Source organism: Butyrivibrio sp. AE2032 (assembly GCF_000702965.1).
Window position 1 is genome coordinate 1,559,042 of record NZ_JNLF01000003.1, and the last position, 115,343, is coordinate 1,674,384.

The following is a 115,343-nucleotide window of genomic DNA, read 5'->3' on the forward strand; positions in this document are numbered from 1 at the left end:
CTATGGTCATCGCAGTAGTTCTGGTACAGGGGGCCATTTTCCACTATTGTTTTGCCTTTGGAGATGGAATGGAAGGCCAGATCAGGGATGCTGGATGCAGTATTCCCAAGGTGAAGTCCATGGTGACTACAGGTTACAATGCTGATAGTCTGGACGAGCTTTATGATGCTCTTTCTGAAAAAGAGCTTCTTGATGATAAGGTAATCCTCTTTGGTGGAATTCCGGGGCTATCATATATTTATGACCTTGAACCTGCCATTGATACAGTATGGCCTGATCTTGACAGCTATTCTGTGGAAAAGTTTGATGATCAGCTCCAGAAACTTTCAGTAAGCTCTGATGATGCACCTACAGTGATTGTGGGAAAAGAAATGGCCGAATATGCCAACATAGAAGCGAAATATGATATTTTAATGGACTATATTAACTATCAAGATTATAATAAGGTCTTTGAGAGTGAAAGATTTATAGTTTTTGCCCAGGGCGGCACAAGAAGTGAGGAGTAAACAAGATATACATGGATAATACAGAGAAAAAAGATATTTTTGACAGGATCATGTCACTGCCTGTTCTTAATATTTTCGAACCATTTTACAAGAAGTATAAGGAAGCTCTTATGTACCTTTTCTTCGGAGGGCTGACTTTCTTTTTGAGCATTTTCCTGTTCTGGTTTATGGACAGCGTGATGCATCTAAATGAGCTGGTCAACAACACTATCGACTGGATCATATGTGTGGCGTTCCAGTTCTTTACCAACAGAACCTGGGTGTTTGATGGAAAGGTTGATACCAAAAAGGATTTTTTGAAACAGGCCGGTTCCTTTACGGCAGGAAGACTTTTTACTCTTATAGTTGAGAATCTTCTTATCTTCATTTTCATTACACTTATGGGATTCCCCAAGATGCCTGTAAAGCTGGGGGCAACCTTTGTGGTTATCGTGCTCAACTATATTATCAGTAAGCTGATCGTTTTCAAGAAGAAGGACTGAGGAAAAGATTATGCGTATAAATTTTAATGTTCCACCCTATACAGGACATGAATTTGAATACATAAAAGAGTGTGTGAAGAATCAGAAGATCTGCGGCGATGGCCCATATACAGCCAAGGCCAACGAGTGGATCGAGAAAAAGACAGGCTGCACAAAAGCTCTTTTAACTACCTCATGCACCCATGCTACAGAGATGTCTGCTATCCTTTGTGACATCAAGGAGGGTGACGAGGTCATCATGCCTTCCTACACTTTCGTTTCTACGGCAAATGCATTTGTTCTTCGTGGAGCAAAGGTAGTATTCGTGGATATCAGACCTGATACCATGAATATTGATGAAAATCTTATTGAGGCTGCGATCACACCAAAGACAAGAGCTATCGTTCCTGTCCACTATGCAGGAGTAGCCTGCGAGATGGATACCATCATGGATATTGCAAAGAGGCATAATCTCTTTGTAATTGAGGATGCTGCTCAGGGCGTAATGTCTACCTATAAGGGAAAGGCTCTTGGAGCCATCGGAGACTTTGGCAACTACAGTTTCCATGAGACCAAGAACTACAGCATGGGCGAAGGCGGAGCTCTCCTTATGAGGGACGAGACCTTCGTTGATAACGCCATCATTATAAGAGAAAAGGGAACCAACAGAACCCTTTATAAGCTTGGAAAGGTTGATAAATACAGCTGGATAATGCCAGGTTCTTCCTTCCTTCCAAGTGATATGAATGCAGCTTATCTCTATGCTCAGCTCCAGATGGCTGACGAGATCAACAAGGACAGAATGGATCACTGGAACAGATACTATGAGGCACTTAAGCCTCTTGAGGAGAAGGGACTTATCGAGCTTCCCTATGTGCCAAAAGAGTGCGTTCACAATGCCCACATGTTCTACATCAAATGTAAGGACTTCGAGGAGAGGAAGGGGCTTATTGATTACCTGATGTCAAATGACATCCTTCCTGCTTCCCACTACGTTCCGCTGCATTCCTCAAAGGCAGGACTAATTTACAGTGAGTTCCACGGTGAGGACAAGTACACCACTAAGGAGGGCGAGAGACTTCTTCGTCTGCCGATGTACTACAAGCTTACAAATGATGATCTTGATGAAGTAGTTATGAGAGTTAAGGAGTACTATAAATTCACATAAACGGAGTTGTTTCCATGAAAAAACAAGCCCAAAGTATGAACTTCATAGTATCAGCGACGCTTACCTTGGCGATCATTGTACTGGCGGGGATTTTTGGGGACTACTATTTTGACCTTAACGACGATGTTTTAATGAAGGATATTCTGGCCGGGGTCTATACAGGGACTCCGGCCGGACATAATATACAGATGCTGTACCCCATCAGTGCCTTTATATCCCTGCTTTACAGGGTATACAGAGGGCTTGACTGGTATGGCATCTTTTTATGTTTTTGCCAGTATTTCTGTGTCTTTGTTATTCTGAAAAGAGCTCTTTCCATGAGCGAAGATAAGCTCTACAAGGGCTACGCAGCTGCCAGCATTTTCTTTTTTATGCTGGGAGCAGTGGGTGCTCATTTCCTCTTTGTGCAGTATACCTTTATCTGTGGACTTATGTCTGCCACGGCAGTTGTTCTCATAATGACCCATAGAGAGGGAGAGAAAAGAGATTTCGTCCTGGCGGTGATACTGATAGTAGTGGCATTTCTTATAAGGTCGGAGATGCTTCTTTTAACACTTCCAATTGTGGGAGTGGGGATTTTAATAAAGTGGTGCTTTTCAAGGATAGAACTTAAGGAGTACTACGATGGAGCAGTACAGGTATCAAGGTACGGGGAGAAAAAGAGTCTTTTCAAGGAATATGCAGTATTATGCCTGGTCATAGTTGGTGGACTTATTGTGTCGCTGACGGCTAACAGGATTGCCTATTCCTCACCGGAGTGGAAGACCTTTAATGCCTTCTTTGATGCAAGAACTGAGCTCTATGACTTCCAGTACGTGCCGGATTATGCGGAAAATAAGAACTTTTATGACAGCATAGGCCTTTCAGAGAGCCAGCAAAAGCTTCTTGTTAATTATAACTTTGGGATTGATGAGGAGATTGATACTCAGGTCATTAGGGCGGTAGCGACCTACGCTGACAGTCTAAAGACAGATGAGACGCCTCTTCCTGCTAAGCTTGTTCAAAGCATTCCAATGTATTTGTACAGATTAAGACATGTGGCCTTTCAAAAGAGCTATGAGTATCCCATGACGGATTCACCCTTTAATGTTATTGTGGCGGTACTTTATCTTGGGACTCTTGTGATCTATATGGCTGAAAGGGACAAGAAAAAGAGACTTCTGACAGTGCTTTCACTGGTTCTTTTGTTTGCCTGCAGATCCAGCCTATGGCTTTATATTATAGTAAGGGGCAGGGATCCAATAAGGATAACCCATCCTCTGTATATAATGGAAATAGCTGTTCTTTTTGGAATGATCATTGACAGGGCAAGAACAAGTCGCAGATACATCTTTATGCCACTTGTCATAGCTGCCATTGTAGGTGCCATGTTTGTTCCCAATCAGATCAGCGTCATCAAGGATGAGATGGCTGAGCGCGCTAAGATGAGACAGCACTACGATGCGCTCTATGACTACTTTGATAGTAACAGGGATTATTTTTACTTTGTTGATGTCTATACCAGCGTTTCAGCCCTGGATGGGACTGAGAGGACCTTCTCAGAGAAGATGTTCAGCCGTGTTGATAACAGAGAGTCTAATCATGATATCATGGGAGGCTGGGCTTCAAAGAGCCCTCTATATTATGATAAGTTGGCTGACAACGGCTTTGAGTCTATGGAAAAGGCTCTTTTAGAGGATGGCGTTTACGTGGTAGCCAAGGAAAGCTCTGATGTTTCCTGGATTGGCGAATACTATGAAGATAAGGGCAAGGCTGTAAACGTAGAAAAGGTTGACCAGGTTACGGATGCCTTTATGGTTTACAAGGTGTCTGCAGCAAAGTAAATGGAAAGTTGAATGATCTATGAGTGAAGAAAAATACCTGAAAAAGGGGCAAAAGCTGTCACTTCGCTTTATGGAGGAGAGAGACTTCCCTCTGATAGTCAAGTGGCGAAACTTAGAAAGAATCAGACAGAATTTTATATACAGAGAAGAGTTTACTCTAGAGGGCCAGAGAAACTGGCAAAAGACCATGATCGACACAGGAAAGGTGGTCCAGTTCATGATCTGCGAAAATGCAGCTGATCATAGGCCCGTGGGCAGCGTATATTTCAGGGACATCGACCATGAAACTGATAGCGCTGAGTACGGTATTTTTATCGGCGAGGATGATGCCCTGGGCAAAGGTTACGGAAACGAAGCTGCAACCCTTGCTGTAGAGTATGCCCGTGACGTGATGAAGCTTAAAAAACTGATCCTTAGGGTTTTTATCTGGAATATTTCAGCTATTAGAAGTTATGAACATGCAGGCTTCCGAAAGAGTAAGGATGTTGCTGCTGTAACGTGCAGTGATGGTACAAAAGGTGATATGATATTGATGGACTTGGAATTATGAAGTGAGGGGCAAAAGTTCGTTCAGGAAATGTTATGTGCTTAGAGCTCTTGAGCAGAGTACTTGGCGAGGTCTTTTCGAGCCTAGTACGAGCCATGGGCATGCACTTAACGAAGTTTTTTTGAGTTTAGTGCAGTGTCCCTGAGCGACGGTACATACATTTGCTGAACGGACTTTTGACCCGGATTTCAATATATAACACAGAGGTGGCTTAATGGAAGGAAAGCTTATAAGCTATGTGATCCCCTGCTACAGATCGGAAGTATCTGTGGGAGCGGTGGTAAAAGAGATAGATGACACCATGAAGGGAATCAGCGGATATGAATATGAGATCATCCTGATTAATGATGGTTCTCCTGATAATACCTGGGGCACTATAGAGGCTCTTGCCGCTGATAGAGATGATGACAGGCTCCTTGGCATTAATCTTGCCAAGAATTTCGGACAGCATGCAGCCCTTATGGCAGGACTTAACGCATGCAAGGGCGACTACGTGATCTGCCTTGACGATGATGGACAGACACCTGCAAATGAGGCCGGGAAGCTTATTAAGGCTCTGGAAGACGGCGCTGATGCGGTTTATGCAAGATATGACCACAAGCAGCATAATCTCTTCAGGAACTTTGGAACTGCAATGAATGAATGGATGGCAGAAGTTATGCTTGGTAAGCCAAAGGATCTTTATGTTTCCAGCTATTTCGCTGTAAAGAGATTTGTGGTCAATGAAATGATAAAGTATGAAAGCTCCTACCCCTATGTCATCGGACTGGTGCTTCGTACCACAAAGCGCATAGTAAATGTTGATGTTACCCATAGACGCAGGGAGACAGGCCAGAGCGGATATACCCTTGCAAAGCTCTTTGGACTTTGGATCAACGGCTTTACTGCCTTCAGTATAAAGCCCCTAAGGATAGCAACAGTTTCAGGAAGCGTTTTTGCAATTCTTGGATTTCTATATGGAATTTACACGATCATCAAGAAGCTTGTGTATCCGGTGGCTCCAATGGGCTACGCTGCACTGATGAGCGCTATCATCTTCATGGGCGGAATGACAATGCTCATGCTTGGAATGGTGGGAGAATACCTGGGGAGACTTTATATCTCACAGAATAAGAATCCTCAGTTTGTAATTCGGGAGACGACCCGTGATGGAAAAGAAAAATAACAACAACCTTCTGGCCTGGCTTATGTCAGGCTTGTTTGGCATTTTATCAGGAATATTTCTTGTATTTGGCTATCAGCTTGAGAGCGGGGATGCGCTTGATCTTACAGATCAGAATGCCCTGCTGGTTATGGTAGCTTTTTTTATAATCATAACTGTTGATACAAGGCACGTATGGAGGAACTACGAGAGCGCCAGAAATGGCAAGGGAAAGCTCTTTGGACTCATTCCTCTTCCTGATAAGGCAAAAGAAATATCGGTGACAAAAAGGGACTTTCTAATAAACTGGAGTTTTATGTTCCTTCTTGGGATACCTGTCTTTTTGGCAGAATTCCCGGGCTTTTTTGTGTACGATGCCCAGGAGGAACTAAATGAGGTTCTTACAAGGACCTTCACCACCCATCATCCTTTGTTTCACGTGCTTTTGCTTGGTGGGATCATAGCTCTTTTCCATAAGCTCACCGGTTCCTGGAATCTGGGAATCGCCATGTATATTCTGCTTCAGATGCTGGTCATTACAGCTATATTTGCCTATGCTGTAACCTATTTACAGAGGAAGGGAGCAGGAAGGAAATGGAGGATATTCTGGCTCGTCTTTTACGGTGCCTTCCCCACTATCGTTATGTACACGCTCTGTTCCTGCAAAGACGGGCTGTTTTCTGCGCTTTTGCTGCTTCTTACAATTCTGCTTGTTCAGTTAATTGATGAAAGGGAAGCTTTTCTTTCTGATAAGAAAAAGGTGGCGGCTTATGTACTGACAGCTACTATCATGCCTTTATTCAGGCACAACGGGTTCTACGCCTATCTTGTTTTTGTTCCCTTTGCGATCCTTTATTTCAGGAAGGCCCTAAAGCCTGTTCTGGTGGGGATGCTGACGGCTCCGGTAATACTTTATCTGGTTTTGAACGGTGCTTTGGGAGCTTTGTGTCATGTGGAGGAAGTGACCCATCATCAGGAGATGCTCACAGTTCCAATCATGCAGCTGGCAAGGGTTTACACCTATGAAAAAGACAGCTTGTCTGAAGAGGATAAGGTACTTATAGAGAGCTATATTCCGGAAAACAATCTTAATAAATACACCCCAAGGGTTTCAGACCTGGTGAAGGTTGATTTTAACAACGCCCTTTATGAGGAGAATAAGGGTGATTTTTGGAAAGTATGGCGCAAGCTTTTCATTCAGCATCCGGCTTCTTACCTTAATGCCTGGCTTCTTACAAGCTATGGCTACTGGTATCCGCCGGCAATCATAAATGTGTATGGAGGCAATACGGTCTATACCTTCACTTATGAGGGAAGTTCCTACTTTGGATATGAAGTGGAACCTCCGGGAGAGAGAATAAGCCTGATTCCGCCGCTGGACAATCTCTACAGATATATTTCCATAGGAAACTTCCAGAAGGACAATCCGCTGCTTAGGCTTTTCTTTACACCGGGACTTTATGTATTCATTTATATGTTTGTGTTTGCCTACAGACTTTACAGGAAGAAGTTTGGTCTGATACTGCCATTTCTTCCTATGATACTCACATTTTGCACGGTGCTCTTAGGTCCCACATATCTGATCCGTTATGTGCTGTACCTGTGGCTTTGCGTGCCTCTTTTAACAGTGACAAAAGTGTGATAATATTTAACATGGTTTTTTAGGCTTAAGGATACTATCAGGAAAACGTTTATTATGAGAAAGATTATCAGCAAAAGCACGGCCGTCAAGGCTGTAGTGCTTATTTTGGCATTAATAGGAATACTGCTTATATGGCCCTTCCGTATCTTCAGCAGCGTATTGGAGACCTCAGCCGGAGGCACCATAGTTGGAGAAACCGACAGGATAAATCACGAGCATGACAATATCATGCAGGAGTTCATCACCAGGTATGACAGACTAAGTTCAGTAGATGTCTATGTTACCAGGGTTGAGAATGGCCGTTATATCACCTGTCTTCTCTATGATGAGAACGGTGTAAACCAGCTTAAGGTTTATGTGGACACACAGGAGTTCCAGATTCCCGGGTACGTTACAATTCCCATGGAAGTTAATGTGGAGGTTGGAAAGCATTACACACTTAAGTTCCAGAACTGCAGATCAAAGTATTGTCTGGCTCTTGAGGATGTACCGGCAGATTCAGAATATGTAGGAACCTTAACGGATGAGTTTGTTCCGGTGGAGGGTAGGCATTTAGCTGCCAGATACAATTACAGGATCCCTCTTTCCAAAAAGATGTCCCTTCTTATTATGAGCATTATTGCTGCGATAGCAGCTCTCATCTGCTTCTTGTCAGACCTGTATTACAAAAAGAATCCGGACAAGAACGATCTTGTAACAGTATGGAAGACTGTGAAGCACGCAGCTAATCCTATAGCTGTGCTTGTTTTTGGCGCTTTGATGATAATGGTATTTCCGCTTAGGATATTTGATTCAAGACCATTGGACATCATTTTCTATGAGCTGGGTCTTGCTATCACTGCTGCAATAGTTTTTTATGCCATCAATCACAAGGCTGTTAAACATCAGGTTGGAATATCCTTCTGGCAGAGTCTTAAGAACGAGGACAGGCTTCAGTACATCCTGATCATGTTCTCCATGGCAATGGCTATCTGGTATGCCTGCCAGTATATGAATGACCTTTACGACATTTACCACGAGATATCCTTAAGGCATATGGCTATCTGGCTTCTTGTGGCTATGCTTTTGACCTTCTCATTAAAGGAGGCGCTTAATATCTACAACCTTATATGGGTAGTGGCAAGCGGCATTTACGGAATAAGGTTCTATGGCCTTAACAAGCTTCCTGAGACTGAAAAGGAGTATGACCTCCACAATCTTATCCTGAAGTGCGGTATTATCATCGTTATTTTGGGCGGATTATTAGTTCTTAACTTTGTAAGGATATTAGTTCTTTCCATCAGGGAAAAGAGATTTCATACAAATCATGGGGAAAAGAAATGCCTTCGTCCCACTGCCTTTGGCGTGGTTCTTCTGGTGTTCTTTGTTCTCCTTGTTGCCATGAGAAATACAAGGCTTTGGGGAATCTATCTGGTGATAACATTTGTCTGCTTCTACATAAGAATTGCAGTGTGGGGCAAAAACAAGGATTACTATAAGATCCTTTCCGGCGGATTCATGATGAACTTCGCTATTTCACTGCTGTTTAGCTGGGCTCACAGATATTTCGCCGGCTATGTCAGCGGAAGGTTTGCATTTATTTTCCATACAGTTACTGTAACTGCTGAATACCTGACCTTTATGGGAGCTGTAGCTACGGTAATGTTGGTGGCTAAGATCGTTGCACTTCCAAAGGGAACAAACCTGAAGGATATGTTTATTTCTGCCTGGAAGGAAATGACTCTTTTTGGATTTATTATGTCCTATGCGATATTCACAGTATCAAGGACTGCTTATCTGGCAATCGCTGTAAGCACCCTTTTAGTTATACTGGTTGTTATATCCTGCCACAGGAAGCAGTTTTTCAGGATAGTAGGCGTTTTCATTATATCGCTTATTGTTTGCTTTCCTGCAGCCTTTACTCTTCAGAGGATCTTCCCTGCTATGGCAGCAGATCCGGTCATTTATGCCATAGATGATACAGATGAGTTTATAAGAGGCGGAGCAGCCTGGGACAGCACAAACTTTATGTGCGTAGAGAGGTTTGGCAATCTTTTTGCAACCAAGATCCTGGGTGCGGATATGGGAGAGTATGAGTTCCCTGTTGATGTCTATAACTATGACAGTGAAACAGGAGAGCCTCTTTACGATTATTATGGAAGGCCCTATGATGAGAGCCCGGATAACCCTGCAAACTCAGATCAGGGTAGGCTTGATGTCGTTCCTTTAGAAGGACTTCTCGTAGCAAACGGCTTTACAAGAGCTGAGTATATGATGCTCATGGATGATCTTGTGGGCTATGTGGATACCTCCAATGCACTGGATGTTATATCCAATGGAAGGATCACTATTTTCAGGTCCTACTTCCGTAATCTTAATCTCTGGGGACACGATGAAATGGGTGCAGAGCTTCCAAACGGAGAGATTGCTCTTCATGCCCATAATACATATCTTCAGGTGGCCTATGACAACGGTATCATAGTGGGAATAGTATTCATTATTATGCTGGTCATGGCACTTATTTGCGGAATTGTTTATTACAGGAACAATCGTAAGAATGAGCCTCTTTCACTGATCACAGCCGCTGTAGTCATTGGATTTATGGTGGCAGGTGTATCAGAGTGGGTATTCCAGTACTGTAACCCTATGACCGTAGCGCTTATGCTTTCTATAGCTCCTATTACCTTTAAGGTTAAAGAAAAATGAACAAGATAAAAGAACCTTTTAACTATCAAAAACTTTATAGAAGGATCGGACTGATCATATATGACACCATAAGCATTTTTGTAGCCAGCTATGTGGCTATTCTTATCAGATATGAGTTCAGTCTTGATGAGATACCGGAGCACTTTTTAAACCCGGTCAACACCTTCCTTCCTATCAATATCATCATCACCATTGTGATATTCTATCTGTTTAAGCTCTATGACAGTCTATGGGCCTATGCAGGAGAAAGGGAGATGCAGAATCTGGTAATGGCCTGTGTTATTTCAGGTGTGGTAAATGCCATCGGACTTCAGTTCTTTAAGTCTGATCAGCAGCCGGTTCCTCAGAGCTACTACTTTTTGTACACCTTCCTTCTTATAACAGCCATTTTTATAAGCAGATTCTCCTACAGATTTCTCAGGAGTCGTAAGAATCAGGTTGAGAATCGAAACAACAGTAAGGCGGTAATGGTGATCGGTGCCGGAGAAGCGGCAAATATGATCATCAAGGATATTATTACCAGTAATTTCTCAACCATGTCCGTTAAGTGCATCATTGATGATGATCCCAACAAGTGGGGAAGATATATTCAGGGCATAAGGGTTGTAGGCGGAAGAGACAGGATTGAGGAGTGTGCGGATCTCTATGACATCGATGAGATCATTGTGGCCATGCCTTCAATTTCAAGGCCTGAGCTTAAAAAGATCCTGGAGATCTGTAAGAATACAAACTGTAAGCTCCGTTCTTTGCCGGGCATGTACCAGCTGGTAAGCGGAGAAGTCAGCGTATCAAGACTTCGTGATGTTGAGGTTGAGGACCTTCTAGGAAGAGATCCTATTGCAGTAGATATTGACTCTATCGCTGAGTACGTAAAGGGTAAGTCTGTAATGGTAACAGGAGGCGGCGGATCCATTGGTTCCGAGCTTTGCAGACAGATTGCAGGACACAGCCCCAAGCGTCTTATCATCGTTGATATTTATGAAAACAACGCCTACGAGATCCAGCAGGAGCTTAAGTACAAGTATCCTGAAATGGATCTGGTGGTGCTTATAGCATCAGTTCGTAACACCTTAAGGATCAACAACATCTTCAAGGAATACAAGCCTGATATCGTATATCACGCAGCTGCCCACAAGCATGTTCCTCTTATGGAGGACAGCCCTACAGAGGCCATTAAGAATAACGTCTTTGGAACATTCAAGACTGCCATGGCAGCAGCAAACTACGGTACAAAGAAGTTTGTACTGATCTCCACAGATAAGGCTGTTAATCCAACCAATATCATGGGTGCCAGCAAGAGAATCTGTGAGATGATAGTTCAGACCTTTAATAAGCACTATGACACTGAATTTGTGGCAGTAAGATTTGGTAATGTTCTGGGTTCCAACGGCTCTGTAATACCTCTTTTCAAAAAGCAGATTGCAGCAGGCGGACCGGTAACTGTTACCGACCCTAACATCATCAGATATTTCATGACCATTTCTGAGGCTGTTTCACTGGTGCTTCAGGCAGGAGCTTTTGCCAAGGGCGGTGAGATCTTTGTCCTTGATATGGGAGAACCGGTTAAGATCCTTGATCTTGCTGAGAACCTTATTAAGCTCTCTGGCTACAAAGTTGGAGAGGATATCAAGATTGAGTTCACAGGCCTTCGTCCCGGAGAGAAGCTCTACGAGGAGATGCTCATGGACGAGGAGGGTCTTCAGGACACAGCCAACAGGATGATACACATCGGAAAGCCTATCGAGATGGACGAGATGAGATTCTTCTCACAGCTTGAGAAGCTCAATGCAGCAGCAAAAGAGGAGTCTCCTCAGATCAGGGATATTGTTAAGGAGATAGTTGAGACCTATCATCCTGATGTTCACAAGTACACTATGACAAGGGAGAGAAAGGCTGCACTTGCCAAAGCGTCAGAAAGGATCAATGATGGAAATTAAACCCTTTGAGAAAAAGCTTTATCTTGCTTCTCCCACTTCTCACGGAGAGGAGCTTAAGTTTATCCAGGAGGCCTTTGATACCAACTGGCTTTCCACAGTTGGTGCCAATATAAATGAATCAGAGAAACTGATCTGTGAAAAGATAGGTTGTAAGAATGCCATAGCTCTTTCTTCAGGTACAGCTGCCCTTCATCTGGCAATAAGACTTGCAGCTGAGAAGCTCTATGGACAGCCAAAGGTAGGACACGGGGCATTAGAGGGAAAAAAGGTATTCTGCTCTGATATGACCTTTGATGCTACAGTAAATCCTGTAGCTTATGAGGGCGGAGAAGCTGTCTTTATCGACACAGAGTATGACACCTGGAACATGTCACCAAAGGCTTTGGAGAAGGCTTTTGAGATTTATCCGGATGTTAAGATGGTGGTTGTAGCTCATCTTTATGGAACTCCCGGTAAGGTAAAAGAGCTGAGACAGGTATGCGACAAGCACGGAGCTCTTATTATTGAGGATGCTGCCGAATCTCTTGGTGCAACCTACGAAGGCAAGCAGACCGGAATATTCGGAGATGTAGGTATTATCTCTTTTAACGGAAATAAGATCATAACAGGAACCTCAGGCGGAATGCTCCTTGTAGATGACGAGGAAGATGCCAACAAGATCAGGAAGTGGTCCACTCAGGCAAGAGAGGATGCACCCTGGTATCAGCACGAGGAGCTTGGTTACAACTATAGAATGAGCAATATTATTGCCGGAATGGTAAGGGGACAGATTCCTCATCTTGAGGAGCATATCGCCCAGAAGAAGGCAATTTACTACAGATACAAGGAAGGGCTTAAGGGCCTTCCTGTTTCCATGAATCCTTTTGATGAGGGAAAGAGTGAGCCAAACTACTGGCTTTCCTGCCTTATCATTGACAGGGATGCCATGTGCAGGCAGGTTCGCGGCGAGAAGGATGTTCTCTATGTGACAGAGACCGGAAAGAGCTGCCCTACAGAGATTCTTGAAACAATAGCAAAGTACAATGCTGAGGGAAGACCTATCTGGAAGCCAATGCACATGCAGCCAATCTATCGCATGAACGGCTTTGTGACAGAAAACGGAACTGGAAGAGCCAGAAGTAATGCCTATATTGATGAGGGAACGGTTCTTGATGTGGGCATGGATATCTTTGAAAGAGGCCTTTGCCTTCCAAGTGATAACAAGATGACTCCTGAGCAGCAGGATGTGATCATAGAGATTATAAAAAGGTGTTTTTCTTAAGGCACTTGCTGAGGTAATATGTACAAATTATTCTTTAAACGATTATTAGACATAATATTGTCATTGCTGGTCCTGATTCTTTTTAGCTGGCTATACATAATACTGGCGATCCTTGTAAGGGTTAAGCTTGGAAGTCCGGTACTCTTTACCCAGGACAGACCCGGAAAGGATGAAAAGATCTTTAAGCTTTACAAGTTCAGATCCATGACGGATGCAAAGGATGAGAACGGGAATCTTTTGCCGGATGAGGATAGACTTCCTGCCTTTGGAAAGAAACTCAGGAGCACCAGCCTTGATGAGCTTCCGGAGTTTTTCAACATCCTTAAAGGGGACATGAGTTTTGTGGGACCAAGACCACTTCTTGTAAAGTACCTTCCCCTGTACAACGAGGAGCAAAGGCATCGTCATGATGTTCGTCCCGGACTTACCGGCTGGGCACAGGTCAACGGCCGGAACCTCCTTAGCTGGGAGGACAAGTTTGAAAAGGATGTTTACTATGCAAGAAATGTATCCTTTTTACTTGACCTGAAGATCATTTTTAAGACAGTGGCTGTAGTATTCAGTCACACGGGTATCAGCAGTGAAAATGATGCCACAATGGAGGCCTTCACAGGCACCAAACCTAAGGAATAACGAGAGGATTTATTGATGAATATTCTGTTTTGCAGCGTAGGAAGAAGATGTGAGCTGTTAAAGGATTTTAGAAATACACTGGGAGACAAGGTAAAGATTGTTGTTACAGATAACAGTCATTTTGCTCCGGCCCTTGCTTTTGCAGACGTGAGCTACCAGGTTCCACTGATCACTCATAAGGATTATATCCCAACGGTCCTTGAGATCTGCAAAAATGAAAAGATTGATGCTGTCACAACACTCATAGACCCGGAGATTGCCATTCTTGCAGAGCACAGAGCTGAGTTCGAGGAGATAGGTGTTGAGGTCCTTGCACCTTACATTGAGACTGCAAGACTTTGCTTTGATAAATATGAGATGTACAGATACCTGTCAGAAAAAGGCGTAAATACTGTCAGGACCTTTGGAAACATCGGGGACTTTAAAGCAGCCTTTAATGCCGGAGAGATCTCTTTTCCTGTGTTCGTAAAACCCAGGACCGGTAGCGGAAGCGTAGGAGCAAGGCGTGTTGAGTCCCTGGAGCTTTTAGAGGAGCTCATGGCAAGGGATGAGTCACTTATCGTTCAGGAGCTTATGACAGGAAAAGACATGGATGCGGATATCTACGTTGATACCGTAAGCCACGAGCCTGTAGCAGTATTTTCCAAGAAAAAGATATCCACCACCATTGGCGGAGCAAATAAGACAATATCCTTTAAGGATCAGGCGCTGTTTGACTTTGTTACTGATGCACTTAAGGTTTTTGAGTTTAACGGACCTCTTGATATGGATCTCTTTTACCAGGATGGAAAGTACTATCTGTCTGAGATCAATCCAAGATTTGGAGGAGCATATCTCCATGCCTACGGCGCAGGGGTGGACTTCATAAAGTTCATCTACAACAATGTAGTGAATAAGCAGGCTAACAAGCCCTGCATCGGTGAGTATGAAGAGGATGTTGTAATGATGATGTATGACAGCGTTGTCATTGACAGTCTCGCACACTTGAAGGAAAGGACTAAGGAAATCTGAGCATGCGGATACTGATCCTTTCAAATTATGCAAACGGCATATGGCTCTACAGAAAAGAGCTGGTTCAGTCCTTTATAGACGATGGCCACGAGGTTTACATTTCTGTTCCGCCGGATGAGAACTGTGAAAAGCTCACAAAGCTTGGCTTTACTGTGATCGAGACAAAGCTGGACAGACATGGACTTAACCCCATTAAGGATATGGCTCTTTTCAGAGAATATCTGAAGCTGATAAAGAAATACAGGCCAGGGGTGGTTTTGACCTATACCATTAAGCCCAATATATACGGGGCTTCGGCGGCGAGATTAAAGAGAGTGCCTTATATTTGTAATATCACAGGCCTGGGAAAGGCTGTTCAGGGAGGCGGACTATTAAGCAGGGTCCTGGTGTCCATGTACAGGTTTTCCATGGGAAAGGCCAGAAAGGTCTTTTTCCAGAATGAAGGAAACATGAAGATCCTTCAAAAAAGAGGCATTGCAAAGAAGAATGCTGCGCTGCTTCCTGGGTCAGGTGTTAATACCACAGAGCATCCACTTCGGGATTATCCTGATGAGAGTGGCGGTATCATTATCCTGGCGGTCCTTAGAATGATGAAGGATAAGGGCGTTGGAGAATACCTGGAGGCAGTAGAAAAGCTCTCGGATAAGCTTCCTAATCTTAAGTTTGAACTGGTAGGTGAGTACGAGGAGGACGAGAGACATATTTATGAGCCTATGATCGAGGCTCTGGTGTCCAAGGGAATTCTTAAGTACTATGGTCACATAGACAATGTGGAGGAGGTAATGTCTCGATGCCACGTGGTGGTACATCCTTCCTACCATGAGGGAATGTCAAATGTGCTTTTGGAGGCAGCAGCCTGCGGAAGACCTGTTCTTACCAGCAACATCCCCGGCTGCAGGGAAGCAGTAATAGAGGGAAAGAACGGATTCCTGTTCAGGTCCGAAAGTGCCGAGGCGCTTATATCGTCCATCGAAAAGATCGCGTCTCTTAGTACTGAGGAGAGGAAGGCCATGGGCCTTGAGGGCAGGAAATTCATAGTTGAGAATTTTGACCGCGATATCATAATAAGCAGGTACAGACAGGAACTTGCCAAGCTGTGATATAATATAGTATTGCGAGAGTCACATATTTTTGGAGGAAATACAATGGATTTATATGAGAAGCTCCTTGCCGGAGAAGAAAAGCTTTCACTTGTAGGACTTGGATACGTTGGTATGCCTATCGCTGTAGCCTATGCCAAGAAGATCAAGGTTGTTGGATACGACTTCAACGCCGAGAAGGTTGAGCTTTATAAGAGAGGAATCGATCCCACCAGAGAGGTTGGAGATCAGGCGATAAAAGAGACATCAGTTGAATTCACAGCTGATCCTGAGAAACTCCGTGAGTGTAAGTTCCACGTTGTGGCAGTTCCTACACCTGTTAATGACGATCATACACCGGATCTTTCACCGGTTGAGGGCGCTAGCCATACACTTGGAAAATACCTTACAAAGGGAAGTATCGTTGTTTATGAGTCAACAGTATATCCCGGAGTTACAGAGGACATCTGCGTGCCTATCCTTGAGCAGGAGTCAGGCCTTAAGTGCGGTGTTGATTTCAAGATCGGATACTCACCTGAGAGAATCAATCCCGGTGATAAGGTTCACAGACTTGATACCATTACAAAGATTGTTTCCGGTATGGATGAGGAGACTTTGGATACAGTAGCTAAGGTGTACAGCCTTGTTGCTCTTGCAGGTGTTTATAAGGCACAGTCCATCAAGGTTGCTGAGGCAGCTAAGGTTATTGAGAACTCACAGCGTGATATCAATATCGCCTTCATGAACGAGCTTTCCATGATCTTCCACAAGATGGATATTGATACTAAGTCTGTTTTGGAAGCAGCAGGAACAAAGTGGAACTTCCTTAAGTTCTTCCCTGGTCTTGTTGGTGGACACTGCATCGGTGTTGACCCTTACTACCTTACCTATAAGGCAGAGGAGCTTGGATATCACTCACAGATCATTCTTTCCGGAAGACGTATCAACGATGACATGGGCAAGTACATTGCAGAGAGCTGTGTAAAGAACCTTATTGCAGCTGACATTCCTGTAAAGAATGCAAAGGTTGCCATCCTTGGATTTACCTTTAAGGAGAACTGCCCTGATACAAGAAATACAAAGGTTATCGACATCTACAACGAGCTTGGTGAGTATGGAATCAAGCCTGTAGTAGTAGATCCTCAGGCAGACTCTGACGAGGCAAAGAGACTCTATGGCATTGAGTTTGACTCAATGGATGCTGTTAAGGATATGGATGCAGTTATTGTTGCTGTTTCACATGAAGATTTCAAGGCATATAAGCCTGATGACATCAGAAAGTTCTTCAATCCTGCCCACAGCACTAAGGTATTCCTTGACCTCAAGGGCATCTACGATATGAACGAATATAAGGCTCCCGAGTTCGATTATTGGCGACTATAAGGATTCAAAGTCATGGAAATTTCATGCGTGTAGGATTGCGAGAGCGTAAGCGGAGCAATCCGTATAGTCGTGTATAAGTAAAAACGCAGAAAGGATTAAAAATGGGTTTTAAAGAGTTAAAATTTCCCGAAAACAGCGTATTCCTTGTAACAGGAGGCGCTGGCTTTATCGGATCAAATATCTGTGAGGCTCTTCTTGATATGGGCTACACAGTAAGATGTATGGACAATCTTTCCACTGGACATATCGAGAACATCCAGCCATTTATGGAGAATCCAAAGTTTACTTTCCTTGAGAAGGATATCAGGGATCTGGATGCATGTATGGAGGCCACTAAGGGCGTAGATTACGTTCTCAATGAGGCTGCCTGGGGAAGTGTTCCAAGAAGTATTGAGATGCCTCTTCTTTACGAGGAGATCAATATCCGTGGAACTCTCAACATGATGGAAGCATCAAGACAGAATGGTGTAAAGAAATTCGTCTATGCTTCAAGCTCATCAGTTTATGGTGATTCAACAATACTTCCTAAAAAGGAAGGACAGGAGGGAAATGTTCTTTCTCCTTATGCTCTCACCAAGAAGACTGACGAGGAGTATGGAAAGCTTTATAAGAGCCTTTACGGCTTGGATACATATGGCCTTAGATATTTCAACGTGTTCGGAAGAAGACAGGATCCTAACGGCGCATATGCAGCTGTTATTCCAAAGTTCCTTCGCCAGCTCATGAACGGTGAGACACCTACCATCAACGGCGATGGAAAGCAGTCCAGAGACTTTACTTACGTTGACAACGTTATTGAAGGTAACCTTCGCGCCTGCCTTGCTTCTTCAGATGTAGCAGGAGAGGCTTACAACATTGGCGCCGGCGGAAGAGAGTTCCTTATTGATGTTTATCATCATCTGACAGAAGCGCTTGGAATGGACCTTGAGCCTAACTTTGGACCACCACGTGCCGGAGATATCAGGGATTCAAATGCAGATATCTCAAAGGCCAGAAAGAACCTTGGCTACGATCCTTCCTATGACTTCAAGGCAGGAATCCAGCTTGCAATAGAATGGTATAAGGCAAACCTGTAAGATATAGGGATTCAAAGTCATGGAAATTTCATGCTTGCATGACAATTTACATGACCTTGAAGACCGAACGAACATGAGGAAAAAAGATACGCGAAGAATGAGCGGATCGATTTCCGAATGCTCGTAGCATGACGAGAACGAAGTGGAGTCATGCGTATATATTACAACAAGGTAGATGTATGAAGATAACTATTCGAATGGATGACATTACGCCGGATATGGACTACGCGAAGTTCTCCAGATTTAAGGCGCTTTTAGATAAGCATGACATAAAGCCTCTTATCGGTGTTGTGCCTGAGAATAAAGATGAAAAGCTTGCAATAGAAGAGCCCCATGAGGATTTCTGGAGCATGGTAAAAGAGCTGCAGGAAAAGGGCTGGACTGTTGCTATGCATGGTCTGAATCACCTCTATACCACCAAGGCAGCAGGGCTTTTCCCTATAGGTGGTAAATCCGAGTTTGCAGGTCTTTCCCTTGTAAAACAGGATGAGATGATAAGAGAGGGCAGACGCATATTGAGCATGAACGGTATTTCCACCGACATCTTCATGGCGCCCTCCCACTCCTTCGACAAGAACACACTCCGGGCCCTTAAGAAGAACGATTTCTTCATCCTGACAGATGGCTTTGGAACTCAGCCCTTCCGCTCAGAAGGCATGATCTTCTACCCCATCTCCGTCAAACGCAACAGTTCTCTGAAAGATGAAAGAGAAGGTCTTGTCACCTTCGTCTACCACTGCAACACCATGGAGGACAAGGACTTTGACAACCTCGAGAGCTTATTAGAGACTGGAAAAGTTGTGTCCTATTCGGAGTACAGACAATTTGACATAAAGGACCGCAATGTATTTGGGAACGCGTGGCAGTACATTATTGCCAAGACAAAGTACATAGCTGTGCAAATCAAGAAGTATATATAAGTGAATAACAGGGTCAAAAGTCCGGCTTGGTGGCTGCGCTCGCCCCTTCAGCAAATGTTATGTGTAAGGAGCGATTGTAGCTCTATGGAGAGAAGACTGGCTCCCAGCCTGGCTTCTCGGAATGTCAGAGCTATGAGCGACGGCGCATACATTTGCTGAAGGGGCGAGCGCAGCCACCAAGCCGGACTTTGATCCGTCAACACACTATTAAAACAACGAGGAACGAGGAGATGGAAGGGTTCGGACAGATTCGTGTGCTCCACGTACTGGGGGTACTGGGGCTTGGTGGAGCTGAGTGCAGAATAATCGATCTATACAGAAATATGGACAGGGATAAGATCCAGTTTGATTTCCTGGTCCATTATTCACCTGAAAAAACAGGAAAGAAGAGTCCGACTTCTGATGAACTGATGGCAGTTCGAGAGCCGGACTATTTTGATAATAGCGTATATAAGCTTGGAGGCCGTATTTTCTGCCTTCCAAGGTTCAACGGAAAAAATATCGTTGAGTACAGAGCAGCTATCAAGCGCTTTTTTGCTGAGCACCCAAATGAGTGGAAGGTTGTCCAGGGTCATATGACCAGTACAGCAGCTATTTACCTTCCTATAGCAAAAAAAGCCGGAATACCTGTAGTGGTAGCCCATGCCAGAAGCGCCGGAGTGGACAACGGTATTAAGGGCATGGCAACAAGGCTACTTCGAGCTCCACTTCAAAAGGGCGATATAACAGACTATAACTTTGCCTGCTCCAGAGAAGCCGGCTACTCAGTTTTTGGAAAAGAGCTGATGGATACAGGAAGGGTAAGGATCATCCCCAATGCCGTTAACCTAAAGCACTTTGCCTATGACCCTGAAAAGAGAGAAAAGATAAGGGAAGAGCTTGGGGTATCAAATGCTCTGGTGATCGGACATGTAGGAAGCTTTAGATATGCCAAAAACCACGAGTTCCTTCTGGAGGTTTTTGCTCAGGTCTGCAGACTTCTTGATAACGACGACCTTAATCAGTACAGTATGCTTCATGGAATGCGAATAAAGCTTTTGATGCTCGGAAGCGGAAATCTGATGGAGGATATGAAGAAGCTTGCTGTTAAGCTCCATATTGCTGACAGATGCATTTTTGCAGGAAATAAGTCCAATGCCAGTGACTACTATCAGGCTATGGATTATTTCTGTTTCCCTTCAAGATACGAGGGACTTCCCGGAAGTGTTGTGGAGGCTCAGGCAGCAGGACTTCAGTGCCTTGTTTCTGACGCCATAACTCCTGAGGTTAATGTGACAGAGCTTGTTTCCATGATGAGCATTAAGTCAGAACCCAGGGACTGGGCAAGGAAGATTATAGATGATCTTATGCTGAGGGAGGACTACCATAGCGATCCTTTGGCAGAGGAGATCAAGCTCAATCAGACCCTGACAAAAATAGCTGGTGAGAGAAGAGAGAGTGTATTTGAGACAGATGATACACCGGACTTTGATATTCTTGACGCCGGAACAGGGTTTGAAGCTATAAACGTTCCTGATAAGCCTTCTAAGAGACATCGCCGTGCTATAGAGTTTTCCATTGGCGACAGACAGCAGAGCTCAGAGTACATACTGGGAAAGTTAAAGGCTGCTGGCTTTGATGTAAAGAGTCAGGCAAAGATGATGTCAGCATTTTACCAGAGAGGTTACTTTTAATGGATTCTAAAAAGAAAAATCTTATGCTGATGGTTCCTATGCTCCATCAGGGGGGATTTGAGAGAGTCTGCGTTAAGACAGCGAGACTCATGCAGGAATATTACAATGTTTATATTCTTATCTTCAGCTCCAAGGACATCAACTATGATGTGACAGGACTGAATGTTATAGACATTGATGTCCCTTCACAAAAGGGCCTTATAAATAAGGTCTTCAATGTTTTTAAGAGAGTAAATAAGACCAAAAAGATAAAAAAAGAGCTGGGAATAGACATCTCCTACAGCTTTGGAAGCAGTGCTAATTACGTCAACACTCTTTCAAATATGGGAGAAAAGGTCCTCACAGGATTAAGGTGTCAGACCGACATGGAAGGAACAAGGCAGGTAAAGCTCTTTTGCCGAAAGTCAGATCAGGTGCTGTCCTGCTCCAAGGAAATCGTAAGGCAGCTTAAGAGCGATTTTGACTATGACAGAAGTACCTATATCTACAATCCTCTGGATGTGGAGGATATCCGGAACAAGGCCATGGATCCGTTGGATGACTTCCCGTTCATAGGAGATGACATTAAGGTTATTTCCTGCTCTGCTAGAAACGATTACATCAAGGGCATCTGGCACCTGGTAAAGGCATTTTCACTGGCTCAGGTGAAGCACCCGGAGCTCAGGCTGGTGGTTTTGGGAGCTGGTAACTGGGAGAAATACAACGAGCTTTCCAAGGCTCTTGGGATAAAAGACAAAGTGGCTTTTGTGGGGCTTAAAAAGAACCCCTTCCCCTATGTGGCAGCATCTGACCTGTATGTTTGCAGCTCAAATCACGAGGGATTTCCCAATGCAGTGCTTGAGGCCATGGCCCTTAAAAAACCTGTGATCTCAGCAGACTGCAAGACCGGACCAAGAGAGATCCTTTTATCAGAAAAAGAGTATGAGGAGCTGATCGAGAAAATCCCTGACGGTAGCAGCATTACCGCTCCAATAAGGGGTGAATATGGTATTCTTATCCCGGACATGGATCAGGAGGAGAACTTCGATCCTGAGTACGTGACAGAGGGAGAGAGGATCCTTTCAAGTGAGATAGTAAGGCTTCTGGATGATGAAAACGGTCTTTCAGATTATGCTGAAAGGTCTAATAAGAGAGCTATGTTCTACACACCGGATTCCTATAAAGACAGTATCCATGAGATCTTAAAGAGGTATGAATAATGCATTATAAGGTTGTTGTTTTTGGAGTAAAAGACACTTCAGAGAATATCATAGAGTTTATCCAGAGCGAGATATGCAAGGTGGATCTTGTGATCACCATTGCACCAAAGGTTTTAGAGCACAATCAGGTGTCTGGTTTTAAGGGACTTTCTTTCCTGACTGACAAGTACGGGATCCCTGTTCATGAGGCAGACAGTTACTTCCTTAATGATGAGAAGACTAAGGCTTTCATGACAGAGAACACCTTTGATATCGGAATTGTAATGGGATGGCAGAGGCTGATCCCCAAGGAGGTTTTGGACTGCTTTAAGGAGGGTATTTTTGGTTTCCACGGAAATGCAGGCTACCTTCCCTTTGGAAGAGGAAGATCACCTCTTAACTGGTCAATGATCCTTGGAGACACCAGATTTAATCTGAATCTTTTTAAGTATGATGAGCATGCAGACAGCCCAAATGTCTTTTCCACAGAGATGTTCCAGATAAATGAGCACGATGACATAAGGACTGCTCAGTACAAGAACATGATCTGCTCAAAGAATCTTATCAGAAAGCTCCTTACCACCTACATGGAAAAGGGCCACGTGGAGATCCATACTGATTCAAAAGATTTTGATTCATGGTACAATAAACGTACAGCGGCAGATGGAAAGATAGACTTTAAGGACAGAACAAGGAACATCTACAACCTGATAAGGGGTGTTGCTGCTCCTTTCCCCGGAGCCTTCTGCTATGCGGATGAAGAGGATGATGCTCACAAGGTAACTGTTTGGGAGGCACATCCCTTTGATGAGATGATCGATTTCTCTGGCTATGCACCGGGAGAGATTGCAGATATTTTTGATGGAAAGCTTGTGGTGAGAACTGTGGACGGATCACTTCTGATCGATAGATATGAGTGTGACACAACACTCAACAAGGGAATGGTACTTAAGTAATATGGAAAGCATTGCGTTTCATTTAAACTGTCTGGTTAAGGGCGGCGCAGAGAGAGTTGTTTCAAATCTTGCGAACCAGTTTGCCAGCGAAGGAATTAAAGTTTACGTTGCCACAGAGTGGCAGGATGAGGATGAGTTCCAGCTGGACGAGAGGGTAACCAGAGTCCATGTGGGGCTTCGTCCAGAGGATGAAAAGAAAAATCGTGTAACAAAGTTTTTTCTGCGAATAAAATACCTGAAGGAATTCATAAAGGAATATCACCCACAGGTTCTGGTGGCATTTGCCCAGAGAGCCAATTACAGGGCGCTGATGGCAGCAGGTAACAGCGACATTCCTGTCGTTATTTCCATAAGAACAGACCCGGTGGGACACTACGATGCTTTTTCCGACAAGGTACAGATAAAGTGGCTCTTCCCCAAGGCAGCCGGCTGTGTGTTCCAGACAACGGGACAGAAGGAGTTCTTTAAGCCTTATCTTCAGGAGAATTCCACAATAATTCTAAACCCTGTAAATCCCAAATACTTTGGACTTAAAAAACCGGAGAAGAGGGAAAAGGTTGTAATGCATCACGCAAGGCTTGTGGACTTCAAAAACCAGCCACTTCTTTGTGAAGCCTTCGTGGAGGTTCATAAAAAGCACCCGGACTATGTGCTTAAGATCTTTGGCCCTGACTCCTTTGACGGGACAAAAGAGATACTGGAAAAGATAATCGCTGACAATCACGCGGAAGACTATATCCTTCTTATGGGAGGCTCGGATGAGCTTGAAAAAGAGATCCCTAAGGGCGCAGTGTACGCCTTTACTTCCGACTGGGAGGGACTTCCTAATTCACTGCTGGAAGCCATGGCAATGGGAATGCCAATAGTTGCAACAGACTGTCCCTGCGGAGGACCTAAGACTGTCATGACTGATGGCAAGAACGGACTTCTGATCCCAATAAAAGACAAGGACGCTCTTGTAGCAGGTCTTAACAGGCTTATTGAGGACCCTGAACTGGCTGAAAGGCTCGGGGATGAAGCAGCAAAGATAGAAGAGATCACCAATGCCCAGGCTATATTTGTTCAGTGGAGAGACTACCTGGATAAGGTAATAGCTGATTTTAAGAAAAAGAAATAAGAGAGGATGATCATATGTTTTCATTTGATGATTACAGACAGATAATAAAACTCATTAAAGAAACAGGCAGATATGCCACTAGCTATGAAGAGGCAAGGAACATGGATGAGTTCATCATCATGCGCCATGATGTTGAGTACTCTGTAGAGAGAGCCTATGCCCTTTCAAAGGTTGAGGAAAGCATGGATTTCAGATCTACCTTCTTCTTCCAGTGGACCAACAACTCCTACAATATCCTCTCAAGAAAGAACAGAGACATACTTACAGATATGCACGAGAGAGGTCAGAATATCGGTCTTCACTTTGCCCTTAATGGAATGACAGACATGAGACTTATCCGCGACAGGATAAAGCAGGAAATTGATATGCTAAGCAACATGCTTGGATTTGAGATCACCTCTTTTTCCATTCACAGACCTTCTCCCAGTGTGCTTGCAGAGAACATTAAGCTTAACGGGATAATCAATGCCTATCAGGACGAGTTCTTCTCTTTTGACCCAAAGGCTACTCCTGAGTCTAAGCTTGAGATAAAGTACATGTCAGATGCTAACCATATCTGGAGATATGGCTATCCTGATGAGGAGACCTTAAACAGCCATGACAAGATCCAGATCCTGACTCATCCTTTCGCATGGACCAAGAAGGGATACGACAATCTGGAGAATTATAAGACTCTGGTTAATGAGAAATATGTGGAACTTATTGATTCCATTGACAATGAATGTAAGGACTTTGGTCCTCTTAGAGACAACTTTGAGAAGCTCCCTATAGAGATGTGAGGCTAGCCAGTAGATGTGCGGAATTTGCGGATACGTATCAAAAAAGAGAATAACCACTGATGAGCTTCGCATCATGAATGATACCATGTATCACCGTGGCCCTGATGACAGCGGAGTAGAGATCTTTGAGGGGACTGATGACTACTGCATCGGTTTTGCTCAGAGAAGACTTGCAATTCTTGATCTTTCCCCCTTGGGACATCAGCCCATGCATTCGGAGAACGGAAGGATCTCCGTTGTGTTTAACGGTGAGATCTACAACTTCCTTGAACTCAAGGAGGAGCTTTCCGATTATCACTTTAAGTCCACCTGTGATACAGAGGTTCTGATCGCTGCTTACCTTAAATGGGGCATTGATATGGTGGACCACATTCATGGAATGTTTGCCATTGCCCTTTATGACAGGGAGAGCGAGGATGTTTTCCTTATCCGTGACAGGATTGGAAAAAAGCCTTTGTTTTACTGGATTGATGGAAAGAACATCGTCTTTGCCTCTGAGCTTAAGCCCATTTTGAAGTGCCCTGGATTTAAGCCTGAGATAAGAAGACAGCTTCTTCCAAGGTATCTGTATCAGCAGTATATTTCCGCTCCGGAATCAATTTTTACAGATGTTTACAAGCTTGAAGCCGGAAGCGTTCTTAAGTTCCACAACGGAGAAATAAAGAAGTGGAAGTACTGGAATATCAGGGATGTATATGCCAAGATGAGTCAGGATCCTGTAAGGAGCTACGAGGAGGCAAAGGATGGTCTTAAGACCCGCCTTAAGAACTCAGTAGTATCCAGGATGATCGCTGACGTTCCTCTTGGAACCTTTTTATCAGGAGGCTATGATTCATCCCTTGTTACAGCAATTGCCCAGGAGTTTTCAGATAAACCCGTCAAGACTTTCTGTATCGGTTTTGATGTAAAGGAATATAACGAAGCCAAGTATGCCAAGGAGATAGCCCAGTATCTTGGCACGGATCATACAGAACTTTATATCTCAGAAAAAGAGATGTTTGATCTGGTCAGCAGCATTCCCCAGTACTACGACGAACCCTTTGCCGATAACTCGGAGATACCGTCAATGCTGGTCAGCAAGCTGGCAAAAAAAGACGTGACTGTTGCTCTTTCCGGCGATGGAGGAGACGAGTTCTTTTGTGGCTACAATGTCTATGACAATGTGGGACAGGCACAGAAGCTTGAGATCCCTGGAGCTATTGTAAATGCCTTAGGACAGATTCCTGTAGGGGGCGGAAAGCTCCTTGACAAGATGCCCTTCAGGGTAAGGGTTGTGGCTTCCAACAGAGACCCTGAGACCAAGACTCAGCTTGTGTCAGAAGGTTACGTAAAGGCTGCCCATGCCTTTATTTCAGGAAAAGAGATGCTGGATATTCCGGTGCATGCCCTGGACTACCTCAGCACAGACTTTAATCTTTCCATAAATGAAGCACCGGTTCTATATCCTTTTGAGAGCATCTACTGCGTAGACAACTTCCAGACAAGAAGGATGCTTCTTGATATGGATACCTATCTTCCGGAGGACATTCTGGTGAAGATGGACAGAGCGTCCATGAAGTATTCACTGGAGAACAGATGCCCCATTATGGACACAGAGGTAATGGAGTATTCCTTCAGGATACCCCACAGATTTAAGTACTACCATGGAGATAAGAAGCATATCCTTAAGGATATTGCCTACGACTATATTCCAAGAGAACTTTTGGAAAGACCAAAGACAGGCTTTGGTGTTCCCATGGATCAGTGGCTAAGGGGCCCATTAAAGGAAGCGCTTCTTGACTACAGCAGCACTTCTTTCCTTAAGAGGCAGGGAGTTTTTGACGCTGATTATGTATCGAAATTTATAAATAACTATGTGGTAAAGGGAGACGGAGGTCCGGCTACAGGTGCAAACTTCAGCAAGGTTGCCTGGGCGTTCTTCATCTTCCAGCAGTGGTATAGTTACTATCTTCAGTAATAAAAGGAGACGGATTATGACAAGAGAAGAAGTATTTGAAAAGATAAATGAAGTATTCAGGGATGTCTTTGAGGATGACGACATCACAGTAACCGATGAGACTACAGCAGCCGACATCGAGGACTGGGATTCCTTAGAGCACATCAACCTGGTAAATGCCATTGAGCAGGAGTTTGGAATCAAGTTCAATATGGGACAGATCGTATCCATGAAGAACGTTGGTGAGATGGCAGACATCATCATGAGCAAGATCTGATAATTTGCGAAAAAAGGAAATGCCGGGAACTATGAACGAATACAGATATTCAGATTTGGTCTCAAAGGAAGAAAATAAGGAAAACTACACCAGGACGGAGTTTACAGTTACCGTCACAAAGGAGATGATGGAGAAATTCCTGGATATCACAGGGGATGTAAATCCCCTTCACAACGACGCTGAATATGCAAAGTCAAAGGGCTTTAATGACAGGGTTGTGTACGGTATGCTGGTGGCTTCTATGTATTCAACACTGGCAGGAGTCTACCTTCCCGGGAAGTATTGTATACTTCAAAGCGTGGATTCCTCCTTCAGGTTCCCTGTGTTTATTGGAGATACACTGACTGTATCAGGATTTGTTAAGCAGAAATTTGAAACCACAAGGACCATGGAGATAGCTGCCCAGATCGTAAATCAGGACGGCAAAAAGGTTGGAAAGGCCAAAATACAGGCCGGGTGCATAGATGAATAAGAACGTATTTCTGATACTTGGAGCTTCTTCAGATCTTGGAGTTGTCCTTGTAAACAAACTGAATGAGGATTACAGTGACAGCGTTTTTGTGCTGCACTACAACTCCAATGACGCCCGTCTTAAGGAAATTTCTTTTGCTAACGGAAACAGTGCAGAGCTTGTAAAGGCAGACCTCTCATCCAAGGAGGATACAAAGGCTTTGATAGAGAGCCTTAAGGGAAAAGAGCTTGTGCCTACACATATAGTTCAGCTCTCAGCTTCAAAGATGATGTTCACAAAGCTGAAGGACTTTGATCAGGACAGACTTGATAGAAATGTCAGGATCCAGGTCTACTCTTTTGTAGAGATATTAAAGGCATTTTTGCCTGCCATGGTAAAGAGGAAGGATCACAACAAGGTTGTGGCTGTAGTTTCCTCCGTGGTTAATGGTAAGCCTCCTAAATCCATGCTGGAGTACACTCTTGTTAAGGATATGCTCCTTGGAGTGATCAAGCAGCTGGCAGCAGACAATGAGGGCAAGAAGATCAATATAAATGCCGTATCACCCTCAATGATACAAACACAGTTTTTATCTGATCTTGATCCAAGACTTGTGGAGATGGCAGCTGAGGCAAGCCCCGAAGGGAGAAATGCCACAGTGGAGGATGTTGTTCCGGCAATCAGCTTTCTTTTGTCAAAGGACAGCAATTATATGAACGGAGTTAACCTTAACGTCAGCAACGGAAGCGTTATAGTGTGAGATTGGGGATTACAGATAAGTGACAGAAACGGGTGCATCTAGCAAAAAGCATATAGCCATGTACATCGGTTCGCTCCAGAAGGGCGGAGCCGAGAGGGTTATGGTAAATCTGGCGGAGTACTTTTTTGAGCAGGGATACAAGGTCACCCTGGTGACTACTTACCTGGCAAAGGAGGAGTACGAGGTTAAGCACGCCACCTGGACCAGAGTTCCTGCCGGTGCTGACAGAGCAGTACTTGTGGCGGATACGGAAGAGAACCCTGCCTGGATTGACCCTGAAGGGGGAGAAAAGGATGGCATCGGAAGAGTCTTTTCTGCCCTTTTAAAGAGCGAGCAGAAGGGAAGAGCCCATAACCTGAAAGCCAGAAGCGAGAAGCTTCGCGCTATTTGGAGACAGCTACAGCCTGATCTGGTACTTAGTTTTATCGGGAAGAATAATATAATGGCTCTTTCAACAGCCACCAGAGAGGGAATAAAGGTGGTGGTTTCTGTAAGAGCTGACCCCGATATGGAATATGATACCTTTGCCCTTAAGTCCGGAATGCTTTCTACCTTTGGAAAGGCTTCTGGAATCGTGGTTCAGTCCACAGGTGCCAAGGAATGGTTTCCGAAATTTTTGCAGAAGAAATGCATCATACTTCCAAACTCAGTGAATCCATCCTTTATCCGAAAGAGATATTTCGGAGACAGGGAAAAGAGAATTGTAATGGTGGGAAGGCTTGATGAGAACAAGAATCAGGCCATGGTAATAGAGGCTTTTAAGGAGGCTACGATAGATAAGTATCAGGACTTCCGTCTTGTGATCTATGGAGATGGTCCTGACAGATTAAAGCTCCAAAGGAAGGCCGAGAGTCTTGGCATTGCATCAAGAGTAGAGTTCAAGGGAATGGTAAAGCATGTGGCTGAACATGTGGAGAAATCCTATATGTTCATTCTGGCATCTTCCCAGGAGGGAATGCCTAACTCCCTTATCGAGGCCATGAGCCTTGGAGTTGCCTGCATTTCCACTGACTGCCCCTGCGGAGGACCGGCGGACCTTATTGTTGATGGAATAAACGGGCTGTTGGTGCCTGTTAAAGACACTAAGGCTATGACGGAAGCTATACGAAAGCTTCTTGATAACAAGACTCTTACAGATAATCTTGGGGCAGCAGCTTCCAAGATCCAGAGTAAGATCGCTCCCGATGTGGTAAACCAGATGTGGAGAGATTACCTGGATGGAATTATGAAGGGATAATTTTATTCATGAAGGAATTAGAGTATCCATTTGACAGCAGTTACATAATGAAAAAATCAAAGGGCCTGAAGAAGGCTCTTTTAGCTGATGGGAGTGACAGAATCCATAAGAAGATCGCAGTTCTTGGTGGATCTACTACCCATGACATCATAAAGGTTTTAGAGCTGTTTCTTTTGAACTATGGCATAGAGCCGGAGTTCTACGAATCAGAGTACGGCCAGTACTGGCAGGATGCCATGTTCCCGGGAGAGGAGCTTAAGCTTTTTAACCCGGACGTGATCTTCATCCATACCAGCAACAGGAATATTCTGGATTACCCTGTAATGGGGGATGACGTGGCAGCAGTTGATGGAAAGCTTAATAAGGTTTACAGCCACTTTGAGACCATGTGGAAGAAGTTAAAAGAGCTGTACCACTGCCCTATAATCCAGAATAACTTTGAAGCTCCTTTTTTCAGACTCCTTGGAAATCGCGACGGAGCGGATGTTCACGGAAGGCTCTCTTTTATTAACAGACTAAACGAGAAATTCAGTGAATATGCAAGAAACGCTGAGGCTGAAGGAGACAGCTTTTTTATCAATGATATCAACTATCTGGCTGCCTGCTACGGCCTTGATAAGTGGTCAGATACTCTGGCCTGGCATATGTACAAGTATGCAATGTGTATTCCTGCAATTCCCTACGTGAGCTTCAATGTAGCTAACATAATCAAGTCCATCTACGGTAAGAACAAAAAGGGCCTGGTTCTGGATCTTGATAACACCCTATGGGGCGGAATTGTTGGAGACGACGGAGTTGATGGCATTGAGATAGGCCAGGAGACCAACATGGGTCAGGTTTATCTTGAGTTCCAGAATTATGTGAAGATGCAAAAAGACATTGGAGTGATCCTGGCAGTGGATTCCAAGAACGAGAAGGAAAATGCCATTGCAGGACTTCAGCATCCTGACGGAGCCCTTACTCCTGATGACTTTGTGTCCATAAAGGCTAACTGGGATCCAAAGAGCGAGAACTTCAAGGCTATAGCAAAAGAGCTTACCCTGCTCCCTGAGTCACTGGTGTTTGTGGACGACAACCCGGCAGAGAGGGAGATTGTCACAGCTCAGATTCCCGGAGTTTACGCTCCTGTCATGGACAGTCCGGAAAATTATATAAGAAATATCGATCACTCGGGATTTTTTGAGGTTACCTCTATATCAGAGGATGATAAGAAGAGAAACGAGATGTACATGGCTAATAAGCAAAGGCTTGAGCTGGAGGAGAGTTTTGCTGACTACTCTGAGTATCTTAAGTCCCTGGAGATGGAGGCTGAGATTAAGCCCTTTGAGAAGATGTACATGCCAAGGATCTCTCAGCTAACCAACAAGAGCAATCAGTTTAACCTGACCACAAAGAGATATTCTCAGGATGACATCGAGGCAGCAGCTGCTGATACAGACAACATTACCCTCTACGGAAGGCTTAAGGATAAGTTTGGAGATAATGGAATCGTGTCCCTTGCAATTGGTAATGTAAGGGGGCAGGCTAAGGAGGAGCTCCACATTGTGTTGTGGCTTATGAGCTGCAGAGTGCTTAAGCGCGATATGGAATTTGCCATGATGGATGAGATGGTGAGTGAAGCAAAAGCGCGAGGCGTTAAGACTATCTACGGCTACTACTATCCAACAGCCAAGAATAAGATGGTAAAGGATTTCTATCTGCTGCAGGGATTTGAGAAGGTTTCTGAAGATGCAGAGGGAAACATAACCTTTAAGCTGGACATAAGTGGGGAGTATGATCAGAAGAACCATGTGATCCAGGTTTCGAATAAGTGACATAGGCACTCTGCCTTCCCACGAGGGAGGGCAGAGTTTTTTTGATATTGGTTTTATGTTACAATCAAGGATAATAAGTCTAAATGAGAATTCAGAGGATCGTGTATGTGCGGAATAGCAGGTCTTATCGGCTTTAAGGGGGATGCAAGAGCCAGCGTTGTGAAGATGAATCAGCGTATGCTCCACAGAGGCCCGGATGACGGCGGAATTTTTATAAGTGATGATGGAAATGTGGCGCTTGGACACAGGCGCCTTTCTATTGTGGATCTGTCAAAAAACGGCGCTCAGCCTATGACCTCCCACAGCGGAAGATTGGTGATCGTCTATAACGGCGAGATCTACAATGCCGGAGAAGTGAAAAAGAAGGTGACTTCCGGCGGAGCTGGAGCAGGCAGTAAGTTTCGAGGAACCTCAGATACAGAGGTGCTTCTTGAAGCAATAGAGCGCTTTGGAGTTGCTGATACCCTCAGGATGTGCAAGGGAATGTTTGGCTTTGCTGTTTACGACAGAGAGGCAGGGACAGTTACTCTTGCAAGGGACAGAGTGGGCGAGAAGCCAATGTACTATGGAACTGTCAATGGCTCTTTTGCCTTTGCATCTGACATTGGGTGCCTGAGAGTAGTTGAGGGCTTTGACAACAAGATCAATACTGATGTGCTGGATATATACTTCACTGAAGGTTATATTCCTGCGCCCTATTCCATATATAAAGACATCTATAAACTTGAGGCCGGAACCTTCATGACAGTTAATGTGAAGACTCTGGAGACTAAGACAGAAACCTACTGGTCCATGAAAGAAGCTGCCCTTAGGGGACAGCAGCATCCATTTGCCGGATCCAGACAGGAGGCTGCAGATGAACTTGAAAGGCTTTTGAAGGCCTCCATAAAGGGACAGATGGTTGCAGATGTTCCGGTTGGTGCATTTCTTTCTGCCGGAATCGACAGCTCCACAGTTGTATCCCTTATGCAGGATCTGGCGCCGGGAAAGGTTCGTACCTTCACAATCGGTATGGAAGACCCCAAGTACAACGAGGCTGTTTTTGCTAAAGAGATAGCTCAGCATATTGGGACAGATCACACAGAGCTCTACATTACTGAAAAGGATGCGAAACAGGTGATTCCAAAGCTTGCATCCATGTTTGGTGAGCCTTTTGCTGATTCCTCCCAGATCCCAACTTATCTTGTAAGCAAGATGACAAGGGATCATGTGACAGTATCTCTTTCTGGAGATGGAGGAGATGAGCTGTTTTGCGGATATACCTCCTACGAGTCCATTTCAAGGATCTGGGGAAAGATGGGAAGGATTCCTTACTGGATCAGGAAGCCGGCTAGTTCTATTGTGCTTCACTCACCTCTTGCGAAAAAAGATATCTACAGGATAAAGGGTACTCTTCTTGGGGCAAAGGGACCGGCGGACATTCACAGGATGGAGCATGAGACGGACCCCATAACAAAGCAGATTGCACTTACAAGGGGAACTCTTCCCTACAAATATACAGAGCTTCCAAATGATTTCCTTAAGGAAGTAAACCACGAGACAATGCTGATGGATATGCTGGTTTATCACCCGGACGATATTCTTGTTAAGGTGGACAGGACAGCCATGGCTGTTTCACTTGAGACCAGAGTTCCAATGCTTGATAGGGACCTTTTGGAGTTTGCCTGGACTCTTCCTTTGGAGTACTTAAGGGAAGGCAAGACCGGTAAGCTTGTTCTTAGAGATGTACTTTACAAATACGTTCCAAAGAGTATGATGGAAAGGCCCAAGAAAGGTTTTTCAATCCCAATAGATAAGTGGCTTTTAGAAGGAGAAGTGAGAGACTGGGCAGAAGCTCTTTTGGATAAGAAAAAGATTGCTGCGCAGGGAATCCTTGACCCCGAGGTGGTGGAGAAGATCTGGACTGACTTCACACTTCGCGGCAAATACAGGATCGAGATCTGGTACATATTGATGTTCCAGCAGTGGTATGAAAAGGAATATGAATGATATAGGGATTCAAAGCCGCAATCCGTATATCATTCATAAACATGAGGACATATGGGAATTACAAGCTTTAAATTCCTGTGCTTTTTTGCGCTGGTTTTAATTGTATATTATACGGTGCCTTTACTGTTTAAGAAAAAGGGGCAGTGGATGGTACTTCTTTTGGCAAGCGTGGCCTATTACCTGTTATCAGGCAATGGGCTTCTGATTTTGTACCCCCTTGGTGCATCCCTTGTGACCTGGGGACTTTTGCAGATCCTTGTAAAGACACCTGAGGATAAGCTGGTGAAACGAAGGATCCTTCTTGGTCTTGAGCTCTTTGTTCTTCTTGGAATCCTGATAGTTCTTAAGTACTTGAAGCTTATGACAGGGGGAGGATTACTGGTTCCTCTTGGTCTTTCTTTCTACACCTTCATCCTTCTGGGATACTTTATCGAGGTTTATAACGGTATCAGTCATGCGCAAAAGAGCTTTCTCAGGACGGCACTATTTGGGCTGTACTTTCCGGTTATGATCTCCGGACCTATCATCAAGACAAGGGAGGCGGGAGATCAGTTTTTTGAGTATCATCCTCTTGATTATAAAAATCTTACCTTTGGTCTTCAGAGAATGCTCTGGGGATTCTTTAAGGAGCTGGTAATTTCAGAGCGACTGGCAGTTGTGGTGAATACCATATACGGTAACGACACTCAGTATCAGGGAGCCTATATCTGGCTTGGAACTGTCTGCTTTGCTTTCCAGCTTTATACCAATTTCTCGGGATGTATGGACATCGTCATTGGTCTTTCTGAGACCTTTGGGATTATCCTTCCCGAGAACTTCAAAACTCCTTTCCTTGCAAAGAATATAAGTGAATACTGGAGAAGATGGCATGCTACCCTTGGCACCTGGATGAAGGACAACGTTTTCTATCCGCTCCTTAGGACTAAGGCAATCATGGGCCTTGGAACACGCCTTAAAAAGAGTCTTGGAAAGAAAAAGGGTAAGCAGTATACCACCTACGTTGCTATGTTTATCCTCTGGCTTTCAGTGGGACTTTGGCATGGCGGAGAGATGAAGTATGTCATCGGTTCCGGCCTTCTTCACTGGGCATATATCGTTATCGGGGAGCTGACACTTCCGTTCTTCACCTGGCTCTTTGCTGAGAAGCTTCACATGGATCTTAAGAGCAAGGGAGCTAATGCCTTCAGAGTAGCAAGAACCTTTTTCCTGGTGTGCATAGGTGATCTGTTCTTCAGGTCTGACAATGTACCCCACGCCCTCAGGATGCTTGGAGAGAGCGTATCAGTATTTAACCCGGGGATTTTCTTTGACGGAAGCCTTTTGAATCTGGGGCTTGATCTCATCGAATGGGGGATACTGTTAGTATCTCTGGCGATCCTTATAACTGTATCTGTGCTTCAGTACAGGATGGAATTATGCGCTGAGGGTAAGCTTGAAAACTCCAGCCTTAAGGGCTTTGAAAACGTTAGACAGCTACTGGCCTCCAAGGGCATTGTCCTTAGGTGGGCTGTTCTTATAGCTCTTTTCTTCTACTGCATACTTCTGGCTGAGTATGGCCCGGGATTTAGTGCAGCGGAATTTATTTACAAGGATTTCTGATATGACAAAAAAGCAAGTTTTAAAGTCAATAATTTTCATAGTGCTTATAGCCTGGATGCTGGTCCATCTGACCTATATAGTAAGGACCAACGGTGATGTAAAGGACAGGTTTGTGGGCTTTTATGCTGAGAAGAATGACAGCCTTGATGCGGTTGCCATCGGCTCCAGCCCTGTTCCCATGTGCCTTGAAACTCCAAGGATCTATGGGGAGACGGGCATTACCATGTATCCCGTATCCTCCAACATGCAAAGACCCGTGGCCACCAAGTACCTGGTGGAGGAGATCTTAAAGACCCAGAATCCGGAACTATTCATTTTCGAGATGAGGATGTGGGGAGCTGAGGATGAGAACCTCCTTGGAAACATGGCTCACACAAGGGAGGTTACCGACAACCTGAAGTACTCCATCAACAGGAAAAGAGTTATCGACGCCATGGTGGATGATCCCGATGAGCGCCTGACTTACTACTTTGATATATTCAAGTACCACTCAAACTGGAAGACCCTGTTTTTATGGTCCCAGTTCAGGACCCTTTTCTATGAGTATCCAGAGGATCTTAAGGGCTATCTTCCCGAAACAGATGTAGGACCCTCAGATGCGCCGATCCTTGTGGAAGAAAGTGCCACAAAGTCCATTCCTCCGGAGCAGGAGGAGTATCTAAGGGACCTTCTTGCTTATCTTAAAGAGAAAAATATAAATGCCCTGTTTGTCACAACTCCGTATTCTGCCAGCGAAGAAGAGCAGATGGAGATAAACTACATGGCTCAGCTCATAGAGAAAGAGGGTTATCCCTTCCTTGACATGAATCGTCACCTTGATGAGATAGGCCTTGATTTTACCACCGACATCCGCGACTACGGTACCCACACCAACGTCCTTGGAGCGCAGAAGGTGACAGATTACTTTATACAGTACCTGAAAGATAATTATGTGGATGCGGGTTTGGCCCTGACAAAGGATCATAGGGGCGACAAAAAATACGCCTACTGGGACAAGGCTTATGAGAAGTATCTTTCCGAGATAGAAGAGGCTAGGACCAAGGCCCTCAGCAACGTAGCTACCAGAACATATTACGAACTTGAGTCCGATGAATGATGTATTTGAAGATAGAAATTATTATTTATCCCATGAGGCGGAGGTGAGAGAAACTGTATGCAGCAGCGATTCTCCAGCTCTACGGAGACAAGACAGCCTCCCAGGTTGGCTTGTCGCAGTGTCCAGAGCTCCGAGATGCTGAATACAGTTTCCCTTACCTCCGCCGGGGTATATTTATGGGCATACATGTTCAGATTTGTGCCTGGCGGTTTTCTGGGTTATAATATATGCGGGATTTTGCGATTTTAAAGCATCCCCTGGAGGAGACATGATAATTATTCAGCTTAAGGGCGGTCTGGGAAACCAGATGTTCCAATATGCCCTGTACAAAGAACTGCAGCATAGAGGTAAAGAAGTAAAGATAGATGATGTGAACGGCTTTATCGGTGATGAACTCAGAGTCCCGGTTCTTGGCCGTTTTGGCGTAGAATATGACAGGGCAACGCAGGAAGAGGTTGTGGCTCTTACAGATTCCAAGATGGATATTTTCAGCAGGATCAGAAGGAAGCTTACCGGAAGAAAGACCTTCAGGATAGATGAGCTGGAGGGTCTCTTTGATCCCCACATCCTTGAGGTTGAGAATGCTTATCTTGTGGGATACTGGCAGTCTGAAAAGTACTTCTCTTCACCTGAGGTTATAGCTCAGATCCAGGAAGTGTTTGGAAAGAGACCTCAGGAGATCATGCATGACTCCGTCAGCTGGTCAACTCTTCAGCAGATCGAGTGCAGCGAATCCGTTAGTATTCACGTAAGAAGAACGGACTATCTTGATGCAGAGCACATCAAGATACATAACCTTTGCTCAGAAAAGTATTACAAGAATGCTATCCAGATGATAAGACAGGCTCATCCCAATGCAGTATTTTTCATCTTCTCTGATGATAACGAGTGGTGTAAGAAACACTTTAAAGGGCCTCACTTCATAAATGTTGAGCTTCAGGAGGGTGAGAATACCGATGTATCGGATATGATCCTCATGAGCAGGTGCAAGCACCATATCATGGCCAATAGCTCTTTTAGCTGGTGGTCCTGTTGGCTTAACGATTCTCCGGAAAAGATGGTCATTGCTCCTGAAAAGTGGATCAACAATAAGAGAATGGATGATATCTACACCGACAGAATGACTAAGGTGGCTATATAAACGATAGGAATTAACATGAGTAATAGCAATTTACAGGACAAAAAGGCTGATAAGAAGGTCAGCCTTTTTTCTAAGATTAACTATATATTTGATAAAAAACAAAAGAGCCAGTTGATGGTTCTTGCTGTGCTGATACTAATAGGAGGTGTGTTCGAGACTCTTGGAGTTTCAATGATGCTTCCTGTTGTGTCAACGATCATAGTTCCCGACTCCCTTCATGAGTTTATCGGAGATCATCAGATACTCCAGGATATTATAAATGCTCTGGGACTTAACGATGACAGGTCTTTGTCGGCAGCACTTCTTATCATGATGGTAGCTCTTTTCGTGATAAAAAATGCTTATCTGCTTTTCCTTATCCACAGGCAGAACACCTTCGTTGCAAGGGCCCGTAATGACATGATAAGCCGTGTCATGAGAGAGTTTTTGAACAGGCCCTACGAGGACTATCTTGGGGCAGATATCCCAACTGTTTTCAGAATAACTGACAGTGATATCCCAAGGGTCTTTTCTCTTATGCTGGCAATGCTATCTATGGCTACAGAGCTGGTGGTTTCCATATTCCTCGGGGCAGTACTTTTATTCGTTAACTGGCAGATGACGGTTCTTATGGTAGTGGTTCTTCTTATCATGACTCTCATCAGCACCAAGCTTTTAAAGCCAAAGCTCAATGACATCGGAAGAGAGAATCAGAACACCCAGTCAAGGATTGCCAAGTGGAGAATCCAGGCTATTTACGGTCTTAAGGATGTAAAGGTTTTAAACAGACAGGATTTCTTTATCAGGAACTACTATGAGTCTGGAAGGGTAGGAGCTAATATCGCAAGAGATTATGCAGTGCTGAATTCAGTGCCAAGGCTCATGATCGAGACAGTATTTATGGCAACTGTCATCCTGTACATCCTGGTTTATATTTTAAGGGGCGGGGATGCGACCATGCTTATTCCTCAGCTGACAGCCTTTGGTGTGGCTGCCATAAGGATCATGCCTTCCGCTAACCGTATCAACACCTATATGACTGAGATTGCCTACAATCAGTACAGTCTTGATTTTGTTTATGAGAACCTCACAGAATCCATGAAGACAGATAAGGCCATGAGGGCAGAGCGCGCTGCCATCGCAGGACCTGAGCTTCATCTGGAAAAAGAGATTGAACTTAAGGGCATCACTTTTGCATACCCTGATTCTGATGTGAGAATCTTTGAAAATGCAAACATGCTGGTTAAGAAGGGACAGTCCGTGGGAATCATGGGACCTTCCGGAGCCGGTAAGTCAACCATCGTAGATATTCTCCTGGGTCTTTTACATGTTCAGGCCGGCGAGATCATGTGCGATGGAAGCAATATCTTTAGTAACTATGATTCATGGCTTGCTCAGATAGGTTATATTCCTCAGTCAATTTATCTGGTTGATGAGTCAATCCGTGAGAACATTGCCTTTGGTATTGATGCTGACAGGATCGATGAGGACAGGATCTGGCAGGTAATGGAGGAGGCTCAGCTGGCTGACTTTGTAAGGACTCTTCCTGAGGGACTGGACACAACAATCGGCGACAGAGGAGTGAGGCTTTCCGGTGGTCAGAGACAGAGGATCGGTATTGCCAGAGCTCTTTATCATAACCCTGAGATACTGGTATTCGACGAGGCTACCAGTGCTCTGGACAACGAGACAGAGGCAGCAGTTATGGAGGCCATCAACAGCTTCCACGGCAAGAAGACCATGGTCATTATTGCCCACAGACTTAACACCATTGCAAACTGCGACGTTATCTACGAGGTGAAGGACGGAAAGATCTCACCTACAACTCTGGAAGGAAGGACAGTTATCCAGTAATGATAGGAACAGAGTTTTTGTACGGATTTGGACTTGGAAATCAGCTGTTCTGGTATGTGACTGCCAGGGCTGTAGCTGAGGACCATGGATATAAATTTGGAATCTGTAATCCCAAGGCCCTGGCCAACAACATGCACTCCGACAGCGGAATGTATTTTATGGACATTGATCTTGGCGAGGAGATTCCTGAGAGCGACAAGCCAAAATACAAGATCTTTGAGGACAATGACAACAGACTGTATATTGGCAGTTCAGATCACGATATGGAGCACGGTGCTTACGTAAGTGGCGTGGATCCAAGGTTTGACCAAATAGAAGATAACACTTTGCTCTATGGAAATCTGCAGGCAGAAGCCTACTTTGAGAAGTACAAGGATAAGCTCAAGGATTGGCTCAAGGTAAAGCCTGAGTATGATTCCCATGAATACACGAAGGACAATCTGTGCATCATTCATCTCAGGTGCGGAGACTATTCCAATTCGCCGGAGCTGTGGCTTGACAGGAGCTACTGGGTTCACGGCATCAGGCAGATGCGAAAGATAAGACCTGATATGGAGTTTTTAGCTGTTACTGATGATGTTGAGGCAGCTCACAAGATCCTTCCTGAGGTTAAGGCAGTAAGAAATGATATCGGCAAGGATTATGTGACCATCAAAAATGCCAGATATCTTCTGCTTTCCAACTCATCCTTTGCAGTATTTCCTGCCATGACCAGTGATGAGCTTCAGTATGCCATTGCACCAAAATATTGGGCAAGACACAATGTTTCAGACGGCTTCTGGGCATCAGAGCAGAACATTTACAGCTGTTTCCATTACATGGACAGGAAGGGAAAGCTCTTTTCCCCGGAGGAGTGCAGACAGGAACTTGAGAGGTACAAAAAAACCTCTTCAACATACAAAAGACTTAACCAAAAGCCCGGAAAGGTACGCAGCACCTGTCAGAAGATCAGGGCTAGCTACCTGTATGCTGTTTATATGGGACGGAAGATCTGGCGCAGCCTTGAGCGCAGAACCGGACTCATTAAAGTATTTCATGTTTGACGGAAGATAATTACATTATGGATAAAATAAAACTTCCTAAGGTGACACTTGTTGCCATGACAAGTGTCGACATATATGAGACGGTCCAGGCCATGAAGTATAGTATGCGAGGGATTGAATTTGGGGATGCTGTGCTGATAACGGACCGAAAGCCCTTTTATCTTCCAAAAGAGATCAGGTACAGCCACACGGACAAGCTTGACGACATAGACAAGTTCAATTACAAGATGACCTACGAGCTGTACAAGCATATAAATACAGACTTTGCACTTATTGTCCATGCTGACGGATTTGTGATCCACCCTGAGAACTGGAGGGACGAGTTCCTTGATTACGACTATATAGGTTCACCATGGCCGCTTCCAAAGAATGACTACGCCTACAGGGACAGCAAGGGCCAGATCTGCAGGGTTGGAAATTCAGTTTCCATCAGGTCAAAGCGTCTTATGGAATTTCCTGAAAAGAATAACCTGCCATGGGTAAAGGTCTACGACGGCTTTTTTAATGAGGATATTTTCCTTTGCTGTCACGCCAAGAATCTCATGGAGGAGCAGGGACTTAAGTGGGCACCTTTTGAACTGGCAATAAAGTTTGGAAGGGAACACCCTCTTCCTGAGAACAAGGGAGTTGAGCCCTTTGTCTTTCATAAATGGTGGGGAGAAAACGCTGGTTACCCCAGGTTTTATAGCCCTAAAAAGCGCTTCAAGATGGCTCTTCGCCCGCTCCTTTTCTGGAGAAGGTCGAAGAAATGGAAAGAGGAGCATAACGTACAATGAAGTTTTCGGTCATCATTCCGGTATATAATGCCGAAAAGTACATAGCTGACACTCTGAAGACCTTTAATGGGTCTGCAGGCAGGGTGCGTAGGGATGATGGCCTTCAGGCGGACTATGAAGTTCTTTTGATTGAGAATGGTTCAAGCGATAAAAGCGCAGAGATCTGCGATCAGTACGCTTCGGATAACAATTACATCAGGACGTTCCACTACGGACCTATCGGTCCTTTTGCTGCAAGGAGAAAAGGGATAGAGCAGGCAAGGGGCGAGTATCTGGTGTTTGTGGATGCTGATGATGAGCTTGATGAAAAGGCTCTTCCGTGCCTTTTGGGGTACATAGATAAATGGGAGGAAAAAGGCATTTCTCCCGATGTTATAATCTACAACGCAGCGGATTATCACAATAGAGACAGCAGGATATTTAATTTCCCCTTCAAGGAGGATCAGCTCTACAAGGGGGATGAGAAGATAATTTTTTACGATATCATGAGCTGCTCTGATGCCATAAATGCCATGTGGAATAAGTGCATCAGGCGGGAGTTTGCTTTGGAGACTGCTTCCTTTGAGGATATTGATCTTCACCACGGCGAGGACCTTTTGCAGACAGCTGAGTTCATAGATAAGGCTGACAGTATAGTTTATCTGGACCAAAATCTGTACTATTATCGCCAGAATTCAAACGGCCTTACAGGAAATTTCCATGAGCGTTTTATGGCTGATCAGGAGAGAGCCTGGGAGCTGTTTGATGAATATGTGGACAGGTGGTCCAGGACAATAATAATGAGCGACCGGGGGCTTAGAAAAGTCCTTGGGATAGAGGATAAGGACTACCAGACTATTCTTTCCAGTCGGAAAACCCTTACCTGTGCTATTGGGGTCAAGAATCTTATTTATTCCAGGCTTTCAATGTCAGAAAAGAAGAAATGTCTTAAGGCATTGATGGCGATGCCCTTCTATGACCGCTATGCACTTAAAGAGCTGCCTGACTGGGCCAGCGAAGAAGATTCTTTTGTCCATGAACTTATGACCCTGGAGAACCCATACGGGGAGCTGATAGACAATGCTTTTTCCCATGCTCTTAAGAGCTTTGTGAAAAGGCTTTTGGGTAGGCAGTAACATTTAGGAGATATACATGGTAATAGATTGCATACCTTTCTTTAATGAGATAGATATATTAAAGCTGAGGCTGAACATACTAAACCCTTTCGTGGATAAGTTTGTTATCGAAGAGGCAACCATGACCTTTTCCGGTCAGGAAAAGGAACTGTGCTTTGAGAAGAACAAAGAAAAGTTTAAGGAATTTCTGGATAAGATTGTTTATGTGAAGGTTACTGACACTCCAGCAGTTGCCGTAACTCATGAAAGAGATTATTACCAGAAAAACCAGCTGATAAAGGGACTTAAGGAGCTGGGGGCCACAGAGGACGATGTGGTAATTTTCGGAGACTGTGACGAGATCCCAAATCCCAAGGTTCTGGAAAAGATCATAAATAGCTTTGATAAGACAAAAGTTTACCACCTGGCCCAGAGAAATTTCTATGGGTTCCTGAACATGGAGGAGTCTTCAGGAAAGCTTCTTTCAATAACAGGGGAATTTCCTGAGATAGCGGAAAAGGACAGAAAGTGGCTTGGGACAAAGGTTTCATCCATGCTGAACATCCCTGAGGAAGGAATAGTTCGAATGAGGGATCTTTGCAAGGTGACTGATGAAAACGCTGTTAGAGTTGCAGATGGCGGATGGCACTTTGGGTACATGGGGGGAGAACATGAAACAGACCCCTTAAAGAGGATCGGAGTTAAGGTCTTGGCAGCAGCTCATCAGGAGTACTCAGAGCGTGAAGTGATATTAGAGACTGTGGACCGTTTGGTTTTGGGACAGGATATCTTTGGAAGGGATGCTACCTTTAAGAGAGTTGAGGTGGACGACAGCTATCCGGCTTATCTTTTGGAGCATCTATCAGAGTATGAGTATCTTGTCATGCCGGTAATATCGCCATTTTCAAAGCTGTATCACAAGCTGGATCTTACAGTTGGAAGATTTTTTAGAAAGGCCTGTCGCAAGATTGGAAGAATGTTTTCAAAGTGACGGGAAGCATATATGAAGTTTTTGACTGATGACAACAGGAAGAAAATAGTAAATGCGCTGTTTTACGCAGCCCTTACCATAGAGCTTTTATTGATGATCCTGGAAAAGAGTGAGATAGAGTTTTCCGGGGAGAGCTATGTATTCAGGGTAACATTTCTTTTAACTCTTGTGGCAACACTGATTATGAAGAGGGACAAGAAGGAATGGATAGTAGTTCTGGTGCTTTTGGGGCTCTCCGGTTTTGCTTATGTTTATTCCGGGAAAAATGATCTGTTAAGGCTTAGTACCTTCATCATGGCAGCAAGGGACGTTGATCTTTATAAGGCCATGAAGTATTGCTTTTATGTTTGTCTTGCAGGATTTGGCCTGATTGCCCTTCTTTCGGTTCTGGGAATTATGGGAGATATAGCTCTGGTAGCGGACTACGGCAGGAGCGATCCCAATGAAAAGAGATATGTATTTGGTTTCGGTCATCCCAACACTTTGTTTGGATGTGCCTATGCCCTGCTATTGATGTGGCTTTGGCTCTATGGAAAGACTGCGAAGTGGTGGCAGTATGTGCTTTGCATTTTACTTTCGGGAGCAGCAATATGGCTGTCCCAGTCAAGGACTGGAATTGCTGTCTGCTTTATGACTGTGGTACTTGCGATTATTGCCAGGATCTTTCCTAAGGTATCCGGGTGTCAGGGTATTTATGTTGTAGGCACTACGTTTTCAACAGTTTTTTCTGTGGCACTGTCTGTATTTGCTGCGTGGCTGGCATCTACAGTATACATAGACAATTATGTTGACGGTGATTTCTGGATCCTGGAGGGAAAAATAAACTTCAGGATAAGTAACCTGTTCTACAGCGCGGAGAATCGCGATGGCGTACTCTACAGGTGGAAGCTCTTTTCAGGCCACGGCTGTGAGTCATACTTTGATATGGGCTGGGTAAGGATCTTTTACTGGTACGGGATCATACCTGCGGTGGTGATCATCCTGTGTGTCCTTGCCGTTGCTTATGTTAGCTGGAAGAAGAGGGATGTATGGACTCTGATCCTTATCATTTCCCTTTCAATATATACTCTTGCGGAGGCGACCTTTGTTACCAGATATCTGGGAAGGGATTTCTTCCTGATAATCGCGGGAGTTTACCTGGGATGTTTTTTCAGGGCAGTTATTCTAAAGATTGATATAAAAGAAGGGGAGACCTATGGCGGAAAAGCTTAGGAAAAAGCTCTTTTATGTGACTGCGATCGTGAACTTTATCATGGTGGCAGTATATGAGTTTTTAACACCAACAATGTCGGATGACGTTATATATGCAGATAAGGTGGCAGAGGCAACGAGCTTCTTTGATCTGTTTGCCCAGGAGTACGAGCATTACATGGGACACACAGGAAGGAGTATTTCTCATATCATGCTGAGGATATTCCTTTATATTGGGAACAAGGCTGTTTTCAATGTGGCAGCAGCTCTTGTGTTTACGGCGCTTTCCCTTATGATCTACGCAAATATCCGTCACAAGAGGGCTTATGATCTCAGGATCTACGTGGGGATTCTGGTGCTGATGTGGCTCTTTGATCCCACAATTTCCAACAGTACCTTCTGGGAGACCGGCGCATGTAATTATATGTTTACAGCTGCTATCATGTTTGCTTTTATTACAGTGTACAGGAAGGCTTTCTGGAATGACAGGGACTCCGGCATTGGCTTTGCTATTGGAGTTTTCCTTTTGGGAGTGTTGGCCGGCTGGTGCAACGAGAACACTTCCGGCGGCGTAATTGTCTTTTCCCTGCTGATGCTCATTGGCAAGTGGTTTGAGAAAAGAGATTTCTCCGGCTTCAAGAACTGGATGGTTACCGGAGTTGTGGGCAATATCGTTGGATATCTTGTGATGCTATTATCTCCTGGAAATACTGCAAGAGCAGGAGTTGAGGCTGAGGAAGAAGCTCACACCGGAATTCTGGCTTTGGCAGCAAGATTCCTTAAGATAACACTGAACATCAAGGAAAGCTATCTTGTGCTCGTTTTTGTATTTATGGTTGTGGCAATTGCCATTGCTTATAGAACAGGGAAGGCAGCAGCGTTCTTTGAGGCTTCAAAGGGAATGCTTTTGTTTGGATTTATGTTCCTTGCTACCTGCTATGCGCTTATCATGGTGTCACAGTCACAGCTTCGTACTTATTACGGGGCAAGCCTGTTTCTGATGACAGGAATCATGCAGGGAATTGCATGGATAGTAAATGAGGGCTTTAAGGAGGATGTGGTCCAGATCCTGGTAACATCTATTGTGGCTATATATGGCGTGTTCCTTCTGTTTACTTATGTCCAGGAAGGGGCAAACCTTGCAAGGATAAAGAGGGAGTTTGACGAGAGAGAAGTTTACTATATCCAGTGCGTTCAGGAGGACAAGCTGTGGATCAAGGCGCCGAAGTTAAGACCTCAGTGGCAGAGCAGATTTTCCATGGCCTATGATTCAGATATCTCTGAGGACAAGGACAATTGGCTGAACATGAGCTACTGTTACCACTACGGACTTGATTTTATTGAGGCTGTGGAGCGCGAGGATTGGACGGAGTATTAAGGGTTAATGGATAGTAATGGGGAGAAACTTGTCAGCATTATAGTTCCTGTATATCAGGCAAAAGACACACTTAGAAGGTGTGTCTTATCTTGTTTAAATCAGAAGTTTATCAAGGACCATGAGCTGGAGGTTATCCTGGTGGACGACGGCTCCACAGATGGGTCTGGAGGGATCTGTGATGAGCTGCAGAAGGAGTTTGGCCGAGGTGCTGCGGATTCTGCGAGGCAGACCCGGGGCGGACTATCGGAGGCGCATTCTGGCGATCAGGCTGGAGGCAATCTTTCGGGGACGCAGGGACGTATCAAGGTTGTTCATACTAAGAACTTCGGAGTTTCCCACGCCCGTAATCTTGGCCTTGAAAGGGCTACTGGAAGATTTGTTGCCTTTGTAGATGCGGATGATCAGGTGAAAGAGGAGTTCCTGGAAGGCCTCATGAAGTATGCCGATGAGGGAACAGTTCTTTTGGATGATACGGATAGTTATTCGGGATCTCAGAAGATAAGCGGATTTCAGTACATTGAGAACTGCATTCTGAATTCCAACTCTCATGTGTGGGGAAAGCTTTTTGACAGGAAGACAATTTCTGAGAACCACATAATGTTTCAGGAGGGGCTCACCATCGGAGAGGATCTTTTGTTTCTTTTGGACTTTGCCCTTTCCCAGGAAAAGAGACATACCATCCGGTGCGTTGCAACCGGGGATTACATTTATACAGAGAACGAATCCGGTGCTATGAAGAGCGCCTTTAAGGCCAGCTACATGGACGAGATAAGGTGCTGGAAGCAGGCTGAGGATAAACTTTTGCCCTATCGTGAGAACCTATCAAGCTTCGCGTTTGTGTCACTGGCAGCAAGCCAGATCATGACTGCGTTTCTGGTGATCGGAAAGGTTGCTGTGATGGAGACAAGCGCAGGTAGTGCTTTAGATAAAGAATTGCATGGAACTGTGAAGGGTATGGCAGAGACGAAGGATTTGTTGGGGAAGACTGCGATGACCGGGGCTGCGGATTCAGATTTGGCGAAGCTGGCGGTTGATGAGGCTTCGAAGCAGATAAACCATGCTCTCAAGACTCACGGCGCTTTTGCGGCGCTGTCTGCAGGCTATAAGATAAAGGTGATGGTCTTTAGGTTGAGCCCGTCGCTGTATCTTAAGCTCTATGGGAAGCACAAAGGAAATTGACATGAAAGAAAACTTGAACAGACCCATTATTTTATACATGCACGCCGGAAGCGGAAATCATGGGTGCGAGGCTATTGCGGATAGCACTATCAGGATGATCCATAGGTTGCGCCTTGAACATGGGTGCGACATGAATACCACGCCGAAGCCTGTGATCATCTCAAATGATGCAGAGGAGGACAGGCGATACGTTCTTGGAGAGCTGGAAAAGCAGGGGCTTTGTCTTTTGGAGACGGAAAGACACATTGATAAGGATTTCCTGGCCCATGTCTTTTACTATGGTTGGCGCAAGATCACTGGTGATAAGCAGTCCTTCATGCGTTACAGATTTAAGGATGCTTACAGGGGATATGTTCGCGAATTTAAGAGGTGTGGAGTTGCCGTAGACAACAAGCCCCTGGCGATATCCATTGGTGGTGACAATTACTGTTATCCAGAGATGGTGGGAGACCTTATCCTGGCTCATGATTACTTCATAAAGAGGGGCTTTGAGACGGTGCTCTGGGGATGCTCCATTGAGCCTGATTCTTTGAAGAATGGGGCGCTCCTTAAGGACCTGATGAATTTTGACCACATTTATGCAAGGGAATCCATCACCTATAATGCTTTGCTGAACGCCGGAATTTCTGCTGATAAGTTGACACTTCGAAAAGACCCGGCATTTGAACTTGATACAGCTCAGGTTACTCTTCCGGAGAACTTTAAGGAAGGAGCAACCGTAGGAATAAACCTAAGTCCCATGGTACTTGAAAGGGCAGGAGATCCTGCGCTGGTGAAAGCAAGTTATAGGAACTTCATTAGGTATATTCTAGATAACACCGACAACAATATAGCCTTCGTGCCACACGTAGTCTGGCCATCCAACGACGACAGAAAGCCTTTGCGTGAAATGTACGAGGAGATTGCATCCACAGGACGAGCTGTGTTCATCGAAGATGCTCCTGCAGAAGTCCTAAAGGGCTACATTTCCAAGTGCAGCTTTTTCGTAGGCGCCCGTACCCACAGCACAATCGCCGCCTATAGCTCCGGTGTCCCAACGTTGGTAATTGGCTATTCCGTAAAGAGCCGAGGCATCGCCACCGACCTCTTCGGCACTATAGAAAACTACGTACTACCAGTACAAGATATTTCAGACCCAGAGGCCTTAATACGGTCCTATGAATATATTACGAAACATCTGATGACAGGGCGTACCCACTACAACAATACTTTGGGGGAAACAATATGCTTATATTGAAGATCGCAGGCGGTCTGGGAAACCAGATGCAGCAGTACTCGGTCTACACCAAGCTTAAGAAGATGGGGAAGGATATTAAGCTTGACCTTTCATGGTTTGATCCATCAATCCAAAAGAATATGCTGGCTCCAAGAGAATTTGAGCTTAGCACCTTTAAAGGCGTTACTTTTGAGGAATGCACCAAGGAGGAGAGAGATCTCTTTTTAAAGAGGAATGCTCTTCAGAAGGTAACAGGAAAAGTTGCTTGTAAGCTGGGCCTTAGAAGTGACGAGAATCCAAATGTCTTTTCCGAAAAAGAGATGTACCACCCGGAGGTGTTTGAACTTGAAGATAAGTACATCTCAGGGTATTTTGCCTGCCAGAAATATTATGCGGACATAATGCCTGACATGCAGGAGATATTTCTTTTCCCGGATCATCCCGATGAGATCCTTCATAAGAGGAATATGGCTCTGGCGGATAGAATGGACCAGGAGAACTCCGTCAGCGTCCACATAAGGCGTGGGGATTATCTGGATCCGCCGAACTTCGCTATTCTGGGGAACATTGCTACCCAGGAGTACTACGACAGCGCCATGGAGTATTTCAGGGTAAAAGACCCTTCGACTCATTTTTACATTTTTACCAGTGACCACGAGTATGCCAGGGAGAAGTTCTCTGACGAGAGCAGATACACCATCGTGGACTGGAACACAGGTAAAAACAGCGTTCAGGACCTGATGCTTATGAGTCATTGCAGGGGTAATATCTGTGCAAATTCCACTTTTAGTTTCTGGGGCGCAAGGCTCAACAGAAGGCCTGACAAGATGGTGATCAGAACCTATAAGATGAGAAATAACCAGCCTGTAACCCCGGAGATCATGCATGATTACTGGGCTGACTGGATACTGATGGACGAAAAAGGAAGTATAGTGTGAGCAGAGTTAAATCCGCAACAAGAAATATAACCTTTGGGTATGTGGGACAGGTGGCAACCACGATCATGTCGTTTGTGTTGCGAACTGTCTTTCTCATGCACTTAAATGAGCAGCTTCTTGGTGTAAACTCTCTCTACAGCAACATTCTGGCGGTGCTCAACATGGCGGAGCTGGGCATTGGAACAGCCCTGAACTTCAGCCTTTACGGACCGGTGGCAAGGGGTGAGACTGAAAAGATCAAGTCCTATATGCAGCTTTACCGAAAGGCCTATCATGTGATTGCCCTGGTGGTGGCAGGAATTGGCCTGGCGCTTACGCCTTTCCTTGGGATACTGGTTAAGAATCCGGGGAGCATTTCCCAGAGGGATCTGGTTCTTTTCTACCTCATCTTCCTGTTCAACACTGTGACCAGCTACTTTGTGGCCTATAAGTACAGTCTCATTAATGCTGAGCAAAAGAACTATATCCAGACGAATATACTTACCATAACCAAGATCGTTACTGTGTTTATACAGATCATCGTGGTTGTGGCGACAGAGAACTTCTACCTGTTCCTTCTGACGGATGCGGCGGTTCAGCTGATCCAGAAGATTTTTGTGTCCAGGTATCTTGATAAGCTTTATCCATATCTTAAGGATAAGAATGTGACAAAGCTTGCAAAAGAAGAGAGCGACGAAGTCTGGAAAAAGACAAAGGCCCTTGTATTCCACAAAGTGGGAGATGTGGCAAGACTTCAGACGGATGCCCTTATTATTTCGTCCTTTATCGAAGTTTCCATGGCTGGATTTGTTGACAACTATAACCTGGTAATCAACTCAGTTGCTAACTTCGTAAATATTATCTTTAACTCAGTTATTTCAAGCTTTGGAAATCTCATTGCCACGGAGAGCAAGGAAAAGCAGTTTTCCATGTTCAAGGTATATCGCTTCTTTGCCTCCTGGGTTTATGGATTTTCCTGCATAGGGTTTATGGTTCTTTTAACTCCTCTCATAAGGCTGTTGTGGGGAGATAAGTGGATCCTTCCACAGGCGGCGGTTTACTGCATCCTCATTGATTATTACTTCAAGGGTGACAGGATTGTTCTTAGTAACTACAAGACTGCTGCGGGAGTATTTGAGCCGGATAAGTACCTGGCGCTTATACAGGGAGCTGTGAACCTGGTGATTTCCATTGTGCTGGTGCAGACACCACTGGGGCTTACAGGTGTTTATATTGGAACCATTGTTTCAGGGCTTATCGCCAATGTAACAAAGCCTGTGATAATTTACGGAAGCTGCTTTGACAGGAAGGCATGGGGGTATTTTGCTGACACTGCAAAGTATCTTCTTAGCATGGTTTCGGTGCTGGTGGTATGTCAGTTCATCAGCAGCAAAGTTATTTCAGATCTTAATTTCGTATCATTTTTTGTAATGGCTGTGATCATCACAGTGATCTTCAATGGGGTATATTTTCTGCTTTACGGCAGAACAGAGGAATTCAAATATCTTAGCGCCAAGGTGCTGGAGAAGGTAAGAAGGGCAAAGTAATGGACGGATTTCAGCTGGACACAAAGATTTATTTTGAGGTTATCAGACAGACAACAAAGGATTTAAAAGGGATCAGAGATGTTTCGGTAAAGGACAGGGCAAAGGATTTTGTGAAGAGTGCCATGGGCAGGTCTGTAAGGACAAAAGATCCTCTGTTCTGGCCGGCAGGGATGCTGATGCTGGGACTAGTGGAAGCAAGGCGTTCCCTTATTGAGAAACTGGCAAAGGAAGAGGGAGCAGATGCTCTTGTGGAGGAGATTGATTCCGTTATCCTTAAGCACTTAAATGTCTGGAAGGGCAAGTATGGTGCGAAGGTGGACTATATTGATGACGCCCTTGCAGGGGTGGCTGTGGTAAGACTCTATAAGCAGAGCTATGATGAGAAGCTTCGAAATGCCTGTAAGATTACTGCTGACAAGATCTATGCTTATCTGCAGAATGCAGCCAGGGATAAGACTGGAACCATAGTCTATAACTCCGACAGAGATTTGGGAAATGTATTTGCTGATGGAACAGGCATGGTGAGCATGTTTCTTGCGGCTTATGGTGAAGCCTTTGAGGTGAAAGAGGCTCTGGATATTTCTGCGCTTCAGCTTTTAAATTTTAAAAAGTATGGCATGGATTCCAGAACAGGTCTTCCATATCATGGTTATTCCCTTGAGGGAACAGCAGTTAAAAAAGGAGTTCTTTCCTGGGGAAGGGCAGCAGGCTGGCTTATTATGGGACTGGCGGAATTTGCTGCCGTTATGGAGAGTTATGCCTTGGAGGGGAAAACAGGTCCTGACCTCAATGTGGTCAGCAAGCTTGTGACCTGGTACAGAGAGCTTTCTGTAAATTTGGCTTCCTATCAAAAGCCTGATGGCGGATTTGCCTGGCAGGTTCAGGCTGTGGACGGCCCTTTGGATACATCCGCAACAGGTATGATCCTCTATGGTCTTATGAGACCGGAGAATCACGAGGCGCCAGAGGTTGAAAAGAGTCTTACAGCTCTTTTGGAATCTATTGTAGACGGAAAGGTTGAGAAGACCTTAAGCTCCTGCGATGACTTCGGAGTTCACTACCAAAGCTATGGTCACTACCCATGGGGACAGGGAGCTGTGCTGGCGGTATTGGCGACATTGTGAAAGTAAGAGGCTGTACATTTTTGTGCAGTCTCTTTACTGTTGATTAAATTATTATTAATTATGTCCTGAATAACGCACAAAAATTAACGAAAGTAATATAATTAATCTGGTTTTAAGCTAAATTTTTTTTACTTTGGAGGCAGATATGGCAGGTAAAGAAAAATCCCAGATTAAGTTTAAAGACAGTATCAAGACCAGACTTATTTCCGTAATGATCCTGGTTACAGCAGTTCCGCTTTTGGTGGCTGTTATTGCCAGCTACGTGACATCCACGAATAAGGCCATGAAGGATGCTCAGGATATTCTTGAGTGGGAGTGCTGGTACCTTGAGGATAATTTCTCCATGGTTGTTGAAACCAACATGAACATGATCAGAAGTATCGCTGGGAATCCTACAATTATTAACTTTGTAAATGGCGAAGCTGGAATTCCACTTGACGCTGTTCAGGCTACTCTTTTGGAGTGCGATGCGATTTTGGATGATGGTGATAACACGTGTATTACTGACGCGACAGGAATGCAGATTGCAAGAGGAACGGGTGAATGCATTGACGTATCGGACAGGGAGTATTTCCAGAAGGCAATCGGTGGAACTATCTACGTCTCCAACGTTCAGATCAGTAAGACTAATGGCAGAAGAATCATTACCTTTGCTGCTCCTATCAAGGACGGAGATAAAGTAATTGGTATTGTTCATAGAAACTATGATCTTAACAACTTCCATGAACTTCTTGCTTCTGAGGCAGAGGATGCCTTCCTTGTAGACAGGGACGGAAAGGTAGCAGCCCATTCACAGTACGAGATCGGTGAAGGCGCTCACGAGGAAGAGGACAGATCAAAGTCTGAGTTCATGGTATCCGGAAAGGACGAAGGCTTCTACTTTGTTGATACAGGTAAGGGTTATGATGCCTATGTTGCATACGTTGTTGAGCCTAAGTCTCAGTTCAGGGTATGTGCAGCAACTGATTCCAAGAAGGTTCTTTCCTCCGCAAGACAGGCTGCTACATTAGTTATCGTGATTGGCCTTGTTATGCTTATTGCTTCAGCAGTTATTTCACTGCTTATGGCAAACAGCTTTGTAAGACCGATTGAAGCCGTAAGCAAATCTCTTACAGCTCTTGCTGATGGTAGATTTGAGGCTGTAGAAGGCTATGATAAGAAGAAGGATGAGTTCGGAGCTATTTCAAGAGCCATGAACTCAGTTATCAGTACCTTAAAAGAAATAGTAAGCCATATCAAGGAATCTGCAGGAAATGTTGGTGAGTCCTCCGAGGAACTTTCTGACATGGCCAACCAGATTTCCCAGACAGCAGAGGACGTATCCAATGCCGTTCAGGAAATTGCTTCCGGAGCAACACAGCAGGCTGATGAGATCCAGTCCGCATCAGAAAATGTCGGAAGGATCGGCGATGCTGTAGGAGATGTTCAGAATTCTTCAGGAAGTCTTACAGAACTGGCAGGAAAGATGAAGGAAGCATCAGAGATCTCCAGTCAGTCCCTGCATTCACTTCAGGATTCTTCTGCTGAGATGACAGCCAAGATAGATGATATTTCTAATACTATCCAGGCTACAAAGGATGCAGTTAATACGATCAGTGAAAAGGTTGCAGGAATCACATCCATTGCAACTCAGACAAACCTCCTTTCACTTAACGCTTCAATCGAGGCAGCAAGAGCCGGCGAAGCAGGTAAGGGATTTGCGGTTGTTGCTGAAGAGATTGGAAAGCTTGCTGAAGATTCCAAGCAGATGGCAGATGACATCATGAAGGAAATGGATATGCTGCTTGAGCAGAGTAATGCTGCTGTAGGTGCTGCTGAAGATGTTAAGCAGGGCAACAGCGATCAGCAGATTGCTCTTGGCGAGACACTTGATGCAGTAAATGGAATGCTGGCAGATATCAACAGTACAGTTGGTGGTGTACAGCAGATCTCCCAGGGCGCAGATACCTGCGAGAATTCCAAGAATGCCGTTGTTGATACCATGAGCGCTCTTTCAGCTATTTCCGAAGAAAATGCAGCATCTTCCGAGGAGACCGGTGCTTCCATGCAGGAGCTTTCAGCTACAGTCACAACTCTTGCAGGATCTGCTAATAACCTGAAGGAAATCGCTGAGAAACTCAATGAAGATATGAAGTTCTTTAAGGATTAAAAAAGCCAAAACTGTGCATGGAAACTGGGCAAAAGCCTCTTGATATAAAAGTAGTTATATGATATATTTTATGTAGTAATCAAAACTACATGCAATAAATTCAAGAACTACTTGAATATAAATTCGGAGTTTCCGGAGAGGAGGCAATATGAACGCACAGGAACTTAAGAGTTATTTAGAAGAGCATCTGGTTCCTTCAAAGCTCTACAAGATCGGGGGATCACACAAGAACAGGATCTGTCTTGATAAGACTGAGAATGGCTGGGCAGTATGGTTCCAGGACAAGAAGGACAGGATCGGAGTTCTGAACTTTGTTGATGAGGCTTCCGCTTGCAACCGTATGAAGGACGAGGTTAGAAAACTGATGGAACAGCTTTATGGTCTTACATGGGCAGCTGCTAAGTGAGACGATAGCTCTTTTCATTGGTAGAACAATAATAAAAGATAAGGAGAGATGTCTGAATATTTATTTACAGACATCTCTTTTTTATGGCAATTATATGGTAAAATATCATTACATTGACGTGACTTATGAAAGGAGATTATCTTATGGCAAATCTTGATCCAAGGACTAATGAACTAAAGGGAACTGAAACTGAGAAGAATCTGATGGCAGCCTTTGCCGGGGAATCTGAGGCAAGAAATAAATATACATATTTTGCTTCCAAGGCTAAGAAGGACGGATACGTTCAGATCAGTAAGATCTTTGAGGAGACAGCTGCTAATGAGAAGGAGCATGCTAAGCTCTGGTACAAGATTCTTTCAGGAATCGGATCTACAGTTGATAATTTAAATGTTGCTGCTGATGGTGAAGCTTATGAGTGGAAGGAGATGTATCCAGGCTTTGCCAAGACTGCTAGAGAAGAGGGATTTAATGATATCGCTGATCTCTTTGAGCAGGTTGCAGCAATTGAAAAGGAGCATGAGGAGAGATATCGTAAGCTCCTTAAGAACATTGAGGATGGCATCGTATTCTCAGCAGACGGCGACACAATCTGGGAGTGCTCTAACTGCGGACATGTTGTGGTTGGACCTAAGGCTCCTGAGGTTTGCCCTGTATGTAATCATCCACAGGCTTATTTCATCAGAAAGGCTCAGAACTATTGAAATAAGCGTTTTATAAAGTTGAAATCCCCGGCTCTGAAATGGTCAGAGCCGGGGATTTTTAAGAGGTTTGTATGTTATAAGGGGTTCCAAAGATAATGGCTATCTAGTTATTTTTTGTTGGATTTTTAGCTTGCTATCAGTCTTTAACTTCAATCTTGATAGCTTCTTCCTTTTCAGGAATTGCTTCCCTCTTAGGAAGGTTAACGGTAAGAACACCGTTCCTGTACTGAGCGATAATATCCTCAGGCTTAAGGCCTTCAACATGGAAGGATCTCTGGTATGAGGAGCTTCTTCTCTCACGGCGGATGTACTTGCCGTTCTCATCCTTTTCATCGTTGTTCTCATTGTGAGAAGCGCTGATGGTAAGGGTATCGTTCTTCAGATCGATGTTGATATCTTCCTTATTGAAACCAGGAAGTTCAGCTTCCAGCTGGTAGCAGTCATCTTTTTCAATAACATCTGTTCTCATAAATCCTGTAGTAGAATCGAACTGCTTAGCTGTTCTTGGAGCCTGGCATCTTCCGCCAAAGAATCCATCGTTGAAGAAATTGTCCATCTCATCAAAAATATCATTGTTACTCCATAACATAGGCATCAACATAATTATCACTCCTTTTCTATATATTTTTATGTGGTGTAGTGGTTTTTGTTTTATTAGCACTCAATGTGTTCGGCTGCTAATTTCTTGTTACAAGTATGTTATAGAACATGTAGCACAAAAAGTCAACACCTCCAAATCTTAAAAAAGTATAAACACGCAAAAAAGCCCGCAATCATGCGGGCTTTCGGCATTTTTTACATGAATTTTTTAGTGGTTATACACTATTTTAGCAGCCATATCTTTCGCAGATGCCTCTCCCTGGAACTGCTCAATAATGGCAAGGCCAAAAGGAATAGCTGTACCCATGCCACGGCTGGTGATAAAGTTCCCGTCCTTCACAACTTCTGTGGTCTGAACCTCTGCTCCGATAAGATCGACTTCGCGTCCTGGATAGCAAGTAGCTTTCTTACCCTTAAGAAGTCCCATTCCGCCGTATACCGTAGGTGCTGCGCAGATAGCAGAAAGGAGCTTTCCGGCATCAGCAAACTTCTGGATCTGAGTCTTTAATGGTGCACAGTTATCAAGGTTCGTGGTTCCTGGCATTCCTCCGGGAAGTATCAGCATATCAAAGCTGTCAAAATCAAGTTTTTCCAAGAGTTCATCTGCCTCTACAGTGATCCCATGTGAACCAGTAACGGTTTTGCGTCCCATAATGGAAGCCATTGTAATCTCAATCCCGGCCCTTCTGAGTAAATCTACAACTGTCAGTGCCTCAATCTCTTCAAATCCTTCTGCCAGAAATATTGCTGTTTTTGCCATTTTAGTACTCCTTTCAGAAATATCAATTTACTAACATTATAGACCAGGCAATGACAAGAGGGGGGAAAAGTTGTTTGAAATGCATGAAATATTTGACTGTTGTCCTGGGCATAGTAAGATATTAACTATAAGCGAGCAAGGAGGATAAGCCATGGGCGTTGAGATAGAAAGGAAATTTACAGTAAAGGAGTTGCCAAAGGATCTGGAAAGCTATCCTTACAGAACTATAGAGCAAGCGTATTTGAATGTTCGCCCTGCTATCAGGGTCAGAAAAGATAACGAGAGTTATTATATGACTTATAAGTGTCAAGGGGCTCAGAAGAATACTGCAGACATTGGCCAGACAGAATACAATCTGCCACTGGATGAGACGACCTACGAGCACCTTAAAGCTAAGGCAGACGGAAATGTTATCACCAAAAAGCGCTATCTCATTCCACTTAACAGCGATGGATTTGAAGTCGCCTTCCTGGTGCAGAACCCTGATCTATCAAAGGCAATCGAAAGTGGTGACATAAAGATCGAGCTGGATATATTTGAAGGAGTCTTTGAAGGGCGACTCCTGGCTGAGGTGGAGTTTCCTTCTGAGGAGGCGGCAAGAGCTTATAAACCTGCCGAGTGGTTTGATGAAGACGTGACCGGGGATCCCAGATATAGTAATGCTCATATGAGTCAAGACTCGGAAACGTAAACGTTTCCTCGTTTTGGCGTGGTCGCCAAATAAAAATTTCTGAAAATACATCTACTCGAACAAGTTCGATATCTGCATTTTCAAAATTTTTGCTTGAATCTAAAAAAAATTATTAAATATCTCTAAAGTTTTCTAAGAAGGCGCCGATATATAATACGACAACAGTAAAAGTATAGACCCTGTGGGCATTTGAGCCATTACAGCTACTGGAAACAAGGGGGAAAAGTTTTCGGGAAAAAAGCTAAAGTAATGGCAACTTCTACCGATAAATGTAGTAGAAGTTAAAAAATACTCCAGGGAAGGAGGAAAAGTTATGCGAATAGAAGCATACAGTCAGGTTCAGCAGATCTACTCAAACAGCAAAATAGGTAAACCTCAGGCAACAAAGAAGACCAGTGATGCTAGGGATACTGTTTCATTCTCTTCCATCGGAAAGGATATTCAGGTTGCTAAACAGGCTGTGAGCGCCGCTCCCGACATCAGGGAAGATAAGGTGGCCGCGTTGAAAGCTGCTATTAAGAACGGTACTTATGATGTTAGTGGAGAGGATTTCGCTGATAAGTTACTGGCGAAATATGAAGAGCTGGCTTAAAGCCGGATCCTAACTAACTCAATTAAATATCAGGAGGATGATTCCAGTGGCAAGTTTGATGGAAAATCTTGTGGACATTCTTGATAAAGAATGTAACATGTACGAAAAATTACTGGGATTATCTAGCCGAAAGACCACAATCATTGTGAAAGGTGATCTTAAGGCACTTGCAGAAATCACGGATGAGGAGCAGTACATCATAGGCGATATCCAGGGACTGGAAAAAAAGCGAGTGACCGTAATGTCGGATATTGCAAATGTACTTAACATGGATGTTAATTCATTGAAACTGACCGATCTGATCCAGGTACTAGAAAAGCGACCCACCGATCAGAAGAATCTGGCAGTGCAGCGGGATAGGCTCGTTACCGTTGCCGATAATGTCAGACGTGTAAACGGACAGAACCAGGAACTATTAAAGAGCTCCATCGAAATGGTTCAGTTCGAAATGAACATCATCCAGGCGTCTAAAAGAGCTCCACAGACGGCGAACTACTCAAGAGCTGCAGACACTACAGGCGAATGTTTAGGTTACACATCGGGCGGGTTTGATGCAAAGCAGTAACGTACCACTTCAAGGATAAGTGGTACGGGTTGCATGTAGATAATCCACCCGGGTGAATACCGTAATTCGCGGTAGTGTCTTTAATTTGCGCAAAAATCGAGTGAGCGAACGTATATTCGCACTCGTGCGAAAAATACGTTTGTGAAGCGAGATAATGGACATGAGGAAGAAGCACTATGGTGCGGATTCCGAATGGACACAGGATTTTGGGAACGAAGTGAAGAAATCCGGGTTGCGCAAACATATATGGAGGTAGCACTCATGTCACTCATGGCCAACTTATATGTAGGTACTTCTGGACTCCAGACTTCCCAGAATGCGCTGAACACCACAGCACACAACATGGCGAATATGGATACAGAAGGCTACACCAGACAACAGGTGTCTCAGGGAACAAGAGCATATCAGACCCTGGAACAGAAATACGACATAATTGCCTGGAAGCAGATAGGTACAGGTGTTAACTACAATAACTGTAAGCAGGTAAGAAGTGACTTTCTTGATATTTCCTATAGACAGGAATCAGGAAGGTACGCTTTTTATGACGTTTCACTTAAGGCCCTTGAAGAGATAGAAGATCAGCTCCAGGAAATGGAAGGTTCCGAGTTTGCAGACTCACTTAATAACCTCTGGGTATCAGTACAGGAGATGGCTAAGGATCCATGCTCTGCCGTAACCCAGAGCTCTTTTGTTACAAGGGCAAATGAATTCTTAACAAGAGCCAAGAGCGTATATGATGGTCTGGTTTCCTACCAGGAAAACCTGGACTCAACAGTTAAGGGAATGGTTGAGAACATCAATGAGTACGGCGACAGGATCAGGCAGCTGAATGAGGACATCGTAGAGATAGAGTCAGGCAGACAGGAGAAGGCCAATGACCTTAGAGATGAAAGAAATCTTCTTTTAGATAAACTTGCTGAATATGGAAAGATTGAATATTCAGAGGACACCTTCGGTAATGTAACAGTTCTTTTCGAAGGATCATCATTTGTAACAACAGATCATGTAAACCATATAGGAATAGATGTTACGCTGGAGAGCTCTGTTGGATATGCAACACCCTATTGGGAGTACGCAGCAAAGACAGTGGACAATAAGGATGGCACAAAGACAGTGGTTTCCATCGACGGCGCACACATCTTTGACCTGACACAGAACATATCAACAACAAACAATACAGATATCGGAAAGCTTCGTGCAGTACTTCTTGCCAGGGGCGACCACAACGGATCCTACCACGATATCGTGGAGGACGAAAACTATTACAACAGCAACATATCCAAGTCGGTAATCATGAATGTTCAGGCAGAGTTCGATCAGATGATCCATAACATCATGACAACCATAAACGACATCATGGAGAAGGCTGAAAGTAATCCGGCATTCATAGACGGTTCGGTGGGAGAAGCCAAGGATTTTACACTTTTTGTATGTGCTAACGAAAGCGACAAGCTCACCTACGACATCAGCGATGATAAGCCAGCAGGCACAGTGCCTACAGGTTTCACAATAAAGAACACTCAGATAAATCCAAAGCTCATACAGGAACCAACTCTTTTCACCTATAGAACAGTTGATGGAAATGAGGATAACGACACAACAACCAAGTTAAAAGAGGCTTTCACCAAGGAACAGTACACTTTAAATCCTAACGTAACAACGAGGAACAGCTTCATCACCTACTACAACAGCCTGGTTTCACAGGTGGCAAACTCAGGTGATGTGTACGACAGCATCAAGGAAGCCCAGCAGCAGACAGTAGATTCTGTAAATGCAGCAAGAGAACAGATCGTTGGAGTATCCAGTGACGAAGAGCTTGAGTTCATGATAATGTTCCAGAACGCCTACAACGCCTCCAGCCGATTTATCAGCGTAGTCAGCGAAATGCTGGAGCACCTGGTAACCAGCCTTGGATAATGGAAGGCGAAGCTACAAAGGAGAAATGCTATGGTATCTCAGTTTTTTGGTCTTAATATCGCAGCTTCAGGACTAAGAACTTCAAATGCAGCCCTGAACACCACAGCAAACAACATATCAAACGCCAACACAGACGGCTATACGAGGCAGAGAGTGTATCAGGAAGCCAACAACGCCCTGAGAGTATTCGCTACCTATGGCTGTGCAGGTGCCGGTGTAGACGCCATAGCCATTGAAAGAGTAAGGGACAGCTTCTACGATGCCAAGTACAGAAACAACGAGACCCTTCTTGGAAACGTTAAGCAAAAGAACTACTATAACGGACTCATCGAGGAGTATCTGGACGACGATGGTTCAACCGGATTCTCAGCTCTTTTCAATAAGATGGAAGCGGCTCTTGAGTCAGTAAAGACCGCTGCAGGAACCACAGAGACCAAGTCGACTTACGTTTCAAGCCTTAAGTCGCTTACAGAGTATTTCAACAACATCTACAACAGCCTTCAGAATGAGCAGGCGGACATAAACGCAGAGATAAAGCTTTGCGCAGACAGAGTAAGTGCCATTGCTCAGGAGGTTGCTTCAATAAACAAGCAGATCAACATTATTGAGATGACCGGAACCACAGCCAACGAGCTCAGGGACAAAAGAGATGTTCTCGTGGATGAGCTTTCCAAGATCATTTCCATAGAGACAAGAGAGACTCCCATTGTTGACGAGACACAGCCCGACAGAGAAACCGGAGCTACAAGATTCCAGATCTGGGTTGCAGGAGCTTACGAACTGGTTGACACCTATGAATATAAGAAGATGATCTGTGTTTCAAGAGACGACGACGGAGCAACAAACCAGAATGATATCAAAGGTCTTTTCGATATCAAGTGGGGAAGCTCAAGCTATAAGGACGGAGATAACGTAAAAGAGCTTTCGGATTTTGCACTGGATTCACAGCTGATCGGGGGAGAGCTTCAAGGTCTCTTGGCCATGAGAGACGGAAACAACGGCCAGTATTTCCACGGAAATGTTCCAAATGACGGCGTTTACCAGAGAACCGACGGAACCTGGGCAGTAACAGTAAAGGTTGATGCTTCCTATCTTAAGGACATGACCAAGAGCACACTTCCGGCAGATGGAACTATCAAGATAGGAGCAAAGACCTATAAATACGACACTTGGGAATACGACGGAGATTCAACTTATACATTTATTATAGATGACACAACTCTCACAAGTATTCCGGATGCAGGAAAGACCGTAAAGATCGGCTACTACAACAGCTATCAGGGAATCCCCTATTACATGCAGCAGATGAACGAGTGGATCCGCCAGTTCTCAGATCAGATGAACCAGATCATGGTAAACGGCTACACTTCAGATTCTCTGGACGGTGTGTACGTTCTCACAGGTAGCATGGGAAATGAATACGGCAGCGAGTATTCCTACGAACAGCTCACATCTCTTTCCGAAAACAAGGGATACTACAACCTTTGCGGAGGCAACTTCACGGTGAGTGCAGTTCTTTTGGATGATTCCAACAGACTGGCTACCAAGGCTGATATCACAGAGGGTGAGTCAGAATTTGGCAACCTGACAAAGCTTCAGGATATGCTCAAGACTGAAAAGATCTTCAGAGGAGCAAGTTCAGGAGAATTCCTTACCAAGGTTCTTGCAGACGTTGCCCTTAACAAGAGTAATTCCCAGGTTCTTGAGGATACCTACACATCCCTTGAGAACACCATCGGAAACCAGAGACTTTCAGACTCTGGTGTAGATGAGGATGAGGAAGCAGCTAACCTGGTAAAATACCAGAACGCTTATACACTTTCATCAAAAATGATTCAGACCCTCACGGAAATATATGACAGGTTGATCCTTCAGACGGGAGTATAAGGAGGCTAGTATGCGCATCACCAACAAGATAATGCAGAACAATTCACTCTACAACATAAATAACAACAAGGTGACTGAGGACCAGCTCAACACCATGATGTCCACAGGCAAGAAGATAACAAGGCCCTCCGACGACCCGGTTATCGCCATCAGAGCACTGAGACTGAGAAGCAACGTAACACAGCTTTCCCAGTACTATGAGAAGAATGCCAAGGACGCAGAGAGCTGGCTGCAGGTTACTGCTGATGCGCTTTCAACTGTTACATCAGTTCTTACGGACTGCGTAAAGCAGGCTACAAAAGGTGCCAGCAAGGACCTTACGATCGACGATCTTTCAACCATCATTACACAGATGGATGCCCTGGCAAAAGAGTATTACTCCACAGGAAACGTTGATTTCGCTGGAAGATATGTATTCACCGGATACAGAACAGATACTCCTCTTACTTTTGATAAGGTTACAACCGCTACTTATACAGATATAAATGATGAGTTCAACGCAGGAAATGTTGGGGAATCCAACAGGATCATCGGAAAGTACAAGCTGGACTCAGCCACAATACTTGATGACACAACTCCTGCAACTTTGCAGAACGAGATCGTAGAAAGAACTGTCGGCAGGATCCGCTTATCTTACGACAATCTGAACTATGTCAAGGGTGACGGAAATACAGCGACCTTGAAGTATAGGGAAGAGTTGGAGCAGCCTGCTACAAGTTCAGTTACCAAGCAGACAGACATAATCAATCTTACTTTCAAGGATACAGACGGCGTCACAAGATATGCAGCAGTTCCAGTAAATGATGGAAAGTCAGAGATTGAGATAGACAGTGACAGCATCACTTACACAGCAGTACTTCAGGACGATGGAACCTACCTGGTAACAGGATACGACAACAATAACGGCAATACCTACACGCTCAATGTAAACGCAGATGGAACCTTTAAGGGCGGTTCAGCAAATGTGGAGTCAGCTATTACAGAGCTGCAGTCAAAAGCAGTTTCGACTGTTACCTACACATCATCTTCAGGTCAGGTATCTGTTGATGTGCCAATTCTTCCTGCTATTGACCAGACTTATTCTATGAAGCTTGGCGGATCAGGATTTGTGGCAACGGTAAACAGTGATGGAACCTATACACTGACAAATTCATATTCAACAGATAACGGCGACGGCACTTCCAGCACCGAAGTGATACAGCTTACCTCCAACGGCAGCGTAAAGACTTCATATCTGGAGACTTCTCTTTTGATCGATGAGAATCATATCCTGTATTCAACCAGTACAGAAGCCGAAATTGATGCAGCCTATGAGGACCTTTACAATTCTCCAAACGGCGCCGTGGCTTACATGAACGCAGCAACCGGTGAAGTTCTTCTTAATAAGAACCTGAAGGATAAGTTCTCAACACTTCCGGACATCATCAATACCAAGACCATCGATGTGGTTTACGATAAGAAGGAGTGGGAGAGCGGAGATATCAGGCCGGAGAACCTGTTCAACTGCACCTACACTGATGAGAACGGCAAGACCATTCTTTTCAACCATGGAAATGCTGATCATGACATAGCTTATGATGTGGGATTTGCTCAGTCCGTAGTAGTCAACACTACAGCAGATGCGGTTTTCACAACCAATGTTAAAAGAGATGTAAGCGACCTTACAGCAAAACTTGGTGAGCTCCAGCAGATGAACACCACACTGACAACCTTGAAGGAAAAGCTGGCCAGCACCACAGATGACGCCAAGAAGGCCAAGGTCCAGAACGAGATAGAATCAGCTCAGAAGGCTTACGATTTCCTGAGGGAAGAGATCCAGAAGGAATTCGAGCACAAGATCACATCAATGCAGAAGGCTCTGGATACAGCAAACATCGCTGTTACAGATAACGGAACAAGGTCCAAGAGACTTGATCTTATCAACACAAGACTCATGAACCAGACCACCACCTTCAAGACCCTGCAGTCTGACAATGAGGACATCGACCTGGCAGAGGCAGCAACCAAGCTCACCACAGCTCAGGTCACCTATGAAGCCAGCCTCATGGCCACAGGAAAGATTAGTCAGACAAGTCTCATGAACTATATTTGATGATATAGGGATTCAAGGTCAGAAGGTCCCGTGCTTGCACAAGGGACATTATGACTTTGAAGACCGAACAAGGATGAGGAAAAAAGCTATGCGACATGAAGTGAGCAGAGCGATTTCCGAATTCCTTGTAGGATTGCGAGAGCGCTGCGGAGCAATCCGTATATCATCAATTAATTACATAATTTTATGGTAATAACACGAAATAACGTATATAATTAATGTGTAGCAATGCCACTTAAGACAATGGAGGTTACATCATGAAATTAGCAACAAGAATTTTCGGCGAAGTAGAAGTTGAAGATAGCAAGATAATTGAATTTCCTAACGGAATTATTGGATTTCCGGACATGAAGAGATTTACGCTGATGCACGATGAAGAACAGGGCTCTGGTACCATTAAGTGGCTTCAGTCAATCGATGAGCCGGGATTTGCTATGCCGGTTATGGATCCGCTTGTTGTTTGTCCTGATTACAAACCGGAAATAGACAAGGATAAGATCGAGGGCATTGGGGAGCTGACCGATGATGATATCCTGGTTCTTGTAACTGTTACCGTACCTCATGACCTTACAAAGATGACTGTAAACCTTATGGGACCTTTCATCATTAATGTTAAGGACATGAAAGGCGCTCAGTGCATAGTTGATAATGACGACTATCCTGTTAAGTTCCCTATCTATGACATCCTGCAGAAGAACAAAGAGGGCTAAGGAGGGCTGAATATGTTAGCATTATCAAGAAAAAAGAACGAGGCTATAATTATCAATAACAACATTGAGATCACCGTTCTTGATATCAGGGGAGACCAGATCAAACTCGGAATCTCAGCACCAAAGGAAATTCCTATCTATAGAAAAGAAGTTTACATCCAGATCCAGAATGAGAATAAGGAAGCTACAGACGTGGCTGGAATCGAAGCTCTGAAGAAATTGCTTTGATACGATAAGACTACTAAATGGACGCGGTTGCCACCTTGGGGTGGTGACCGTGTTTTTCTTTATAAAACAAATGGCTTTAGGAAAAGAGATCTATGCGGATTTTATACTACGACTGGGATGAGTTTAACGGCGAGGACTGCCGGGATGCCATGAAAAGGCTGGGGCATCAGGTGGAGACCATAAAGGTGGATCTGTCCGGATTTGAAGTTACGCCTGAAATAGAGAAGAAGTTCAGAACGCAGTTTGATAAGGCTGATGCCTCTGGTAAAAGATATTTCGACCTGGTTTACAGCTTTGACTATTATCCAAATATCTCTCAGGTGTGCCAGAAATATGGGATGCCTTATGTTTCCTGGGTGTTTGACTGTCCTCACTATACGCTGGATTCCCACACCATAACTAATCCGGTTAATCACGTATATGTCTTTGATAAGTGGCTCTATGGGCAGTTTCAGGACAAAGGCGTTAAAACAGTTAACTACTCACCTCTTGGAGTAAATGCCCAGAGGCTTGAGGCTATGTGCCGAGAGATAGATGAAGAGACCGGGGGGAAAATTGTATATTGGCACGATGTGTCTTTTCTTGGAAGCCTTTATGACAATGAGTTTAACTTCTATGACCAGGTGAAATATCTGCCACCGGAACTTAAGCAGTACATGGATATTGTGATCGAGGCTCAGGAAAAGATCTATGGGCATGATCTTTTTACCGATGAGAAGGCTGTGACCCAGGCACATATAGACAGGCTCAGGCAGTACATAAAGTTTGAACAGACAGGGAAATATGAGATCGACTATGACAATGTTATAAGGGATGTGCTCCGGAAGAAAGTGACAGTTAATGAGAGGCGAAGGATCCTGGAGAGAATGGGGGAACACTTCGATACTGTCATCTATACAAACCCTGATGCAAAGCCTGTTTCAGGGGTAAGCAATCTTGGTATAGCAGATTATTCTACCAAGATGCCAAAGGTATTTCATAAGAGCAAGATAAACCTGAATATCGGGCTTAGATGTATCCTTTCAGGAGTATCCCTTAGGGTTGTGGATGTGTTGGCCGCAGGAGGATTTCTTTTAACTACCTATACTGATGAGATTTCGGAGTACTTCGAGGATGGGAAGGAACTTGCTATAGCAAGGACTCCGGAGGAACTGATTGCCAAAGCTGCCTACTATCTTGAGCATGATGAGGAGCGGATGGAAATAGCCAGGAATGGGCAAAAGAAAGTTTTTGAGGAGTTTGCTTATACAAAACTTCTTCCTAATATACTTGAAATCTAAAATTTTTATAAAACTTTTTGTTTTAGGTGTTTTTTTCTATAAAGAAATGATGTTCCTTACCGATATATGAGATAAGAAATCGTGCATAGACACTTATTTTTTCATGCAGAAAGGTAATCTACAAATAGTTTGAGCCCAGTTCTGACACGGAGGTATAGGATTATGGGAATGGATGCAATTAACGGCTTTAGTCCGCTTATCCAGCAGACAATGCCACAGGTAAAAACAAAGATTGCTGATCAGAATCAGTCTCAGTCAGAGATTGCGAATTATGAGGCAGCTGCGCCAACAATTGAACTTAAGGTTGAGGCAGCAGATAATTCTGCGGACTCAAACGGACAGGGTGGTGCTCAGAATTTTGCTGATACTCAGGCTCGCATGATGGAAACTGAGGAACAGATCAAAGAGGACAACGAGAAGGTAAGAAAAGCCATCTCGGAGATGAGCAAGAACGTGAAGTCCAATGCCGAAGCGGTATTTGGAATTCATGAAAAGACAAATCGTGTCACTATTAAGATGGTAGACAAGGATACCAAGAAGGTTATTAAGGAATTCCCGCCGGACGAGACTTTGGATATGATCGCAAAGGTTTGGGAAATCGCAGGCATCATGGTTGATGAAAAGAGGTAAACTCCAGTCACTTGCACTACGCTGCAAGTGACGTGCGAAGATGACGCAGTTGGCAATTGTGCCTTGCGAAGCAACTTTATTGCACAATTGCTTCCTTGCGTAGCAAAGGAAATGGATTTCCATTGCAATTAGCTCACGGATTGAGAAAGGAGAAGACATATGCCTATTAGAATTACTGGAATGAATTCCGGTCTGGATACTGAGAGTATCATTACCGCTCTCACCAGTACCAAACAGACCAAGCTGGATAATTTCAAGGGTGATCAGAAGAAACTAACCTGGAAACAGGAGAAGTGGAAAGAATTAAACAAGAAGGTTACTTCCTTCTACAATGGCGCCCTTAGTAATCTGAGATTTTCAACTGCTTACACCAAGAAGGTCACCACAGCTTCCCATGAGAATGCAGTATCGATTGTTACCGGTAATGGAGCAATGGATACCACACAGACTCTGGATATCAATGATCTTGCAACCAGCTCCTACCTTACAGGTAAGAAGCTTTCAACCGCAAGTGGAGATGCTAAGACTTCCACAAAGATGAAAGACCTTGGTCTTTCGGATGGTGGAGAGCTTAAGTTCAAGATCGGTGACAGTGATACAGATGTTATCTCTGTTAAGGTTAATGCAAATGAATCTATAAGTGATGTTCTTACAAAGCTTAGAAACGCATCTTCTTCAGAGACAAAGACAAAGCTGAACTTCAACTTTGATGAGAATAATTCCCGCTTCTATGTATCTGCTAAAGAGGCTGGAAAGGATGCTTCCTTCCACTTAGAGTCAACAGATGCCATGAGTGCATTGGGATTCTCCTTTGTAGATGCGGATGGAAACGATGTTGCGAACGAAGCGGACAGCGTTAACTATGTAGCAGGCTCTGATGCAAGGATCACACTTAACGGTGTAGAATATACATCAAAGAATAATGTATTTGATATCAACGGCCTTACTATTACAGCTAAGCAGAAACAGACAGGAATCCAGCTTACAACCAAGCAGGATACCAGTGGAATTTATGACAACATCAAGGCTATGATAAAAGAGTATAGCGAACTGATGAAGGAGTTTGCTACTCTCTATAATGCAGACAAGGCCACCAAGTATAAGATGCTCACCGACGACGAAAAAGAAGCCATGGGCGAGAACGAAGTCGAAGAGTGGGAGAACAAGATTAAGGAAGGCCTCCTTAGTGGAGATGATACTATCTCTTCCATAAGGACTGCGCTTAAGTCCATAGTAAACAGCTCCTTTGAAGTAACACTCAAGGATGGAACAAAGGCAAACTATTCACTGGCATCCTTTGGAATAACAACCGGTGATTACTTTGGAACAGATGAGAATGAGAGAGATATCCTCCATATTGATGGAGATAAGGATGATTCCACTACCAGTGGAAACACTGATCTCCTTAGTCAGGCTATCAGCTCAGATCCTGCAATGGTACAGGACTTCTTTATTCAGCTTTCAAGGTCAATGTACTCAAAGATTGGTGACCTCATGAAGGGTACAGAGTACAGCAGTTCCTTCACTATCTATGAAGATAAGCTGATGGCATCTCAGTACAGTGCTTACACCACGAAGATCGATGATGCTCAGAAGGCACTGGAAGCAGCACAGGATAAGCTGTACTCCAAGTTCTCCAAGATGGAGACAGCTCTTTCCAAGGTGAATAACACAAGTAGTACGATATCAAGCTACTTTGGAATGGGGACAAGCAGTCAATAATAATTAAATTTGCGAGGGAGCGCTTATGCCAGTACTTTCACCACAACAGAAAGCTTATGCACAGTATAAAAATAATAAGATAATGGGAGCTTCAGGTCCGGAGCTTACACTTATGCTCTATGACGGAGCTATCAAGTTCCTCAATATTGCAGATGTGGCAATAGAGAAAAATGATATTCAAAAAGCCCATGAGAACATAATAAAGACAGAGCGTATCATAGATTACCTTCGAAATACCCTTGATATGAAGTACGCTGTGGCTCAGGACTTCGAGAATATGTATTCCTATATAGCAAGGCGCCTTGTGGAAGCCAATATTGGTAAGGACAGGGAGATCATTGCAGAGGTTAACGGCCACATGCATGCCATCAGGGATAACTGGGTAGAGGTTATGAAGGCCAACAACATCATTGTGAAGGACGCGTAAGCAGGAGGAGTTATGACATCAGCCAGTCTTGATATGCTTGAGGAAAGCCTTGTAAAAAAGATAGAGATCATGAAAGCTATCTGCGAAGAAAATGCAAGGCAGAAGGAGATCTTATCAGATCCGGAGAATGTGGATTTTGATGAATTTGATAAGACCTTGGACACTAAGGGTGAATATATAGATCAGCTTGATTCTCTGGATGAGGGCTTCCAGTCCCTGTTTGACAGGGTAAAAGAGGAAATCGGTGAGAATAAAGAGCTTTACGCAGAACAGATAAAGCGGATGCAGGTTCTGATCCACGACATCACCGACCTTAGTGCCTCCATAGAAGCAGAGGAACACAGAAACAAGAGACTGGCAGAGCAGTATTTTTCCACTGCAAGGCACAACATGAACAGAAGCAAGCAGACTTCGGCTGCGGCTTTTAACTACTACAGGAACATGACGAATTTTAAGGATATTCCCCCACAGTTCCTGGATAAGAAAAACTAAATCAGAATGCATAATAAAAGGCATTTCCCTTTCGAGTGAGGGAAATGCCTTGTTTGTTATGAGTATTGTGCAAATATCTCTTTAGCCCCTTCGAGACATTCCTGATTGTATTTCTTATTGGGACACCTCGACATCATGGGTTCAAGGCTGTTCCTTAGCTCAGTTAATAGCTGGCTTATTGCGGGCTTGTCATTCTTATCAATGTTCTCAAAAAGCAGCTTAAAAGCCTTTATCATATTTCTGGAATCCATATGGAAGGATATTTGGTTGGGATTATTGACTCGATAAATGAGCAGAGGCTCAGGAGTCTGGCAATAAGCAATGCTATTAGCCTTCAGAACACTAAAAAAACCAAAGTACATATCTGAGCAATTGGTAAGATCCTGAAAAAGAATGTTGTTATCTATAATGTAGGTCCTTTTGAACATCTTGTTCCAGGGAGTTGGCATCCAGTAGCTAAGGCCATCTTCCCCCAGTTCATTCATTGTAAACACTCTGTCTGTTACAGTATCTTTTCCTTTGGCACAGATAGTGCTTTTTTCGTTGCTGCCTATATCAAGCATCATAAAATTGGAGATGCAGACATCGGCATCTGTTTTATCAAGTGTTTCTGACATTTCTTTTAGCATGTTGTCACAAAACAGGTCATCAGAGTCAAGAAATATCAGATACTTTCCGGATGCAGTTTGTAATCCAACGTTTCTTGCTGGCCCTGAACCGATGTTTTGAGCTTGCTTAAGGAGTTTAAACCTTGGATCAAAACGTTCAAAAGTCTCTTCTGTTTCTATAGTTAATGTGTCCGAGGAACAGTCATCAACCATAAGAACCTCAAAGTTTTTTTCGCTTTGTGCCATGAGGCTCATGAGGGTTTTATAAAGCTGGGGACCTGTATTATGAACAGGCATCACTACTGATATTTTAGGCATGTTGTTTCCTTTGGGGGTTGGCAATTATAGGGTGCAGATGAATCTTAAACTGGGTGAGGTGGCTACGTAAGTGTACTGGATTCCCGGGTAGTAGTTGCTGTTAAAGGGTACATTATCTTCTCTCAACATGTTTTCAAACATAAGATAGGTATTGTACTCACCTTTTCTCTGGGCATCATGGAGCATCAGAATAAAATCCTTCTCCAGTATTTCGGGGACATAATTCAAAACATCAATACGGGAAATGTTTTCTGAGCCGTAGGGGGCATCAATTATAATAAGGTCATATTTCTTTTCATAAGCTACAGGTGAAATGTCGTCATACATGTTGACCTTGTTGCCTTCAACGTCCCGGACAACCATGTTTGGATTAAAAATAGTATAGTTGTCTCCGTGGAGTTTATGCTTAAAGAAATCTATCCATTCCTTGTCGTGTTCAATGATGGTGTGCTCACAGGGGAAGGTGCTTCCGTAGGCAGTTGTCATAAGAGATGACTGGCCAAGTCCCAGCTCCAGGATTTTAGATAATATGAAGTGACCTCACATTTGTAGCAACGTGGATTTACCTGTAAACTAATGATTTGACGAAAATCTAAGGTAACAGGAATTACCACATACAAAGGGAGGTCACCATGAATAGAATAATAAAAATCGGTATGGATGTCCATAGTTCAAACTACACACTATGTGCTATGGAGCCAGTAATAGGAGCGGAGGATCGTGTTTTTGCAAATATCCAGGTAACACCGGATTACAAGAATATCCTCATGTTTATAGAGAATCTTAAACACAAGCTGGGAGCTAAAGATACTTATGATATTGAGTGTGGATATGAGGCTGGCTGTTTGGGCTATTCACTATGTAACCAGCTTACATCTGCAGGAGTGAAATGCGTTATTCTTGCTCCAACGACAATGCTTACTCAACAGGGACAGCGTATTAAAACTGACAGCAGAGACGCGCTTATGATTGCTCAATGCTTATCATATGGCGGATACCATGCAGTATATATTCCAACAGAAGATGATGATTCAGTAAAAGAATATCTGAGAATGCGTGATGATCATAAGCAGGCATTAAAGAAAGTAAAACAGCAGATCAACGCTTTTTGCTTGCGCCATGGATATCAATACGAAGGAACAAAATGGACGATAGCTCATATCAAATGGCTTAAAAAACTTGAACTGTCATCAATGTATCAGGAAACCTTGAACGAGTATATGGCATCTTATGACGAACAGACAGCTAAGATAGAAAGGTTTGATGCAAGGATTGAAGAAATAGCATCTCAAGCCAGATATTCAGAGAAAGTTAAAAAGTTGGAATGTTTTCTTGGAATACAGACTCATACAGCGCTTTCGCTAATAGTTGAAACCGGAGACTTTAAAAGATTTGCAAAGGGAAATATTTATGCTGCATATCTTGGATTAGCACCTGGAGAATTCTCCAGTGCAGAAAAAATTAACCGATTAGGAATTACAAAAGCTGGTAACAGTCACCTGAGAAAACTGCTTGTAGAAGCATCAGGAGGCATTTGCAAAGGGGCTATAGGACATAAGTCTAAAGTGCTAAAGCAGAGACAACAGGGAAATAGTGCAGAAACTATCGCATATGCTGATAAGGCTAATACACGGCTGAGGAGTAAATACTATAGGTTGATACGGCATGGTAAAAAGAGAAATGTTGCCGTGGCAGCTATTGCACGTGAACTTGCATGCTTTGTGTGGGGAATGATGACTGATAACATAGGTGTAACAGTGGAATAAAGAATCATTCTTCTGCATGCCTGTCAAGGGTGCTACGCACCGCTTCGCGGCTAAAGCCCTGGACAGACATCCATCCGAATGATATAGGTAGTCAAGCAGAAATCAGCAACAGAGTGCAGATTTCTGCCCGATATAACAAATGAATAAGCTGATAGCATCTGGAAGGAGCCAATAAACATGACGGTTCGAGTTAATTGCGAACCCCCTATGTGCGCACAGGAAACTGTGATCCACGATTTTAGATAGCAAGACTCTCGGCGAACCATTAGCCTGTTGGTAACCAATCCACGAATAACAGAGTGGCTACATGCCGGAGACTGTTAAAATGGCTCTTTCCAGATGCTATCAGACAATAACAAATGTGGCTAGCCAAGGAGAAAAGTTAGAAATGTTTCCCTCTTGACAACGGTCACTTCATAACAGAGGGTTTAACCTCATCAAGGATTCTGTAAAGGACATAGAGGAAAGGATAGCCAACGGCCATGTTTCCAGGGCTTATTTCGTAATGCCACCATTTACTTCCTGTGATGGTGGAATTAAAAACATTGGCATAAAAAAGTTCTTCCAGATAGCTCTTGCTTTCGTTGTCAGTCACTTTAGTTTCCTCCTCTTTATGTTTGTTGACCCATTCATTTACTTCCGGTATCAGCTTAAATTTATCAGGACCATCAGTCTCTTCGATGCATTTTAAGACTGTAAGTTTCATGGTGGCAAATTGCTTTGGATATTTACGCTTGGCATCATAGAGATCCATCACGTACATTATGGTTTTTGCCATGTTGCGGTAGTTATTGGATAGGGAGTCGCTCTGGTTCTGGGCTTTTGCAAGAGTCTGGGGCAGATAGCCCACCTGGTAGTTTTTGCTTATTCTAAGAAATAATTCCCAATCCTGAAGTCGTTTTAGATCCTCATTGAATTTTCCTGTCTTATCAAAGACCTCTTTTTTAATAAGGACACTTATCATGGAAATAAACATGTTTTCCAGCATGTATTCGAAGATGTTACCGGAGATATCTTTGATGTCGTGTCCAAGACCCGCCGGGAGATGCACTGTGCTTGTTGAATCCCTGCTGCTTATTTCAATGTCGCAGTAAACCATTCCGTAGGAATCGTCCAGAGTGTCAAAATATTCAAGAAGACGGATCAGCTTATCTTCACACCATTCGTCGTCAGAGTCGTTAAAAGAGATATAATTTCCCTTAGCGTTATCCAGGCCTACGTTCCTTGCGTGGTTGGCACCGTGGTTTTCCGGAAGCCGGATATACTTAAGCCTTGGATCTTCTATGGCAGACAGAACAGATTCTGTGTTATCCGTAGAAGCGTCATCCACAACAATAACTTCTATATTCGTATAGGAAGATCTAAGCACACTTGTTACAGAGCGCTCAATGAGATGAGCTCTGTTGTAGGTGGGGATGATCACGCTTATAAGCCTGTTGTCACTTGTTGAAACTGCCATGTCTGTTACTCCTTAGAGTGTTTATACTCTGAAAGAAAAATATTTCTGTATTTTTCGTAGTTACTAAGATCCGTCATTCCGTCGTCGTGGGCTACCCAGGCCGTACTTTGGTCCGGAACTATTACCTTTAGTCCCTGCTTTCTGAATTCTGCGCTTTGGGAGACGTCGTAGAAATCCCATCCATCAAACAAATCCTCACGCCAGGGTATGTCTTTGTTTGTTATCATCATGAACCCGTCAATGGCCTCAACTTCAGTGGCGTTGGGCGCTTTTAAGTTCCAATCAAACATAAATGAAAATTTGTCATTGGGACCGTATAGTCTGCCGACTCTGTCTCCGTGCCACATTATGCAGTCCGAAGGAAGAGACTTGCTGCCCACAAGACCAATCATTCCAGCTTCAGGGTATGAGTCAAACAGCCGGATTATTTCAAAAAGGAAAAGTGGATTAAGAATCTGAACATCCTGATGGAGATAAATTTTGATATCTGCATCGGAAGCATGCATTCCTTCATTATATCCGGAGGTCATGCTACTGGCCTCTGTTACCCCAAGTGTTTCAATCTGGCATTCATCTGGGATAAGTAGCCTATTAATGTAGTACAGGCATTCTTCATAGACTCTTTCATCATTAACGCAGGTAATAAAAGAGATTTTGTAAGGCTTTGAGTGCTGAACTCCATATGCCAGGTCAAGCTTAAAAGAGCTTACTAGGCTGTTCTTGTAGTTGGATTGGGCAAACTCAGAAAGGATGGTCGCATTGTTGGTTTCATTAGAGTTCAGGTAAAGATCTGCCAATTTGAGGCATACATAGCCCTTATCGCTAATGTCCAGTTCCTGAAGCATCTGGATAATGAAGAAGTAGGATATATTATGATTTAATAGTGGTCCAAAAGCTTCAGCGATATCTTCGGAAGGACACTTTGTGGCAATACGTCTGAAAAGGTAAAGGGTGTCCCGGCGTAACATTTCGTATTCTTCTATAGAAGATATGGAATCATAGAGCGTAGGTGTGATGCTATTCTTTTTTTCAAACTTGAAAATAGGATAAGAACTTTTGAATAAATACAGATCGTAGTAGGAATTAGCTGTGATCTGATATGCATCGGATGATAGTATTTCTTCAATCAGGTGGAAATTGTCAGAATTATTAGAAGACAAAAGACCATTTATGGTTTCTGCCAGTTTGTTATGAACAGTTTCTTTTGAGGAGGGTACGTTGTCCATGGCGTTTCTCCTATCGCAAAAGCCTTGTAAAAGCTGCCTAGCACTATTATATCGGATAATGATTGCAAATAGTTAATAGCAAAAATAAAAAAATGTGAAAAAATTTCATATTGTTTGAAAAAAATAAAAAATTATTTCAAAAAGGGTTAAGTTTACAGAAACTGCGCCGATATCATTAGTGTAAAACCAAAACAAAGCAGCCATGGAAGGGACTCCGCGCAAGCTGCAATAAAAAATTAGAAAGGAAAGGCAGCAGGGAAGCGGGCCCCGTTCATGGAGGATTTATTATGGTAGTACAACACAATATTACAGCTATGAATTCAAACAGACAGCTGGGTATTACAACAAATGTCCAGGCTAAGTCAAGTGAGAAACTTTCTTCTGGTTACAAGATCAACAGAGCAGCAGATGATGCAGCAGGTCTTGCTATTTCCGAGAAGATGAGACGTCAGGTAAGAGGTCTTACACAGGCTTCTACAAATGCACAGGATGGTATCTCAACTGTACAGACTGCAGAAGGTGCCCTTAACGAAGTTCATGATATGCTTCAGAGAATGAACGAACTTGCAGTAAAGGCAGCAAATGATACTCTTCAGTCAACAGACCGCTCATATATTCAGGCTGAGATGTATCAGCTTTCCGCTGAGATCACACGTACTGCCGGATCCACACAGTTCAATAACCAGATGCTTCTGGATGGAACATTTACAGGTAAGAATCTTCAGGTTGGTTCTGAAACAAATAAAATGAACCAGATTGAGATTAATATTGTTAAGCTTAGCGCATCACTTTTGGGTGTTGCAGCAGAGACAAAAGCAGCTTCAAATCAAAAGAATCCTGCAAAGATGAATACTAAGTTTGATAATACCAACACAAAGCCTGAGAAAATTGGAACAGATCAGATCAGTGTAATGACACATTCACTTGCCAAGAACGCTATCATGGCTATCAAGACAGCTCTTCAGAAGGTATCAGAGCAGAGATCAGATCTCGGTGCTATCCAGAACAGACTTGAACACACCATCAAGAACCTGGATAACGTTGTAGAGAATACACAGGCAGCTGAATCACAGATCCGTGATACAGATATGGCACAGGAGATGGTTAGATACTCCAACAACAACATCCTCGCTCAGGCAGGCCAGTCAATGCTGGCTCAGGCTAACCAGACAAATCAGGGTGTTCTTTCACTCCTCCAGTAAAAAACAAGTTCTAAGGGCGGCTTTATTGGCCGCCCTTATTTATTGCCCGCGATTGCCCGCGTTTTAAAAATTTATAATTTATTTATAATTTTATGGGTTAAGTTTTTACAATTATAGACGATAATAAAAGTGTAAAACAGAACAGAGATGGTTTTTAGCCAGCATAAAGACCATTTCAAAAACGAGCAACCGAGTGGCAAGGACGCCACCGGACAAATTCAAGGAGGAATAAATATGGTAGTACAACACAACATTAGAGCGATGAATTCAAACAGACAGCTTGGCATCACAACTGGTATCCAGGCAAAGTCAAGTGAGAAGTTATCATCCGGTTACAAGATCAACAGAGCAGCAGATGATGCAGCAGGTCTTGCAATTTCCGAAAAGATGAGACGTCAGGTTAGAGGTCTTACACAGGCTTCTTCAAACGCTCAGGATGGTATCTCTGTAGTACAGACAGCTGAAGGTGCATTGAACGAAGTTCATGATATGCTTCAGAGAATGAACGAGCTGGCAACAAAGGCTGCTAATGATACACTTCAGTCAGTTGACCGTGCATACATCCAGCAGGAAGTAGCAGCTCTTTCAACAGAGATTACACGTACTGCAGAAGCAACAGAATTCAACAACCAGAAGCTTCTTAACGGTAAGTTCACAGGAAAGAACCTTCAGGTAGGTTCTGAGACAAATTCACAGAACCAGATTATGATCGACATTCAGAGAATGAGTGCATCAATACTTGGCGTAGCAGCTCTTCCATCAAACAAGATCAACAGCGGAACTAATGTAACAACAGCTACAAAGGTTGATGAGCTCAAGAATAAGAACGAGTTTGACAGCGAAGAAGTTGATGGACACAAGATTGAGGCATCCAAGGCTGGCGCTGATCAGATTAGCGTAATGAGCCACTCACTCGCTAAGAATGCAATCATGGCAATCAAGAACGCTCTTGTTAACGTATCAACCATGAGGTCTAACCTCGGTGCTATCCAGAACAGACTTGAGCACACAATCAAGAACCTGGATAACGTTGTTGAGAACACAACATCAGCTGAATCACAGATTCGTGATACAGATATGGCTTCCGAGATGGTTAAGTATTCTAACAACAACATCCTTGCACAGGCTGGACAGTCAATGCTGGCTCAGGCTAATCAGTCCAATCAGGGTGTTCTTTCACTTCTCGGATAATAATATCTTATCCAAATTAAAAGGTCTGTTGAAAATCATTGCAACTACCAAAAAGGGGCTCCGGTTTACCGGAGCCCCTTTTCAGTGTGTTATTATTAACTTCCTGTTATTATTCTCAACATTTCAATGGTTCTGGTAGTTACAGAACCACTCACGCAAACTTCCTTATATCCGTTTAGGGAAATGGTTTCCCTTTCTTCGTCATGTGCAAGATAATATGCGGTTTTTTCCATAAGCTCATCATAGCTCTTGTATGTGACAAGATGAATACCATCTTTAAAAAATAGATCAATCTCAGGCTGGTAATTAGTGATGAGAAATCCCCTACAGGCAAGAACATCCCAGATTCGCTGAGATAGGCCTGATGAGATGGACCTTGTGGTGATATTGAGATTAATCTTGCTCTGCCTAAATACAAATGGCATTTCTTTTAAGGAGTCCACCGTACCATGAAGGGTTACATCCTGAGATAATTCCTTGGCTGGGCTGTTGGTAAAAAGATGTATGGAACTGCGAGATAGCTCTTTTCCCAAAAGACTCAGGACCTTGCCCCTTTCGACATATGTCATGTGGGGGCAGATGTAGTCGTTTAGGGCAACATATTCAGAGATGTCCCTTATGCTCAAGCTGGAGGGATAGAATTCCTTGTCGGAGTGCTTCAGGGAATCAATGGTATCAGGTGTTATTGCTGAATCCAACGTCATGTGACCATAAACTTCAGATTCAAGCTGAAAGCGTATGGCCATGTCAATGGCATCCTTAGTTTCATTTTGAAGACCTGACAGTTTCGCCAAAGGGTCTTTTTCATTGTAGAGAGATCCTACAAAGGAAATGTCATACTTATAATTGTCTGTGTCTCCTAATATTCCTGATATTCTTTCACAGGCTGCTCCAAGAGGTAGGTGGAAGATGCAGGAAGGATTCTCAGAATGAATCTCGTTATACTGATCCTTGTCAAAGAGAAAGATCCTGTTATATGGACTTCGGATTGAGGTGTTAAATATCTCGAAGACCGGAACATCCACAGTCATGGAAACATAAAAAACGTGGAGCTTTTCACATAGAATGGATATGAAGGGGTAGTAATTGATGGTGAAAACAAAGAGCGGTTTATTCTCAGCGATTAGAGCACCGAGGCGTTGAATCTTTTGATCTAGAGAAAGCTCGTTAGACATTCCGTCGTTATCCTCAACAACATTAAGTCCAAGCCCCTTGAAGGCACTGATGAAATCAGGTTCGCATATGCTTTTGTACCGATAGATGATAATATTCATGAAAACCATTACCCCTTTAGATTATGCACGAAAACTTCTACATCTTTAAAGAATTTCTCTTTTTCTCCTGCAATCATTTCCCTGTAGGACTGGAACTGCGCCTGATGCTGGGCGAAATTGTCGCAGATGTCGTGGAGCAGAGAATCTATTTTCTCAAGATTGTCAGAAGGATTTTCAAATTTGTATTGCTTTGGAATAGGGACATCGCCGTCAAAGGCTGCTGCGCCTTTTTTGTTAGTTATCACGCAGCATCCGTTAGCTGCAGCTTCTCTTGGAATGCGATCTTTTCCAGGGTGATTTCCAAAGTCGACGTAGACCTTTCCAGCCTCCATCATAAGCACCATGTGTGGAATATCCATATTAACAAGAGGAACCCAGGTGAGCCAGGATGCTTTATCGATAAGTGGCTTGATCTCATTGTAGCCCTTGGCGGGGTTGTAAAGACCTATGTTTTCCCGAAGCTGGGGCGGATAAATGAACTTGCCGTGGGCTTCGTTTATGTAGTCAGACAGATAAAGCCCATTGGCGCCGGGAATTTTTTTCTCAACGTAGTCCTTTGCATAGTAAGACTGATAGAGGTGAAGACAAATGTTGTCCTTGATAAAAGAAAGATTGGATTCGTTGGTTGAGACGATGTAATTATCTACGCTCATCCACCACAAAACCTTTTTAGCATGGGGATAATAGGGCATACTTAAGGTAAGTCCCTCCGGGAAGATAATGACACTATCGGGATTATCTAGGACATTAGCGTCCTTAACATGATCAGTGCCATAGATCTCATAGGCAGCAGGAGCAGGGACGTCCATTCCAAGTGCTTTCTCAAATGGAGCATCCAGGTCAACATAGCACATATATGCAGGGACATCAGTTATAGAGTTTATGGCACTGCAGAGCTGATGCGCAAGCTCTGCTCCTCCGCTGGTGTGACTTTGTGGGGCGAGTACGTAAATTGTCATTGGCTAGATCCTTTTGATATCGGAGCTTATCATAGTTGTCTATATTATTATAGCAAGAAATAGAAGAACTGTTGCTGGAATTAACGGCTTTTTGTGTGATATAAGATGCTTTATGGTAAAATTATCTTGTGAAGACATATAATGAATAATTTGGATTGAGAGTATAGATATCTAAGGAGAAGAGGCTTGAATATTCTGCTTTATGATTTTTTAAATGCATATACCCAGTATGACCTGATCTATTATCTGGAGAAGATGGGGCATAAGTGCCATAACGTTCAATACGACAGTGATGCTCTTCGGGCGGATACTGCAAAGTTCTCTTCCTTGATGTCAAAAGAGCTGTCGGAAGGGAATTATAATCTGGTTTTCACCTACAATTTTTGGCCTCAGGTATCACAGGTGTGCCACGACCATGATATCAAATATGTGTCCTGGTTCTTTGACAGTCCTCCGAATCTTGAGACTACCAAGTGCATGGAGTATTCCTGTAACAGAATCTTTTTCTTTACAAGATATGACTATGAAAAGTATAAGGGTATGGGCTTTGAGAATGTGTATTACCTTCCTTTGGCGGTGAACACTAACAGGCTCATGAATCTCAAAGTTGACAATGACAAATATGACGCTGATGTCTCTTTTGTAGGAAAGCTATATGAGGGCTATCTTCCTACATTTATGGCTTGTATGGATGATTACCAGAAGGGTTATGTGGATGCGGTGGTAAATTCGCAACTACAGATTTACGGTGCGTATATCATTGAGGAAGTGATTACAGAAGAGTTTGCTGAAAGTGTAAGACAGAGTTTTAAGAAGTATTCGGAAAAGGCTGTGCAGCCTAATAGGATGCAGCTATGCTGGCAGGTGGCAGCTCACGTCACTCACCTAGAGAGGATTACTCTACTTCGCATCTTGTCACAGAGGTGTGAAACTAAGCTTTACACCTATGAGTTCGGCGACCAGTTAAAGCGACTCCTTCCCCAGGTGAAGTACTGTGGATCCGTGAATTATCTTGAAGAAATGCCCCAGGTATTCAGAGCTACCAAAGTGAACCTCTGCCCAATCCTTAAGGCAAATCGTACAGGAATCCCACTTCGCGCCCTCGACATCATGGGCTGTGGAGGCTTTCTTCTTTCTGCATATCAGCAGGAGCTTTACGAGTACTTCCTGGATGGCCAGGAGTGCGTAATGTACACTTCAGTAGAGGATGCCATCGCAAAAGCGCTTTTCTACCTAAAAAATGATGACCTTAGAAATGCCATCGCTGCCGCCGGATTTGAGAAGATCAAGCAGGACTTCAGGTACGAGGACAGAGTTAGGACGCTTCTTGAAGCTTAGATGAATTAAATAGTTCCATTACACTTCCGGGATCTCCGCAGTAGTTGTCTGAAATTACAATTGCAGTTGCAGGATCATTGGAAGTGTCGAGTATACCAAGATGATTGTCTGTGAAATCTGCAAGCAGCTTCTTGTAATCTTCAATTAGTTCAGGGCGAAGCTGCGACATCACAGCAGGCATTTCCGGGTGTGGATGCCAGATGAATGTCTCCTCATCGGAAGATCCTTTAGACACGTTAAGAAAGTCTTCTATTCTCTTAATGAAAGAAGAACCATCAGTAAGCATTGATGTTATAGAGTTAGAGAATAGGGTGACTTTCTTTTTTGTACCATCTTCTCTGAATATGGAACTTTTCCAATCTACAGGTAGATTATTCAGAATGCTGTCTTTGTCATCAGACATCTCTTTTATTGCCTCGACCCTTGGGTGTCCCTTGCCGACAATCTTTTCAGAAAGAGCCTGCCTTTGCTGTGACTCTTCCTTTCCTGCCAGTAGTCTTATCATGGCTTCCTTCATGTTTTCTGATTGTAGGATTATTCTGCTGACGTTGTTAATGCCGGAAGGGCATAGATATTCTCTGAGCTTTTCTAGTTCCTTTAGATCATTAACATCGGGTTCCTGAATGATGTATGGCGGAATAAATATAAGCTCATCACATAAGCCTTTCAGGCACGAAGTGTAATATGAAGGATGAATACTTCCGCCGAGAGTATCATTATCATAGGCAGCCTGGATATAGATGGTATCAGGATGGATACCTGCCAGATCCACTGAATCGTATGCAGTGATGTCCACGTAGGAAGGATAGTTATCTGGATCATAGTGCATGCTATCCTTGTCGAGAGTATAGTCGGGCTTCTTGTCGTACCAGGGGATAGGGATAACCAAGACATGGTTTGCAGTGTCTTTTTTCAAAGATTTGTACAAGCTGTCAAATCCCGGCCATAGGGCTGGTGAACAAGGCAGGAACGCAATCTCTTTTCCGCAGGGGAATTCCCTTGTGAATTCGGATCTGGTAGCAGATAAGCTTCCCTGAAGGAGACTTATGCGCAGACCTTCGCTTGTTTCGGAACCAGAGCTCTCGCCTGAGATCTCCGTAGATACCATGTAAATATCTTCGCAAAGCTTTTCGAGCATTGCTACGGTAGCTGTTCCTTCTCCAAAGTCCTCTTCTATGGCGGTCCCAATGGCCACGGCACTTTCCTGACACTGTTGCAAAAGATCTATGGCAGCATCAGTATTGCCTGAAGCAGAAAGGCTCCCTACATGAGTGAAGACTTCAGAAATCAAATCAAACAGTTCTATTAAGTTTTGGATTTTTAATCTGTCCATTTTCATATTCAGAATATGTCCTTCATTTTACCCAAATAGTTGTGTAGCATGATTTTTCGTTCCTGCTCTGCGTAGAAGGGATAGCCATGAGCTGTTCCACCACGCTTGGGAGTCATATATTTATCTGTGTAGCAAACCGTAAGTATGTCGTTATAGCCCTCCGGAACCGGTACTTCCAGCATTTCAAAGGGCATGATGAGAGTGCTTTTGAACCAGGAGATTTTTCTTAGCATCCTGTCCTGGCCCATGGCCAGATGAGGGTACCATATTACGTGTCCACTTTCCTGAGGCTTTGTCATCATGGCGATGCTGTCAGCGAGCTTCCACAGTGAGTTTTTCATATGTTCATCACGCTTTATCTTTCTTCCGGTAATCCCTTCTAACTGAGAGAGGTATTCTTCAAATTCTCCAGATGCAATATAGTCTTCCATGTTCATGGCAAGAGAGTACGCGGCGATATATAGGTTTTTAACATAATCTCTCGTGTTCCGGTCAGCAGGAACGTAGTCCATTGGATACAGGTCAAGACCTGCCACATATGGGCAGTTAATGTACAGAGCAGTCAGCTCACTCTCTTTTGGGTTTGTTCCGATATCGATGACGCTTCTGTTTGTGATAAAGCCTTTTGGCTGATCACAGCGCTCATCAGTGTAGAAGCTGTAAACGTTACAGTAATCCGGAAGTTCATACTTTAAATAATTCATGAGATTCAGGTAGTCGGCTCTCATTACGCAAACGTCGATATCGTCATCCCATGGAATGTAACCCTTATGCCGTACAGTTCCAAGAAGCGTTCCGTAATCAACCCATATCCGAATTCCGTGTTTTCTGGCAATCTCCAGTGTCCTGTCCAGCATAGTGAGCTGTATGGCCCAGGCTCTTTTCATGGGCACTGGGATAAGAAAACCGTTTCGAGTTTCTTCTTTGAAAAATGTATCCGGAATGTTCAACATTGACGTATCTCCGCTAATCTGTTCCTATAAATAATTGGTCTTTAGTATATTATAATACATTTTGTTGTATAATAATCTTATATATACAAAATATGACAAGGGCGAATTCTGCGTGGACAACAAGCTTTGTGATCTCCAAAACTTAACCTTTCCCCCGGATTTCTTTTATGACGAAGAAAGATGCGGCTTTTACGTTTCTGAGATGATGAAGCGCTTTTGGGCTGCGCAGCTGGTGGTGCTTTCAGAAATCGATAAGATCTGCAGGAGGCATGATATCAAATGGTATGCAGATATGGGGACGTTGATTGGAGCCATAAGGCACAAAGGCTTCATTCCCTGGGACGATGATCTCGATATTTCCATTCTCTGTGATGATTGGGAGAGATTTTTTGAATGCGCAAGAAAAGAGCTTCCAGAGGGATATAAGGCGCTGACTGTCCATGACGATGAAGAATACACCCTTGCTCTTGGAAGAATAACAAATGGCAACACTATAAACTGTGATCCTGAGCATCTTAAGAAATTCTATGGATGCCCATATGCTGTGGGAGTAGATGTCTTTGCTATGGACAGGATCTATAACGATCCAAAGAAGGAAGAAGACCGCTCAAGGCGTGGGAAAGATGTTGCAAAAGCCAGTAAGCTGATTAGCCAAAAGGGAACAGAAGATCAGGAGGTTAGGAGTCTCCTTGCAGATATAGAGAGGGATAATCACGTTATTCTTCATAGAAAGGGAAATCTATCAAGAGAACTTGTCCTTTTGTTTGAAAAGATAATGAAGGAGTGCCGGGATGAGGATGCCAGGGAAGTGGCATCAATGTATGTGTGGATCACTGGACACTGGGCAAATGTTCCCATTGAAGTGTACAAGGAATGTATGCTTGCGGAATTTGAAGGGACCAGAATCAGTATTTCTACCAGATATGATCAGGTACTGAAGATATACTACGGGGATTATATGACCGTAAAGAGAGGGAAGTCAGCCCATGCTTACCCATGCTACAAAGAGCAGGAGCAGATTCTGGCAGAGCATCTTGGTCATAATCCTTACAGATACACTTTTGAAAAAGAAAAGTTTACACGGGAAAGAAGATTTCCAAGGTACAGGGATAATTTTATAAAGCCGGTAAGTGTTTTAGTAAGTGCCCACAAAAGCATTGATATGTTGTTTGAAGCAGGGAATATTTCCGGTGGTGCCCAAATGATTCAGGGATGTCAGGATGCAGCTGTGGCACTTGGGAATCTTATAGAGAACAGATTTGGCGATGGAACACAAGCAGTAAAAAAACTAGAGAATTACTGCGAGATGGTCTATGAAAATTCCCAGAATTGGTCCGAGATGGCAGTAGCACATTTGGATTCAGGTATCCGCGAGGTGGAAGAAGAAATTAGTAAGCTATTTGAAACTAGAAAGCGAATTCTTTTCCTCCCCTGTAGAGCTAAGTGGTGGGATACCATGAAACCTCTGTATGAAAAGGTTCTGGCCAGTGGATATGATGATGTGAGTGTAATACCGATACCGTATTATGATTGTGATTATCTGGGAAATATAGGTGGAGTGCATGATGAAGGAAACTCTTTTCCCAGAGATGAACACTTTACAAGTTTTGATGAGTACAATCTGATTGACATGAGACCGGATGAGATTGTGATACAAGTGCCTTACGATGGTTGGAGCTGCAGTATTACAGTTCCTGAGAAATTGTATTCTGATGAACTGCTTAAGTACACTGATGAACTTGTCTACATCCCCTGTTTTGACATTATGGATCCTGAGAGCGATAAGGATACCATAAATACGGCTCTTAGAACCTTTATTGAACAGCCTGCAGTTGTGAATGCGGATAAGGTGATTCTTAAGAGTGAGAAGATTCGGAACCTTTATGTGAGTGTTATGACGGAACTTGCAGGGGAGGAAACACGGGACTACTGGGAACAGAAGATGTGTCTTTTGAGGTGATCGATGCTTGAATTTCCAAAGGAATACTTCCGGGACGAAGTACGGGACGGTTTTTTGGTCAGTGAGACCATGAAAAGATCCTGGGCGGCCCATATGAAGATTCTGGATAAACTGAAAGTGTTGTTTAATAAGTATAACCTGACCTATTTTGCGGAGGTTGGGACGGCTCTTGGCGCCTATAGACATGGTGGATTCGTGCCCTGGGATGATGATATTGACATAGCTATGCTCAGAAAGGATTTCATGATCCTGATGGAGCATGCTGGTGAGATTGACGATGATCTTTGTATCAGGAGTGTATACAATTCAGAGACCTTTATGAATTTTCATGCTGTGTGTACTCACAAAGTGGACATATTGGAGTGGGATGATGACAGAATGAGGGATTATTACGGCTGCCCTTTTATCTGTTATGTGGACATATATCCGCTGGATTACTATCCGAGAGATCCTGAGAAGATGCAGATTTTCAGGGAGCTGTACTATTTCTCATTTAAGCAGGTCTATGATCTTCTTGACATCGAGAGTTCATTTAACAAAGGAAATCTCTTGTCCCTAGGGGAACTAAGAGCTATGAAGCAGGGAAAAGATAATCCGGAGGCGGAAAGTGCGTCGGTTACTCTGAAGGAGTTGGAACTTTTAAAGAGCTATATAAAAAACTACATGGGTGAAAACATCAGGTTTAAAGAGGATAAGCCCTTAAGAAACCAATTGTGCTTATGTGTTGAGAAAGTTGCTCAGATGTGCGCAGAGAAGGATTCGGACTTCATTGATTACTGTCCGAAGATTCCTATAAGCAAAAAGCTTCGCCCAAGGAATAAGGGTTGGTACGCAGATGTGAAGGAAGTGCCCTTTGAATGCACCACTATTAAGGTTCCCGTTGAATGTGCCAAAGCCTTGGAAGCTCATTATGGACCTAATTATATGGTGCCGATCAGAGGAAAGGCTGGTCACGATTATCCCTACTTCCGAGACGAAGTTACAGTTCTTGTGGGAGGAGATACAGGGGACAATTATGTTGGCATTTCTGAAGAGGAGGCTGAGATTCCACAGGAGTGGATAGAGGTCTTATTCAGGGGGGATGGTACTAAGAGGAAGATAACTCTGTACGGATTGTCGGCAACGGATGTGCTCAACAGAGGCGGCCCGGGAATCAACATGGTAAAAAATTATGTGGAGGAGATAGAGAATTCACCCGAAGATGTGCTTTTAATAATGTTGGCACCTGCAGGACTTAAGGACTTTATGGAGAGGTGCAGACTTGAGCTTTCTGGAGATTACACCCGGATGATTCAGGATTTTTCTTCCATGGAGAAGGTGATTTTTGATGATAATCCCGATTCAAGAGAGATGGCCATGGCAATGTCAGTGGCTGATGAGTATTACGGAGATAAATGCAGGCTTGCGGATTTGTGTCAGGAAATTGGCATACCGGTGACGATACTTGGATATTGAAGACAGTATAGAGGGGACAGACAGTATGAAGAAGATAATCATTTATGGTTCATTTGATCTCTTCCATAAGGGACACTATAGGATTCTGGAGAGAGCCAAGGCTCAGGGAGATTACCTTATCGTAGGTGTCACAACAGAATACTATGACAGGCAAAGGGGTAAGCTCAACCTTGTGGACCCAATAATGAAAAGAATTGAAAATGTCAAAAAGACTGGGTTTGCGGATGAAATCATAGTTGAGGACCATGATGGTCAGAAGATTGAGGATATCCAGAAATACGGAATTGATGCTATTGTTTTCGGATCTGACTGGATCGGGAAGTTTGACTATCTGAACAAGTACTGCAAGGTCATTTACCTTGATAGAACCCCTAATATCTCTTCGACTTCTATAAGAGGAGATATTATGACCCTGATTAAGCTGGGTATAGTGGGGACCGGAAGAATCGCCAGAAGATTTTTTGCTGAGACCAAGTTTGTATCAGGCATTGAAGCTGTTGCGGCGTATAATCCCGAGAGGGACAGCCTTGTAAACTTTACAGAGAGCATTCCTGTTATTCCATATGCTGAGGATTATGAGGAGTTCCTTAATGACGTGGATGCGGTATATGTGGCATCTCCCAATGAGACGCACGCAGACTATGTTAGAAGGGCGTTGGAAGCCGGAAAACATGTGCTTTGTGAGAAGCCAATGACCTTTACCTATGATGAGGCCGTTGATCTCTATGCTCTTGCCAAGAAACATGGCGTTGTGCTGATGGAAGGTATCAGAGCAGCGTATCTTCCGGGATTCCAGCAGCTTTTGTCTGTGGCAAGAGATGGAACAATCGGAGATATATGTGATATTGAGGCTTGCTTTACTCGAATCGGTGATCCCAGATCCAGAGAGATGTCTGATGCTAAATACGGTGGAGCTTTCATGGAATACGGAAGCTACACGATGCTGCCAATATTTAAGATCCTTGGAATGGACTACGAAGAAGTTCGATTGGATTCTATCCTTGGTAAGGACGGAATAGATATCTTTACAAAGGTGCAGTTCAGATATAAGAACGCCCTGGCTACCTCCAAGACCGGAGCCGGTGTCAAGTCTGAAGGTCAGCTGGTAATTGCGGGAACAAAAGGATACATCCTGGCTCAGTCCCCCTGGTGGTTGATCCAGAGCTTTGATGTGCGCTACGAGGATGCAAGCCGCGTTGATCACTATGAGGCTAGCTTCAAGGGATCTGATGGCTTCAGATACGAGATTGCCGAGTTTCTTATGAAAATCAATGGTACCGGTGGTCATGACTTTAAGCTTACGGCTGAAGAATCCATCGCCATGGCTAAGGTTGTGGAGAAGTTTATGAGCATCAGAAGGCAGCAGCAAGGCTTTTGACATATTATTAATTTTTTATTATCTATGTAAACATTATCGAAAATGGTGCCAATGACGTGTGAATATGCCGATATATATGATAGAATGGAAGTACAAGGAAGCAATAAGCTTAAATTATTCTTGTATTGTAATGTCTTTGACTATATAATATCTTACATGTCTATTGTGGCAGCATTGTTAATTATGCTGCTATTTTGGTCTGTAAGAAGAAAACGGAAAGGAGATTTGAATTATGGCTACTTCAACATTCAATAAAGAGTTCAAACTCATGAATTCAAAAGAAGCTAATGCGTTTGCTGAAGCGATGAGTTCAGTTACTTCTCCGACCTTAAAGAAGAATTATAAGTCTGCATTAAAAAAGGAAAAAGAGGTTAGAGCTGCCTTGAAGAAGGCGCTTAAATAATAGATGCGAAATCATATCGTTTTATCTTTGGGAGAAATTCTTAAAAGCGGAGAATATAATGAAGAAAAGATATTATCATCTTTTTCTAGATTCAGATGTCCTCAAGAGCATGATCTTGAGGACTTTTTGGTGAAGAATGCAATCAGTTATGAGCTTAGGAACATAGGAAAAACATATTTGTTCATAAATAAAGCGAGTCTTGATGATGGAGAGTTTGTTGTTGATGCATATGTAACATTGGCAACAAAAGCAATTGATATATCTGAAATGTCAGGTAAAGGAAGAAGGAAAATGCTTGGTAATTATCCTGGCAGGGATGAACTGAAGACTATTTCAGCTTTTCTGATTGGACAATTGGGACGAGCTGATTATTGTGATAAAAAAGAATTAACAGGTGAGGATTTGTTAAATATGTGTTATAGCATTTTCAAGCAGGCAAGTAGCTTGATTGGCGGTGCAGTTGTTGTTTTGGAATGCAGAGAGCACATGTATGAAAAATTCTATGAAAAGCATGGATTTAAAAAGATAAGAGATAGTCTCAATTCTGATAATTTGTATGAACTATACAAAAAAGTAAACTTTGATGATTAAATGAGTGCTACCTGCCATTCTGGCAGGTTTTTTTATGCGCCGACGCGCTATGTGTGGTAACATATTGTTGTGGACGTAATATGGATAACTGCAATTACAGCAGGGGGCACAATAATTGGAAGAACAGAACAAGAAGTACAAACTGGGGTACACCCAGGGCGTATATGATATGTTTCATATTGGACACCTTCATATCATTAACAGTGCAGCTGCGCAGTGTGATAAACTCATTGTTGGCGTTAATTCTGATAGATTGGTTGCGGATTACAAGAATAAGAAGACCGTGATATGTCAGGAAGACCGGGCTGAGATTATTCGGAATCTGAAAAGCGTGGAAGAATGTGTCATTGTAGATACGCTGGACAAAGTTGAGCTTTATAAGAAGTATGGGTTCGATGCTGTGTTCATTGGCGATGACTGGAAGGGCAACGATAGATGGCTTCAGACAGAAAAGGACTTGGAACCATTTGGGGTAGATGTAGTTTATTTGCCACATACGCCGAATATTTCATCTACTATGCTCAGAGTTGAGATTCCGAGACGCGTTGACGAGAAGTGAATTACGACTATTGTCGGATAGAAAGGGGCTTCCTTTACGTGGGATCAGATGAAGAATATCTAAAACAAAGGAAAGAACAGGCAGAGCGCCTAAGTGCGCTCTTTATTTCTATGCGCGAGTATCCCATAAAAAACAACAAGATATGCTTCGCATGTTATGAGGGAGATGGGGGCTTTGGCTGCAATCCAAGATATATTGCAGAGGAACTTCATAAGCGAAATCCTTCGCTTGAGATGGTTTGGCTGACCCACGATACCTCAAGACCTTTCCCTGACTATATACAGTTGGTAGAAGATACACCGGAGAATACTGCATTTCATCTGTCTACAGCAAGAGTCTGGGTTGATAACTATAGGAAACCCTATGGGACGCTTAAACGGGAGGGGCAGCTTTATATCCAGACCTGGCATGCAACTATTGGTTTCAAGGCTGTTGGCCTTTTCAGGGGAGATGCCTTTCCTAAGATTGCAAGAATAGTAAGCGAATGGGACTCCTCGTTGGCAGATTATTTCCTGTCAAACTCTAAGTACTGCGATGATATATACCCAAAGAAACTCTTGTATAGTGGACCAACTCTGAGAGTTGGATCACCAAGAGTAGATACGCTGATCAATGATAGAGACAAACTCCATAGCATTATTAGACAGGAACTTGGGCTTGACCAGAACGTTAAGCTTCTGCTATTTGCGCCAACCTTCAGAAGCGGCAGCCAGCAGGGCAAAAGAGAAGTCACCTCCGAAACGCCTCAGATTGATTTTGATAAACTGATTGCTACGATAAAAGAACGCTTTGGCGGGGAATGGAAAGTGCTTCTACGTCTTCACCCGACTCTGGCAGCAAGATTGGATGAGATGCCTCTCTTAAAAAAAGATCCTCGTCTCATAGACGTAAGTCATCAGCCTGATATCAGCCATATCCTTGGCGGATGTGAGATGCTCCTGACCGACTACAGCAGCTGTGCATTTGACGCAGCATTTGCTCATATTCCGGTACAGTTATATGCAGATGATGTTAAGGACTACATCCAGTCCCGCGGTAAATTTATGTGGAAAAAAGAAGATCTTCCTTTCGACATGGCAGAAGACAATGATACACTTTTTGATAACATCAGAAACTTCGACGAGCAGCACTACAACAGTGCTGTAGACGCATTTATGTCTCAACACGAAGTGATTGAAGACGGCCATGCCAGTGAGAGAGTGGCAGATGTGATTGAAAAATACATTATGTGATAATTGATCATTTACTACCATTTTCTTATGTAGTACAATTACAAAACAGCACATATTTTTGTTGCTGCAAATGGGGCCCTCACAAATATAGGAGGAAATATGAACACAGATCAAAAAATAGACATCATTATGGAAAAACTTGACATGGTAGACTCTAAGGTAACCAATTTAGACTCTAAGGTAACTGATTTAGACTCAAAGATGACTAGCATGGAATCAAGGATGGATAAACTTGAAAAAGATGTTGGTGATATAAAGGAAGATATTGCTGATATTAACCTTACATTGGAAAATGAGATTCGAAGAGACATTAAGCGTATTGCTGAGGGTCATTTAGACTTGTCGCGTGAGCTCCATGAAGCTATTAAACCTCATGCTGAGTTTGAGATGCTCAGTATCAGAGTGGGATGGCTTGAGAATAAAGTTAATAAGCTGTCAAAAAAGAGAAAATCCTATAAGTGATTTAAGTAAACACTGAATTTAGCCGATATACCAGATAAGGATGTTTGTATCCTCATCTGGTATTTTTTATGCGCTGATACACTATATGTGGTAACATATTATTGGGTCGAGTAGATAAGGGGATTTCTCCCCTTATCCCTCTACAGAACCGGACGTGCGTCTTTCTCGCATCCGGCTCCTTGCAAAGTAAATTATTCAACAACCATCATTCATAGATACTGACGTACGTTCTGGGCGTTGCAAGGGGGTAGTCTCTCAACATATCGTTGAACTGGCCCCAGTTATAACTTCGCCGCTGGCTTCTGCGGTTAAGCCACTTGAACAGAAGCTTTCGTACTATATATTTAAAATCAGATATAGCCTTTGAGTTGTCAGTGATCCCGTAGTAATGGAAATATCCAACTAGCATGCTGTTCACTCTCTTAATAATTTCCTGTAACGGCAAGGTTCTCATATCAGCCAACCATCGATTGACTTCTTTGCATTTCTTTGTGAACTTTTTCTTGCTAGTCTTCCTCTTCACCCTGAACTTCCCGTTCCGACTCTTGGAACAGTAGTGTGTAAAACCCAGAAAGTCGAAGGTTTCAGGTTTTCCCTGCCCTCTGTTTCGCCTGTCTCTTTCGGCAAATCTACCGAATTCAATCAGTCGACTCTTGCTTTCTTCCAGTTCCAGTCCAAAGTATTCCATTCTGTGTTTCAGCCTTTTGTAGAATTGTTCAGCTTCATCTTTGTACTGAAAGCATACAACAAAGTCATCCGCATAAACTACCGCCCCTGCATAGCCTCTCAACTGTGGCTTAACAACATCATTAAACCACCACAGAAATACGTAATGCATGTATATATTTGCTATGACAGGTGAACAGACCGACCCTTGTCCACTACCTTCTTCTGTTTCCTCATATTGAAAGTCCTTTATTATCCCTGATTTCAGCATCCGCCTAACCAGTCGTATAACGTTCGGGTCTTTAATCCTTGACTCTACAAATTTGACTGCCCATCTATGGTCGATATGGTCGAAGAACCCTTTAATATCGGCGTCAAGTATATAGTTTGTCTTCTGTTTCTCAATCATAGAATTTAGTTTTCTTAGTGCCATATGACAGCTACGGCCGTTCCTGAATCCCATCATCTCCTCATAGAAATGAGGTTCAAAGACTGCTTCCAATATGCGCCTAAGCGCTTCTTGTACCAGCTTATCTTCATAACAGTAGATACTTAAAGGTCTGGTCTTTCCATTTCCCTTTGGTATCTCAACTCTCTTTGCAGGTTGTGGCCTATATGATTTCTTCTTCAGACTCGCTATTAGCCTATCAAGGTTCTCATCAAGATTATTCCCGTATTCCTCTTTTGTTACTCCGTCGATTCCTACGGCTTTATCCTTTTCCATCTTATTGTGACATTCCATTAACATTTCCTTGTCAATGAGATGTCCAATGGAAGTAAAGACCATTTCAGGGTTTTCTTTTGATAATTGCGATATTCTCTCCAATTTCGTTAACATTATTGTTCCACCTCTGTGTATGGATAATGTTACCTCAAAGATATAGCTTTGCATGGCAGGGCTTAGAGGTATAGCCCTTTCTCGCCTTCCCTCCAGAGGCATTACCCTCCTTCATCGGTACTATGCGGCCATCCGACTGCCTATGACTCATTTGCCCTCCTTCGTGAGTTGTCGGGCATACCACTTATACATTAGGGGCTTCACACTTGCCCTGATATGGAAGTCACAGGCTCTCCCCAGTTGACATGACACCATTGTGCGACATGGCTGACTCTCAACCCCGTGGCGTCGCGGCAATCTTCGCCATTAGCAATTGCACGCGTGTTGCCTTCCGCATCGCTTAATTACGTCGGCACACCATCTTAATTTATTTCGGGGCTAACATGCCTTATGACCCTATCGCCTAACTTCCTACGCTTAACCTACGCTGTTACCAACGCATGTTCAAGGTCGCTATTGGTGGTTGGCTAGACCTTACCAAATGGGATTTCCACCCATTAAATGCCATGCCCTTTGCTGGGCGCACTAAGCGTCAAATAATCCGCCTATCTGAAAAATAAACGCCGCAAGTTCATTTGCGGCGTGGTTTACGGCAGTTATCTGGTAATGTCTCGGACCAGGGTAATAACTGATCCAGACTTGCCGTATCTATATTTCCATTCTCATCACGGAGCTTTGGAAGCTCTGTAAGGAGGTGATCTACGTAGTAATAGGAGCTCAGATTATTTAATCTTGCAGTCTCAACAACTGAATAGATCACAGCACTGGCTTTTGCACCTCTGATGGTGTTCATGAACTCCCAGTTCTTCCTGCCTATAGTGAACGGCCTTATTGCTCGTTCGCTGGCTGAATTATCAATCGGGACTTCACCATCTTCAAGGAATACCCGCAGGTACTTCTCCTGATTGATGCAGTAGTTGAGTCCATCAAGAGTCTTGCCTTTTGTCAGTAGGCCGTCAGCTATACACTGTTTTGCCCACTCGAAATAGTCATCCACCAGAGGCTTTATGTCAGCTTTTCTGCGGATGAGTCTTTCCTCGGATGACAGCTCCTTTAGTTCGCCTTCGATTTGATATATCTCGGCGATTCTCTCAAGAGCTTCATTGGCTACCGACTGCTTTATCGATTTCTGGTTTTTCTTACCGATTGCTTTAAGCGCATCGGAGAAATCGCGTCTGGCATGGGCCCAGCAGTTTGCGCTTGTCACACCTTCAAGATGTTTCTCTATAAGGTGGTACTGCTGAAGTCCGTCGGTCACCAGGACTCCGTTGTAATCCCGATAGTAATTCTCGGGATGTTCATGATGCCGGGTCTTCTGATATTCAAAAAGGACGATCTGTCTGTCCCTGTAGAATTCGCCAGACCTGTGCACCCACATGTAGCTCTTGCTTCCTGCGGGCCGGTCATCATGTATCACTTCAACAGGTGTTTCATCTGCCTGTGTGACGTGATATGACAACAGAATCTCTCTGAGTCTGTCATACAGTGGAGTGAAATAATCCTCAGCACATCTAATGGTCCAGTTGGACATGGTCTGCTTGGAAAGGTTCAGTCCGAACTGATTGAAGTGACGTTCGATGCGGTCGAGGGGATTAGCATTTACATACTTGCCATTTATGATGGCTGCCTCAAGCGAAGGGGTTGCAATGCTTTTGGGGATCATCTCAACCGGTCGTTTTCCTCTGAGGAATTCGTCCTGATGATCACCTGTCTTCCCGACGATAACATCAACGGTATGTCTCTCAACTGTCCATGAAGCAGGAGTATAACGCACTTTGGTGAACTTATCCGGTTTCATCCTGCGCCAGCATCCTTCTCCAAAGAATGCGTCTGCTTCTTCGTCAGTAACGGGATGCGGAATGTTTTCCTCTGGGAAACCCTTAAGGTCTTCTTCCCGTTTTCCTGTTCTCTTATGGGAACGGTTTCTGGGTGGAAGGATATCCTCGGGATCATCTTCAGGTACATCCGGATCAGCAAAGACTTCTGCCTCATTAAAGAGAGTCATCTGTCCGGTTATCTGATCCAGCTGCTCGGTCTTTCTTCCGAACTGTCTCTGGTTAGAGATACGGATCTGTTCTATGAGAGCCTCCATGTTTTCATTGAGACGCTCCAGCTGATCCTGCTGGGAAAGAAACAGTGCTATGACTGCCTTCGGCCCAAGTTCATTCAGTTCTTCTTCAGTGTATTTATGCGCCATATCAATTCCTTTCCACGTATCTATTGTACAGGAAATGCGCATAAATAGCGAACTTGGCGCATATCAAGCTTCGTGATTATGCCTATGGATTATTAATTAATAGAGCCTCATACGCTGTAGGAAATATAGAGTTTTCAAAGTGCAACAAACGCTTCTGATTCAGCCCTCAAGGCATATATACAGGCGTTTACAGGCATCTGAGTGAAGTCAGAATGCCATATTTATCATGAAAACAGAGGCTTAAAAATTTCTCTGTTTTGCACAAGTAATTTAATAGATATGCTGTGGGTTTACCTGTTTTATCTTGGGTTTCAATGGGTTTAGCCCTATAAGTAAAAGATGATACTGCTCCGGAGTAAGGGCTACAGCCTGTGCCTCTGTGCGCGGCCAGTCAAACCGGCCATCTTCCAGGCGTTTATATAGCAGAAGGAAACCATCACCTTCCCAGAGAAGCGCTTTTATACGGTCAACTTTACGACCGCAGAAAAGAAACAGTGTTCCTTTCTCAAGCGGATTGAGATCGTACTTGGATCCAACCGCCTGTGCAAGGCCATTTATACCAAGCCTTAGGTCTGTATATCCTACAGCAATGTATATCTTGGTAACACCACCGAGTTCAGCGAGCATGGACAGCTACCTCCAGGATGCTTTTTAGCATCATAGGAGAAAGACTGTTATGGATTTCAATTTCCATCTTTCCAGCCCGAATAACTGCATCCGGTTTTTGAATAGTATTTTGAGATGCCTCATTCAGGATTGGCAGTTCTAATGCCTCGCCAGGTACTTCAGCAAAAGTCACCTCAGTCTTAGACTTATTTGTAGGAACAAGAGAAGTAGCTTGATCATAAAGCTCTTTGCGAACCCGGCGTTGCCAGTAATAATACGTTTTTATATTTATCCCGTTCTCGGCAACCCATTCTTGAGTTGTCTGACCTTCGGGACGTGACTGACAATTACGAATGATCTCAGCCCATTGGGCAAGTCTTACTTCATGAGTGATTTGATCCATGTTTAGCCTCCTTTAAAAAACTAGCTAGTTTCTTTAGTTTTATTAGTTTTTTAAAGTTTGACATATAAAGCGGATCAATCATAGGCGGATCATTTGACGCTTAGTGCGCCCAGCAAAGGGCATGGCATTTAATGGGTGGAAATCCCATTTGGTAAGGTCTAGCCAACCACCAATAGCGACCTTGAACATGCGTTGGTAACAGCGTAGGTTAAGCGTAGGAAGTTAGGCGATAGGGTCATAAGGCATGTTAGCCCCGAAATAAATTAAGATGGTGTGCCGACGTAATTAAGCGATGCGGAAGGCAACACGCGTGCAATTGCTAATGGCGAAGATTGCCGCGACGCCACGGGGTTGAGAGTCAGCCATGTCGCACAATGGTGTCATGTCAACTGGGGAGAGCCTGTGACTTCCATATCAGGGCAAGTGTGAAGCCCCTAATGTATAAGTGGTATGCCCGACAACTCACGAAGGAGGGCAAATGAGTCATAGGCAGTCGGATGGCCGCATAGTACCGATGAAGGAGGGTAATGCCTCTGGAGGGAAGGCGAGAAAGGGCTATACCTCTAAGCCCTGCCATGCAAAGCTATATCTTTGAGGAAACATTATCCATACACAGAGGTGGAACAATAATGTTAACGAAATTGGAGAGAATATCGCAATTATCAAAAGAAAACCCTGAAATGGTCTTTACTTCCATTGGACATCTCATTGACAAGGAAATGTTAATGGAATGTCACAATAAGATGGAAAAGGATAAAGCCGTAGGAATCGACGGAGTAACAAAAGAGGAATACGGGAATAATCTTGATGAGAACCTTGATAGGCTAATAGCGAGTCTGAAGAAGAAATCATATAGGCCACAACCTGCAAAGAGAGTTGAGATACCAAAGGGAAATGGAAAGACCAGACCTTTAAGTATCTACTGTTATGAAGATAAGCTGGTACAAGAAGCGCTTAGGCGCATATTGGAAGCAGTCTTTGAACCTCATTTCTATGAGGAGATGATGGGATTCAGGAACGGCCGTAGCTGTCATATGGCACTAAGAAAACTAAATTCTATGATTGAGAAACAGAAGACAAACTATATACTTGACGCCGATATTAAAGGGTTCTTCGACCATATCGACCATAGATGGGCAGTCAAATTTGTAGAGTCAAGGATTAAAGACCCGAACGTTATACGACTGGTTAGGCGGATGCTGAAATCAGGGATAATAAAGGACTTTCAATATGAGGAAACAGAAGAAGGTAGTGGACAAGGGTCGGTCTGTTCACCTGTCATAGCAAATATATACATGCATTACGTATTTCTGTGGTGGTTTAATGATGTTGTTAAGCCACAGTTGAGAGGCTATGCAGGGGCGGTAGTTTATGCGGATGACTTTGTTGTATGCTTTCAGTACAAAGATGAAGCTGAACAATTCTACAAAAGGCTGAAACACAGAATGGAATACTTTGGACTGGAACTGGAAGAAAGCAAGAGTCGACTGATTGAATTCGGTAGATTTGCCGAAAGAGACAGGCGAAACAGAGGGCAGGGAAAACCTGAAACCTTCGACTTTCTGGGTTTTACACACTACTGTTCCAAGAGTCGGAACGGGAAGTTCAGGGTGAAGAGGAAGACTAGCAAGAAAAAGTTCACAAAGAAATGCAAAGAAGTCAATCGATGGTTGGCTGATATGAGAACCTTGCCGTTACAGGAAATTATTAAGAGAGTGAACAGCATGCTAGTTGGATATTTCCATTACTACGGGATCACTGACAACTCAAAGGCTATATCTGATTTTAAATATATAGTACGAAAGCTTCTGTTCAAGTGGCTTAACCGCAGAAGCCAGCGGCGAAGTTATAACTGGGGCCAGTTCAACGATATGGAGAGAGACTACCCCCTTGCAACGCCCAGAACGTACGTCAGTATCTATGAATGATGGTTGTTGAATAATTTACTTTGCAAGGAGCCGGATGCGAGAAAGACGCACGTCCGGTTCTGTAGAGGGATAAGGGGAGAAATCCCCTTATCTACTCGACCTATTATTGTGGACGCAATTGAGATAATTGTGGGATGTTGCATTGGAGGTTCTTGAAGCTTGATAACCACAACGAATGATGTTGAACATTTTATAGAGAATATATATGGCCCATTATTCATCTATGGTGTAGGAAGAGTTGGATATAGGGTGGCTGATTTTATGTTCAAAACAGGAATACAATTTGCTGGATTTATTGACAAGGCCGCTGAAGAGGAATGCTTTCAGAAAGTCGGGGGGGTACTGTAATATATATTTGGTCTCAAAGAATTTGCCCAAATAATAGAGAAACAGGGAGAGGCTGTGCGTGTAATAGCAGCTATCTCGGATCCTTATACAGTTGTAAAAGAATTGCATTCGCTTGACCATAGCTATGAAATAATATGCCTGGTTCCTGAATATGAAGATTTTATTACCCCGGATAAAATTGTAGTAGATATAAATAAAATGCTTAGTTACTTCAGATCAAAATTGCTGATCGGAGAATTGCCAAGTATAATATCTAACTCCTGCATCGCGGGATTTATGTACAATATGCTGGGAATACAAAGCATGGGGACCTTGGTAGAAGGTGTCCCGTTGGGATGATTGAAGACCTTTCTGTTGTGTTTGTGCATGATAAAGATATGCAGAGTGTTGTGAGACATTGGAATGCATGTCGAAAGTTAGTGGATTATGATAATTTGGCCTTTGTCATGGAGGATTGCGGTAAATACCCAGTTACTGATCTTTTGGCAAGAGAGTTTTGTGAGTTGCATATTAAACACTTATTAGTTCTACGTAATCGCATATATTCTGGTTGTGATGGAGTTATTACTGTGAATCATTATCATTTTCATGAAAGAGGAATGGCCGTTGAAGAATGGTTTGATTTATTGGAATGGATTAATTCGTAAGAGTAATAATAAAGTCAGTAAACTGTCCCAATAATAGAAAACCATATAAGTGATTTAAGTAAACACTGAAATTAACCGATATACCAGATAGGGATGTTTGTATCCTCATCTGGTATTTTTTTATGCGCTTAAACACTATATGTGGTAACATATTATTATAGACGCAATAAGGATAATTGTGGAAATATTCATGCAATTATCAAAAGTAAGGAAACCGATTTCAGAATTCTAGCATCGGCGAAATGAGGACTCAATCTATCAAGAACGTAGTACATTTTGCAAATATAAAAAGATGAAGGTTGATTGGCTATGGCGAAGGAAACACTGAGCAATTCGGCATACTTAGAAACGTTGGTTGCAAGGTTGCTTAATGAATGTAAAGGAAAGGATAAAATATACATATATGGCGCTGGGGCCAGGGGGCGCTATTTAGAGGGGTTTTTATCGGAAAACGGGATAAAAATCAAGGCTTTTGTTGAAACTTGTATTTCGAATACAAATGAAATAAAGGGCATACCTGTTATTTCTGTCGATGAGTCGGATCGCAATTATTTCTACTTCTTGTGTGCTTCAATGAGATACATTGAGGATATAAAAGCACAGATTCATAAGCGTGGTTGCAAGAATTACTATGTTGTTGATGAGAATACTGTATTAGCAGTAAAAGCGCGGACTCATTATGTAAAACCGTCAACTATAAGAAGGGGAAGCAAATACGTATTACTATATCATTCAGTTTTACCAAGTGCTGATAATGATTATTGGAATATAACTGTAACTAAGGAAAACTTCGAGGAACAGATAAGATATCTTGCGGATAATTATCACATAGGAAGATTTGATGAGGAGTGGGAAACTGATGATGAACCATCGGTGGTCATTACATTTGATGATGGTTATGCTAATAATTATAAATTCGCATTTCCTATTCTGAAAAAATACCATGTTCCTGCAACAATTTTTGTCTGTACTGAGAATATAGATACAAAATGTAAATTTTGGTTTGACAAATTATCTGAGCTTGATTTGAAAGAAAACACAAAGGAGATACATGGAACATTAAGAAAAAGTAGTAGTGTACAGAGAGAACAATTTTTCAAGAATTTTCCTAGGCAATTTTTGGCAGATGAAACGTGTAGAATACTTTCATCAAATGAAATAGTGGAACTAGTTGATTCAGGACTGGTATCATTAGGTGCGCATACTGTAACGCATCCTTCGTTGATGTTTCAATCTAAAGAAGACCAGTTTTTTGAATTGAATGAATCCAGGAATAGACTTGAAATAATTACAGGGAAAGAAGTGCTCACGTTCTCGTACCCTTTTGGGGGGAGAAATATAGATTACGATAATACAACAATAAAAATAGTAGGCGAATGCGGATATAAAAAGGCTGCGTCAGCTTTTGCGGGAATACATTATGCTGGCGACGATTTGTATCAAATACCAAGGAATTCTCAGCGAAATTGTTCGTTACCAGATTTTATTCATAACATGGATGCTAACTGGTCTATTTATAGTTGACAAAGTGTTCTCGCGAGGAGCAGTTTTATGGATTTAAATGAATTTGAGCAAATAATAAGTAAAGAAGAACATGTAATAGTTTTTGGGTATGGTGACTTTGGAATTTGGATGATTGGTTATTTGAGAGAGCGATTCCCAAACATTTCTGTTGAGGCTTGCGATAACGACAAAGAGAAATGTGGGAAATTTGACGGAGTAAGGGTAACTTCTGTATCAGAAGCAGTAAATCTATATAAAGAATCACTATTTGTTTTGTCTGCTGTATACCGAAAAAAAGATATGACAAGTCAGCTTGAATCACTAGGAGTAGAAGATAGAAGAATAATAGTTGATTTGCCCGAGGAATTGGAGACAAAAAAAAGATGGTTCAAAGAACAATATAGGATAACTCCAATGGAAGCGTTCCATTTTGATGTTGATATTGCGAGGCATTGCAACTTAAATTGCCGTAGTTGTGCGCACTTTTCGCCTTTATCAGGAGAAGAGTATTATGATTGTATTCAGTTTGAAAATGATGTTACGAGGTTAGGCGAACTATTTGATCATAAAGCATGGAGAATTCAAATCCTTGGAGGAGAACCGCTTTTAAATAAGAATGTATGCAAGTATTTGGAAGTAGCAAGAAAAGAGTTTCCTCAAGCACTTATTCTTTTGATAACAAACGGTATTTTGCTTGACAATATGGAGGAAGCGTTTTGGGACGTTTGTAAAAGAAATAGCATAGTCATTTCTATGACACGTTATCCAATACGTGTAAAGTACGATGAACTATGCAATTTCATGGATAATAAAGGTGTTTCTTACAGGTACTATGGAAGCTATGGTGGAAAAGGAGAAAAAGAAGAGTTTACTTTATATCCGTTAGATTTAGATGGAAAGCAGAATGCCGAGGACAATTTTAGAAACTGTATTCTGGCAAATAGATGTATAAATTTAAAAAAAGGTAGACTTTTTACGTGTTCGACAATACCTAATATAGATATTTTTAATAAGTATTATGGCCTTGAACTTCCAGTATCTGATGACGATTCTATAGATATTTATCATGCGTGTTCAAGTAAAGAAATTACGGAATTTCTTTCTAGACCGGTTCCTTTTTGCAGCTATTGCGATGTGAAGAACAGAAGATCGCAAGTGTTTGGAATATCTAAGAAGGACATAAGAGAGTGGACTATTTGAATCCAGGGAGGTTTTTTGTGAAAGAGAAAGCCATTGTTTTCGGTGTTGGAAACTACTTTGAGTCAAAGAAAGAAGCTATTCTAAGAAAATATGATATTGTTCTTTTTATTGATAACAGGGTAAAACCAGGGCAACTAGATGTTGAAAAAGATGGAGTAGCAGTTAGAAATCCGGCAGATATTTGCATGTGTTCCCATATCCCAGTGTTGATAATGTCAGTAAAGTTTTTTGAAATGTGGAGTGATTTGAAAGGTTTGGGGATAGATGATAGTAGGATAAGGTTTGGATTGGCTTTTGCCCCCCAATATAACCGGTTTGAAGAAATCATTAAGGATGAAGGATATGTTTTTTATGCTGAGAAAGCACAAATAATAATTCGAAATAATGAAAGAGCATTTAATATATGTACTCAGGAAGAGTTAAACGAATCTATTAGGGAGATATATAAGGATTATTTTCCAGAAATTAGTTACATACAGAAACTTCCTTTGCGCCCTGTAAGTGAAAGATATGGAATGGAATTAGGAACTGCAATAGATCGCGTTTACATAGAAAAGTTTTTGCAAAAGAATGCTGACTGTATCGTTGGTGATATCGGGGAGTTTGCTTCTGATAATTATATAAAGAGATTCTCTAGCAGGATTGATAATAAATATATTTTCCATGTAAATGGATGGGGAGACAATGTAATACAGGCTGATTTTTCAAAGGCAGAAGACGTTTCGGAGAATCTGTTAGATTGCCTTATTTGCACTCAAACAATTCAGTTCATTTTTGAAATAGATAAGGCTGTATCAAACATATACCGAGTTTTAAAGAAGGGAGGTACAGCACTCGTTACAGGGCATGGCTTAGCGCAATTATCCCTGTATGACTACAGAAATTGGGGAGAATATTGGAGATTTACGAATATGTCTATGAAGAAATTGTTTGAACAATCTTTTGGGAAAGGAAATGTAGATGTAATCACCTATGGAAATGCCAAAACTGCAGCTGCAATGATATTTGGATTATGTGCGGAAAGCCTGGATTTATCAGACTTTGATTATGATGATATGCAGTATCCTGTGGTTGTTGGTGCTGTATGTAGGAAAGTGTAATAAGTATTGTCAATCCGAAAGGAATGGATATAGTAAATGACAAGGCCTTTTTTTAGTGTAATCATAACTGCGTATAATGTTGGTATGTACATTTGCTGCTGTATCGAAAGTGTCATACATCAGACTTTCGACAATATTGAAATGATTATCGTTGATGACGGATCAGATGATGATACATTTGAAAAATGTGAAAAATATGCTCTTCTTGATTCAAGGATTAAGATAATAAAAAAGAATAATGGAGGTGTGTGTAGCGCCAGAAAAGCGGGGATTATAGAGGCATCTGGAGATTATGTTATATTTGTGGATGGCGATGATTGGATTGATCGTGACATGTGTGATTGCTATTATCGTGCTATTTCAGATAAGCAACCCGATTTACTCTTGGATAGTTTGGTAAAGGAATATGGTGTCAGGAGTGAAGCAAACAATAATATCATTTTACCTGGATATTATGATGAAAGAAGTATGGAAATGTCAGTACTATCCAGCATGATGTTTACGGGGAATTTCTATGAAAAAGGACTTGAAAGCTATATTTGCGCAAAAGCTGTTAGAAAGGACATTATAAAACAAGTAGCAAATAGTATTTATTCGACTATTTCATTTGGTGAAGGTGGTTTGTGGCTTTATTCTGCGATACTAGCTTCAAAATCGATGATAATCATAAATGAAAAGAAATATCATTACAGAATGAGATCCGATTCGATGACAATGACATCATTTCCTAATCGCGAAGAGATATGTCAATTGTACGATAATTTACTTTGTAACATATGTAAAGCACAAAGGACAACCAAGAGTTTGATTAATCAATTGGATTACATGACTCTATATTGGGTTTTATTCAAAGATATCGATTGGATTAGAGATAAGGAAATGATTAGTCCGTTTTGCTCAATTGGAAGAGATAGCAAAATTGCTATATACGGCGCGTGGAGATATGGAAGGTCTCTATACAAATATATAACCGAAAACAAATTGGCTGATGTGGTTCTACTTGTTGATAGAAACTATGCTTTATGTAGTGACGATAATTATGTGGTGAGTCCACCGAGTATGTTATTGAGTGTCCAATATGATTATATTGTTGTTGGGACAATGGTTTATTCTTCATTAAGCAGCATTTTGGAAGCACTACATGGAATGGGCATTGAGGATAAAGCATTATATTTTAAGGCTGATGAATTATCTTTTCATAATCTACCAGAAGAAATAATACGTATCAAAGAAAAGTATATTAGATAGAGAGAGGTATGTATGATAGGAGTTGAGGAATTAAAAAGTACGTGCCTGCAAGAAAAATACTATATATATGGAAATGGAAATGTAGGAACGCGTTTATTGAAATGTTTTCGTGAATTTGGATATGACAAGTGTTTTTTGGGATTTATAGTTTCCGGGTATATAGAAGATAGTAGCACTGAAAATGTGTATAGTGTGTTTGATATCTCGTTAGACAAGGGTGCAATAGTACTTATAGCAGTTCATGATATCTATGTGGATGAAATAGTAGAAAACATAAAAAAAGTTGGCTTTAAAAGATGGGAATGGATTTACCCGGTTATGTTCGAACTAGAACATGGCATTCCTGAAAAGACAGATGTTCAAGTGTCTGTGAAGTTATTAGTATCAAAAATGGATTTTGTGTATATGTTGGCAGTTTATTTTTTAACAATTGATGAGGTGTGTGGAAATAATACTATTGGTATTAGATGTCATGAAAGAATGCTTTCACAAGAAACCAATATGATTACTGCGCAAAAGAGAACCAAAGCATTCTGTGATTCGATAAAAGAACGTGGAAATAATCATTCATATTCGCATATTAAGGTTAATCAGGATATGAATTATTGTTTTGATGGGAATCATCGAATGATGACTGCATATTATTTTAAAGAACGGTTCGTTTTCTGTGATCTGTACCGCGCAAACGAAGCGAGGAAGAGTGCTATGAGACCTATATTTGGAAAAACAGAAAAAGAAGTTTTCGAGACACATGCTGAAGGAGAAGCAATACTGATAACAAATACCATGAGAAAACTTAAAAAGGCGAATGATGAATGAAATGGAACGAATAAAGCTTTCGGTAGTTATGCCGATATATAACGCTGAATCATATCTAGACGAGTCATTAGGCTCATTGATAAATCAAACGGAAACGAATTTTGAAGTTATATGTGTTGATGATGGATCAACTGACGGTAGTGCTAGCATTTTGAAAAAGTATGCTGAAAATGACCGCCGGTTTAGAATTATCTTCCAGAAGAATCAAAGCGCTGGAGCTGCAAGAAATGCTGGAGTCAAAGTTGCTAAAGGAGAGTATATCCTTTTTTTGGATTCAGATGATGTATTTGAATCGGAACTGATAAAGAAGGCATATGAAGCAGCCAAAAGAAGAGATGTAGAAATTTTGATTTTTGGTGCTGATTCATTTTCGTTTTATGACCGTAATGATGTAAAGGCGTCGCCATATTTATTGATGACTGGAGAAATGGATGAGGAATCAAAAGCACAAGGCATTTTATCTGACGCTGACAGGACTAATAAGATCTTTCGAATAACTAATACGACAGTTTGGAATAAACTATTTAAGAGAGATTTCATAGAGCGAAATAAATTGACATTTCAGAGCATATATGTAGTTAATGCGATGCAATTTGTTATGCTTGCATTGATGGAAGCAAAAAGTATTGGCTATTTAGATGAAGTTTTGGTTCATTACAGGACAAATAATCCCAATAGTACTGTAGGACAATATGATAAGAATCCTGTTGGAATATATGAGGCTTTATATGCTGTTCATGAGGAAATGATAAAGAGAAATCTCATGGAATTATATTTTGAAGTATTTAACGAATACGCTCAGAATAGGATTGCTAATAGCTTTGGGACTATGAGGTCATATGAAGGAAAAAAAGAATTATTTAAAGTGTTACGAGAAGGCGGGTTAAATAAACTCGGAATTAATAGCAGGAATATTGTAGAACCTATTGTAAGGTCAATGCTAGATATAGATTTTGAAACTTATCTAGTGACTGCCGTGGATTTTTGGGAAGAAACTGGAATTCTTTCAAAGAGACGATATATCATACCTGATATCAATAATCTGTCTGACAGATTTGGTAGCAGAGTAGTTGTATATGGTGCAGGGCTTGTAGGGAAAACAGTCTTTACACAGGTTCTAAATTCTAATCAGCTAAAGCTGATTGCATGGGTGGACAAACGATCTGAGCAGCTTGGATATCTCGTAAAAAATCCTGACGAAATGCAAAATGAGGATTATGATGTCGTAATAATAGCAGTTAAGCATCAGGCTGAGGCTGAAAGAATCAAACAGTATCTGATAGAGATAGGGGTTTCATCACAAAAAATTATTTGGGAAAAACCTGTTATGATATGAACTTTTATTACACTTTGGCAGGGAACTATAAGGCAGGGTAACATATGAAAGATGTTTGCATTTTTGGAGCCGGTGAATGGGGAAGAATTGCTAAGGATTATTTTAAGCAGTTTTGTAATATATTATGTTTTATCGATAATGATAAATCATTGTGGGGAGAAAAGGTAGATGGAATTGATATTAATAGCCCCGATTACTTAAAAGGTGTTGATTGTAATGTAGTTATAGCTAACAAGAGATTTTTTAAGGAGATATGTAAACAGCTTAAAGAAGAATATGGAATTGATAAAGTAACAGTATTTGAAGTAGATATCAGAAACATATATATATGTGATGGTAATAATGATGAAACAGACGTAGATACAGTTGTAGTTCGATTTAAGGGAGGGCTGGGCAATCAGATGTTTATCTACGCCGTATACACATATTATATGGAACATGGCATAAGAGTAAAAGCAGATTTATCTCCATACATCAATCCAAAGGAAAGAACCTTTGTTTTGGATAAAGTTTTTCCTGGTATTAGCATAGACTCGTACAAGTATAACTATAATACGAATGATTTTCGCTATAAGGAACCGAAGAATATTGAAACAGACTTTGTTTTCAATAAGAGATTGTTGGAAATTAAAAATGGGTTTGTAGACGGATATTTTCAGTCATACAAATATGCTGATTTGGTAAAAAATTCATTGATAGAAAAATTTCAATTTCGGAACCCGGACAAGTCTTTTAATAGTTTCGTTCTATCATTAGATGATGATGAAACAGTTGGAGTACATGTTAGGCGGGGGGATTATTTGTTGGCATCACACAGAAACTTGGGGAATGCCTATTCAAGTGAATACTATTTTGACGCTATAAAAATAATAAGGGAAAGAATAAGTAACCCCAAATTTGTGGTGGTTTCTGATGACATAGATTGGGTGAAAAATAATTTTACTCTTTCTGACATTATATTTGTTGATAGAAATAATTTTGAAGTATATGAGGATTGGTATGATATGTACCTTCTGAGCAAATGTAGGCATAATATTATCGCAAATAGTTCCTTTAGTTGGTGGGGGGCATGGTTAAACAATAATAAAGACAAAATTGTGATAGCCCCCAAAAGGTGGATGGTAGGAAAAAAAGAAGTAATGAAAGATATTTGTCCTCCAGAGTGGATAAGAATTTGAAGATTACAAATCCGGAATTTGAGATGAGAAGTGCACTATATGGGGAGACGGTAATATAAGGAATGGCCCTTTGAGTATGGATAGAATAATTCTTTTTGGAACTGGAAAAACTGGAATTGCTGCATTGAAACTTGTTGGAAAAGAAAATGTTATTAGTTTTTGCGACAATAGGACAGAAAAAAAATATATAGAAGGAATAATTGTAAGAAGTTTCGAAGATACTATGAGAGATTATCATGGCGAAACTATTGTTATCACCGCAACCACAGCACAAAGTGTGTATGAAATAACTAGACAACTCTCTGAAGCAAGGGTTAATTATACTTTGTTAGATCATTTTGCGGAGAGATATATTCGATTGGATGGTGAAAAATATAACACATTAAATGATACAAGATGTACCTTTCAATATAAAAAAGAGAACGAGTATCTGGTGTATAGAGATAAAGGAAAAGATGCTGGAACACTGGGGAGTTATTTTTGGCAAGATTTATGGGCTGCAAAACATATTTTTGAGCATAAACCCAGAGAACATTTTGATATTGGATCTCGTGTAGATGGTTTTATAGCACATTTGCTTTCATTTGGACAAAAGGTTAAGCAAATTGATATAAGACCACTAAAGAGTGAAATAGAAGGGTGGGAGTTTATACAAGCTGATGCAACTCTTTTGGATGAAATACAGGATAAGAGCATAGAGAGTTTATCAGCATTGTGCTCCTTAGAACATTTTGGGCTTGGAAGATATGGTGATGATATAGATCCGGAGGCGTGTTTCAAGTGTTTTAAAGCGATACAAAGGAAACTGACAACTGGAGGAGTAGCTTATATTTCTGTACCAATAAGTGGAAAAGAGCATTTAGAGTTTAATGCACATAGAGTGTTTAATCCGCGGACTATAGTAGATGAGTTCAATGAACTGTCTCTTGTAGAATTCTCAGCAGCGGAAAATGGTCAATACTACGAAAACATTGATTTGAATCATTTCAACGATTATGACAAAATTGGTGGAAAATTATTTGGTTTATTTAGGTTTGTAAAACGATGACGTGGAGAAGATGAAAACAAAGACTATCGTAATGTATTTGCCTCAGTTTCATAGGACACAAGATAATGACAAGTGGTGGGGAGAAGGTTTTACAGAGTGGACTGCGGTCAGAGATGCTGAACCATTGTTTGAAGGGCATCGTCAACCAAGAGTGCCAGAAGGACAAAACTACTATAATCTGTTAGACAAAACCACTTTACAACGTCAGGCTGAGCTGATGAAGAATTACGGCATTGATGGTGCATGTTTTTATCATTATTATTTCAAGGCAGGCAGAATGACTCTAGAAAAACCTGCAGAGAATCTGCTTAAGTGGAAAGACATAGATATGCCGTTTTGTTTTTCCTGGGCTAATGACAGGTGGGCTAGAACTTGGAGTAAAATATCAGGGAATTCCTGGGCTGATAAATACGAAATAGCTAATGCAGATGAACCTGAGGTTTTGCTGGAACAGAAATACGGAAGAGAAACTGAATGGAAAGCTCACTTTGAGTATCTGCTTCCGTTTTTTATGGATGACAGGTATATACGAATAGAAGATAAGCCAGTGTTCCTTTTTCACTCTCCAGAGGCGATATCGTGCTTATATGCAATGATCGAATACTGGAGAAAATTGGCTAAAGATTGTGGCATGAAAGGATTATACCTCATATCTGTTGAATCCAACTATTCGATAAAAGGAACTGATGCAGCTCTCTATTTGGCGCCACATAGGTTTTGGAAGATTTTAGAAACAGACAGAACAAATGGTGTCTTACGCCCTGATTTTGATGAAATATGGAAGAATATATTGAGTACTAAAACGCAATATGGGAGAAAAACTTTCTTTGGGGCAGTAGCTGACTGCGATGATACACCCCGACGAGGGGTCAATGGTGTATCTATTAAGGGTTATTCTTCTCGTAAATTTGAGGAATATATGACGGCTTTATACAAAAAAAGTCAAAACCTTGGCAATGAATTAGTGTTCATAAACGCATGGAATGAATGGGGAGAGGGAATGTATCTTGAACCGGACGAGCATGAAGGCTATGCAAAGCTTATGGCTGTTAAAAATGCGCAGGAGCACGCTCTGGAACAATTAAAAATCGATGATGTGAAACTAAAAGAAAGCGATTTTGTAACGCCGGTAATAACAGAAGACAAGGTGGTAAAAAGGTATAGATTAAATGCATTGTGTTTTGAAAAATGGGTTTCCTTATTGGAAAACAATACGAGTATCGCCTCCTTTTTACTAAAAAATGAAATTAAACATGTTGCTATATATGGCATGGGAGCTATAGGCAAACACATGATCAATGAATTACGTGGATCTGAAGTGCAAATCGATTACATCATAGATCAGCGTTATATGAAAAATTCCCCTGAGCACAGAATTGTTTCGCCGGAATCTGACCTCCAAGAGGTAGATGCCATAATAGTTACATCTTTGTGGGATTACGAAAACATATATGAGAAACTTAGAAGTAAATGTGATTACAGAATAATTTCGGCTATGGAATTAGTAGATGAGTTGTGTTGAATAAACATCAGGTACAAATATGAAGGTGAAAAAAGTATTATATATCGTCCATGAAAGTGGATTGGGAGGAGCTAATCGTTCGCTAATTGATTATCTTCATGTGGTAGACAAACTCGTCTGCCCAATTGTTGTTTTGCCTTCGAATGGACCGGCCGAAGTTCGATTAAGACAACTTGGAATTAGATACTTTGTCATTCCATTTAAAAATGGGTATGGAAGGATTGGAGAGTATTCTGAACGAGACATAGCATGTAACTTCATTGACAACTACGAGGCAGCAAAGCAGTTGGCTTCAGTTGTTGAGCTTGAAGGAATAGATATAATTCATTCTAATTCAAGCGTGATCAATGTTGGAGCGATGGCTTCTGCTATGACGAACGTTCCACATATATGGCATGTAAGAGAGTTTATGGAAGAGGACTTTGGGTGGGAGCATTGGGACAAGGATCTGAAAAAGAGATTGTTATCATGCACTAGTGAAGTAGTGAGCATCTCAGATGCTGTTAGGATTGACTTCGAAGGAAAATATGGCTTTGAATCATGTAGGATTTATGACGGGATTGATGTAAAGTGTACGGATAAGAATTTAAAGCAAGATAATAATAGTTTTCTATTTGCTGGTAGTATTTCTGAGAATAAAGGGCAGATGGATGCGGTGTTGGCAATGAACGAACTGGTAAAAAGTGGGGGTGATGCCAAACTCTATATTATCGGTAACGGTAATGCTCAAGTAAAATGGGTCATAAAAAGATTTATAAAATATAATGGTCTGGAAAAGAATATTGAACTAATTGCATATTGCGATGATTTGTCTGAATGGCGTGAAAGATGCGCGTTTTCCATTACCGGATCAAAGATGGAGGCTCTTGGCAGAGTAACAGTTGAAGCTATGGCAGATGGTCTTATTCCCATAGGAACCGATATGGGAGGAACCGCTGAGCTAATTGGAGAAGATGGTGGTAGAGGGTTCTTATATGAATATGGAAATTATTATCAACTAGCCCAAAAAATGATCTCTGCAATAAATTTATCAACTGAAGATAAACGCGCCATAACATTTCGTATGAAGAAGTATGTCAAAGATACATTTTGCACGAATGAATATGCAAGAAAGCTGAATGAGGTATATGACAGGATTGCACTGAAAGACGTGAAAAACGACGAAAGACTAGAACTGCACAAATACCTTAAAGAAAGATATTTATCATTGAGGACTAAATACACTCCAAAAGTTGGTGATGAAAGAAACTATTCCATTTTAAGAAAACAGATCAAGCAAAAACTGACAATAATCATTGAGTATTGTAAAGAAAATGACATTAAGAAGGTTGCTATTTATGGAATGGGAGATGTTGGGTGTGCTCTTTATGATGCATTTGATGTCAACGGTATTAGAATAGTTGGTGTAATGGATCGGTCACAAAAGTATCTAGGGATTGTGGTAAACGTTATAAAGCTAGGCGATGATTTGAAGGATGTTGACTGTGTTTTTGTGACAACAATAAAGGATGAACTAAAGATGGTTGAGCAATTGAGACAGACATATAGCGTAAGGGTTTTTGGGGTTTTGTCGCTGTGCGAAGGTAAATAACGATGATAAGAGCTATTGTTTGGGGACTTGGTAAAGAATATAACAGATATTTCAATCTACTCCAATACCATGAAATGACAGGAAATCTGCATGTTGTGGGTGTTACAGCGAATAGCAATGAATATGCAGTGTGTGGTGATTATCAGTTTGTTCCTCCAAATAGTATTAATGGAAACAAATATGACGTGATAATTGTTACTAGCGCCAAGAATTATAAGGGTATAGTAGAAAACGGAAAGAAGCTGGGCATTTCAGATGAATTGTTCATTCCGGTTCAGGTACTTGAGATTCCCAAGATAGATTTGAACAAGTATTTGCGCTTAAAGAGGAGTAGATTGTCAATTATATCCCAGAACTGTTGGGGTGGATTGGCTTATCACTACTTGGGACTACAATTCACATCACCGTTCATTAATATGTCGGTTTCTGAAGATGACATGCTTAAGCTCATGACTAATCTTAAACAATATATGGATTACGATGTACGGTATAAAACCAAGATATACAATGAGACTTTGGGACGATACTATCCGGTAGGAACCATAGGGGATGTTAAACTAAATTTCATTCATTATACAGATTTTGATGAGGCAGTGAACATCTGGGAAAAAAGAAAGAACAGAATCAACTATGACAACCTTTTGTTTATGGCTTATACAGAGGATGTAAAGTTTGCAGATAGATTTGCTAGGGTTGGTAATTGTAAAAAGATTTGCTTTGTTCCGTTTGAGCATCAATCAGATTGCATATGCTATCTGCCACATAGAGAAAAAGAGAAGCCGTTTTGGAAAATGGTAACCACATCAGCAATTGGGAAGAACTATTGTTATGACATTGTAGATTTGTTGCTTGGAGATGAAAAAGATAATGGCTGATAATGTAGATGGTAATCCAAGTATTTCATTCATAATTCTAGCAAACAATTCTTGAAACTAGGTATGAAAAGCTGTTGGATAGGAGATAAATGGTGCTATGTGTAACGGTAGTGTTACGATAACTTGCATTATTCCAGCATATAATTCAGAACAATGGATTGGAGAATGTCTTGATAGTGCGTTAGAACAGACAAGCGGATTTGATGAAATCATAGTAATTAATGATGGTTCTACTGATCACACAGAGAGTATATGTAAGATATATTGTAGCAATGAAAATAAGATAAGGCTAATATCACATGAAAACAAAAGACAGGGTGCTTGTAGAAATGAAGGAATAAAGTTAGCTAATAGTGAATACATAATGTTTCTTGATTCTGACGATGCATTTGTGCCAGAAACTGTGGAAAAATTAAGGACACTACTACATGATAGACCAGATTGTGTATATTTTGATGCCAAAGTATTTGGCGACATGAATCTTAAGTCATCCGGAGATATATATGATCGGTTGAATACTGACACGATAATCAGTAGTACTGGTAAACAATTCTTTGATGACTATTATCCAAAAGGATTCTTGGCCTCTGCTCCGTTGGCAATTTATAAAAGAGACTTTTTACAAACAAAGGGAATACTATTCCCTGAGAAAATTTTTTATGAGGATAATTTATTTGCTTTTCAATGTGCAATGAAAGCAAATGAGATTATCTATTTTCCGCAAAGATTATATAGGAGAAGGTACCGTAAAGACAGCACTATGACAAGTGCATTTGATACAAATAGATACTGTGATTACTTGGAGTGCGCAAGCCTTATATATAAATATGTGTTATCGATGAAACGAGATTGTATTAGTAAGGCTGTTTTAGATTATGTAATAAGCTGGGCATATGGCTTTGTTGAAAGGTTTATGCAGTTGAAATCCGAAGGCAAAATTGCTGGCCTGGATTATAAGAAAATTGAAGATTTGATTCTTGGCTTTGATAGGATAATCCTTCAGTATTATGAGGGGGGAGACGATAGTAGTGCAATTGAAAAAATACCAGAGTTTCAGATTAGTTCAGTCTATATTAGCCAAGGATTAATAAACAACAGTAGTGTAAAAAAACGATACCAAGACCTGCTAGCTTGGGGTAAGGAGTATTATAGAGGTTTTTTTAATAAATTAGGTATTGGTGTAACTGATGGAGAACAAATTGCTATATATGGAACTGGCAAACATACAAAAGCTATGCTTGATGTATATGAAAAATTAAACGGAAGACCAGCAAATAATGTTGTATTTGTGGATTCTTTTCAAGCAGGAAATTGCTTTAGGGGGGAAGAAATACGTAATACAGGAAATCTTGAAGATGTGTCAAAAATAGTGATATCAGTCAGAAGCAAGGATAGTTACGAAATATATGATAATTTGAAGAGACAATATCCTATGATAAAGATAATAAATCTTTTTGATTTATACCAATACAATTTGTTTAGATATGATGAATATTTATTTAATGAGATGTGATTGGTTAAACAGTATATGCCTAAATCGCTGAAGAGAGTATGCTTCTTTTTACATGACTATTATCAATATGAATAATGGATAAATAATAAAGATTATTTTATTACTGTTTGTTATAATTCCCCAACATGGCTTTTGAACGGTTTTGCTTTTGTATTGACAACGCGACTTTTTTGTTGGATAAAATCAAGCTATTGTGAATACTAATATATGCTTGATTTATATAAGGGAAAGGATGAGAATGCCAAATCTTTCTGTCGTTGTTCCTGTATATAATATTGAAAAATACATAGCTAGGTGTATAGAAAGCATTATTGAACAATCGTTCTGTGATTTTGAATTGATTCTTGTTGATGATGGTTCAACAGATGCGAGCGGAGATATTTGTGATCAATATGCCCGAATGGATTGTCGAGTAAAAGTTTTTCATCAAAACAATCGAGGACTTGTTTCGGCTAGAAAAAAAGGATTGGCTTTAGCCTCTGGGAAATATATAGCCAATGTTGATGGAGATGATTGGATAGATGCTACATTGTTTGAAGATGCCATTGGGGTTCTAGAAAAGGAGAGAACGGATTATATTCAGTTTGGATATTATGAACAATATGAAGATCGTGCTGAAATAATATCCTTTCCCGAAATAAAGACTATTGGGATAAAAAATACAGATGATATTCTTACAGAGTGGTTTGAAAAAGGTTCAGCAAGTGGATTTGGGAGTCAGGTAGTAACTAAGGTTTGTCGCACAGATATATTTAGAGTTGCGTATGGCAATGTTCCGGATAATATGAATAACGGAGAAGACTTTTTTTTCTTCTTATATTTGTTACATGCGGCGTCATCATTCTCGTCAATGAGTTCTTCATATTATCACTATAGGATACGCAATGATTCGTTGTCACATAAAACAGGAATAGATCTTCTTCTGAAAGAAAATGTACTGACGCAGTATTTCAGTGAAGAGGTTAAGAAATTTGAATTGTCTGATTTGAATCCTGCATTGGAAGCTTGGAAGGTGAGAAGGACATTTGTGAATTTTAATAAGATGATGAATTCATGGTTTGGGAATGATTTTTCTATGGCGAAGTATGTTTTTGATATTATTCCTACTATCAGAAACAAGGATATCATTATCTATGGAGCAGGAACTGTAGGTAAGGAGTTATACTTAAGACTTCTGTTATGCGATGATGTGAGAGTAATTGCTTGGGTGGATGCTAATTATAGGGGTAAACAGCTTTCATGTGAGATTGAAACTGTGAGTACTTTAAAAGAGAAAGTCTTTGATTTGGTAGTTGTGGCAATTAAAAACGAAAACACTTATAGATCTATTCGGCAAGAATTGTTGAATATGGGAATATCTGAAGAAAAGATTGTTTGGGCACATCCGATCACATTAGTTGAAAAGTGTTTGGAAATGAACTGATGGAATACTAAGAAGGAAAATTCTAGTGAATATTTCATATAAGAATTGGTGGGACAACGGACAATCAGATAAGTGGTTTAAATCCTTCTTTATGCATTACTTTGGGGACTGTGATAGGGATATAAGATTATACAGCGTTTTTGGAAATCCTGAAGATTTAGATGAACCATTCGATGGGATTAAAATTTTTTATTCTTCAGAGAATCTAGAACCACCAAAGGGAATGCACGCTAAAGAAGCTGTTAAATGGCAGCAGACTTGGATGAATATTTA

At 42.4% G+C, this 115,343-nt stretch carries 103 protein-coding genes (2 of these 103 running past the window's edge); 89 read left to right on the forward strand and 14 right to left on the reverse strand.

What is annotated here, in order from left to right:
* From BO18_RS08930 to rbr, 46 genes are all read left to right on the forward strand, one after another.
* Positions 1 to 506, forward strand: the 3' portion of a protein-coding gene (locus BO18_RS08930; protein ID WP_034445499.1) for a hypothetical protein. The gene continues 1,255 nt to the left of window position 1, outside the view; 506 of the gene's 1,761 nt are visible here — the last part of the coding sequence; its start codon lies off the left edge, out of view; the stop codon is at positions 504 to 506.
* A gap of 11 nt (positions 507 to 517) precedes the next feature.
* Positions 518 to 988, forward strand: coding sequence for a GtrA family protein (locus BO18_RS08935; protein WP_034445501.1), 471 nt, complete (start codon positions 518 to 520; stop codon positions 986 to 988).
* Between the two features lie 10 nt (positions 989 to 998).
* Positions 999 to 2,135, forward strand: a complete 1,137-nt coding sequence (rffA, locus tag BO18_RS08940; RefSeq protein ID WP_034445503.1) for a dTDP-4-amino-4,6-dideoxygalactose transaminase — start codon at positions 999 to 1,001, stop codon at positions 2,133 to 2,135.
* 14 nt (positions 2,136 to 2,149) lie between these two features.
* Positions 2,150 to 3,958 carry a hypothetical protein gene (locus BO18_RS08945; RefSeq protein WP_185752382.1) on the forward strand — a complete coding sequence of 603 codons (1,809 nt, stop codon included), beginning with the start codon at positions 2,150 to 2,152 and terminating at the stop codon, positions 3,956 to 3,958.
* Positions 3,959 to 3,977: 19 nt separating this feature from the next.
* Positions 3,978 to 4,508 carry a GNAT family N-acetyltransferase gene (locus BO18_RS08950; RefSeq protein WP_051688596.1) on the forward strand — a complete coding sequence of 177 codons (531 nt, stop codon included), beginning with the start codon at positions 3,978 to 3,980 and terminating at the stop codon, positions 4,506 to 4,508.
* Between the two features lie 211 nt (positions 4,509 to 4,719).
* Positions 4,720 to 5,670 carry a glycosyltransferase family 2 protein gene (locus tag BO18_RS08955; RefSeq protein ID WP_034445506.1) on the forward strand — a complete coding sequence of 317 codons (951 nt, stop codon included), beginning with the start codon at positions 4,720 to 4,722 and terminating at the stop codon, positions 5,668 to 5,670.
* On the forward strand, positions 5,654 to 7,288 hold the full coding sequence (locus BO18_RS08960) for a DUF6020 family protein (RefSeq protein ID WP_034445508.1): 1,635 nt from the start codon (positions 5,654 to 5,656) through the stop codon (positions 7,286 to 7,288). The genes BO18_RS08955 and BO18_RS08960 overlap by 17 nt, the downstream gene beginning before the upstream one ends.
* A 54-nt stretch (positions 7,289 to 7,342) precedes the next feature.
* Positions 7,343 to 9,973, forward strand: a complete 2,631-nt coding sequence (locus BO18_RS08965; protein WP_034445510.1) for a hypothetical protein — start codon at positions 7,343 to 7,345, stop codon at positions 9,971 to 9,973.
* A complete protein-coding gene (locus tag BO18_RS08970) occupies positions 9,970 to 11,910 on the forward strand; it encodes a polysaccharide biosynthesis protein (protein WP_051688597.1) in 1,941 nt (646 codons plus the stop codon). Before BO18_RS08965 ends, BO18_RS08970 begins: the two co-directional genes overlap by 4 nt.
* Positions 11,900 to 13,171, forward strand: a complete 1,272-nt coding sequence (locus BO18_RS08975; RefSeq protein WP_034445512.1) for a DegT/DnrJ/EryC1/StrS family aminotransferase — start codon at positions 11,900 to 11,902, stop codon at positions 13,169 to 13,171. Before BO18_RS08970 ends, BO18_RS08975 begins: the two co-directional genes overlap by 11 nt.
* Positions 13,172 to 13,189: 18 nt before the next feature.
* On the forward strand, positions 13,190 to 13,804 hold the full coding sequence (locus tag BO18_RS08980; protein WP_034445514.1) for a sugar transferase: 615 nt from the start codon (positions 13,190 to 13,192) through the stop codon (positions 13,802 to 13,804).
* A gap of 15 nt (positions 13,805 to 13,819) precedes the next feature.
* Entirely contained in the window at positions 13,820 to 14,815 is a 996-nt protein-coding gene (locus tag BO18_RS08985; RefSeq protein WP_185752383.1) for an ATP-grasp domain-containing protein, read from the forward strand.
* Positions 14,816 to 14,817: 2 nt separating this feature from the next.
* A complete protein-coding gene (locus tag BO18_RS08990) occupies positions 14,818 to 15,915 on the forward strand; it encodes a glycosyltransferase family 4 protein (protein WP_034445516.1) in 1,098 nt (365 codons plus the stop codon).
* Positions 15,916 to 15,960: 45 nt separating this feature from the next.
* Positions 15,961 to 17,277 (forward strand): nucleotide sugar dehydrogenase, encoded by a 1,317-nt coding sequence (locus BO18_RS08995; RefSeq protein WP_034445518.1) that lies wholly within the window; start codon positions 15,961 to 15,963, stop codon positions 17,275 to 17,277.
* Positions 17,278 to 17,378: 101 nt separating this feature from the next.
* A complete protein-coding gene (locus BO18_RS09000; RefSeq protein WP_034445520.1) occupies positions 17,379 to 18,353 on the forward strand; it encodes an SDR family oxidoreductase in 975 nt (324 codons plus the stop codon).
* Positions 18,354 to 18,532: 179 nt separating this feature from the next.
* Positions 18,533 to 19,273 (forward strand): DUF2334 domain-containing protein, encoded by a 741-nt coding sequence (locus BO18_RS09005; RefSeq protein WP_034445522.1) that lies wholly within the window; start codon positions 18,533 to 18,535, stop codon positions 19,271 to 19,273.
* A gap of 230 nt (positions 19,274 to 19,503) precedes the next feature.
* Complete coding sequence (locus BO18_RS09010) at positions 19,504 to 20,946, forward strand: glycosyltransferase (protein ID WP_051688599.1); 1,443 nt, start codon at positions 19,504 to 19,506, stop codon at positions 20,944 to 20,946.
* Complete coding sequence (locus BO18_RS09015) at positions 20,946 to 22,145, forward strand: glycosyltransferase (RefSeq protein WP_034445523.1); 1,200 nt, start codon at positions 20,946 to 20,948, stop codon at positions 22,143 to 22,145. The genes BO18_RS09010 and BO18_RS09015 overlap by 1 nt, the downstream gene beginning before the upstream one ends.
* The gene (locus BO18_RS09020; RefSeq protein ID WP_034445525.1) at positions 22,145 to 23,080 is read left to right on the forward strand and encodes a methionyl-tRNA formyltransferase; all 936 of its coding nucleotides are present in this window, start codon (positions 22,145 to 22,147) and stop codon (positions 23,078 to 23,080) included. The genes BO18_RS09015 and BO18_RS09020 overlap by 1 nt, the downstream gene beginning before the upstream one ends.
* A 1-nt stretch (position 23,081) precedes the next feature.
* A complete protein-coding gene (locus BO18_RS09025; protein ID WP_034445527.1) occupies positions 23,082 to 24,197 on the forward strand; it encodes a glycosyltransferase in 1,116 nt (371 codons plus the stop codon).
* Positions 24,198 to 24,211: 14 nt separating this feature from the next.
* Positions 24,212 to 24,976, forward strand: a complete 765-nt coding sequence (locus BO18_RS09030; RefSeq protein WP_034445529.1) for a hypothetical protein — start codon at positions 24,212 to 24,214, stop codon at positions 24,974 to 24,976.
* A gap of 13 nt (positions 24,977 to 24,989) precedes the next feature.
* Positions 24,990 to 26,933 (forward strand): asparagine synthase (glutamine-hydrolyzing), encoded by a 1,944-nt coding sequence (asnB, locus tag BO18_RS09035; protein WP_034445531.1) that lies wholly within the window; start codon positions 24,990 to 24,992, stop codon positions 26,931 to 26,933.
* A 16-nt stretch (positions 26,934 to 26,949) separates the two neighbouring features.
* Positions 26,950 to 27,189: an acyl carrier protein gene (locus BO18_RS09040; RefSeq protein WP_034445533.1), complete on the forward strand. Its 240-nt coding sequence runs from the start codon at positions 26,950 to 26,952 to the stop codon at positions 27,187 to 27,189.
* A 31-nt stretch (positions 27,190 to 27,220) separates the two neighbouring features.
* Positions 27,221 to 27,661: a MaoC family dehydratase gene (locus tag BO18_RS09045; protein ID WP_034445535.1), complete on the forward strand. Its 441-nt coding sequence runs from the start codon at positions 27,221 to 27,223 to the stop codon at positions 27,659 to 27,661.
* Complete coding sequence (locus tag BO18_RS09050; protein ID WP_034445537.1) at positions 27,654 to 28,400, forward strand: SDR family NAD(P)-dependent oxidoreductase; 747 nt, start codon at positions 27,654 to 27,656, stop codon at positions 28,398 to 28,400. Before BO18_RS09045 ends, BO18_RS09050 begins: the two co-directional genes overlap by 8 nt.
* A 19-nt stretch (positions 28,401 to 28,419) precedes the next feature.
* Entirely contained in the window at positions 28,420 to 29,637 is a 1,218-nt protein-coding gene (locus BO18_RS09055; protein WP_051688600.1) for a glycosyltransferase, read from the forward strand.
* Between the two features lie 8 nt (positions 29,638 to 29,645).
* Positions 29,646 to 31,451, forward strand: a complete 1,806-nt coding sequence (locus tag BO18_RS09060) for an HAD-IIIC family phosphatase (RefSeq protein WP_034445539.1) — start codon at positions 29,646 to 29,648, stop codon at positions 31,449 to 31,451.
* A 105-nt stretch (positions 31,452 to 31,556) separates the two neighbouring features.
* On the forward strand, positions 31,557 to 33,440 hold the full coding sequence (gene asnB / locus BO18_RS09065; RefSeq protein WP_034445541.1) for an asparagine synthase (glutamine-hydrolyzing): 1,884 nt from the start codon (positions 31,557 to 31,559) through the stop codon (positions 33,438 to 33,440).
* A 51-nt stretch (positions 33,441 to 33,491) separates the two neighbouring features.
* Positions 33,492 to 35,039, forward strand: coding sequence for an MBOAT family O-acyltransferase (locus tag BO18_RS09070; protein WP_034445543.1), 1,548 nt, complete (start codon positions 33,492 to 33,494; stop codon positions 35,037 to 35,039).
* A gap of 1 nt (position 35,040) precedes the next feature.
* Positions 35,041 to 36,135, forward strand: coding sequence for an SGNH/GDSL hydrolase family protein (locus BO18_RS09075; protein WP_051688601.1), 1,095 nt, complete (start codon positions 35,041 to 35,043; stop codon positions 36,133 to 36,135).
* A 268-nt stretch (positions 36,136 to 36,403) separates the two neighbouring features.
* Entirely contained in the window at positions 36,404 to 37,276 is an 873-nt protein-coding gene (locus tag BO18_RS09080) for an alpha-1,2-fucosyltransferase (RefSeq protein WP_034445545.1), read from the forward strand.
* A 15-nt stretch (positions 37,277 to 37,291) separates the two neighbouring features.
* The gene (locus BO18_RS09085; RefSeq protein WP_051688602.1) at positions 37,292 to 39,109 is read left to right on the forward strand and encodes an ABC transporter ATP-binding protein; all 1,818 of its coding nucleotides are present in this window, start codon (positions 37,292 to 37,294) and stop codon (positions 39,107 to 39,109) included.
* Positions 39,109 to 40,152, forward strand: a complete 1,044-nt coding sequence (locus BO18_RS09090) for a glycosyl transferase (protein ID WP_034445547.1) — start codon at positions 39,109 to 39,111, stop codon at positions 40,150 to 40,152. Before BO18_RS09085 ends, BO18_RS09090 begins: the two co-directional genes overlap by 1 nt.
* Before the next feature lie 17 nt (positions 40,153 to 40,169).
* Positions 40,170 to 40,928, forward strand: a complete 759-nt coding sequence (locus BO18_RS09095) for a DUF5672 family protein (RefSeq protein WP_242856536.1) — start codon at positions 40,170 to 40,172, stop codon at positions 40,926 to 40,928.
* Positions 40,925 to 42,043, forward strand: a complete 1,119-nt coding sequence (locus BO18_RS09100) for a glycosyltransferase family 2 protein (RefSeq protein WP_034445549.1) — start codon at positions 40,925 to 40,927, stop codon at positions 42,041 to 42,043. Before BO18_RS09095 ends, BO18_RS09100 begins: the two co-directional genes overlap by 4 nt.
* Positions 42,044 to 42,059: 16 nt before the next feature.
* Complete coding sequence (locus BO18_RS09105) at positions 42,060 to 43,013, forward strand: glycosyl transferase GT17 family protein (RefSeq protein WP_034445551.1); 954 nt, start codon at positions 42,060 to 42,062, stop codon at positions 43,011 to 43,013.
* A 12-nt stretch (positions 43,014 to 43,025) separates the two neighbouring features.
* On the forward strand, positions 43,026 to 44,225 hold the full coding sequence (locus tag BO18_RS09110) for a hypothetical protein (protein ID WP_034445553.1): 1,200 nt from the start codon (positions 43,026 to 43,028) through the stop codon (positions 44,223 to 44,225).
* The gene (locus BO18_RS09115) at positions 44,209 to 45,582 is read left to right on the forward strand and encodes a DUF3329 domain-containing protein (protein WP_034445555.1); all 1,374 of its coding nucleotides are present in this window, start codon (positions 44,209 to 44,211) and stop codon (positions 45,580 to 45,582) included. The genes BO18_RS09110 and BO18_RS09115 overlap by 17 nt, the downstream gene beginning before the upstream one ends.
* 6 nt (positions 45,583 to 45,588) lie before the next feature.
* Positions 45,589 to 46,761 carry a glycosyltransferase family 2 protein gene (locus BO18_RS09120; RefSeq protein WP_034445557.1) on the forward strand — a complete coding sequence of 391 codons (1,173 nt, stop codon included), beginning with the start codon at positions 45,589 to 45,591 and terminating at the stop codon, positions 46,759 to 46,761.
* Between the two features lies 1 nt (position 46,762).
* Complete coding sequence (locus BO18_RS09125) at positions 46,763 to 47,998, forward strand: polysaccharide pyruvyl transferase family protein (protein ID WP_066738220.1); 1,236 nt, start codon at positions 46,763 to 46,765, stop codon at positions 47,996 to 47,998.
* Positions 47,986 to 48,915 (forward strand): alpha-1,2-fucosyltransferase, encoded by a 930-nt coding sequence (locus tag BO18_RS09130; RefSeq protein WP_034445559.1) that lies wholly within the window; start codon positions 47,986 to 47,988, stop codon positions 48,913 to 48,915. Before BO18_RS09125 ends, BO18_RS09130 begins: the two co-directional genes overlap by 13 nt.
* The gene (locus tag BO18_RS09135; protein WP_034445561.1) at positions 48,912 to 50,441 is read left to right on the forward strand and encodes a lipopolysaccharide biosynthesis protein; all 1,530 of its coding nucleotides are present in this window, start codon (positions 48,912 to 48,914) and stop codon (positions 50,439 to 50,441) included. Before BO18_RS09130 ends, BO18_RS09135 begins: the two co-directional genes overlap by 4 nt.
* Positions 50,441 to 51,565, forward strand: a complete 1,125-nt coding sequence (locus BO18_RS09140; protein ID WP_034445563.1) for a glycoside hydrolase family 88 protein — start codon at positions 50,441 to 50,443, stop codon at positions 51,563 to 51,565. The genes BO18_RS09135 and BO18_RS09140 overlap by 1 nt, the downstream gene beginning before the upstream one ends.
* Before the next feature lie 145 nt (positions 51,566 to 51,710).
* Positions 51,711 to 53,714: a methyl-accepting chemotaxis protein gene (locus tag BO18_RS09145; protein WP_034445565.1), complete on the forward strand. Its 2,004-nt coding sequence runs from the start codon at positions 51,711 to 51,713 to the stop codon at positions 53,712 to 53,714.
* Between the two features lie 148 nt (positions 53,715 to 53,862).
* Positions 53,863 to 54,120 carry a hypothetical protein gene (locus BO18_RS09150; RefSeq protein ID WP_034445567.1) on the forward strand — a complete coding sequence of 86 codons (258 nt, stop codon included), beginning with the start codon at positions 53,863 to 53,865 and terminating at the stop codon, positions 54,118 to 54,120.
* A 143-nt stretch (positions 54,121 to 54,263) separates the two neighbouring features.
* The gene (gene rbr / locus BO18_RS09155; protein WP_034445569.1) at positions 54,264 to 54,821 is read left to right on the forward strand and encodes a rubrerythrin; all 558 of its coding nucleotides are present in this window, start codon (positions 54,264 to 54,266) and stop codon (positions 54,819 to 54,821) included.
* A 136-nt stretch (positions 54,822 to 54,957) separates the two neighbouring features.
* On the opposite strand, the gene BO18_RS09160 is transcribed toward rbr, so the two are convergent.
* Positions 54,958 to 55,422, reverse strand: a complete 465-nt coding sequence (locus BO18_RS09160) for an Hsp20/alpha crystallin family protein (RefSeq protein WP_034445571.1) — start codon at positions 55,420 to 55,422, stop codon at positions 54,958 to 54,960.
* A 207-nt stretch (positions 55,423 to 55,629) separates the two neighbouring features.
* Complete coding sequence (locus BO18_RS09165; RefSeq protein WP_034445573.1) at positions 55,630 to 56,181, reverse strand: DJ-1 family glyoxalase III; 552 nt, start codon at positions 56,179 to 56,181, stop codon at positions 55,630 to 55,632.
* Positions 56,182 to 56,332: 151 nt separating this feature from the next.
* Between BO18_RS09165 and BO18_RS09170 the strand changes: the two genes are divergently transcribed.
* The 13 genes from BO18_RS09170 to BO18_RS09230 all read left to right on the forward strand — a co-directional run bounded on the left by BO18_RS09170 (position 56,333) and on the right by BO18_RS09230 (position 69,414).
* Positions 56,333 to 56,872 carry a CYTH domain-containing protein gene (locus BO18_RS09170; RefSeq protein ID WP_034445575.1) on the forward strand — a complete coding sequence of 180 codons (540 nt, stop codon included), beginning with the start codon at positions 56,333 to 56,335 and terminating at the stop codon, positions 56,870 to 56,872.
* Positions 56,873 to 57,185: 313 nt separating this feature from the next.
* Positions 57,186 to 57,464: a flagellar biosynthesis anti-sigma factor FlgM gene (gene flgM / locus BO18_RS09175; RefSeq protein WP_034445576.1), complete on the forward strand. Its 279-nt coding sequence runs from the start codon at positions 57,186 to 57,188 to the stop codon at positions 57,462 to 57,464.
* Between the two features lie 37 nt (positions 57,465 to 57,501).
* A complete protein-coding gene (locus BO18_RS09180; RefSeq protein ID WP_242856537.1) occupies positions 57,502 to 58,029 on the forward strand; it encodes a flagellar protein FlgN in 528 nt (175 codons plus the stop codon).
* Between the two features lie 261 nt (positions 58,030 to 58,290).
* On the forward strand, positions 58,291 to 59,946 hold the full coding sequence (flgK, locus tag BO18_RS09185) for a flagellar hook-associated protein FlgK (protein WP_034445579.1): 1,656 nt from the start codon (positions 58,291 to 58,293) through the stop codon (positions 59,944 to 59,946).
* Positions 59,947 to 59,976: 30 nt separating this feature from the next.
* Positions 59,977 to 61,833 carry a flagellar hook-associated protein FlgK gene (locus tag BO18_RS09190; protein WP_034445581.1) on the forward strand — a complete coding sequence of 619 codons (1,857 nt, stop codon included), beginning with the start codon at positions 59,977 to 59,979 and terminating at the stop codon, positions 61,831 to 61,833.
* 10 nt (positions 61,834 to 61,843) lie between these two features.
* Positions 61,844 to 63,925: a flagellin N-terminal helical domain-containing protein gene (locus tag BO18_RS32570; protein WP_051688603.1), complete on the forward strand. Its 2,082-nt coding sequence runs from the start codon at positions 61,844 to 61,846 to the stop codon at positions 63,923 to 63,925.
* Between the two features lie 257 nt (positions 63,926 to 64,182).
* Entirely contained in the window at positions 64,183 to 64,635 is a 453-nt protein-coding gene (gene fliW, locus BO18_RS09200; protein ID WP_034445583.1) for a flagellar assembly protein FliW, read from the forward strand.
* 12 nt (positions 64,636 to 64,647) lie between these two features.
* Positions 64,648 to 64,863, forward strand: a complete 216-nt coding sequence (gene csrA / locus BO18_RS09205; RefSeq protein ID WP_034445585.1) for a carbon storage regulator CsrA — start codon at positions 64,648 to 64,650, stop codon at positions 64,861 to 64,863.
* Positions 64,864 to 64,955: 92 nt separating this feature from the next.
* Positions 64,956 to 66,143, forward strand: a complete 1,188-nt coding sequence (locus BO18_RS09210; protein ID WP_034445587.1) for a CgeB family protein — start codon at positions 64,956 to 64,958, stop codon at positions 66,141 to 66,143.
* 162 nt (positions 66,144 to 66,305) lie between these two features.
* Positions 66,306 to 66,773, forward strand: a complete 468-nt coding sequence (locus BO18_RS09215; RefSeq protein WP_034445589.1) for a flagellar protein FlaG — start codon at positions 66,306 to 66,308, stop codon at positions 66,771 to 66,773.
* Between the two features lie 159 nt (positions 66,774 to 66,932).
* Positions 66,933 to 68,495 (forward strand): flagellar filament capping protein FliD, encoded by a 1,563-nt coding sequence (fliD, locus tag BO18_RS09220; protein WP_034445592.1) that lies wholly within the window; start codon positions 66,933 to 66,935, stop codon positions 68,493 to 68,495.
* Between the two features lie 25 nt (positions 68,496 to 68,520).
* Entirely contained in the window at positions 68,521 to 68,922 is a 402-nt protein-coding gene (gene fliS / locus BO18_RS09225; protein ID WP_034445594.1) for a flagellar export chaperone FliS, read from the forward strand.
* Positions 68,923 to 68,934: 12 nt separating this feature from the next.
* Positions 68,935 to 69,414, forward strand: coding sequence for a flagellar export chaperone FlgN (locus tag BO18_RS09230; protein ID WP_034445596.1), 480 nt, complete (start codon positions 68,935 to 68,937; stop codon positions 69,412 to 69,414).
* 56 nt (positions 69,415 to 69,470) lie between these two features.
* Here BO18_RS09230 and BO18_RS09235 read toward each other — a convergent pair whose 3' ends face one another.
* Complete coding sequence (locus BO18_RS09235; protein WP_034445598.1) at positions 69,471 to 70,340, reverse strand: glycosyltransferase family 2 protein; 870 nt, start codon at positions 70,338 to 70,340, stop codon at positions 69,471 to 69,473.
* A 24-nt stretch (positions 70,341 to 70,364) separates the two neighbouring features.
* Entirely contained in the window at positions 70,365 to 70,826 is a 462-nt protein-coding gene (locus tag BO18_RS09240) for a hypothetical protein (RefSeq protein WP_034445600.1), read from the reverse strand.
* 146 nt (positions 70,827 to 70,972) lie between these two features.
* On the opposite strand from BO18_RS09240, the gene BO18_RS09245 reads away from it, so the two are divergent.
* The gene (locus tag BO18_RS09245) at positions 70,973 to 72,106 is read left to right on the forward strand and encodes an IS110 family transposase (RefSeq protein WP_034445420.1); all 1,134 of its coding nucleotides are present in this window, start codon (positions 70,973 to 70,975) and stop codon (positions 72,104 to 72,106) included.
* A 409-nt stretch (positions 72,107 to 72,515) separates the two neighbouring features.
* On the opposite strand, the gene BO18_RS32575 is transcribed toward BO18_RS09245, so the two are convergent.
* Entirely contained in the window at positions 72,516 to 73,565 is a 1,050-nt protein-coding gene (locus tag BO18_RS32575) for a glycosyltransferase family 2 protein (RefSeq protein WP_051688604.1), read from the reverse strand.
* A 5-nt stretch (positions 73,566 to 73,570) separates the two neighbouring features.
* Entirely contained in the window at positions 73,571 to 74,791 is a 1,221-nt protein-coding gene (locus BO18_RS09255) for a glycosyltransferase family protein (RefSeq protein WP_242856538.1), read from the reverse strand.
* Between the two features lie 287 nt (positions 74,792 to 75,078).
* On the opposite strand from BO18_RS09255, the gene BO18_RS09260 reads away from it, so the two are divergent.
* Both BO18_RS09260 and BO18_RS09265 read left to right on the forward strand, forming a co-directional pair.
* Positions 75,079 to 75,993 carry a flagellin N-terminal helical domain-containing protein gene (locus BO18_RS09260; RefSeq protein ID WP_034445603.1) on the forward strand — a complete coding sequence of 305 codons (915 nt, stop codon included), beginning with the start codon at positions 75,079 to 75,081 and terminating at the stop codon, positions 75,991 to 75,993.
* A gap of 234 nt (positions 75,994 to 76,227) precedes the next feature.
* Positions 76,228 to 77,184: a flagellin N-terminal helical domain-containing protein gene (locus tag BO18_RS09265; protein ID WP_034445606.1), complete on the forward strand. Its 957-nt coding sequence runs from the start codon at positions 76,228 to 76,230 to the stop codon at positions 77,182 to 77,184.
* A gap of 95 nt (positions 77,185 to 77,279) precedes the next feature.
* On the opposite strand, the gene BO18_RS09270 is transcribed toward BO18_RS09265, so the two are convergent.
* Together BO18_RS09270 and BO18_RS09275 are read right to left on the reverse strand one after the other, a co-directional pair.
* The gene (locus BO18_RS09270) at positions 77,280 to 78,458 is read right to left on the reverse strand and encodes a glycosyltransferase family protein (RefSeq protein ID WP_034447215.1); all 1,179 of its coding nucleotides are present in this window, start codon (positions 78,456 to 78,458) and stop codon (positions 77,280 to 77,282) included.
* Between the two features lie 8 nt (positions 78,459 to 78,466).
* Positions 78,467 to 79,417, reverse strand: a complete 951-nt coding sequence (locus BO18_RS09275; RefSeq protein WP_034445608.1) for a hypothetical protein — start codon at positions 79,415 to 79,417, stop codon at positions 78,467 to 78,469.
* 186 nt (positions 79,418 to 79,603) lie between these two features.
* On the opposite strand from BO18_RS09275, the gene BO18_RS09280 reads away from it, so the two are divergent.
* Positions 79,604 to 80,755 (forward strand): CgeB family protein, encoded by a 1,152-nt coding sequence (locus tag BO18_RS09280; RefSeq protein WP_051688606.1) that lies wholly within the window; start codon positions 79,604 to 79,606, stop codon positions 80,753 to 80,755.
* On the opposite strand, the gene BO18_RS09285 is transcribed toward BO18_RS09280, so the two are convergent.
* The gene (locus BO18_RS09285) at positions 80,733 to 82,088 is read right to left on the reverse strand and encodes a hypothetical protein (RefSeq protein WP_185752384.1); all 1,356 of its coding nucleotides are present in this window, start codon (positions 82,086 to 82,088) and stop codon (positions 80,733 to 80,735) included. The two genes, BO18_RS09280 and BO18_RS09285, sit on opposite strands and share 23 nt — an antisense overlap.
* A gap of 8 nt (positions 82,089 to 82,096) precedes the next feature.
* A complete protein-coding gene (locus BO18_RS09290) occupies positions 82,097 to 83,041 on the reverse strand; it encodes a LicD family protein (protein WP_034445612.1) in 945 nt (314 codons plus the stop codon).
* A gap of 112 nt (positions 83,042 to 83,153) precedes the next feature.
* On the opposite strand from BO18_RS09290, the gene BO18_RS09295 reads away from it, so the two are divergent.
* The 8 genes from BO18_RS09295 (at position 83,154) to BO18_RS09325 (ending at position 91,081) form a co-directional block, all read left to right on the forward strand.
* The gene (locus BO18_RS09295; protein ID WP_034445614.1) at positions 83,154 to 85,001 is read left to right on the forward strand and encodes a LicD family protein; all 1,848 of its coding nucleotides are present in this window, start codon (positions 83,154 to 83,156) and stop codon (positions 84,999 to 85,001) included.
* Between the two features lie 93 nt (positions 85,002 to 85,094).
* Positions 85,095 to 86,456 carry a LicD family protein gene (locus BO18_RS09300; protein WP_185752385.1) on the forward strand — a complete coding sequence of 454 codons (1,362 nt, stop codon included), beginning with the start codon at positions 85,095 to 85,097 and terminating at the stop codon, positions 86,454 to 86,456.
* 25 nt (positions 86,457 to 86,481) lie between these two features.
* Complete coding sequence (locus BO18_RS09305; protein WP_034445617.1) at positions 86,482 to 87,834, forward strand: Gfo/Idh/MocA family oxidoreductase; 1,353 nt, start codon at positions 86,482 to 86,484, stop codon at positions 87,832 to 87,834.
* A 232-nt stretch (positions 87,835 to 88,066) separates the two neighbouring features.
* Positions 88,067 to 88,237, forward strand: a complete 171-nt coding sequence (locus BO18_RS34825) for a hypothetical protein (RefSeq protein ID WP_185752386.1) — start codon at positions 88,067 to 88,069, stop codon at positions 88,235 to 88,237.
* A 3-nt stretch (positions 88,238 to 88,240) separates the two neighbouring features.
* Complete coding sequence (locus BO18_RS09310) at positions 88,241 to 88,828, forward strand: hypothetical protein (RefSeq protein ID WP_034445619.1); 588 nt, start codon at positions 88,241 to 88,243, stop codon at positions 88,826 to 88,828.
* A gap of 115 nt (positions 88,829 to 88,943) precedes the next feature.
* Positions 88,944 to 89,387, forward strand: a complete 444-nt coding sequence (locus tag BO18_RS09315; protein ID WP_034445621.1) for an adenylyltransferase/cytidyltransferase family protein — start codon at positions 88,944 to 88,946, stop codon at positions 89,385 to 89,387.
* Positions 89,388 to 89,425: 38 nt separating this feature from the next.
* On the forward strand, positions 89,426 to 90,619 hold the full coding sequence (locus BO18_RS09320) for a CDP-glycerol glycerophosphotransferase family protein (protein WP_034445623.1): 1,194 nt from the start codon (positions 89,426 to 89,428) through the stop codon (positions 90,617 to 90,619).
* A 99-nt stretch (positions 90,620 to 90,718) separates the two neighbouring features.
* Positions 90,719 to 91,081: a hypothetical protein gene (locus BO18_RS09325; RefSeq protein ID WP_034445625.1), complete on the forward strand. Its 363-nt coding sequence runs from the start codon at positions 90,719 to 90,721 to the stop codon at positions 91,079 to 91,081.
* A gap of 205 nt (positions 91,082 to 91,286) precedes the next feature.
* On the opposite strand, the gene ltrA (BO18_RS09330) is transcribed toward BO18_RS09325, so the two are convergent.
* The 4 genes from ltrA (BO18_RS09330) to tnpA form a co-directional block, all read right to left on the reverse strand.
* Positions 91,287 to 92,585 (reverse strand): group II intron reverse transcriptase/maturase, encoded by a 1,299-nt coding sequence (ltrA, locus tag BO18_RS09330; RefSeq protein WP_029320732.1) that lies wholly within the window; start codon positions 92,583 to 92,585, stop codon positions 91,287 to 91,289.
* A 571-nt stretch (positions 92,586 to 93,156) separates the two neighbouring features.
* A complete protein-coding gene (tnpC, locus tag BO18_RS09335) occupies positions 93,157 to 94,782 on the reverse strand; it encodes an IS66 family transposase (RefSeq protein ID WP_034445627.1) in 1,626 nt (541 codons plus the stop codon).
* A 270-nt stretch (positions 94,783 to 95,052) separates the two neighbouring features.
* Positions 95,053 to 95,409 (reverse strand): IS66 family insertion sequence element accessory protein TnpB, encoded by a 357-nt coding sequence (tnpB, locus tag BO18_RS09340; protein WP_034445629.1) that lies wholly within the window; start codon positions 95,407 to 95,409, stop codon positions 95,053 to 95,055.
* On the reverse strand, positions 95,399 to 95,791 hold the full coding sequence (gene tnpA, locus BO18_RS09345; protein ID WP_034445631.1) for an IS66 family insertion sequence element accessory protein TnpA: 393 nt from the start codon (positions 95,789 to 95,791) through the stop codon (positions 95,399 to 95,401). Before tnpA ends, tnpB begins: the two co-directional genes overlap by 11 nt.
* 629 nt (positions 95,792 to 96,420) lie before the next feature.
* Between tnpA and ltrA (BO18_RS09350) the strand changes: the two genes are divergently transcribed.
* The 18 genes from ltrA (BO18_RS09350) to BO18_RS09435 form a co-directional block, all read left to right on the forward strand.
* A complete protein-coding gene (gene ltrA, locus BO18_RS09350) occupies positions 96,421 to 97,719 on the forward strand; it encodes a group II intron reverse transcriptase/maturase (RefSeq protein WP_034447217.1) in 1,299 nt (432 codons plus the stop codon).
* A 159-nt stretch (positions 97,720 to 97,878) separates the two neighbouring features.
* Positions 97,879 to 98,067, forward strand: coding sequence for a hypothetical protein (locus BO18_RS09355; protein ID WP_034445633.1), 189 nt, complete (start codon positions 97,879 to 97,881; stop codon positions 98,065 to 98,067).
* A 54-nt stretch (positions 98,068 to 98,121) separates the two neighbouring features.
* On the forward strand, positions 98,122 to 98,406 hold the full coding sequence (locus tag BO18_RS09360) for a hypothetical protein (RefSeq protein WP_034445635.1): 285 nt from the start codon (positions 98,122 to 98,124) through the stop codon (positions 98,404 to 98,406).
* Positions 98,403 to 98,714: a DUF1919 domain-containing protein gene (locus BO18_RS09365; RefSeq protein WP_034445637.1), complete on the forward strand. Its 312-nt coding sequence runs from the start codon at positions 98,403 to 98,405 to the stop codon at positions 98,712 to 98,714. The genes BO18_RS09360 and BO18_RS09365 overlap by 4 nt, the downstream gene beginning before the upstream one ends.
* 309 nt (positions 98,715 to 99,023) lie before the next feature.
* Positions 99,024 to 100,238 carry a polysaccharide deacetylase family protein gene (locus BO18_RS32580; protein ID WP_051688607.1) on the forward strand — a complete coding sequence of 405 codons (1,215 nt, stop codon included), beginning with the start codon at positions 99,024 to 99,026 and terminating at the stop codon, positions 100,236 to 100,238.
* 27 nt (positions 100,239 to 100,265) lie between these two features.
* Complete coding sequence (locus tag BO18_RS09375) at positions 100,266 to 101,417, forward strand: 4Fe-4S cluster-binding domain-containing protein (RefSeq protein ID WP_051688608.1); 1,152 nt, start codon at positions 100,266 to 100,268, stop codon at positions 101,415 to 101,417.
* Positions 101,418 to 101,434: 17 nt separating this feature from the next.
* Positions 101,435 to 102,517, forward strand: a complete 1,083-nt coding sequence (locus BO18_RS09380) for a class I SAM-dependent methyltransferase (RefSeq protein WP_034445639.1) — start codon at positions 101,435 to 101,437, stop codon at positions 102,515 to 102,517.
* A 36-nt stretch (positions 102,518 to 102,553) separates the two neighbouring features.
* Complete coding sequence (locus tag BO18_RS09385; protein ID WP_034445641.1) at positions 102,554 to 103,765, forward strand: glycosyltransferase family 2 protein; 1,212 nt, start codon at positions 102,554 to 102,556, stop codon at positions 103,763 to 103,765.
* 12 nt (positions 103,766 to 103,777) lie between these two features.
* Positions 103,778 to 104,584 carry a hypothetical protein gene (locus tag BO18_RS09390; protein WP_034445643.1) on the forward strand — a complete coding sequence of 269 codons (807 nt, stop codon included), beginning with the start codon at positions 103,778 to 103,780 and terminating at the stop codon, positions 104,582 to 104,584.
* 1 nt (position 104,585) lies between these two features.
* Complete coding sequence (locus BO18_RS09395; RefSeq protein WP_185752387.1) at positions 104,586 to 105,920, forward strand: glycosyltransferase family 2 protein; 1,335 nt, start codon at positions 104,586 to 104,588, stop codon at positions 105,918 to 105,920.
* Positions 105,921 to 105,964: 44 nt separating this feature from the next.
* Positions 105,965 to 107,098, forward strand: coding sequence for an alpha-1,2-fucosyltransferase (locus BO18_RS09400; RefSeq protein WP_034445647.1), 1,134 nt, complete (start codon positions 105,965 to 105,967; stop codon positions 107,096 to 107,098).
* A 76-nt stretch (positions 107,099 to 107,174) separates the two neighbouring features.
* Positions 107,175 to 108,146 carry a DUF268 domain-containing protein gene (locus tag BO18_RS34305; RefSeq protein WP_051688609.1) on the forward strand — a complete coding sequence of 324 codons (972 nt, stop codon included), beginning with the start codon at positions 107,175 to 107,177 and terminating at the stop codon, positions 108,144 to 108,146.
* A gap of 10 nt (positions 108,147 to 108,156) precedes the next feature.
* The gene (locus BO18_RS09410) at positions 108,157 to 109,668 is read left to right on the forward strand and encodes a glycoside hydrolase family 99-like domain-containing protein (protein ID WP_051688610.1); all 1,512 of its coding nucleotides are present in this window, start codon (positions 108,157 to 108,159) and stop codon (positions 109,666 to 109,668) included.
* A gap of 19 nt (positions 109,669 to 109,687) precedes the next feature.
* Entirely contained in the window at positions 109,688 to 111,259 is a 1,572-nt protein-coding gene (locus BO18_RS09415) for a glycosyltransferase (protein ID WP_034445649.1), read from the forward strand.
* A gap of 2 nt (positions 111,260 to 111,261) precedes the next feature.
* Positions 111,262 to 112,134, forward strand: coding sequence for a DUF1919 domain-containing protein (locus BO18_RS32590; protein WP_051688611.1), 873 nt, complete (start codon positions 111,262 to 111,264; stop codon positions 112,132 to 112,134).
* 97 nt (positions 112,135 to 112,231) lie between these two features.
* The gene (locus BO18_RS09425) at positions 112,232 to 113,647 is read left to right on the forward strand and encodes a glycosyltransferase family 2 protein (protein WP_034445651.1); all 1,416 of its coding nucleotides are present in this window, start codon (positions 112,232 to 112,234) and stop codon (positions 113,645 to 113,647) included.
* A 238-nt stretch (positions 113,648 to 113,885) separates the two neighbouring features.
* On the forward strand, positions 113,886 to 115,070 hold the full coding sequence (locus BO18_RS32595) for a glycosyltransferase family 2 protein (RefSeq protein ID WP_051688612.1): 1,185 nt from the start codon (positions 113,886 to 113,888) through the stop codon (positions 115,068 to 115,070).
* A 25-nt stretch (positions 115,071 to 115,095) separates the two neighbouring features.
* Positions 115,096 to 115,343, forward strand: the 5' end (the start) of a protein-coding gene (locus BO18_RS09435) for a glycosyltransferase family 10 domain-containing protein (protein WP_034445653.1). It continues 667 nt past the right edge of the window; only the first 248 of its 915 coding nucleotides appear in the window; its start codon is at positions 115,096 to 115,098; its stop codon lies beyond the right edge, outside the window.

Bases quoted from the DNA above. Each gene is read 5' to 3' on its own strand.
- BO18_RS08935 (WP_034445501.1), top strand. From the start codon at position 518: ATGGATAATACAGAGAAAAAAGATATTTTTGACAGGATCATGTCACTG.
- rffA (WP_034445503.1), top strand. From the start codon at position 999: ATGCGTATAAATTTTAATGTTCCACCCTATACAGGACATGAATTTGAA.
- BO18_RS08945 (WP_185752382.1), top strand. From the start codon at position 2,150: ATGAAAAAACAAGCCCAAAGTATGAACTTCATAGTATCAGCGACGCTT.
- BO18_RS08950 (WP_051688596.1), top strand. From the start codon at position 3,978: ATGAGTGAAGAAAAATACCTGAAAAAGGGGCAAAAGCTGTCACTTCGC.
- BO18_RS08955 (WP_034445506.1), top strand. From the start codon at position 4,720: ATGGAAGGAAAGCTTATAAGCTATGTGATCCCCTGCTACAGATCGGAA.
- BO18_RS08960 (WP_034445508.1), top strand. From the start codon at position 5,654: ATGGAAAAGAAAAATAACAACAACCTTCTGGCCTGGCTTATGTCAGGC.
- BO18_RS08965 (WP_034445510.1), top strand. From the start codon at position 7,343: ATGAGAAAGATTATCAGCAAAAGCACGGCCGTCAAGGCTGTAGTGCTT.
- BO18_RS08970 (WP_051688597.1), top strand. From the start codon at position 9,970: ATGAACAAGATAAAAGAACCTTTTAACTATCAAAAACTTTATAGAAGG.
- BO18_RS08975 (WP_034445512.1), top strand. From the start codon at position 11,900: ATGGAAATTAAACCCTTTGAGAAAAAGCTTTATCTTGCTTCTCCCACT.
- BO18_RS08980 (WP_034445514.1), top strand. From the start codon at position 13,190: ATGTACAAATTATTCTTTAAACGATTATTAGACATAATATTGTCATTG.
- BO18_RS08985 (WP_185752383.1), top strand. From the start codon at position 13,820: ATGAATATTCTGTTTTGCAGCGTAGGAAGAAGATGTGAGCTGTTAAAG.
- BO18_RS08990 (WP_034445516.1), top strand. From the start codon at position 14,818: ATGCGGATACTGATCCTTTCAAATTATGCAAACGGCATATGGCTCTAC.
- BO18_RS08995 (WP_034445518.1), top strand. From the start codon at position 15,961: ATGGATTTATATGAGAAGCTCCTTGCCGGAGAAGAAAAGCTTTCACTT.
- BO18_RS09000 (WP_034445520.1), top strand. From the start codon at position 17,379: ATGGGTTTTAAAGAGTTAAAATTTCCCGAAAACAGCGTATTCCTTGTA.
- BO18_RS09005 (WP_034445522.1), top strand. From the start codon at position 18,533: ATGAAGATAACTATTCGAATGGATGACATTACGCCGGATATGGACTAC.
- BO18_RS09010 (WP_051688599.1), top strand. From the start codon at position 19,504: ATGGAAGGGTTCGGACAGATTCGTGTGCTCCACGTACTGGGGGTACTG.
- BO18_RS09015 (WP_034445523.1), top strand. From the start codon at position 20,946: ATGGATTCTAAAAAGAAAAATCTTATGCTGATGGTTCCTATGCTCCAT.
- BO18_RS09020 (WP_034445525.1), top strand. From the start codon at position 22,145: ATGCATTATAAGGTTGTTGTTTTTGGAGTAAAAGACACTTCAGAGAAT.
- BO18_RS09025 (WP_034445527.1), top strand. From the start codon at position 23,082: ATGGAAAGCATTGCGTTTCATTTAAACTGTCTGGTTAAGGGCGGCGCA.
- BO18_RS09030 (WP_034445529.1), top strand. From the start codon at position 24,212: ATGTTTTCATTTGATGATTACAGACAGATAATAAAACTCATTAAAGAA.
- asnB (WP_034445531.1), top strand. From the start codon at position 24,990: ATGTGCGGAATTTGCGGATACGTATCAAAAAAGAGAATAACCACTGAT.
- BO18_RS09040 (WP_034445533.1), top strand. From the start codon at position 26,950: ATGACAAGAGAAGAAGTATTTGAAAAGATAAATGAAGTATTCAGGGAT.
- BO18_RS09045 (WP_034445535.1), top strand. From the start codon at position 27,221: ATGAACGAATACAGATATTCAGATTTGGTCTCAAAGGAAGAAAATAAG.
- BO18_RS09050 (WP_034445537.1), top strand. From the start codon at position 27,654: ATGAATAAGAACGTATTTCTGATACTTGGAGCTTCTTCAGATCTTGGA.
- BO18_RS09060 (WP_034445539.1), top strand. From the start codon at position 29,646: ATGAAGGAATTAGAGTATCCATTTGACAGCAGTTACATAATGAAAAAA.
- asnB (WP_034445541.1), top strand. From the start codon at position 31,557: ATGTGCGGAATAGCAGGTCTTATCGGCTTTAAGGGGGATGCAAGAGCC.
- BO18_RS09070 (WP_034445543.1), top strand. From the start codon at position 33,492: ATGGGAATTACAAGCTTTAAATTCCTGTGCTTTTTTGCGCTGGTTTTA.
- BO18_RS09075 (WP_051688601.1), top strand. From the start codon at position 35,041: ATGACAAAAAAGCAAGTTTTAAAGTCAATAATTTTCATAGTGCTTATA.
- BO18_RS09080 (WP_034445545.1), top strand. From the start codon at position 36,404: ATGATAATTATTCAGCTTAAGGGCGGTCTGGGAAACCAGATGTTCCAA.
- BO18_RS09085 (WP_051688602.1), top strand. From the start codon at position 37,292: ATGAGTAATAGCAATTTACAGGACAAAAAGGCTGATAAGAAGGTCAGC.
- BO18_RS09090 (WP_034445547.1), top strand. From the start codon at position 39,109: ATGATAGGAACAGAGTTTTTGTACGGATTTGGACTTGGAAATCAGCTG.
- BO18_RS09095 (WP_242856536.1), top strand. From the start codon at position 40,170: ATGGATAAAATAAAACTTCCTAAGGTGACACTTGTTGCCATGACAAGT.
- BO18_RS09100 (WP_034445549.1), top strand. From the start codon at position 40,925: ATGAAGTTTTCGGTCATCATTCCGGTATATAATGCCGAAAAGTACATA.
- BO18_RS09105 (WP_034445551.1), top strand. From the start codon at position 42,060: ATGGTAATAGATTGCATACCTTTCTTTAATGAGATAGATATATTAAAG.
- BO18_RS09110 (WP_034445553.1), top strand. From the start codon at position 43,026: ATGAAGTTTTTGACTGATGACAACAGGAAGAAAATAGTAAATGCGCTG.
- BO18_RS09115 (WP_034445555.1), top strand. From the start codon at position 44,209: ATGGCGGAAAAGCTTAGGAAAAAGCTCTTTTATGTGACTGCGATCGTG.
- BO18_RS09120 (WP_034445557.1), top strand. From the start codon at position 45,589: ATGGATAGTAATGGGGAGAAACTTGTCAGCATTATAGTTCCTGTATAT.
- BO18_RS09125 (WP_066738220.1), top strand. From the start codon at position 46,763: ATGAAAGAAAACTTGAACAGACCCATTATTTTATACATGCACGCCGGA.
- BO18_RS09130 (WP_034445559.1), top strand. From the start codon at position 47,986: ATGCTTATATTGAAGATCGCAGGCGGTCTGGGAAACCAGATGCAGCAG.
- BO18_RS09140 (WP_034445563.1), top strand. From the start codon at position 50,441: ATGGACGGATTTCAGCTGGACACAAAGATTTATTTTGAGGTTATCAGA.
- BO18_RS09145 (WP_034445565.1), top strand. From the start codon at position 51,711: ATGGCAGGTAAAGAAAAATCCCAGATTAAGTTTAAAGACAGTATCAAG.
- BO18_RS09150 (WP_034445567.1), top strand. From the start codon at position 53,863: ATGAACGCACAGGAACTTAAGAGTTATTTAGAAGAGCATCTGGTTCCT.
- rbr (WP_034445569.1), top strand. From the start codon at position 54,264: ATGGCAAATCTTGATCCAAGGACTAATGAACTAAAGGGAACTGAAACT.
- BO18_RS09160 (WP_034445571.1), bottom strand. From the start codon at position 55,422: ATGTTGATGCCTATGTTATGGAGTAACAATGATATTTTTGATGAGATG.
- BO18_RS09165 (WP_034445573.1), bottom strand. From the start codon at position 56,181: ATGGCAAAAACAGCAATATTTCTGGCAGAAGGATTTGAAGAGATTGAG.
- BO18_RS09170 (WP_034445575.1), top strand. From the start codon at position 56,333: ATGGGCGTTGAGATAGAAAGGAAATTTACAGTAAAGGAGTTGCCAAAG.
- flgM (WP_034445576.1), top strand. From the start codon at position 57,186: ATGCGAATAGAAGCATACAGTCAGGTTCAGCAGATCTACTCAAACAGC.
- BO18_RS09180 (WP_242856537.1), top strand. From the start codon at position 57,502: ATGATTCCAGTGGCAAGTTTGATGGAAAATCTTGTGGACATTCTTGAT.
- flgK (WP_034445579.1), top strand. From the start codon at position 58,291: ATGTCACTCATGGCCAACTTATATGTAGGTACTTCTGGACTCCAGACT.
- BO18_RS09190 (WP_034445581.1), top strand. From the start codon at position 59,977: ATGGTATCTCAGTTTTTTGGTCTTAATATCGCAGCTTCAGGACTAAGA.
- BO18_RS32570 (WP_051688603.1), top strand. From the start codon at position 61,844: ATGCGCATCACCAACAAGATAATGCAGAACAATTCACTCTACAACATA.
- fliW (WP_034445583.1), top strand. From the start codon at position 64,183: ATGAAATTAGCAACAAGAATTTTCGGCGAAGTAGAAGTTGAAGATAGC.
- csrA (WP_034445585.1), top strand. From the start codon at position 64,648: ATGTTAGCATTATCAAGAAAAAAGAACGAGGCTATAATTATCAATAAC.
- BO18_RS09210 (WP_034445587.1), top strand. From the start codon at position 64,956: ATGCGGATTTTATACTACGACTGGGATGAGTTTAACGGCGAGGACTGC.
- BO18_RS09215 (WP_034445589.1), top strand. From the start codon at position 66,306: ATGGGAATGGATGCAATTAACGGCTTTAGTCCGCTTATCCAGCAGACA.
- fliD (WP_034445592.1), top strand. From the start codon at position 66,933: ATGCCTATTAGAATTACTGGAATGAATTCCGGTCTGGATACTGAGAGT.
- fliS (WP_034445594.1), top strand. From the start codon at position 68,521: ATGCCAGTACTTTCACCACAACAGAAAGCTTATGCACAGTATAAAAAT.
- BO18_RS09230 (WP_034445596.1), top strand. From the start codon at position 68,935: ATGACATCAGCCAGTCTTGATATGCTTGAGGAAAGCCTTGTAAAAAAG.
- BO18_RS09235 (WP_034445598.1), bottom strand. From the start codon at position 70,340: ATGCCTAAAATATCAGTAGTGATGCCTGTTCATAATACAGGTCCCCAG.
- BO18_RS09240 (WP_034445600.1), bottom strand. From the start codon at position 70,826: ATGACAACTGCCTACGGAAGCACCTTCCCCTGTGAGCACACCATCATT.
- BO18_RS09245 (WP_034445420.1), top strand. From the start codon at position 70,973: ATGAATAGAATAATAAAAATCGGTATGGATGTCCATAGTTCAAACTAC.
- BO18_RS32575 (WP_051688604.1), bottom strand. From the start codon at position 73,565: ATGGCAGTTTCAACAAGTGACAACAGGCTTATAAGCGTGATCATCCCC.
- BO18_RS09255 (WP_242856538.1), bottom strand. From the start codon at position 74,791: ATGGACAACGTACCCTCCTCAAAAGAAACTGTTCATAACAAACTGGCA.
- BO18_RS09260 (WP_034445603.1), top strand. From the start codon at position 75,079: ATGGTAGTACAACACAATATTACAGCTATGAATTCAAACAGACAGCTG.
- BO18_RS09265 (WP_034445606.1), top strand. From the start codon at position 76,228: ATGGTAGTACAACACAACATTAGAGCGATGAATTCAAACAGACAGCTT.
- BO18_RS09270 (WP_034447215.1), bottom strand. From the start codon at position 78,458: ATGAATATTATCATCTATCGGTACAAAAGCATATGCGAACCTGATTTC.
- BO18_RS09275 (WP_034445608.1), bottom strand. From the start codon at position 79,417: ATGACAATTTACGTACTCGCCCCACAAAGTCACACCAGCGGAGGAGCA.
- BO18_RS09285 (WP_185752384.1), bottom strand. From the start codon at position 82,088: ATGGACAGATTAAAAATCCAAAACTTAATAGAACTGTTTGATTTGATT.
- BO18_RS09290 (WP_034445612.1), bottom strand. From the start codon at position 83,041: ATGTTGAACATTCCGGATACATTTTTCAAAGAAGAAACTCGAAACGGT.
- BO18_RS09300 (WP_185752385.1), top strand. From the start codon at position 85,095: ATGAAGATTCTGGATAAACTGAAAGTGTTGTTTAATAAGTATAACCTG.
- BO18_RS09305 (WP_034445617.1), top strand. From the start codon at position 86,482: ATGAAGAAGATAATCATTTATGGTTCATTTGATCTCTTCCATAAGGGA.
- BO18_RS34825 (WP_185752386.1), top strand. From the start codon at position 88,067: ATGGCTACTTCAACATTCAATAAAGAGTTCAAACTCATGAATTCAAAA.
- BO18_RS09310 (WP_034445619.1), top strand. From the start codon at position 88,241: ATGCGAAATCATATCGTTTTATCTTTGGGAGAAATTCTTAAAAGCGGA.
- BO18_RS09325 (WP_034445625.1), top strand. From the start codon at position 90,719: ATGAACACAGATCAAAAAATAGACATCATTATGGAAAAACTTGACATG.
- ltrA (WP_029320732.1), bottom strand. From the start codon at position 92,585: ATGTTAACGAAATTGGAGAGAATATCGCAATTATCAAAAGAAAACCCT.
- tnpC (WP_034445627.1), bottom strand. From the start codon at position 94,782: ATGGCGCATAAATACACTGAAGAAGAACTGAATGAACTTGGGCCGAAG.
- tnpB (WP_034445629.1), bottom strand. From the start codon at position 95,409: ATGCTCGCTGAACTCGGTGGTGTTACCAAGATATACATTGCTGTAGGA.
- tnpA (WP_034445631.1), bottom strand. From the start codon at position 95,791: ATGGATCAAATCACTCATGAAGTAAGACTTGCCCAATGGGCTGAGATC.
- ltrA (WP_034447217.1), top strand. From the start codon at position 96,421: ATGTTAACGAAATTGGAGAGAATATCGCAATTATCAAAAGAAAACCCT.
- BO18_RS09365 (WP_034445637.1), top strand. From the start codon at position 98,403: ATGATTGAAGACCTTTCTGTTGTGTTTGTGCATGATAAAGATATGCAG.
- BO18_RS32580 (WP_051688607.1), top strand. From the start codon at position 99,024: ATGGCGAAGGAAACACTGAGCAATTCGGCATACTTAGAAACGTTGGTT.
- BO18_RS09375 (WP_051688608.1), top strand. From the start codon at position 100,266: ATGGATTTAAATGAATTTGAGCAAATAATAAGTAAAGAAGAACATGTA.
- BO18_RS09385 (WP_034445641.1), top strand. From the start codon at position 102,554: ATGACAAGGCCTTTTTTTAGTGTAATCATAACTGCGTATAATGTTGGT.
- BO18_RS09390 (WP_034445643.1), top strand. From the start codon at position 103,778: ATGATAGGAGTTGAGGAATTAAAAAGTACGTGCCTGCAAGAAAAATAC.
- BO18_RS09395 (WP_185752387.1), top strand. From the start codon at position 104,586: ATGGAACGAATAAAGCTTTCGGTAGTTATGCCGATATATAACGCTGAA.
- BO18_RS09400 (WP_034445647.1), top strand. From the start codon at position 105,965: ATGAAAGATGTTTGCATTTTTGGAGCCGGTGAATGGGGAAGAATTGCT.
- BO18_RS34305 (WP_051688609.1), top strand. From the start codon at position 107,175: ATGGATAGAATAATTCTTTTTGGAACTGGAAAAACTGGAATTGCTGCA.
- BO18_RS09410 (WP_051688610.1), top strand. From the start codon at position 108,157: ATGAAAACAAAGACTATCGTAATGTATTTGCCTCAGTTTCATAGGACA.
- BO18_RS09415 (WP_034445649.1), top strand. From the start codon at position 109,688: ATGAAGGTGAAAAAAGTATTATATATCGTCCATGAAAGTGGATTGGGA.
- BO18_RS32590 (WP_051688611.1), top strand. From the start codon at position 111,262: ATGATAAGAGCTATTGTTTGGGGACTTGGTAAAGAATATAACAGATAT.
- BO18_RS09425 (WP_034445651.1), top strand. From the start codon at position 112,232: ATGTGTAACGGTAGTGTTACGATAACTTGCATTATTCCAGCATATAAT.
- BO18_RS32595 (WP_051688612.1), top strand. From the start codon at position 113,886: ATGCCAAATCTTTCTGTCGTTGTTCCTGTATATAATATTGAAAAATAC.